This window comes from Allobosea robiniae (genome assembly GCF_900102525.1).
Classification (GTDB): Bacteria; Pseudomonadota; Alphaproteobacteria; order Rhizobiales; family Beijerinckiaceae; genus Allobosea; species Allobosea robiniae.
Genome location: NZ_FNBZ01000003.1, coordinates 1 through 112404 on the forward strand (window position 1 = coordinate 1; position 112404 = coordinate 112404).

Here is a 112404-nt window from a genome sequence, read left to right on the forward strand (position 1 = left end):
ATCCACAGGCCGAAGCCGTCGGCGCCGGCATTGTTCGAGATCACGGTGATGTTCTTCACGCCGGAATCACGGATCTGCGGGATCAGGCTCTCGGGATTGCCCGACAGGCCGAAGCCCCCGGACATGATCGTCATGCCATCGAAAAGCAGCCCTTCGAGCGCCGCGCCCGGGCCGTCATAGATCTTATGCGTCATTGTAGCGGAACCCAGGTCAGCTTCGGACTCGAAACGATTACTCAGGCGCGTTCCAGCGCGACGGCGATACCCTGGCCGACGCCGATGCACATGGTGGCGAGCGCGCGCTTCTTGGCCGTCAGCGACAGTTCGAGCGCGGCCGTGCCGGTGATGCGGGCACCGGACATGCCGAGCGGATGGCCGAGCGCGATCGCACCGCCATTCGGGTTCACATGCGCGCCGTCCTCGGCGATGCCGAGCTCGCGCAGCACCGCGATGCCCTGCGAGGCGAAGGCTTCGTTCAGCTCGACGATGTCGAAATCGGTGGGTTTGAGGCCAAGCCGCTCGCAAAGCTTGCCCGTGGCGGGGATCGGGCCGAGGCCCATGACGCGCGGCGCGATGCCGCCGGTTGCGCCACCCAGAACGCGCGCGATCGGCGTTAGCCCGTATTTCGCGGCGGCCTTCTCCGAGGCGATGATCAGCGCCGCGGCGCCGTCATTGACGCCCGACGCGTTGCCGGCTGTGACCGTGCCGCCTTCCTTGCGGAACGGCGTGCCGAGCTTGGCGAGCTTCTCCAGCGTGGTGTCGCCGCGCGGGTGTTCGTCGATCTCGACGCGGATCGGATCGCCCTTGCGCTGCGGGATGAGGACTGGAACGATTTCCTTGGCCAACCGGCCGTTCTGCTGGGCGGCGACGGCCTTCAGTTGCGAGCGCAGCGCGAAAGCGTCCTGGTCGGCCCGGCTGATCTTGCAGTCGGCGGCGACGTTCTCGCCGGTTTCCGGCATGGAATCGATGCCGTACTGGGCCTTCATCAACGGGTTGACGAAGCGCCAGCCGATGGTGGTGTCGTGGATCTCGGCATGGCGCGAGAAGGCGCTGTCGGCCTTGGGCATGACGAAGGGCGCGCGCGACATGCTCTCGACGCCGCCGGCGATCATCAGCTTGGCCTCGCCCGCCTTGATCGCGCGCGCGGCTGCGATGACGGCATCCATGCCGGAGCCGCAGAGCCGGTTGATCGTCGTGCCCGGCACTTCCTTGGGCAGACCGGCAAGCAGCAGCGACATGCGCGCGACATTGCGGTTGTCCTCGCCCGCCTGGTTGGCGCAGCCGAAGATCACATCGTCCACGGCGCCGAAATCGACTTGCGGATGACGCTCGACCAGGGCCTTCAGCGGCACCGCGCCGAGATCGTCCGCCCGCACGGCGGCAAGCGAGCCGCCGAACCGGCCGATCGGCGTGCGGACATAGGCGCAGATGAAGGCTTCGGTCATGTCGTCGTTGCTCTGCTTGCTGTCTGCTCGGGTCGGGAAGGCGGCCGAGGCCGCTCTCAGATGTCGAAGAAGACCGTCTCGTTCTCGCCCTGCAGACGGATGTCGAAGGTGTAGACCGGCATGCCGTCCTCGTCGCCGCGCGTTGCGATCAGTGTCTGCACGCGCACGCGATGCTCGATGCGGGCGAGAAGCGGATCAGCCGTGTTGGCCTTGTCCTCGTCGCCGAAATAGAGCCGCGTATGCAGGCCGAGATTGATGCCGCGCGCCACGATCCAGAAGGTGATGTGCGGTGCCATCGGCCGGCCGTCGAAATAGGGCACGATGCCGGGCTTGATCGTCTCAAAGCGGTAGACACCGGTCGTGCCGTCGACGGGCTGGCGGAACCAGCCGGGGAAGTGCGGATCGGCTTCGCCACGGTGCTCGCCCTGGCCGGGATAGAGCCCCTGCGCATCGGCCTGCCAGATCTCGATCAGCGCGTCCTTGATGGGCATGCCCGAGCCGTCGAAGATGCGGCCGGTGACGAGGACGCGCTCGCCCTTCACCTCCGGCGAGAGCGGCTGCGAGCCAAGATCGTGCGGATAGACGCCCTCGATGCCGGAGAAGTTCGGCGTGGCGCCGATATGGATGTAGGGGCCGGCCGTCTGCGACGGGCTTTCCCTGAGGCGGCGGAGCGATTGGACCATCAGTTGCCCTCCATCCGGTTCTCGAACAGGGTCGAGCGACGGCCGCGCAGGACGATGTCGAATTTGTAGGCCATCGTGTCCATCGGCAGTGTCGCCTCGCGGTCGAGCGCAGCGACCAGCTGCTCCACCGCCTCGCGGCTCGGGATGCCCAAGACGATCGGGCATTGCCAGATCATCGGGTCGCCCTCGAAATACATCTGGGTGATCAGGCGCTGCGCGAAGGCGTGGCCGAAGATCGAGAAATGGATATGCGCCGGGCGCCAGTCATTGACGCCGTTCGGCCAGGGATAGGGGCCGGGCTTGATTGTGCGGAACCAGTAGCGGCCCTCGTCATCGGTGATGGTGCGCCCGCAGCCGCCGAAATTCGGATCGATGGCGGCGAGGTAGCTTTCCTTCTTATGGCGATAACGGCCGCCGGCATTGGCCTGCCAGAACTCGACCAGCGCACCGCGTACGGGGCGCGCATCCTCGTCCAGCACCTGGCCGTGTACGATGATGCGCGGGCCGATCGGTTCGCCCGCCTTAGCATAGTTCAGGATCAGATCGTTATCGAGTTGCCCCAACATGTTGTGGCCGAAGACCGGGCCTGTCATTTCCGAGATCGTATTGCCGAGAGACAGCAAGGCCTTCTGCGGCGATCGCAGTACCGAGGTCTTATAGGTCGGCGTAAAGGCCGGCGGATGCCAGCTGCGGTCCCTCTGATAAAAGGAGCCGCCCTGATGTGTCGAATTCTCGTTGCGCATCTCGGCGCTTCCTCCCTCGAAGCTGCTGTTGCGGTATTCAATCTCTGGCGGCGAATTCGATCCGCTCTCCTTGATCCTGCTCAATTCGTGCCGCGATAGGGTTCAACGGCGGGCAAGGACACGACACATCGTCATGCAGATTCGTCATGGATTTCGGCGAGCGCCGCACGGGCGATTTTGAAGGCATGATTGGCTGCCGGCACGCCTGCATAAATGGCCACATGCAGTAGCGCCTCTTTGATATCTTCGGCGCTCGCGCCGGTATTGCGCGTAGCCCTCACGTGCATCGCGACCTCGTCGTGATGTCCAAGCGCGGCCAGGAGCGCGATGGTCAACATCGAGCGCTCGCGTTTGCTGATCGTCTCACGTGACCAAACGCTTCCCCAGGCGCTTTCGGTGATCAGTGTCTGAAAGTCCGCCGTGAACGCATCAGTGGCTGACACTGCAGCATCGACATACCCCTCACCCAGAACCGATCGCCGGGTCCTCATGCCTGCAGAGAATTTGGTTTGTGTATCAGCCATGGCCGTGTTCCCTGATGTGACCAGATACGAGCTTCGATAGCCGTTCCGGCTGCTCAATCGGCGGAATATGACCGCACTTCTCGATGAGTTCGAAGCGCGCTCGTGGAATTTTCAGTGCCATCGCCTCAACGAGTTTCGGTGGCGTGGCGAGGTCGCTGTCTCCAGCCACGACCAGCGTCGGGACGGATATTCCGGCAACGTGACTGCTCAGATCGGCAGTCCGCAGGGCGTTGCAAGTAGAGATATATCCGGCCGCCGATTGCAGGACGAAGGCGTTTCGCCACCCCGAAACCTGATCGGGCTGCGCGGCGCGAAAGCCTGGTGTGAACCACCTCTCCATGACGGGGTCGGCAATCGCCTCGAGGCCACCGCGCTCGATTGCGTGGATGCGCTCGCCCCAACTGTCGGGCGTTCCCACTTTTGGAGCGGTGTCCACCAAGACGAGCGCCGACAGGCGCTGCGGTGAGCGAGAGCCCAGGACCTGTCCGATCATACCGCCGATCGAAAGCCCGACCAGTGCGAACCGCTCGACATCAAGATGGTCGATCAGGGCAAGGAGATCGTCCGCCAAATCACTGATCGAATAGGAGCCGGCGTCAGTTTCCGAAAGCCCATGCCCACGCTTATCGTAGGCAATCACACGCCAGTGAGCTGAAAGCGCGGCGGAGACTTCATCCCAGATCCTCAGATCTGTCCCGAGCGAATTGACCATCACCACGCACGGCGCGCAGCGAGGACCATAATCGCGCCAGTGTACCAGCCGGCCCTTGATGCGTGCGAAAGCCATATCGGAACGCCCATGTCGACGATGACCTTATATGCTACGCTTTTTTTCTTATGTTAAATGGCTTTTTCTAGTTATTAAATAACCTAGAGGTTATCCTAATGAGCCTGAGCAGATCGCTTCAGCTCGACGGACGCATTAAGTTGCGGCACCTGTCCTGCTTCATCGAAGTTGCCCGGCAGAGAAGCGCCGTGAAGGCAGCGTCCGCGATCGGCTTGAGCCAGCCAGCCGTTTCGAAAACGATTCACGAGCTGGAGGATTTCCTGGGCACCGTCCTGTTCGAGCCGAAACGGCGGTCGATGGTGCTCACGCCGATCGGCGAGATGTTCTTGCGTTACGCGACGTCGAGCCTCGTCGCGCTGAAGCAGGGCATCAGAACCGTCGCTCAAGATGCCGGTGGCGAGCATGCCACCTTTACGGTCGGTGCACTGCCGACGGCATCAGCACGGATTTTGCCGGCGGCATTGGCGAATCTGTCGCGACATCTCCCGAATATCAGGCTTCGCGTCGTCACCGGGTCGAACGATGTTCTGCTCTCGCAACTGCGTCTCGGCGACATCGATCTCGTGGTCGGGCGAATGGCTTCGCCTGAGGCGATGCACGGACTCGCGTTCGAATACCTCTACTCGGAACGCATCGCGCTGGCAGTGCGACCTGCGCATCCCTTGCTGGCACATGGGCAGCAGGACATAGCGGATGTTGGGCGTTACCAGTTGCTCGTCCCCCCACCGGGCTCCGTCATACACCCGATCGTCGAGCGCTATTTCATCGCCCGTTCGATCCACCCTTCGCAGGGCGAGATCGAGACGGTCTCCGACGCATTTGCACGCAACTATCTGCTTAGAACGGATGCTATCTGGGTCATTTCCGAAGGCGTTGTGGCGGAGGATGTAGCGAGCGGTGCGCTGGCGCTACTGCCGGTCGACACCAATGACACGAACGGCCCGGTCGGCCTGACGACCCGCACCGATACAGACCTGTCCTTTCCGGCCCAGCCGGTCATGGCAGCGGTGCGGGACGTTGTTGCGGAGCGGGCCAGGGCCGCCTCTGCGCATTCCGTCGACGCCTCACGGGTCCGACAGAACAAGCGCGACAACTCTCCGAAGCCCGCCAGGAATCGGGGAGGGCCGTAAGGCTCGTTTACCAAGGCGATGCCCCCGGCCCGAACTTGAACGGCTGCTCGTCACACAGCTTCGTCAAACGCGGTCGGCTGTGGCGCCAACTGCGTCCCGCCACAGACATGGATGATGTCGCCCGTGACGAAGCTTGCCCGCGGCGACGCCAGGAAGGCGATCGCGCCGGCGACATCCTCCGCCGTACCGAGCCGGCCCAGCGGTGACATCTTGCGAAAGGATCTAGCGAGCCCCGCGTTTTCCGCGACGATCTTCTCGTTGAAGGGCGTATTGAGGAAGCTCGGGGCGACAGCGTTGACCCGGATGTTGTCCGGGCCGAGTTGCACGGCGAGCACGCGTGTCAGCCCGATTAGCCCGGATTTACTGGAGGTATACGCGACCCCCGTACCGGCGAGGTAAACGCGCGAAGCAACATTGACGATGCTTCCGCCGCCACTGCGCTTCATCAACGGATGAGCGGCCTGGGCGAGAAGCATCGGCACCGTCAGGTTGAGCGCGAGCACGGCATTCCACACTGAAAGGTCTACTTCGCCGATGCGTGGAGCTCCGGTCATGCCGGCGTTGTTGACGACGCAATCAAGCCGACCGAACCGTTCCGCCAAGCGGTCGATCAGGCGATTGACGGCGCCGTTCTCCAGCAGGTCGACCGGCTCAGCGGCAGCTTCGCCGCCCGCGTCGACGATCTCGCTGCAGATGCCCTGCACCCGATCGATGGCCCGATCGGCCAGAACGACGTGAAAACCATCGGCGGCCAGCATCCGCGCCGCCGCGGCCCCGACGGCGCCAGCGCCGCCGGTTACAAGCGCAACTTGCATCGCCTGATCCTTACTTTTGCCAGGGCATCAGCCGGCGCTGCAGCCATTGCAGCGCATAGGTCAGCAGCACCCCTAGAACCATGACGACAACGAGCCCGGCATACATTTTCTCGGGATTGAGCACCTCCCAGTAGTAGAAGGTCATGTATCCCACGCCCTGTTTGGCTCGCACGAACTCGACCGAGATGATCACAATCATCGCAGTGCCGAGCGCTATACGAAGTCCTGAAAAGATCACAGGCATTGCGCCGGGCAGAATGACGTGGCGCAGCATCGACCAGCCCTTGGCGCCGTAGTTCTTTCCGGCCATCAAATAGACGTTGTCTATGCCGCGCACCGCCGCCATCGTGTTGATCGCCATCAGGATGAAGACCGAAAGCCCGACTACAAGAATCTTCGGCGCCTCGCCGAAGGGGTCGGCGAACATCAGCATTACAATCGGAAAGATCGCGATCTTCGGCAGCACGTAGATGGCCGAAAGTGTCGTGTCGAGCATCAGGCGTACGGTCTGGTTCAGACCCATTACTACGCCGACCAGCACGCCCGGGATGGCTCCAAGCATGAAGCCGAACAGGACGCGCCCCACCGTCGCGAGGACGTGGCTTTCTGCGGCGAGCTTCCAAACGCCAGCCCAGCCGTCCTGACTAAAGGCCTCCGGCATCAGCCAGGGCCGTCCGAGAAGTGTCGTTCCCGAAAAGCGGTCGTAGCGAGTGCTGAGATCCCAAAGCGCGACGCCGATCTTGCTCGGCGGCGGAAACCAGTTCGGGTTTATGAAACCGCTATCGGCCGCAAGCTCCCAGAGCACGAGGACGACGAGCGGGAAACCCAACGCCAGAGTACGCTCGTAGGCGCCTTTGTGCTTGACCGGGACCAGCCGACCTATGCGCTCGCAAAGCAGGACGAGCAGGACAAAGCTTAACCCGATCGCAGGCCAGGCGAAGTCGCCCCAGAGCCCGGCGGCCGCCAGCGCCAGGTTCAATGCGACCATCGCTCCGGCAAGCAAGAGGATGGCGCGTCTTTCGCCGCGGGCTATCGGAGAACGTGGCATAGCTCCGGCACTGCCGGCCGCAGCCGCGTTGTCGGCGGATACGACTGTCATGGCCGCGCCTCCATGGCGCGCGTCACCTCGGCACTGAGCTTCTCCCAAATCTGCGCCCGGTATTCGGCAAAACGGGGTGAGTTGGTCATCGCGATCGTGCGCGGGCGCGGCAGCTCTATCCTGAAGGTGGCGAGATGCCGGCCCGGCTGGGCGCTCATCAGGATAACGCGGTCACCGAGCAGCACCGCCTCGTCGAGGCTGTGCGTGATGTAGAGCACGGTCTTGCGCGTCTCCTCCCAGATTCGCAGCAATTCCTCCTGGATAACGACGCGCGTCTGGGCGTCCAGCGCACCAAGCGGTTCGTCCATCAGCAGAACCTCCGGGTCGTTGGCGAGTGCCCGGATGATGCTGACGCGCTGCTTCATGCCGCCCGAGATCTGATGTGGGTAATAGTCGGCGAATTTGCCGAGGCCGACCCGGTCGAGCCAGTAGCGCGCCCGGTCGAGCCGTTCTTTGCGACCGACGCCGCGCATTTGCAGACCGAAGGCGACATTCTCGATCAGCGTCTTCCAGGGAAAGATCGCATATTCCTGGAAGACGACACTATTCAATGGCCGGCCCGGCTCGCGTCCGGGCTGGATGTCGATCGAACCCAGCGAGATCGATTCCAGTCCCGCAACCATACGCAGGAAGGTCGACTTGCCGCAGCCCGAAGGGCCGACGATGCAGACGAACTCGCCATCGGCCACTTCGAGGGAGAAATCCTCGAGCGCGACCATGGTGCCGTCCGCGGTCGGATAATGCTTGCTGACGTGGCGCGCTCCAATCTTCGGCGCAGTTGCAGCCTGCATGGAGACGCTCATCGGCCGACCTCCGGGCTCGTTGGTGTGTTGCATCGATCTGTCGAGGCCCGCGAAGGCATGACGGCCGCCATGCCTCTCACTTCGAGGCGGCCGCCTTGCCGAGGGTCTCGACGGCCTTCATGACGAAACGCCCGTCGACGACCTTCGCCATGTCGAGGGGCTTGTCGTATTCGGTGCGGCCGTTCTCGCGATGCACGCGCTCAATGTCGGCGAGGCCAGTGGTCGGGATCGCCATATTGGGATCGAAGATCACCGAGCCGCCGGTCTTGATCGCCTCGGGCGTGGAGGCTGTGTATTTCAGATAGCCGTCCATATTGGGCTGAGCGAGGAAGTCGGCGCCCTGCATGAGACGGGCTGCTTCCGTCATCGCCAGAACGAAGCGCTCCGCCGCTTCGGGACGCTCCTTGATGAACTTGCCCGAGGCGACGAAGGCGACCGTCATCAGGCCGGGCGTGATGTCCTGCATCAACAGTTTGCCGGTGCCGGCTTTCAGGATCTGGTCGGAGTAGGGCGAGGAGGTCAGCACGGCGTCGACCGATTTCGCCTCCATCGCCGCCGGCATGTCAGCATTGCCGACGTTCAGCAGTTGCGCATCGCGCAGGCTGAGCTTGGCGCTCTCAAGCGCCTTGCTGACGAAGTACTCGCCGCCGCTACCCGGCCCACCGGCCGCCGCGATCCGCTTGCCCTTGAGGTCGGCGACCGACTTCACCGCTCCCGAATCCAGCAGGTCCTTGCGGACGATCAGCTTGGTCGGGCCGTCCGTCATCGGGTCAAGCGCTCCTGGCGCGATCACCCGGATGTCGAGCCCGCGATTCCAGGCCGACCAGAGCGACGCCACGATCGAGATGCCGCCAACGTCGACCGATCCCTTGTCGAGGAAGGCGATCGCCTCAGTGCCGGACTTGACGCTATCCAGCTTGACGTCGAGCCCATATTTCTTGAAGAGCCCACGCGCCTCGGCGACATAGGCCGTAGCGAACTTCATGATCGGCACATAGGCGACACGCACGGCCTGGGGCGGATCGAGCGGCTTCGGCGCTGGCGCCTGTGCCAAAGCCGGAGCGCCGGCGAGACCAAAAATCATGGCAGCGCACATTCTGCGCCAGAGAGCTTCGAACATTCTATTCCTCCCTACGGAGCGGCCTGCTGCCGCCTTTCATGTTGCTTGGCAGGCTTCTTCGACCTGCTCGTTCTCGTCAACTTTGGCTAAGCCGTTTCCCGTGCGGGTCAGCCTTCGACCAACTCGGGAACCGTATTGAGATAGGCCCCTTGCGCCAATAAGCCTGCCCTTAGCTCCGCGATCGGCACCACGGCCGGCGCAACACCCTGGTCGGCGGCTATCGCTCCTGCAACACCTGCCGCATGGCCGGTCAACCAGCATTGCGGGATCTCGCGCATGAAGGAATGGCTCGTGGCGTCGCAGGACAGATGACGGCCAGGCGCCAACAGCCCGTCGATCTCGCGTGGCACGATCGAGCCATAAGGAACGGAGATATTCTCGAACTTCGGCGCGAGAGATGGCGAAACGCCGATCTCGTCGGGCGCCATGCTGCCGTCCCAATTCTCTCGGGTGAGTTTGCCAAGCCCCTTCAGGCGTCGGCCATGTCTGACGCCGAGCTGGGGCGCCGACAGCATGATGAAGGCGTTTGAAAAACCAGGAGCATGAGCGCGATAGAAGGCGAGATGCTCCAGCATGAGCTTGTGGCTCCTGATCTCGACCTCGGACAGATCCTCGACTTTCAGTGCGGAGTAACCTGCGAGTCGAGGCCCCATGAACACCGCGATGTCGTCCCGCCACGATACGGAAGGTTTGTCGAAGAAGCGCATCGTCTCGCGTCCGCGCGCCATGAACTGTGAATACTGCTCCGGCGTCTCAGCCCGGAAGCGCAAGAACGCCTTCATGTCGGCGCCGCCGAACAGCCAGGATGTGTTCATGCAGCCGTGGATGTCGCGGCTGTCGACCTCCGTGTCGAAATCAGAGCCGGCGCCCGCGTAAAGGTCGCCGTCGCCGGTCGCGTCGATCGTCACCCGGGCGAGAATGGCGCGCCGTCCCTCCTTGCTCTCGAAAGAGCAGCCCGCAACGCGGCGCCCTTCCATCAACGGACTGGCTCCCCAGGCGTGGAAGATCGGGTGAACGCCGGCCTCCAGAACCATTGCGAGCGATTCCGCCTTGAGCCACTCCGGATCGAGGGTGGGCGCATGGGTGACGGTATTGTTGAACGCGGCATTGCGAAGCCCCCAATAGGCAACGCGCTCGGGATCGTGTGATCCCCATTCAAGCGGCTCAGGACCGGCAATCTTGTCGCGGGCCAAGCGCGACAGGAGCTCTTCGGCGATGCCTCGGATGACATGGCGACCTTGCCAATCGCTCATGCGATCGATCCAGATAACCAATCCGCCTGTCGATAGCCCACCGAGATGGTTGTAGCGCTCTAGTAGCACGACATCGGCGCCGCGCCGGGCGGCGGCGATGGCGGCCGCCGTTCCGGCAGGGCCGCCGCCAACCACCAGAACGTCGCATTCGGTATGGACCGGAAGCTCCCGCGCTGGCTCGGTGATCGTCTTGCCCGACGACCTACGGCGCTCGAACTTTTCGGTCTCGAAGGTCTCGGAACGGAAGAACAGCCGCCCTCCCTCGCCGTCCATCGATCCCATGACGTGTTCCCCTGGAGTCGTGGCCAGTCGGCGCACCGCTTGGAATGCGACGAAGAGCCGGGAGCATCGATTTACGAGCAGATTGGCGCGCCGATCCTTGCTGTTCAAATGAATTTAAAAGCCCTATTCATGAACAGGATTGCTCAATCGAGGCTGATGCGATGGATGTTTCCGGGCTCGAAGCCTTCATCCAGATCGCCGAATTCGGAAGCTTTCGTCGTGCAGCCGAGGCAATGCGGCTGTCGCAAACCGCCTTGAGCCACCGCATTCGCAAGCTTGAGGAAGATGTCGGCGTCACGCTGTTTCAGCGCACTACACGCTCTCTCTCTCTGACGAGAGCGGGACAAGAGTTCTTCCCTGAGGCACGAGACACGCTGTTTCGACTGAGCACTCTATACGAGAACCTGAAACGCCAGGGCCGACAGGCGCAGCAAAAGGTTTCGGTTGGTTGTCTCGGTTCGCTCGGCGAGCATTTCCTGCCCGGGGTTCTGAGAGAATTCCGGCAGCGCTATCCGCAGGTCTCGATCACCGTTTTTGACGAGCCCGCGGCGGCTTTGCGCGAGCGTGTCTCCTCTGGCGAGGCACAGTTCGCCTTGACCATCCTAGGCGCGCAGCTCTGGACTCAGAAATCCCGCGCGCTGTTCGAGGAGGACTTCGTCGCCGCTGTGCCAATCGGGCACCCGCTCGCGGAGCGCGCGGAACTGAACTGGGCTGATCTCGTCGGCTATCCGCTGGCCCGCGTCGCCACAACGACAAGCCACGGGTTCATGCTTAGCGAAAGCCTCGGCACTTTCGGAGAGCGGTTGGATTGGGCCTATGAGGTGCAGCGCGTCAACATGGCGGTCTGTTTCGTTGCAAACGGCATCGCCGTCACGGTGCTGCCTCGCCTGGCGATCGCGTCAGCGCCCGGCATTCGTATTTTGCCGATCACGGCTCCGCAAATTCGACGCACTGTTGGCATTATCGCGCGCGACGGCGTTTCCCTCCCAAGACCAGCCCTGAATCTGCAGCGCATGCTGCTGCACGCGATCTCCCGACACTCCAAAGGAGCCAGCAACGATCTGCCCGCTCAGACCTCCGGCCGGGATGCGGGGACGACAACAGTCAATTCATCCCTGTCGAGCGAATAGGCGAGATCGTAACCTGTCCACGCCGCGCGAGCCGGGGCAAGGCCCTCCGCGTCGAGCGCAGGATCGATCATGCCGGCAATTTCATCGAGCCGGCTTCTATCATGGCATTCGATCATGATCGCGCCGCTGTCGGCATAGGACGCACCGCCTGCGGATGGCACCGTAAATGGCACCGGGGCGACCAACGGATCCTTCTTCAGGACATGGATCGCTGTCGCCGCAGTCTCACGAAGCGCGCGCCCGGCAAGCTCTTCCCAGGCACCTGCAGGGACCGAGGCCTCATCGAAGGTTGTTGCCATCAAGGCGCTTCCGATGCCTCCGCCCTGACTTGACACTGCAAGATGGCCGACGCGAAAGAAACCGCGAAAGGACGGCCGCATGCTTTGCGACCATGGCGTTGGGTTTTCCAGCAGCGCCCGATACGGCGCGCTGCTGAGCACCGCGTTGCTTTCCAGTTCGTAGAGCGTCAAGAATTCTGGAAGTGGCCCATTGCCGCGGTGATAGCGCCGTGCGCGCATCATGCCGGGCACGGCCAGCCGTTCTGGAACATGCTCGCGCGTGTGCCATAGGTTGTATTCGTCCCGCCGGCGTGGATCGACGCCGTTCCACAGCGAGAGCAGTCCTTGCCCCTTCAGCATTGCTACTCCGAGAGTTCTACCCACGCGCCGGTTTGCGCGCTCGCGCGAATGGCGTCGAGCGAGTCCAGGATGTCGAGTGATTCCGCCTCGCTTGCTCCCGTCCATTGCACTGGGCCATTGCTCAAGCTTGCGGCAAAGGACTCCGCCTCGCGCAAGAAGCCATTGCCGTCCGGCACATCCAGCGGTTCGAAGGCCGCACCGAAAGCGATGCCGCGCTTAACCTGCAGGATCGCCGGCCCGCTGGCTGGCGGATGGTTCAGGAAGTTTGTCTCGATTACGCCCCCGTCCCCGCCAATCAAGGCATGGCGGTGGTAGCCCGTCTCGAAGGAACAGGACAACTGGGCGAGCAATCCGCTCGGGAAGGCAATATTTGCGATTGTGGTGAGGTCGACACCATTTGCCGCAAAGCTTGCCGTCGCTTGAACCCGTGCTGGTCTCTCGCCGGCTACGATGCGTATCAGGCTCATGGCGTAACTGCCTGCATCGAGCAAGGCGCCGCCGCCCAGCGAAGGACTAAGCCGGATATTGGCGGGATCGACCGAGGTTATGCCGAAGGACGATCGGATCAATTTGACCTTGCCGATTGCACCGGTGGCGATCATCTTGCGCAACTTTGCCGTCTGGACCTGAGCGAGATAGGGATAAGCCTCGACGAGCGGAACGTTGTTGGCCCTGGCCGCGGCAAACATGCGGCGGCCTTCTTTGCCTGTGACCGCTAAAGGCTTCTCGCACAGTATCGGTTTTCCGCTTTCGGCCGCTCGAATGGCCCACTCGGCGTGCAGGCTGTTGGGAAGCGGGATATAGACCGCATCGATTTCTCGATCTGCGAGCAGGGCTTCGTAGGAGCCATGAAAGCGCGGGACGCCCGTCTCCCGGGCGAAAGCCTCCGCCTTTGCGGGATCACGGCTCGCGACCGCCGCAACGGTGAGCATTTTCGAAGGAGCCACCCCCGCGATGAAATTGCGCGCGATGTTGGCCGCGCCCAGTATTCCAATCTGAAGAGGCCGATTTCTCATGTTGAGCCTATCCATTCGAGAGCCTCTCACAGGGAGATGAGAGGCCCGGCCATCGCCGGTTTTAGCCCCGGTTCATGGAATCCAGAGCAAACGCGAGATCATAGACTGCGACATCGTCCGGTGCGGGCCGGAGCTGGTGTCTCGCCAAGGCGGCGGAGATTTGCGGCAGCGCGGCCTCCAGTTCCAAGCGGCCGATGCCGTCGACGAGTATCGCTGCGTCGAACAAACCGTCCTGCGTCGTCCCTCTCAGCGCTGTCTCCCTCGTTTTCGCGCCAGTGCTCTCCGGGCGCGCCAAGCCGATGTGAACGCTGCTGATCCCGTCGAGACCGAGGATCTGCTCGGCGACAGGGCGTGCCGCGCGGCGGAAGCCGTCCTCGCCGATCGAATCGAAGCTGATCCGGTAAGTCGCCATCGCGCCCCCAAGACCTTCTCCAAGAGAGACAAGCACCTCGCAACCACAGCGGATGAAATTATAAAAGGCCGGCTGGATTTGCTGCGACCACGGCGTCGGGTTGTTGAGCCGCTCAAGATAGGCAGGCGATCCGAAAACATCGAGATTCGGCCCCTCGTAAAGCGTCCAATAGCGATGCCTGTCCCGCTTCCAGTCCACCCCGCGCCGTCCACGCATGAAGCCCGGAATGCTAAGGCGCTCGGGCATGTGCTCGCGGGTATGCCAGCGATTGTACTCAACTTCGGACTCTGCACGGATATCGTGCCAGATGGCGACGAAGGCATTACCTTTGATGGGCATCGCGGACGGCCTCCCTGCCGCTTTCTTCAGGCCGCCGAAGCGGAGAGCCGCTTCAAACGAAAATCGTAGCGCAGGCTGTGAAATTCGCGGCCCATAATGCGCCCGTCTGGAGCCTCTCCCGGGAAATGCCGCACGAATTCCTGGATCAGTGAATCCTTGACGCCGAATACGACGTCAGAGTCGAGATACTCGTCTCCCGCCACGAAGACATGTGTCACAAGAGTGTCGTGGCCTTCCGCGTGAATCATGAAATGAACATGCGCCGGCCGATAGGGATGGCGGCCCTGCGCATCGAGCATCTGCCCGACTGGGCCATCATGCGGGATCGGATAGGCGGCTGGTTTGATGGTCCAGAAGTGAAACCTGCCTTGCTCATCGGTGAACAGGCGCGCGCGCATCGAAAGCCCGCCCAATTCCTCCATCTGCTGCACGTCGTAATAGCCATCCTCATCGGAGTGCCAGACATCGACTGCCGCGCCGGCTAGCGGTGCGCCGTCAGTAGACGAGACGGTTCCGGAAACGAACAGAGGCTGGCCCTTCATTCCGTCCGAAATGTCCGACCCCAGGGGAAACACCGCTGGATCTTGCACATAGAATGGCCCCAGCACTGTCGTATCGGTCGCACCAGCGGTGCCACGGTGATTAATGGCGTCCACCAGCATCGAAACGCCGAGCGTATCTGACAGCAGGATGAACTCCTGACGCTTGTCGTCGCACATGTGCCCGGTTCGGGTGAGAAAGCCGATTGCCGCCTCCCACTCACCCATGCTGGGCTCGACCTCCTTCACGAAGGCGTGGAGATGTCGTACCAGTGCCTGGCTGATCTGTTGCGTGCGGCCGTCCGAGGCGTTGGCCACACGATCGAGCACTGCCATTGTGATCGAATTCTCGTCGAAGTTTCGCACGATCTCCTCCCTTGCGATGCGGGCAGAGGCGGCCCATCCAATGCAACGGGACGACCTACCAAGCGGCGCGGATTAGTCTTCTCTAAAAATCAGCTCGAGGCGCTTCCCCAGCGTAGGCGCGGCGGATCAGCTCATAAACCGCATCGCGCTCTACGGGGCGCGGGTTCCAGTATGGATTGGCGGTAGCAAGATCCGCGGCGCGCGATATGCCGGTCTCCGGCATTCCAATCTCCGCTAAGGATCGCTTCAATTTCAAGCGCTCCAACAACGCGGACAGCCCCGACAGAGCATCCTTCGAACCGAGGGCGGAGGCGATGCACGCCATAGCACGCGGCGCTGCCTGCGCGTTGTAGGACAGTGCATGAGGTAGAACGATGGTATGGGTTTCGGCATGAGGCAGATCGAAACTGCCTCCTAGCGTGTGGCACAGCTTGTGGTGCAGCGCCATTCCCACGGCGCCCAGACATAGGCCGCAAAGCCAGGCGCCATAAAGTGCATCCGCCCGCGCCGGGCCGTTTCGCGGTTCATCGACAATACGGGGCAGTGCTGCGGCGAGGGCTCGAATTCCCTCCTGAGCGATCAGTTCGATGACGGGATTGCCGTCTCGCGCGTAAAGCGCCTCTGAGGCATGGGCGATAGCATTAATGCCGGAAACGGACGATATCGACGGTGGCAGGCTTAGCGTCAGATCAACATCGTAGATCACCGTTCCAGGCAGGACTTTCGCGGTGGTCTGTGTTCGCTTCAGGCCGCCCTCCGTCTCGCCGAGGATCGGCGTCATTTCCGATCCCGCATAGGTGGTCGGCAACACGATCTGGGGCAATCCCGTGCGCAGCGCGATCGCCTTCCCGAGTCCTGTGGTCGAGCCGCCGCCGACTGCGACAACGCCGTCAGCCTTCGAGGCGGCGATCACGGCGAGTGCTTCCTCGGTGACCGCGACAGGCGTGTGCATAACGGCACCCGAAAAGAGACCGGTGGCCCGGCTCCCGAGAATCTCCGCGATACTGCGCCCGACGGCCTCCTGATCGGGCGTTGACAGTACGAGCAGCCGCTCCAGACCTAGGCGTTCCGCCTCATCCGGCAAACGCTGTCTCGTGCCGCTCCCAAATAGGATCCTGGCCGGCGCCGCATTGTAGACGAACTCGCGCATTGGGCCTCCCGCATTCTCATTCAGGCGGGCGCAGAGCCATTTCGAGCGGCTTGCCTTCAAGCCAGGCCCGCCCACGCCGGTAGAGATCTTCGACGAGCGGCCCGGTCAGGCCGGGCATGTCCGGCTTGACCTTGAACCCCAGACCGGACTGCAGATAGGCGAGGTGGCGATAGCCGATTGGGAAACTTTCGAGCCGCTGCCTATCGAGCGCTGGAGCCTGAGAGGGATCCACGGGGTCGATCCGATCCTTCTCGTAGATCGGCTGCCGCAGCACCACGCCCCATCGCCCCTGGCGCTTCTCCAAAAAATCGTAGAATCGTCCGGTGCAAACGACATCGCAGATCACTCCATCCACGCTGGCGCGCTGGTTGATCGTCATTTTCGTCTGTGCAATCGCGCGGTTTTCCGCGATGTCGATTCCCATTCCGCCGAGGAAGTGAAGGATGCTCACACCCTTCTCGAAGCCCTCGCGGCTGACCTTTATGAACTCGTCAGCCGTTCCCTGAAACCAGGTTGCCATCATCCGTCCGTCGTCGTGCCAAACGGTGCGGAATCGCTCCCAATCCCCGGCGTCACGCCAAACAGCCCAGTTCTCCACCAACTCACGGATAAGCAGGCGTTCCTTCCAGTCGTCGCTCATTCTGAACTCCGTCGACGAGAAATTAGTTCTTATATGAGAACTTGTTCATGATGCTGTGTCAACCTAGCGCTTCTCGAATGCCGCGACACCGGGCATAGTGAAGATGGCGAAGAGCATGTCTAAGTTGTCGGCCAGAGAGACGGGTCGTCGCAGGCGACCGAAGAAACGGGATTAATTTATGCCACCTGCCGAGCTCGGCTCTGTAAAGTCCGCGATGCGGGTCCTCGACCTCTTCGAATATCTCCGCCGGTGGAATGCCGCGCAGACCCACACTCAAATTGCGGCTCAACTCGGGATCCCTAAAAGTAGCCTCACGCAGCTGCTCAAAACTTTGGTTAACCGCGGCTATCTCGAATATGACCCGATCGGAAAGGGGTATTTCCTCGGGCCGGCCGTGGTTGCCTTGGGCCAACGGAGTGCCGAGACACGCGACTTGGTCGAGGTCGCTGAAAACGTGCTCGCGGAAATCGCTAGAACGACGAGCGAGACTTGCGCCCTGAATGTTCTCAAAGGAGACCATTCCGAAGTCATGGCGACGGCGAACGGCACCCATCGGTTGCATTATTCAATGCGCGTAGGCGACATGGCGCCGCTCTATGCGACATCGGGAGGAAAGGCTCTGCTTGCCTACCTGCCCGACGAGATGCGCCAGGATTATCTCTCTCGGGTACATTTCGAGGCGATTACGCCTCGGACTATCGGAAGCGTGGCGGCGCTTGATAACGAGATTGCGGAGATCAGACGCGGCGGCGTCGCCTTCGTTACCGAAGAATTCACGCCGGGGATCGCGGGAATGGCCCTGCCGATCCTTAGCCGCTCAGGGTTTCCGCTTGCGGCCATCAACATCGCACTCCCGGTAGCGAGGTACGATGCGGAATTGAAGCAGCGCTGCCTCACAGCCTTGGAAATGGCCGTCAAGCTGATCAGACAACGTGCCGGAGTGGATTGAGCCTTACCCCTCCCGCAGTGAATTGTTCAGATCGCCTTGCCTTCGAGAAAGTCGAGCATCAATTCTCGCTGCGCCAGGAACATTCCGACGCCAGTCTGCGTGCGACAACCCATGCTTCGCGCGATTTCCAGCAAGGGAGATACCTCCGGCGCTGTGATCACGTCGCCGACGAAAATGCCGGATTTCAGCTTGTCGACCTCGACTGGCAGCGGATCGCCCGCCTTCATTCCCATCGGCGTCGCGTTGGCGACGATGTCGAACCCTGATGGATCCATCGAGCCCGCGCGAACCTTCCCGGGATGGACCTTGAGCAGCTTGGCGATCAGTCCATCGCGCCGAGCCGTGTCGCTATCGTGAATAGCCAGCTCAGCGACGCCTGAATCAAGCATTTGCAAGGCGATGGCGCTGCCTGCTCCGCCGGCGCCGATAAGCAGCGCGCGCTTCCCTTCCGGCTGGCAGCCCGTCTGCATCATGGCGCGGACAAAACCAAGCCCGTCGCTCATGTCTCCATACCAGCCTCCGTCTGGATGTCGTCTGACGATATTCGTCGATTCAAGGAAATCCGCGCGCTCTGAAACGACTCTGCAATGCCGCCGGGCAGCGAATTTATGCGGGACGGTTGCGATGATGCCATCGACGTTACGAATGGGCCCCAACGCATCGATGAAACGGTCGACGTCCTCCGGAAGAACGTGAATAGGGATTACGACGGCATTCCGGCCGCGTTCGGCGAAACCGCGCGTCATGCCGCCAGGTGCCTTCACCTGGGCGATAGGATGACCAATGATCACGAATACCCTTGTCTCGCCGCTGAGCATGTCCAGCATGACGATCTCCTGTTCCGGGTCACAGCAATTGATCGCATCTATGAACTGATTTATAGGTAAGAACAATAGAGGCGACGCGGTCAGGCGCCCTGATCGATTCTGGGAGCGCCACGATGCTGTCCCTTGCACATCTCACATTCATGCATGCAGGTCCGCTGGAGCTGATCTCGCTCGCCGAAGCAGGCGGTTTCGACGCCGTGGGGCTTCGTCTGATCGACCCCGCACCCGAGGGACGCTTCTTCCCGATCGTCACGGATGCCGACCTGCGCCGTGAGGTCAAAGCATCCTTGCAAACGAGCGGGCTCACGCTGCTGGATGTCGAGGCCGTCTGGCTATGGCCACAGACACAACCACAGCTCCTGCGGCCGGTGCTCGAAACCGGAGCGGAGTTAGGGGCTCGCAATCTGCTGGTCGCCGGCAATGATCCGGACAGGAACAGGATGACGGATCGGCTGGCTGAATGCTGCTCGATGGCGCGCGAGTACGGCATGGGCGTCGGGTTCGAGTTCATTCCTTATACGGCGCTGAATTCGCTGCTGTATGCGAGTTCGATCCTGAAGGATGCCGGGCAGGACAATGCTGGCCTTCTCGTCGACGCTCTGCATCTCAATCGCTCCGGAGGGGACGCTTCCGATCTTGCCGCTATAGACCCTGAGCTCGTTGCCTATGGTCATCTCTGTGATGCACCCGCTGCGTCTCCGGGCGAAGACGGCTTGCGCACCGAGGCGCGTGAAGCCAGGCTCTATCCCGGTGACGGTGGCCTTTCGCTTTCGGCCTTCCTGAGCGCTTTGCCCCCAGGAAGACCGGTCGCGCTGGAAGCTCCGAGTCGGGCCTATGGTGACAACGACCTTGAGAAGGCACGGCGCGCCGGTGCTGCGTGCAGGGCCTTGCTCGCAAGCGTCGGACGTTCCTGACCTCGAAAGATCGCAAGCGCGCTGAGTGACCAGCATCGTTATGGCATGGCGAGCGCTTGCATCAACCGGCTGCGGCATTGCCTGCTGCTCGCCGGGCGGCGAAGCGAACGATGTGTTCGGCGGCGCTGGCCACCTTTTCCTTCAAGGTCAGGGCCGCCTCGCTCGCCACCGGCGTTTCGATCGCCATCTGTGGCCCGTTCGGCAGGACATCCAGCAATGCGTTCAATGGGATGACGCCGTCACCCAGATGCAGGCGTCCTCCCCGCGCCTCGGTGGGAAGATCTTCAAGCCTTGGCACCTGCGGACCAGCGTCGCACAGCTGAATATAGGCGATGCGCGATGCCGGGACCGCGGCGATCTGCTCGGGAGTTCCTCCGGTGCGATGGAAATGCAGCACGTCGAAAATGATGCCGGCGTTGCCGACACCGGCCGCGTCGATCAGTGCTAGCGCAGCGCCGAGGTCGGGGATGTCACGATAGCGCATGAACTCGACCCCGACATGCAGCCCGAAGCGCTTGGCCTGTTCGCAAAGCTGCGAGAACAAGTCGATCCGCTCGGCCTCGGACAGAAAAGTGTCGTTGCCAACGACCTCCGTTCCGATCGACGAGATATGCGTGGCTCCGAGCTCGGCGCCTGTTTCGAGCGCCGGGATGAAGCTCGCCGCATTGACGCCGGGCCGTAACACGAAGGCCTCGACATCAAACACCTTGACGCCGGTCGCTTTCGAGGCGGCCTTGACGGCCCGGATCGTCTCGGGCCGCTGGATGATTTCATGGCTCAACGGCTTGTTCATCGCCGTGCGCAGCACCAGCCCGGCCGCGCCGAACCCGCTTTCGCCTGCTGCCTCAATGAGTGCGACGGGATCGCCACCTCCCACCGTGAGGTTGGCGATGGAGAAATCATGCAGGTTCAGTGCGTGAGCCATGGGTGTCGCCCGAGTTGAACAGAGAAGGCGATCCCCGCCACGTCGGCTGTCCAGCCGCGCGGCGGAGTCGATGCGTCAGCGAATGTTGAAGCCCGTGCTGGCGGACCACCATTTGAGGATCGCATCGCGGTCCTTGAGCGCCTGGACAAGGTCGAGCTTGAGCTGCTTTGCCTCCTCCAGCGACGGTAGCCCATCCGGTGATGCGAGATCCTTGCGAACCGAGTAGGCCTTCGCCTGGAGCAGGTCGGTCTGGGCCTGCTTGCCGAGCGCATGCTCGACGAACAACTTCGCCGCGTTGGGATGCGGAGCCATCTTGCTGACCGCGACCGCATTGAACTGCGCGACAGCACCAGATTCGGGAATCTTCACCGCGACCGGAACGCCCTGACCGAGCAATCCGGCAGTGGCGTTCGAATTTGTGAAAAAGTCGATCGGGCGCTCCCCGGTCTGCAGCTTCGTGGTCAGCACACCCATCGATGCGACGAGCTCAGTGTTGATCTTGCGCAGCCCCTTGAGGATAGCCCCGCCCTTGTCCTGGCCGTAGTGCTGGTAGAGCGCGGCGATGACAGCGAAGGTCGCCGAAGACGAGGCCGGGTTCGTGGTTGCAACGAGACCGTCCCATGCAGCGGGTGGCTCGATATAATCCGTCCAATCTCTGGGCGTCGGGTTCTTGCCGATCTGGTCTTTGTGCCAGGCGAAGAGGCAAAGCTGCCCGTTGCCGCGGAAATAATTGCCGGTGGCGGGGATCGCTGAGCTGAGCAGGCTGGCCTTCTCGCCGAAATTGATCGGGCCAAGCATGCCGGCGCCGTCCGCGGTGATGATCGTGTCTTCGGCCTGCCAGAACACATCCATGACCGGCCGCTCGGCCCGGTTTTCCGAGATAAAACGGTTGAGGATCTGCCAGGCGTCGCCCGTCGCCGTGGTGACCTTGATCTTCGGATATGCGGCGTTGAAGCTCTTCACCATGATCTGCACGGTGAAGAGATCGCCATAGATGACCAGCTGCCCTTCCTTTTCCGCGGCTTCGACGAGGGCAGCATCGGAGGTCTGCGCCACCGCCCCTCGGCCTGCGAGAGCCAACGCCGCAGATGACATCGCTGCCGTGCGAAGCAAGGTCCGGCGATCGATCTTGTAGCTCATCTCATTCCTCCCTTTGGTTTCTGACGGCCGATTGGTTCGTTGCCGTTGCGGCGTCAGGGTTGCTGCGGATCGACCTCATGGTCGCGGCGGTGATGACGCAAACCGGGCACCTCGGCGTAATCGAGTGCGTAGCTAAAGCCGTAGTGCCCCGCCGAGCGGATCGTCCCGGCTTGGCTGAGGATTTCGGTTATCGACGCGAATTCGCCCGCCATCCGCCAGCGCGAGAACCCTTCGACAACAGCAATGCCGAGCCGCTCGTCACCGGGCGGGCAGGGGGGTGGCACCCCGCCCGCGCGGATCGGCACCCCCCAATCGACCGCGCCGATATGGGCCGCCGTGACCGAAAGAAGGCATGTCAATCGATCGGCGATTTGTGCGGGCGCGCCGTCTTCGGCACGCAAATCGAGCAGGAAGGTCGCTACGGCACTGCCGGTTCCGGCCCCGGCGCTGCCAAGAACGCGGCAATGGTGGGCGATGCGGTCGCGATAATGCGGGCGGATGGCCTTGAAAAACTCTGTCTCGAAGACCTTGCGCTCGGCCGCACCCGGGCCGGTGAGGCGATCCAGATCCCTCATGCCGTAGAATGCGAAGTTCGGCGGCAGGATGCCTTGTCCCTCGCCATAGCGTCTCGCCCAGAGAATGCCGCCTTCACCGAGATAGGCGAGATGCTCCGCAAGGTGGTCACGCGCATGCATCAGCTCGAAAGCCGCGGCCACGTCGGGAGCGATGCCAGCCCACATGGCGAAGAAGCCGTTTCCCGCCTTCAGCATGGCCTCGTATCCTCGAGCGGAAGCACGGAGATCATGCAGCCTCCGCGATCAGGTGCAGGTATTCGGGCTCGACGGTGAGGCTCAACCCTTCGCCGGTGCAGAAGCTGCGCATGCCCAGGGTCATCACAGTGAGCCGGCCGATCGGTGTTTGGACGAGCAGTTCTCGCCGGTCGCCGATGAAGGTTGTTTCCTCCACACGCCCCGTTAGTCCTTCCGCATCAACCGGGCCGATGCGCCATGCCTCCGGCCGGACCATAGCCAGAGCGCGCCCTCCGCCATCCATTCCAGACACTTGGCCGCTCGCAAGGACGTGTCCGCCGTCGGCGACGACCTCGAGCCCGCCCGCGGTCGGGCGGGCGGTGACGGGAAACAGATTGGCCTTGCCCAGGAAGTCGGCGACGTATCGGACTTGTGGCCGGAAATAGAGTTCCTCCGGAGCGCCGCGCTGTACGATCTTGCCCTTGTCGAACAGAATGATCTCGTCGGCGAGCGACATGGCCTCTTCCTGATCGTGGGTCACAAAGAGGATCGTCGCGCCGAGCCTTCTTTGCAGTTGCCTGATCTCATGCCGCATCTCGATGCGCAGCTTGGCGTCGAGGTTCGAGAGCGGCTCATCCATCAGGATCAACCGCGGGTCGGCCACGAGGCAGCGCGCGATGGAAACGCGCTGCTGCTGTCCGCCGGAGAGCTGCGTCGCGCCGCGGTCGATCTGCTGACCCAGTCCGACCGAGGTCAATGTGGCGCGGGCTCGCTCCGCCACCTCGGCCGCCGGACGCTTCTTCGCCCGCAGCGGCAATGCGACGTTCTCCAGGACCGTCATATGCGGCCAGATCGCATAGGACTGAAAAACCATGCCCAGATCGCGCCGCGCCGGTGGCAGGTCGATACCGCGGGCGGAGGCGAAGACGGTCTGGCCGCCTATCGAGATCTGTCCCGAGGTCGGCTGCTCAAGTCCGGCGATACAGCGCAGGGTGGTCGTCTTGCCGCAGCCGCTGGCTCCGAGGAGCACCGAGATCGCGCCTTCGCGGAACTCGATAGACAGATCGTCGATCGCTCGCACGGAGCCGAAATGCTTTGACAGGCTTGAGACGACGACGCTCATCCGAATGGATCCGATCTCATGGCACCACCATGGCTTTGCGGCGGTTGATCAGGCCCACGGCCGCCATTACCCCCACCCCCATCACGAGCTGCAGCAGCGAAAGCGCCGCGACCTGCGAAAATTGCCCGATCGACCAGGTGTCGAAGGAGAGAATCGAGAGTGTGCGTGTTTCCGCCGTGTAGAGCGGCAGAACGATCGAAAGCTCGGAAACGAAGATGCTGTAGACCATCACCCAACTGGCCACGATGCTCGGCAGGACGAGCGGCAGCGTGATCCTGCGCAGCGTGCCCGCCCAGCTCAGGCCGCAGATGCGCGCGCTCTCCTCCAGTTCGGGGTGGACCTGGATCAGGCTGCTCGAAATCGAACGTACCGAGTAGCTGGCATAGCGCCCGATCAGCGCCACGATGATGATCCAGATCGTTCCGTAGAGTCCCCCCGGTACCCAGAGCCAGAAGAAGAAGACACCGAGCGCGAAAGCGAGACTGGGGACCGACATCGGCAGCAGGACCACGTCTTCGATCAGCTGCTTGCCCAGCATGCGTGAGCGGGTCGTCACCCACGCGATCAGGATTCCGAGGACCGTCGTTGCCGTCGCCGCGACCACGGTGATGATCAGCGAGTTGGCGAGAGTGGTGCGAACGTCGACGGTCTCGACCAGAAACTGCATATGCTTCCAGGTGAAGATCCCGGACCATGCGTAGGTCGAGAAGGCCGCGGCCGTGATCAGCGCCACAGGTGCCAGCACCGTCAGAACGAGATAGAGCCAGATCACCGCCGCGACCGCGATGCGCAAGCTGCCGAGCATCACGAGCCGGGACTTGAACCCCTTGCCGCTGAGCGTGACGTAGGACCGGCCGCGCAGCATGCGGCGCTGAATCGCGTTGGCACAGACGGAGAGCAGCATCAGGTAGATCGCCAGAACAGCAACGATGCCGGCGTCCGGCGGATATTGTTGCAGTTCGAGATAGATGCGCGAGGTGACGAGATAGATCTCGCGGGCCATGCCGAGCAGGACCGGCGTCCCGAAGAGTCCGATGCCCACGACGAAGGCGAGGACCGCGCCCGACAGGATCGCTGGCGCGACGACGGGCAAGGTTATCACCAGCATGGTGCGCAGGCGGCTCAAGCCGGCGACCTGGCCCGCCTCCTCAAGGGTCGGATCCATATTCCGGAGCGCGCCGGCGACGATCATCATCACGTAAGGGGCGATGTAGATGCCCATCACCCAGATGATTCCGAGATAGGAATAGACGTTGAAGGGCTGACCGAGGTCGAGCCAGCGGAAGGACAGATTCAGGAGACCGATGCGCGGTGCGCCGATGAGGATCCAGGCGAAAGCGCCGATGAAAGGCGGGATGAAAATCGGCATCGCCGCCGCCTTTTCGAGGAATTGACGGCCCGGCACATCCGTGCGCACCAGGCACCAGGCCAGCAGCGTGCCGATGACGGCCGCGAGCAGCATCGAACCGATCGAGACAACGAGCGTATTGCCCATCGCGACCCAATAGCTCGCATCGCCCAGCACCTTCTGAAAGGACCCCAGGCTGGCGGATGATCGTCCGCCCTCCACCGCGACGAAACCTCGCAAGATGAGCGCGAGCAAGGGCAGCACGACCAGGACGGCCAGCACCGCCAGTAGAAGCGCAAGCCAGCCAAGCCTCTGCGCCAGCCGAGGTGACCAGGAGCGATGAGGCGGCTCGGCCGCGACAGGGAGTGCGCTCTGAGAGATGGCTTCGTTTCCTGTACGGGGTTCAGTCAGGCCGAGCGCCTGAGTGCCGCGATTTCATCCTGGTAAGGCGATGCGCTGCCGTTCAAAATTTCGTCCATCGTCACGGCCCGGCCCAGCCTGCCGGACTCCACTGGCGCATAGGCCAAGGCGACATCCGCCATTGCTTCGGCACCCGTGACCTCGGGCGCCGTGCCCTGCCGGATGCAATCGGCGAGCTCGTGAAGTTGAAGTGCCAGCAGCTTTTGGTCGACGTCGTTGAATCCGAAGTCGTAGCGCCAGGGCCGCGCATCGCCGAACAGCGTCGCGGCAACGGGGTTCAATCGGTAGCTCGGAGCAAAATCGAGGATGCGCTCGTCCGTGATGGACAGGCCGCCGTCGAGGTGCAGCACTACCGGTCTGCCATTGCGGTCACCTGGGGCGGCAATCGAGCCTTTGGCTCCGTAGATCACGCGTTCGTCGCGCGGCAGACCATGGCCGGCGCGGTCCAGCACCCACTGGCAAATGGCGCCGGATGCGAAGCGGATCTGCGCATAGATGGCGTCCTCGCCGGTCGCCTTCGTAATGGCCGGAAGCTGTGAACGGGCGCCCCACCAGCTGTCCCGCTGGGCTGCTGCGGCATCCACCTGCGGCTGTGGCCGCCGCAGAGGCTCGTGCAGCCTGCTTTCGCCGTAAACGCTGACAATCTCGCCGAGGTAGAACCGAATGATGTCGGCGTTGTGCACGCCGGAATCGACGATGACCGTCCCGGTATGCTTGAAGTGGCGCCATGGCGCCGTCACGATGAGGTCGGTACCGCCGATCGACTCCTCTCGCATCAGGCGAGGGGCGCCGATTGCACCGTCATCGATCAGAGCTTTGACCAGCCGGTTCATCGGGTCCCGGCGAAAGTTTTCCGCGACCGACACAATCCGACCTGCCGTCCGGCCAGCCTCAATGATTTCGCGACACTCGGCGACGGTCAGGCCAAGTGGTTTCTCGCAGAGGACATGCAAGCCGGCTCCCAAGCAGGCACGTGAAACCGACAGATGAGAGCCCGCGTCGGTTGTAATGTCGGCTGCCTCCAGCCCGGGCACCGAGGCGACCATCTCCGCCACGCTGGTGAAGGCAGGCGGGCGAGAGCCCGTTAGCGAGCCGGCTTCGTCGGCCAGGGCATTTGCAAGGCTGGCGTCGAGATCGCAAACAGCAGCTAGCTCGATATTGCCGTGACCGCTGTCCCGGAGCTTTGCATAGCCGTGGAGATGGCGACGCCCCATCCCGCTGCAGCCCACCGCAGCATACTTCACTCGCTGCATCACGAACCTCCCGGGCGGCTCCTTGGCCGACGGGAGAAACGTGAACACATCCTTGAACCGATTTCAATATGAAAACTGGTATGGTATTCCGGTTTTGTGTTTTATCCTGACTTGGGTCGCACGAGACCGAGAAAGCGCTCCGCCATGCCTTCAGCTTCGGCGACCACGGCCCTGCTTGGCATCTGGCACGATGTCGAGGACAGCTATGTCGAGGAATATCTGCGTTGGCATAGCTTCGAGCATCTGCCGGAACGCCTCGCATTGCCGGGTTTCGTCTCGGCGGAGCGTCACGAACTGATCGAGGGACCGGGCCAACGCTTCTGTTGCTTCCTGGACGTCAGGGATCGCGAAGCTTTCCGGTCGCCGGACTACCAAGCCCGCCTCGACTCGCCAACCGAATGGACACGCCGCTTGATGCCGCGCTACTCGCGCATTCACCGTGCCCTGTGCGAGAAGCGATGGGAAATGGGAACTGGCCTGTCAGGCGTTAGTGCGTGCATCCGCATTGCAAGCAACGGCGACGAAACACTAAGGACCCAGCTCCATACAATCTGTTCTGGCTTACTGGAACAGCAGGCGATTGCGCGGGCGCGGCTTGGCGAGATTGATCAAGTACTGACGAATATCGAAAGCGAGGAAAAGCGTCTTCGCCGTAACGAGGACGCCGGCGGCTACGACCTTGTCCTGCTCGTGGAAGGGCTGTCAGTCCCAGCCATGCGCAGCACAGTGCATAGCCTTGCGGCAGTGCCGCTGGCACAAAAACTTCGCCATGAGGCGTCGATCTACAGCCTATCCTTTTCGCTACGCAGTGCTGGTCAATTTGCGCCATGGCCCGCATCCAATAGCAGGCCATTCGACAGCGAATGGTTTTGTCACCAAGGCCGGCTAACCTACTAACGTTCGTCGCCACCCGGCCTTCAGGCGCGGATCGGTTTCGCATTATCGTTTGCGGCGCCAGTCAATATGTAGCGCGGCCACCGGACACATCGAAAGTGAAGCCCGTCGTAAAGCTGCATTCGCGGCTGGCTGCGAATGCAGCTGTGGCAGCGATCTCCTCGACCGTGAGAAAGCGGTTCATCGGAATCTTCGCTCTGGCCGCCGCGGTGAACTCGGGAGTCTGCTGCTTCAGAAGGTCCGTCTCGGCGATGACCGGAGCGATGCAATTCGCAAGCACACCGCTTTCGACCAGTTCGCGGGCCAGCGATTTGGTGAAGCCGATGACCCCGGCCTTTGCCGCCGAGTAGGCGCTCAGCCCCGCTCCCCCTTCTTTGCCGGCGATCGAGGCGATGTTGACGATGCGGCCATAGCGTCGCTCGATCATATGCGGAACAGCTGCCCTGCAGCAGAAGAAGACCGAGTTCAGATCCACTGCCAGCACCTTGTGCCAGGCGTCGACGGGGTAGTTCCAACTCTTCTCGATCGGCCCATTGATGCCGGCGTTGTTGACGAGAATATCGACTTGGCCGAGTTTCTCCAACGACGCTGCGAACGCTGCCTCGATCGAGGAAAGATCCGAAACGTCGGCCTCCCGAAGATCGGCTGGCTCGAAGCCCGCCATATGTCGGTCGAAGCTACTCCAGTCCAGGTCCCAGAGTGCTACGCGCGCTCCCTCGGCTGCCAGCCGCTTGGCGATTCCGAGCCCGATTCCGCGCGCCGCACCGGTGACGATCGCCGTCTGCCCTTCGAACCTCACGATCGAGCCCTCGCTTTTTCGCTCTTGAATTTTTGCGCGGCATCGCGCCCGACGACATAACCGAACGTCATGGCTGGCCCAAGATTGATGCCGCCGGCGGGATAAGTACCCCCCATTATGCTCGCCATATCGGCACCGACGGCGAATAGCCCGGGAATCGTGCGGCCTTCTGCGTCGAGGACATTCGCTCGCGCGTCAGTCTTCAATCCGGCGAATGTCCCGAGACTGCCCGGCACGATCCTGACGGCGTAGAAAGGACCCCGCTCGATCGGCGCCACGGAAGGATTGGGTTTGACGGTCGCGTCGCCACCCATCCGATTATACGGAGTCTCACCGCGGTGAAACTGCGGATCGCGGCCGTGCGCGGCCGTCTTGTTGTAGCGCGCCACCGTTTCAGCCAGCCCGTCCCGGTCGATGCCGCAGTTATGTGCGAGTTCGGAAAGCGTCTTCCCGCGCTTGAGGTAGCCGCTGGCGATGTAGGGAGCGAGCGGCAGCGGCGCAGGCTTTGCGAAGCCAAGGCCGTAGCGGCGCTGAAAGCGGTGGTCGCAAATGAGCCAAGAGATCGGCTCCGCACCCGCCGGAATGGCCTTCAACAGCGCATCGACATAGTCGTAATAGCTGTCTGCCTCATTGACGAACCGACGGCCATCGGCCGTGACGGCGATCAGACCCGGCTTCGCCCGCTCCGCCAAGTGGGGAAAATGACCGAATGAACCGTCCTTACGCGGCACGAGCGAAACCGGTGCCCAGGCGCAAGGCGCGGCGAGCCGAGCATCAACCAGCGCGCCAACGCTTTCGCCGAGCCGTAAGCCGTCGCCCGTATTGGTGGACGGCGCTGCCGACCAATGTGCGCGACCTTCGGGATTGTGAGGCACGAGCTGTTTCAATCGCTCATAGTCATGCGGGAAGCCTCCACAGGCCAGAACAACCCCCGCCCGTGCCCTGATGCGGATTTCCTGGCCATCCTGTTCGACGGCAGCGCCTGTCACAACGCCGTCCCGGCTCAGCAAGCGACGGGCCGGCGCTTGCGTCCGCAAGTCCACGCCGAGATCATCGGCCGACTTGAGGAGCCGCGCCGCCAGCGCGTTGCCGTTGACGAGCTGTGCCCCCCGGCCCTGAAGCGCAAGATCCAGAGCATGCCGGCCGATGCGCCGAGCGACGTGAGCGAAAGACTTCCACGAGCGAGCTGCATTGAGGAAGTGCGCGAAATCGGCACCTGAGGCGATGCCCATGCCAAGCAGCGAGATCTCCGGCAGCGGTGGTCGCAATTTGCCGGCCAGCGGCCCGAGCTCCCGTCCATCGTAAGGAGCGGCGCAGACTGAGCGCCCGCCCTGTGCAGCACCCGGAGTGTTGCCGTGCATGTCCGGAATCTTGTTGCCATCGATGAACTGGACGACGGTGTGTTGGCGGAAAAAGGCGACCATCTCGGGCGCCGCAGCGAGGAAGGCGTCGATGCGGGCCTCCTCGTAGTGGTTGCCAAGCTCGTGGCGCAGATAGGTCCGAATGGTTTGCTGATCCTCCGCTATTCCGGCCTCTTGGGCGAGTGGGTTGCGCGGCACCCACATCCAGCCGCCGGACCAGGCGGTGGTGCCACCGAAGACCGGCTCTTTCTCGACCACGATAACCTCAAGCCCGTGCCAGGCTGCGGCGACGGCGGCCGAAAGGCCACCGGCCCCGGAGCCGATGACCAAAAGGTCGCAAGCCTCCTCGGAAAGAACGCTCATATCCATCTGATCTCGAACCTGATGATGGCGAACGATGCTTCAGGCGGGCGCGCTGACCGCGACTGCTTGAAGCATCGCCTCGGTCCTTTCCCGCAGCATCCGCGCGCGCGCCACGGCGGGCATCGTTTTCGCGAGCTCTGCCATGGGGATCTCAACGCTGATCGGCAGATCAGGGGGAATAGCCTTTAGCATCCCAGTCAGATCAAGACCGCCGTCGCCAGGGGGCAGCCGCGCCTGTCGCGCCTGGTAGATCATCGTTTCGGCGTCCTTCGGGCGCTCCGCCGGCAAGTCGCAGATCTGAAAATAGCAATGCAGATGCTTCGGCATCGCCGCCACATCCGCAGCCGTTTCACCGGCGCGGTCAACATGGATCGCATCGACGATGATGTAGCCGTTTGCCGGATTCGTCGCCTCGACGATGCGCCGAGCGGATGCCAGCGTTTTGACCCCGGTCCATGGCATGAACTCCAAACCCATGCCGATCCCGAAGGGGGCCCCGAGCTCACAGATCTCGGCGAAGCGGTCGGTCATGAACGGCTCGTCCTCGACATCGCCGGCGACCAGCACGAATTTGCCGCCCAGCTTCGCACCTGTCTCGATCACCGGCAGGAAATCGGTCAGGAGCGTGTCGCGGTTGATACGGAGGATCTCGAAATCGAACAGGCCGACGCCGGTCTCGGCGATCCGCCGCTGCGTCTCGCGAAACATCGTTGTGTCGCCAATCATCGGGAACTGCGCCTCCTTGCCCGGCGACGCAGGGGACAGGCGCAGGCTGGCATGGCTGTAACCAGCTTCGGCGGCGGCGCTGATCACGTCCGGTGGGTCGAGCTCGATGACGGTCAGGTGAGCAAGCGAAATCGGGCGATTCATGCCTTGATGTCCTGGTTGCGGTAATAGGCGAGGGTGGCGGCGATCCCCTCCGCGAGCCTGGTTTCGGGGAGGCCGGGCAGAAGCGAGGCAATGTCGTCTGGCGCAAGCTCGGGTGCGATAGGCATCGGCTGCCCTCGCGAACCGATCTTGGCTCCGGGTACCTGCCGCGTGATTTCGGCGATAACCTCGTCGATGGTCACGGTCCTGCCCGCAAGGGTGAAGACGTGGGCGCCCGACGAGGTGCTCATGAGCGCCGCCTCGAATGCCGCCGCCACATCGTCGACGTAGACGAGTCCGGACGGGCCGACATAGTCGATCTCGTAAGGCAGGCCTTGCACCGCTGCCCGACAGGCCAAGGTAGGCCCTGCACTCGCACCGGCCTCGCCGCGGCCCGGCCCATAGACGATGTAGGGCCGGAAGCCGACGCTCGGCATGCTGTGATCCGCCCAGTACGCCCTGGCGCTGCCCTCGCAGGCGAGCTTGAACGCACCGTAATGGGTTGTTGGAAAGGGAGTACTGCCGCTGTCAGGACCGAAGACGCCGGCCGAGCTCGCATAAACGACGCGTACCATGCGCTGGCGCAAGGCCGCCTCGAAGACGTTAAGCGTGCCGATCAGGTTGATCTCGGCACCTCGAACTGGATCGGCCCGGCAGGCCGGCGTCAGGATGCCGGCCATCGCAATCGCGCGGTCACATCCCTCGGCCGCGGAATGCACGAGAGTGCCATCGCGCACGTCGCCGACCCGCCATTCCACGCGGGCAGCGAGATCTCCCAGAATGTTCCGCACGGCGCCGCTGTCAGAGGCAATGTCGAGAACCCGTACCTCCGCGCCCCGCGCCAGAAGTCGACGGATCAGCCATGCGGCTATGAAGCCGGTGCCGCCGGTCATGAACACTCGCATGACGCCGCGCCCTCAGCTCAATGGGGAAAAGGCGGTCGGCAGATAGATGGCCGAGCTCAGGCTGGTCAGATGCGCCGGCCCGCCCTTCGGCGGCCAAATGCCTCGCTCGACGGATTCGGCCCGCTTGGCCATGCGCTCGTCGAGCGAAGCGAACGGCCAGATATGGAGGAAGCGCGGCAGTGAGCCATCGATGGCATACATGGCCCCAAGCAGAGGCGACACCTTTGCGCGCTCCGGTACCGCATCTCTCCAGAGATCCATCGTCGGCTTGAGGCCCGATGCCTTCACGCCGTATACGCGGATTTCATAGACGGGGCCGTGCTTGCCGGGCTCGATCGGCGGAACGAAGTCGAACGGCATATAGGTCGTTGTCTCGAATTCGCGAAAATGCTCGGCCGCCCCGAAGAGGCTGCCATCCACGAGAGCCCGCGAGCGGTCCTCCGCTAGCGCAGCGTCTTCGTCGTAAGACTGGAGGATCAAAATCTGATTCAGCACGCCGATCTCGGCGGTAAAGCAGCCTAGCAGCCTTCCCGAAAGACTCTTGCCGGTGAGCGACGCCTCGATTCCAGCGAGAACCTTCGGCAGGCCTCCAACTTCCGGCGTGATCCTGGTGACAGCGTAGCGCATCGGCTTCCTCCCAATCCATGGCGACAGGACATAGCCGGATCGCGCCAACAATGAAAGTTCATTCTGGAATTCTATTTCAGATTTGAATATACGACTGACAAGACCCTGGTTCGCAGGGCGAGAGTCGGCGGGCAGTTCCGGCCGCCTCGACGCAAATTTGCGCTTGGCCGAAAGGGACCAGGCGCCGCCAAGGAGAGGAAGTCAGTCGTGGCCAGATCATCTGGATCAATCGCGTTGGCGAAAGGGGAAACCGAAAAGCTCTACGACCTGATCGTGATTGGCGGCGGCGGAGCTGGGTTGTCAGCGGCGCTGTTCGGTGTCCTTCGCGGCGCACGCGTGCTGTTGCTCGAAAGCACCGAGTATGTCGGGGGGACCACGGCCTTTTCAGGCGGTACGATCTGGATCCCTAACACGCTCCACGCCGCTGCGGTCGGCGCCCAAGATAGTGTCGAACAGGCCGAAATCTTTCTCCATAATGCGCTCGGGAACTATGCGTCCGGCGATGCGATCCGCGCGTTCCTGACTGCCGGCCCCCGTGCTGTCGAAGTGCTCGACCGCGAGACGGACGTGAAGCTGCGGCCTCATCCCTTGCATCCGGATTACCTGTCCGAACTACCGGGCGCGACGATGAAAGGTCGGGCCCTGGAGCCAATCCCCTTTGACGGCCGGCTGCTCGGCGACAATCTTGATTTGGTTCGCCCGCCGATTCCGGAGTTCACCATCCTTGGTGGGCTGATGGTCGACCGCGTGGATATCGGCCATCTGCTCAGTATGAAGAAATCTTGGGCGTCGTTGCGGTATTCGGCCTCTCTGGTCGCCCGCTACGCTCGCGATAGGCTTGGCCACAAACGTGGCGTCAGGCTCACGATGGGCAACGCTTTGATCGGGCGGCTCCTGCACTCCTTCCTAAAGCGAGGCGGCACGGTCTGGACGCAAGCGCGCGTTGATCAGCTGATCGAAGAAAAGGGGAAGATTGCAGGCGTCAGCCTGACCCGAAACGGCAAGCGTGAGAACATTCGCGCTGCCCAAGGCGTCATCCTCGCCTCAGGCGGCTTCAACCGGAACCCGACGCTGCGCAAGGAGCTCGTGCCCGATGTCGAGATTCACACACCTGGCGCGCCCGGTCATAAGGGCGCGGCAATCGAGCTTGCACTGGGCGTAGGCGCTCGCATTGGCGATCGCAATATGGAGAACGTGTTTTGGGCGCCGGTATCGATCCGAAAGCGGTCCGACGGCAGCACCGCGGTATTCCCGCATTTCGTCTTCGACCGGGCCAAGCCTGGAACGCTGATCGTCAATAAGGCCGGCCGGCGCTTTTTCAACGAAAGCACCTCCTATCATCTCACCGGCAAGGCTATGATCGAGGCGAACCGCACCGACCCCTGCATTCCTGCCTACCTCATTGCGGATCATCAAGCGATCAAGACCTACGGCCTTGGGATGGTCCGCCCCGGCGGTAGCGGCATGTCCTTCCTTATAAAGGACGGATATCTGCTGAAGGGCGAAACGCTGGTCGAACTGGCACAGCGGCTCGGCATCGACGCGACCCAGTTGCAGAAGACGGTTGAGACCTTCAACGGCCATGCGGCCGCCGGTTTGGATCCGGATTTCGGCCGTGGCACGACCGCGTACGAGCGCAATCTGGGTGACCCGAAGAACGGCCCCAACCCGACCATGCGGCCACTGCAAAACGGACCGTTTTACGCCGTGAAGCTCTATCCCGGTGACATCGGAGCCAGCGCGGGGCTGGTTACGGATGCCCATGCCCGGGTGCTTGGCAAGAGTGGGCCGATCGGCGGCCTTTACGCCGTGGGCAACGACCAGAATTCGATCATGGCCGGCACCTATCCGGCGCCCGGGATCACGCTCGGCCCAGCGATCGCGTTTGCCTTCATCGCAGTCGAAGACGCGCTCGCTGCCTGATCGACTTGCGCGGCCTCGCGCTCCTTCTCGCTGCTTCGGAGTCATTATGTCAGAGCTGAAATTCACCAAGGTCTCGGCCGAAAACGGCATCCTGACCGTCACGATCAATCGCCCCCACGTGCTGAACGCGCTGAGCAACGACGCACACCATGAGCTGGCCGGCATCTTCGACCGCTTCGCCTCAGACCCCGTACTGCGGGTCGCGATCCTGACCGCCGCCGGCGAACGTGCCTTCTGCGTGGGGAGCGACCTCAAGGCCAAGGCGGAAGCTGGTACATCCGTCGAAGCCTCGCCGGCCACCGGTTTCGCCGGTCTCTGCATGCGCTTCGACCTCAACAAGCCTGTGATCGCTGCCGTCAACGGTCAAGCCTTCGGCGGCGGTGTCGAGATCGTGCTCGCATGCGATCTCGCGATAGCGGCTGAGCACGCAGTCTTCAGCCTGCCCGAGCCGCTAGTCGGTCTGGCTGCACTGGGCGGCGGCGGCCTGCAACGCCTTGCCCGGCAGGTGCCGCTGAAACAGGCTATGCGCCTCATCCTCACCGGGGAGCGCATTAGCGCTCAGCGTGCCGCAGAAATCGGCCTTATCAACGAGGTGGTGCCGGCGACCGAGCTGATGACGAAGGCCCAGGAGCTCGCGCGGCAGATCGTTCGCTGCGCGCCTCTTGCGATCGAAGCCTCCAAGGCCGTCGCGCTCTCGAGCCTCTCCTCCTCGCTGGAGCGCAGTATCCTCGACCAGCACCCGACCGCTGTCCGGCTGTGGGCTAGCCAGGATGCGATCGAGGGACCGAAGGCCTTCGCTGAAAAGCGACAGCCGGTCTGGCAGGGTCGCTGAAACGAGGATCGACCGATGCTCGAAAATTTCAGTGGCGCGACGCGCGTCTACTTCATTATCGGCCACCCCATCGCCCAGGTGAAATCTCCGTATGGCATGACCCGCCTGTTCGAGGAGAACGGCAAGGACGCTATTATGGTGCCGGTCGACATCCTGCCGGATGACGTGCCGGAATTTGTGACGCTGGCCAGCCGCCTCCTCAATTGCGACGGCATCTGCATCACCGTGCCGCACAAGTTTGCCGTGGTTCCGCATTGCCGCACGATGTCCAAGACCACCAAGGTGCTTGGCTCAGCGAATGTAATGCGGCGCAATGCAGATCATTCATGGCATGGCGACATGTTCGACGGGCCCGGCCATGTCGGGGCGATGCGGAAGAACGGGGCCAGGTTGGAGGGACAGCGTTCCTTGCTGATCGGAGCCGGTGGGGCCGGAAGCGCCATTGGCCTGGCGCTGCTTGACGCCGGGGTCCGCGAACTCGCTGTCCACGACACCGACGCGCGGCGACGGGATGCGCTGATTGCCAAGCTCGACGGCGCACACAGGGGCAAAGTGATAGCCGGTTCCTCCAACCCAGCCGGATTCGATACCGTCTCCAACGCATCGCCTGCCGGAATGAAGCCAGGCGACGGATCGCCGTTCGACATCGGCGGCCTGAAGTCCGCGACCTTCGTCAGCGATGTGGTGACCAAGCCGGCCCTAACGCCCTTGATAGAGGCGGCGCGCCGGATCGGCTGCCAGACCTCGACCGGCATCGAGATGTTCGAAGCCGAGACCTCGCTCATGCTCGACTTCTGGCTCGAAACCGCTGCCTGACGGCGCCATACAGGACACCGAGTATGACGACAAAATTGACGGGTGCCGGTCGTCTCGCCGGCGTGATCGGCTGGCCTGTCACACATTCGCGGTCGCCGCTTTTGCACGGTTACTGGCTCGAGCGCTACGGCATCGACGGAGCCTATGTCCCGCTCGCCGCCGAGCGGGATTTCGAGGGCGTGGTGCGCGGCTTGAGGGCAGCGGGATTTCGTGGCGCGAACGTCACAAAGCCCTGGAAGGAGGCGGCTTTCGCCCTCTGCGACGTTGTAGAAACCTCAGCGCGCCGGATCGGCGCCATCAACACCCTGGTCTTCGACGAGCGCGGCGTCGTCGGCAGCAATACGGACGGCTTCGGCTTCTTGGCAGGCCTCGGCGAAGCCGGCATCGCCGTGAGCGGCCAGCGCGCACTCGTTCTCGGGGCGGGCGGGGGCTCGCGTGCCGTGTGCCACGCCCTCGATGAGGCTGGTGCTCATGTAACCGTTACAAACAGGAGTCGCCGGCGCGCCGAGCAGGTCGCCGAGAATTTGCCGGGAATTGCTGTCATCGACTGGGAGCGGCGCAGCCAGGCTATTGGCAACTGCGATCTCCTTGTGAACACGACCTCGCTCGGCATGGCGGGCTCTGAGCCACTCGATATCGACCTGTCGAGGGGGAGGGCCACGCTATGCGTCTCCGACATCGTTTATGTGCCGCTAGAAACACCTCTGCTGCGCCAGGCCAGGCAAAGCGGCTACAAGACCGTCGACGGGGTCGCAATGCTCCTCCACCAGGCCCGCCCCGGTTTCAAGGCCTGGTTTGGGGTTGACCCCAGCGTCGACGACACTCTTCGTTCGCTCGTTCTCGCCACCCTCGGCCGCTGACGCGGCCCGGCTTCTCGCTCGCGGTGTTCCAAGAGCTGCAGGCTCAGGCGAAGATGTTAGGACGGGGCTCCCCCGGCTTATCAGCAGGCGGTCGAGGCGGCGGGCTGAGCTGACCCAATTCCTTCGTTGCTTCAAGCAACAACGGGCCGATCTGCTGCATGCGTTCTTCCGTCAAGCGAATGAACGGCCCTGCAACACTGATCGTCCCTGTGACTCGGGCATCCAAGGAGGATCGTATCGGAGCGGCTACCGCATTCATCCATTGCGAGAAGGTCTGCTGAGTCACGACGTAACCGAGCAACCGCGCTTCGCGAAGCCGCCTTCGGATGGCTTGGGCTGTTTGCGGAGCGTTGGGCCCGTACTCTTCCTTGGACCCATAGCCCTGCTTCTCGACCAAGGCGATCGCGTCCTCATCGGACATCGTTGAAAGCCAGGCCAATCCAGACGACGAGCATGAGAGCTTCGCCTCCTGTCCAGCCTCCGGATCGTAACGAAGACCGGCCGTGGCTCCTTGCGCCTTGGAGACGAAGATAAGCCGATCTTCATCAAGGATCGCGACACGAACCAGCTCGCCGCACTCCCGAGCGAGCCGGTCCAGCACAGGTTGCATCAGATCAGTGATGCCGTGAGCCTGGAGATAGCGCAGTCCCAGCGACGCAATCTTGGCCGTGAGTACATAGGAGCCGAACTCTCTGTCCTGCCGAACATAGCCTTCGTCAACCAGGCTCGCCAGAAGACGATGCGTTGCGCTGCGCGGGATTCTGATGGCGTCCGCCAGCTCATAAAACGGCATGCCACCAGGATGGCCAGCCAGAATCTCGATGATCCGCAAAGTGCGCTTCAGAATGCCATCCGGCCCGGCGTCCTTTTCCTTCGTCCTGGGCATCATTTTCTCCGAGGGGCCAAGAGGTCTCATCATAGCTTAGGCCCGGCCCAATTCACAGGCAGCTGGACCGTCATCCACCGCGATCGCATTCAACGGAGCATCCTAACGCCTTGTGAAGAAGCGAATTTGCTCCATAGAAAACGACAACATAAAATCGGTATCGTAAACTGGACTTTCGTTCCAGTTTACGATACCGCTTAACGCAAGCGCTGCACAAGACGGTGCCGAAAAAGGAATGCCAACAATCGGAGGAGACCGAATGACCCCAGAAAATCAAAAAGGCGGGAAGAAGAGCGGGACGTCGCGCCGATCGCTCCTGGCCGGAGCGGGCGGCCTTGCCGCGACGCAGTTTGCCGCGAGCAATTTCGGCATGCCCTATATCGGCAATGCGGCGGCGGCTGAGCCGATCAAAATCGGCATGCTTTGGGCCAAAACGGGCGCCATCGTCGACCAGGCGACCTATCTCGCCCAGGGCGGCTTCTTCGCCGCCGAACAGCGCAACAACCAGCTCCTCGGACGCCCCATCGAGATCGTCTGGCTGGACGAGCCCAACCCGCAGGGCGCGCAGCTCAATGCACAGCGCCTGATCGACGAGCACAAGGTCTGCGCCCTGATCGGTGGCGCCCAGAGCTCGCTCGCGCTGGCGATCTCGGCCGTCGCGAAGAAGTCCAAGATCCCTTATGTCGCAGCCAATGCCGCGGCCCTCGATCTCACCGGCAAGCTCTGCAACAAATATACCTTCCGCCTGCAGCCGCCCGTCGACGTCCACACGCGCGTCCTCGCTCCCTATTGCGAGAAGCTCGGCAAGAAGTGGTACACGATCACGGGCGCTTTCGCTTTCGGCCAGGACATCAAGGCGAGCTTCACCGACTACATCACCAAAGCCGGCGGCTCGGTCGTCGGCTCGGATGAGGTGCCCGTCAGCACCGCTGACTACAGCTCCTTCATTCTCAAGATCCGTGCGGCAAAGCCGGATGTCGTCATCGGCGGCCTCTCGGCGAGCGACCTGACGACCTTCCTGAAGCAGTGGAGCGAACTCGGCATGAAGGGCAAGATTCCCTTCGCCGAGATCTCGATCGGCAATACCGATATCTGGGGCGTCGGCCCGGAAGCCGCGACCGGCATCTACACCATGGTTTGGGTTTACAATAACCCGGGCAATACGGCCGAGGACAAGGCCTTCGTCGACGCCTACATGAAGAAGTTCAACGAACCTCCGGCTGACAAGGCCTGGATGGGATGGTTCGGCATGCGGTCGCTGCTGGAGTCGATCGAACTCGCGAAGTCGACGGAGCCAGCCGCTATCGTTAAGGCGCTTGAGACATGGCGCGTCAAGGAAGGCGACCTCGACGTCGGCTATCGTGACTTCGATCACCAGATGAAGCGCCGGACCGTGATCTGCAAGGTCAAGGACAAGATCCCGAACAAATGGGATTATGTCGACGTGCTGGAAAATGCGCCCAAAACCGCCGCCGAGATCGACGAGGCTTTCGGTTCAGCTGCAAGCAGCGCGTGCAAGATGGACAGCATCTAATACCTCGGGCCGAGCGCTGGGCCTGCTTCGAAGGTCCGGCTCCATCGAAGAACGCTGCGGCAGACCGAAGTCTCCGCAGCGCTCCCATCCGACACGTCAATTCCGCGCCGCATGAATGCGGCGCCTTCCCCGCGCGGCAGGCAACGTGTGCCGGCGCGGGAGGGACCATGCCATGCTCGACATGATCATCTCCCAGGCGGCGAACGGTCTCGTCCTGGGCTTTCTCTACGTTCTGATCGCGATCGGGCTGTCGATCATCTTCGGCATGCTCGGCATCGTGAATTTCGCCCATGGCTCGTTCTTCGCTATCGGCGCCTATCTGGCGCTGGTGCTGGCCCGGGACTTCGGCTGGCCGGCTGCGCTCCTGTCTCCGATCATCGTCGGAGCCATCGGCATGATCGTCGAGATGACGCTCATCCGACACCTCTACGGCAAGGAACCGCTGCTCGGCCTGATCCTGACCTTTGCCCTCGCGCTTCTGGCCGAGGCGATCCTCAGGCTCATATTTGGGGGAGCGCCGGTTCCATTCAATCCGCCGAGCATCTTCGCCGGCTTCATCGAATACGGCCCGATCCTGATCACGAAATACCGTATGACGGTCCTGTTGGTTACGGTCCTGGCTCTCGTCAGCTTCTGGGCGTTCCTGCGCTTCACGCCCTTCGGCCGTATCATCCGGGCGGGTTCGCGTGATGCCGAGATGGTCGGACTGCTCGGAATCAACCTGCCGATCCTGCTCTCCGGCGTCTTCGGCATCGGTTGCTTGCTGGCCGGGCTCGCCGGCATGCTTGCCGGCCCCCTTTGGACCGTCATTCCCAGCATGGCATCGGGCGCGATCATGCCCGCCTTCGTCATCGTTACGATCGGCGGCCTCGGATCGTACTCCGGAGCGATCATCGCCGGCCTCCTCGTCGGCATTACCACCGCCATGAGCATCCAGTTCGCCCCGGCCTGGTCCGGCGCCGCGATGTACGTGCTGATGGCTGCCATCCTGCTCATCCGTCCGCGCGGCCTGTTTGGCGAGCGCTGGGAGAGGTTCGAATGAGAAGCCGTTCCATCCTGACCAATCCGATCCTCTGGATCGCGGTCGTTTTCGCAGCGCTCACCTTGGCCTGGGTCGGCCAGGGCGCCCCGGTAAACTTGATCACTCAGATCGCGATCTACACGCTCTACGGAGCGGGCGTGAACCTCCTTGTCGGATACACAGGACTGGTTCCGTTCGGCGCTTCGGTCTTCTTCGGCTGCGCGAGCTACTTCGCAGCGCTGCTTCTGCTCGGCCCGGTCAAGCAAGACCTCCTCGCGCTCGTCCTGTCCGTGGTGATCTCGATGGCGATGGCCGTCGTGCTCGGAGCACTCATCCTGCGCCGACGCGGACTGTATTTCTCGCTGCTGACGCTCGCATGTTCCCAGATCGCGTTCGAAATCGCCTACAAGTGGACGGCCGTCACGGGAGGCGAGAACGGACTCCAGGGCGTGCCGCGCCCGAGCTTTCACACGGAAATGCAGTTCCACCTGTTCGCCCTGGCCTCGGTGCTGCTGTGCCTGTGGTTGCTGTGGCGGCTGGTCCATGCGCCATTCGGCAGAGCACTGCAGGCCATCCGCGACAACGAGCAACGGGCAAGCAGCCTGGGTTACAACACCTATCTGGTGAAGCTCGGCGGCTTCGTGCTCATGGCCGGCCTCGTCGCCTTTGCTGGCTCGCTGCTGACGCTGATGCTGCAGGGCGTCTACGCCAACAATCTCGGCTGGCAACGCGCCGGCGACTCGCTGCTGATGACCGTCCTCGGGGGCGTGCACCACTTCCTCGGACCGCTCTGGGGTGCAATCGCCTTCATCATCCTGGAGAACCGGCTTTCGGCGATTACTGAAAACTGGTGGCTGATCTTCGCGCCGATCATCATCGTCTTCGCGCTGTTCTCGCCCGAAGGGATGCAGGGGCTGGCGCAACGCCTGCTCCGGAACGAGCGCTGGACGCTCACACGCAACACCATCCCGCCGCGACCGCAGGTGATCAAGCCCTATGAAAGCGCGGGGCAGGCGATGGATCCGGACAAGCCGATCCTGGAGACCCGCAAACTCAGCAAGAGTTTCGGCAGCCTGGTGACCGCCAAGGAGATCGATCTCCAGGTACGGCCGTTCGTGCTGCATTCGATCATCGGCCCCAATGGCGCTGGCAAGACCACGTTCTACAACATGCTGACCGGCGTCCTGCCGCCGAGCGGGGGCACGATCCTGTTCGAAGGCAAGGAGATCACCAAGCTGCCAATGTATGCCCGTGCCCGGCTCGGCATAAGCCGCTCCTTCCAGATTCTCTCGATCTTTCCGAACCTTTCGGTCTTCGAGAACGTCCGCATCGCGGTGCAGGCGCAGAGGCACGGTGCTCTCGGCTTCTTCCGGGATGCCCATGACATCGAAGCACTGAATGAGCGCACTTGGTCGATCCTCGATGCGGTTGGACTCGCGGACCGGGCGGCCGACCCGTGTATGAATCTGCCGCACGGCGCCAAGCGGTTGCTCGAAATCGCAGTGACGCTCGCGATCGACTCCAAGCTGCTGCTTTTAGACGAGCCACTCGCCGGCTTGGCCGAGGCGGATCGGCAGATCGTCGCGGAGTTGATCCGCAGCCTGGCGAAGAAGCACGCAGTGCTGTTGATCGAGCACGACATTGATCGCGTCCTGGCGATATCGGACCGCATTTCCGTCCTTCATCAGGGCAGAATGATAGCGGACGGCAAGCCGGCCGACGTGGCTCACAACCCCGAGGTGATCGCCGCCTATCTCGGCGCCGCCAAAGGCGATTCCAAGGCGCCCCCGGCGGTCGAACGCATCGCACACGCTTCTGCCAAGCCGCTGCTGGAGGCGAAGGGGCTGGCCGTCGGCTATGGCGGCAGCACGGTTCTGAACGGCGTCGATGTCACCGTGCATGTCGGCGAGGCGGTCGCTCTGCTTGGCCGCAATGGCGTTGGAAAGACGACCTTGCTACGGGCCCTTACGGGCACGCTGCCGTTGAATGCCGGAACGGTCGACTTCGCGGACGCCGATATAGGTTCCCGCAAGCCTTATGAGATCAATCGGCTGGGCATTGCGCTGGTGCCCGAAGGCCGCCGCCTCTTTCCGAATTTGACGGTGGTCGAGAATCTTCAGATCGCCCAGCGCGCGGGAGGGCTCAGCATCGAGGAGTGCTTCGACCTCTTTCCGCGTCTGCGAGCCCGTCAGAAGGCAAAGGCCGAGAATCTATCGGGCGGTGAGCGCCAGATGGTCGCGATCGCCCGTGCCCTTGTCGTCCCCAGCAAGTTGATCCTGCTGGACGAACCCTTCGAAGGCCTCGCGCCGGCGGTGGTCGAGGAGGTGATGGCAGCGCTGGTCAAGCTGCGGGGCAAGGTCGCGATGATCATCGTCGAACACCATGCGGAGACCGTTCTGCCAATCGTCGACAGAGCCCTCGTGCTGGTCAATGGCCGCATCGCGTTTTCGGGCGACGCTGGCGACCTTGAGAAGGATCATGCCTTGCAAGCAAAGCTGCTGGGCGTGGTCCAGGCAGACGAAATCGCGGCGGCCTGAGCGAACGATGACCAGTCCTTCTTTAACAGCGAACCTCAACGGCGCAACGCGGCTCCACCTGATCATTGGCGACCCAATCGCTCAGGTGAAGTCGCCTTCGGGCATGACACCCAAATTCGTTGAGGCAGGCAGAAACGACATCGTCGTGCCGGTCCGCGTGACCAGCGCGGATCTGGCCGCGTTCCTGGCGGGCGTCAGCCTGGCCCAGAACGTCGACAGCATTATCATCACCGTGCCCCACAAGTTCGCTTGCTTCGACCACTGCGAAACTGTTTCGGATCGCGCCCGGCTACTGGGCGCGGTTCAGCACATGCGGCGGACCGCTTCCGGTCGTTGGCATGGGGAAAACTTCGACGGAATGAGCTTCGTCGCGGCGGCCAAGGTCCGGGGTGCGGCCTTCCAGGGTGCGCGAGCGCTGCTCGTTGGCGCCGGCGGCGCAGGCTCGGCCATCGCCCTCGCAATGGTGGAGGCCGGTGTCGCGGAGCTCGCCATCCACGATACCGACGAGCAACGCTTGGCCAAATTGCTCGACAAGATCGCAGGCGCAACGGCCACGCCTGTCCGGCGAGGTTCGCCGGATCCGTCCGGCTTCGATATCATCGTCAACGCCACGCCTTTGGGCATGCGAGCCGAGGATCCGTTGCCCGTTGATGTCGGACGCCTCAAGCCCGAGAGCTTTGTCGGATGTGTCGTCACAGCGCCTGCCATCTCACCCCTCATCGAGGCGGCGCGAAAAGCGGGCTGCCGCACCTCGACCGGCCTCGATATGACCGAAGCCGCCCAGAAGCTCGGGCTCAACTTCGTTCTTTCCAGCCCATCCTCACAAAATGACTGACGGACGCGCACCACCCGGTTCTGGGAATGCCGTGGAGCACGCCATGTTCAAACGCATGTCGATTCTGGAAAAGCGGCCGGGGGACGAGCAGGCCTTTTTCTCCCGGTATTGGGAGGAACGGCACGGGCCACTTGTAGCCCGCCTGCCTTTCATTCGCGCTTACGTCCAAAACCATGTGGAACAGCAGTACGAGCCTAGTTCATTTCGCGTGGGCGGCATTGTCGAACTCCAGTTCGATGACGCCAGCGCGATGGACGAAGCGTTTTCGGCCGAAGGATCGAAGGCCGTCATCGCGGATGAGGCGAATTTCCTCGGCAACGCGGCGGGCTACATCATTGGCGATTCAACTGTCCGCATGGCAGGCGAATTGGGTAAGCTCGTCGTTCTCTTAAGCCACGACGACCGTCGGGCCGGGACGAAAGAATTCGAGACGGCCGTCCGTCAACTGCCCGGTTTCGTGCAGTTCATTCGAGATGACGTCGCATCGACGATCACGCGGCCGGGCTCAGCACAGCCAGGCCAGCGGGTCGACAGCTTCTTCCATATTTACTTCGACGGCACCGCAGACGCTGACCGGGCCGGACCAAAGGTCGCCAGGATGGCCGACACATTCAAGCTCGGTGTCTTCCGAATGCGCACCACTCGTATCGTCTAGCGCCGTCGGATCAAGCTGGCAGCCCAGGCATGAGACAAGGAACCCTCCCATGAAAGCGCTTGTAGTCGGCGCGAGCCGCGGTATCGGCGCCGCCATAGCCTTGCGCCTCGCCAAGGACGGCATCGCCAGATCCGGCTTTGCTCAAATCGTGATCACGGCGCGCGCCCCGTCGCCGGCGCTAACGGAGGTGGCGTCTGGTATCACCAGACTTGGTGCCCAGCCGCATATCGTCACTGGCGATATCGGCGACGCGACCGTTCCCGCTCGCATCGGTGCCGAGGCAATCGAAGCCTGTGGCGGCCTCGACCTGGTCGTGGCCAATGCCGGCATCACATCACCTGGCCCGCTTGCGACCCTGTCGATCGAAAGCTGGGAGCGACTGTTCGCCGTCAACACCCGCGGCCCCTGGCTTCTCGCGCAATCGGTTTACGAGGCTTTGCGTGCCACGAAGGGTAGCTTCGTGGCCGTGGCGTCTATGTCGGGCATGTTTCCCCACCCGGGCTCGGGTTCCTACTCCTCGACCAAGGCGGCGCTGATCATGATGTGCCAGCAGCTCGCCCAGGAGTGGGGCCCGGACGGCGTCCGGGTCAACGCGGTCTGCCCTGGAATGATCCGAACTCCCATGACCGAGTCCATCTATGCCGACCCCGCCATTGCGGCACGGCGCGACGAGATCGTGCCGCTTAAGCGCGTGGGACAGCCCGATGACATCGCGCGGGTCGTCTCCTTCCTCGGCAGCGATGACGCACGCTACGTCACCGGTGAGGCGATCCGGGCCGATGGTGGTTTCTCCTCCTCTATCCTTTCCTACGTGCCGGGGCTTGCGAAGTCCCGCTAGCTACCATCGGTCAGCCTGAACGACCGACAGGAAGTGCCCCGCAGTTCACCAGGGGCAGGGCGGATATGCAGGATCGTTCTTAGACTGGAATATCATTCCAATATAATGTTCTACAAAATCTGGGAGGAACATCATGGCGCGCGCAAGGATTGGGATCATCGGGCTCGGGGTGATCGGCAAATCCCATCTTTCCGTGTTGCAGGAGACGGAAAACGCCGACGTCGCCGCTATCTCCGACCCTACGCAAGCAGCCCGCGACCACGCCGCCGGTCGCAACGTAAAGGCCTATGACGATTATCGCACGATGATCGAAACGGAGCGCCTCGATGGCGTCGTCGTCGCGACGCCGAACGACCAGCATGTACCTGTCGCGCTCGATTGCATCTCTCGCGACATCGCGGTCCTGGTCGAGAAGCCGATTGCGGAAAGCGTCGAGGCCGCGCGCCGGCTCTGCGAGGCGGCAGAGGCCAAGAACATCCCGATCCTCGTCGGCCACCATCGCCGACACAATCCCGCTGTCAGGGCAGTGCGCAAAGCCATTGCAGATGGAGTTATCGGCAAGCCCGCCATCGCGACCGTGATCTATACGCAGCTCAAGCCGGACAGCTACTTCAACCTTGGCTGGCGGCGCGACAAGGCCAGCGGCGGTCCGATCCTTATCAACCTTATTCACGAGATCGACCTGATCCGCTTTGTCTTCGGCGAAATCGAGAGCCTGCAGGCATCAACCTCCTCGGCGGTCCGTGGCTTCCCGGTAGAGGACACGGCTGGCGTCCTGCTGCGTTTCCGCAACGGCGCGCTCGGCACGATCAGCCTCTCCGACACGGCTGCCTCGCCCTTCAGCTGGGATCTGACTTCCGGCGAATTCGACCAGATGGCCGGCACCACCGACAAGCTGAAGCGTCAGCAAGTCTCCTCGCACATTTTTGCGGGCTCGGAAGGTTCGCTCACTTTGCCGGATGTCCGACACTTCAGCTATCGCGGCGATACCGAGCCGGGGTGGTTGAGCGAATTGAGTGAGGACAGGCTCGCCCTGACCCCCGAAAGCGCCTATCGCCGGCAGGCCCGACATTTCGCGGCCGTTTCCCTGAGGGAGGAAGAACCCGTTATCAACGGCCGCGATGGCCTGCGCACGCTGGAGGCCACGCTCGCGGTCAAGGCGGCCTCCGAAAGCGGCGGCACCGTCCGGCTTTCGGCCTGACGGTGGGACGGGCCATGCCTTTGAACAAATTCATGAGCGCGGATGATGCCGTCGCGCTTATCCGCGACGGCGACACCGTCGGCTTGGTGGGCGGCGGCGGCGGATTGATGGAGGCGTCTTGCCTGTTCTCCGCGGTCGAAAAGCGCTTTCTCGAAACCGGCCATCCGCGCAACCTGACTGCCGTGCACTCGCTCGGGATCGGCGACAAGAAGACGCGAGGCATGAATTGCTTCGCCCACCAGGGCATGGTCCGCAAGGTGATCGGCGGCCACTGGCCCTGGTCGCCGCGCATGCAGCAGATGGCACGCGACAACGAGATCGAAGCCTACGTTCTGCCCGGCGGCGTCGTCATGCAACTCTATCGCGAGATCGCAGCCAAGCGACCGGGCCTGCTGACGCATGTCGGACTCGGCACCTTCGTCGACCCGCGACGCGAGGGCGGCCGGATGAACGAAGCCGCACATGAGGAATTGGTCGAGCACATCACGATCGAAGGACGCGACTATCTTCGCTACAAACCCTTTCCGGTGAATGTGGCGATTATCCGCGGCTCCTATGCCGACGCCCACGGCAATGTCAGCCTCGATCAGGAGGCCGCCAATGTGGACATCTACGCCGTGGCGCTCGCAGCCCATAATTGTGGCGGCAAGGTCATCGTGCAGGTCCGTACCGCGGTCGATGTCGGCACTCTGCCCGCCCGCTCTGTACGCATCCCCGGGGCGATCGTCGATGCCGTCGTCGTCGATCCCGAGCAGCGCATGGGCTACGATACTGTCTACGATCCGCTGATGTCGGGGGAGCGCCGCGGTCCCGCCCTGGCACATCCCCCGCAGCCGATGACGGCCCGTCAAGTGATTGCCCGCCGCGCCGCGCAGGAGCTCACCGATGGCGCGGTGCTGAATTACGGATTTGGTATCCCGGACGCCGTGGCCCGGCTCGTCGAACTGCGTGGCGACGGCGAACGCTACTATCAGACAATCGAGCATGGCACCTATGGTGGCGAGCTTTTGGTCGGGACGCTCTTCGGCTTTGCCCGCAACGCCTCGGCGATGATCGACGGCCCCTCCCAGTTCGACTTCTATTCAGGCGGTGGCCTCGATCTCGCGTTCCTTGGCTTCGGCGAGCTCGACCGCGAGGGAAACGTCAACGTCTCCAAGCTGGGGGGCGTGCCAGTCGGTCCAGGCGGCTTCATCGACATCGCCCAGAACGCCCGAAAGGTCGTCTTCTGCGGAACCTTCGACACCAAAGGCACGGAGATCGAGATCGGTGCTGGCCGGCTCGCAATTCGGCGTCAAGGCGAGGTGCTGAAGCTGGTGCCATCCGTCGAGCAGATCACCTTCTCGGGCGAGCAGTCGCGTGCCTCGGGGCAGGAGGTGATCTACGTCACCGAGCGCGCCGTCTTCCGGCTTGGCGAGGCCGGGCTCGTCCTGACCGATATGGCGCCGGGCGTCGATATCCGCAGCGACATCCTCGAGCGCATCGCCTTCACGCCGGTGATTCCGAGCGATCCGAAGCCCTATTCGGCCGATTGCTTCGGTTAACGCCCGCTCGACGAAACTACGGAGAACAGCATGTCATCCGCAGCCCCTCTCGCTGGCATCAAGGTGGTCGACTACAGCCATTTCCTCGCCGGTCCGTATCTCTCGCGCTGCTTGGCGGGCATGGGTGCCGAGGTCGTCAAGGTCGAGCGTCCAACCGTCGGTGATGCTGGGCGACATCATCCTTATTTCGTCGGCGACGAGAGCGGCTTCTTCTTGCAGCAGAACATGGGCAAGCGCGGCATCTGCGTCGACGTCAAGAAGCCGGCGGGGATGGAGTTAGTCCGCCAGCTGGTCTCCACGGCTGATGTCTTCGTCGAAAACTATCGGCCCGGCGCACTAGTTCGGCTCGGCCTAGGATATGACGATCTTGCCCGTCTTAATCCCAGACTGGTTTACTGTTCGCTCTCTGCCTATGGCCATACCGGTCCGAAATCCGCCAAGGCTGGCTTTGGATTGATTGCCGAGGCGATGTCAGGTGCCATGGCGCAACTCGGCGTGCCGGGCGAACCTCCGCCATTGCTGCGGATCCCGATCGCCGACATGTATGCCGGCATCCATGGTGCGGCCGCGGTCTGTGCAGCTCTGCTCGGGCGCGCGACCTCTGGCAAGGGCCAGCATATCGATCTCGCACTCTACGACTGCATGGTCTCGATGCACGACTATGCGATCCAGTGCTTCACCTTGAGCAACGGCGCCATCCTCCCGCAGCAAGTCGGATATGACCTGCCGGATTCAACCGTCTACGGCGTCTTTCCCGCCCCGGACGGATATCTCGTCATCGCCGCGCAGGTTGACGATGCCTGGCGCCGCCTTGCCGGCCTGGTCGGCGGAAGTGAATTGGCGAGCGACATGCGTTTCCACACGGCAGCAGGCCGCAATGCCAATCGCGAGGAGGCTCTGCGTCGCGTGCGGGATTGGACCGCGACGCAATCCTCCGTCGCGGCCTGCATTGCCGCATTGGAAGCTGTCGACGTGCCCTGCGCGCCGGTCCAGCGCATCGACGAGGTGCTTGCCGATCCTCAGCTCGTCGCACGCGGCATGATGATCGAACAACAGCATCCTACCCTTGGCCCAATCAGATTGCCCAACTTGCCGTTCCATTTTTCGAACTACCAGCCCGAGCCCATGCGGATCGCGCCTGGCCTCGGCGAACACAACGCCGAGATCGCTGCCAGTCTCGGATATTCGCCGGAGGAGATCGCGAACCTGGCGCGCGATGGCGTGCTGTATCAGGCCCCCGTCCACTCGTCCGAACCCGCAAAAACTGCACAGGGAGCAGCAACATGAGTCAGTTTCACGTAAGCCTCGGCCAGAAGGCACAGTTTGCGAAGACGGTGTCGGAGAGCGATGTCTATCTGTTCGCCGGCATTACTGGGGACCTCGCACCCAATCACGTCAACAAGGCTTACATGGAAAAGTCGAGCTACGGCCGCCTACAGGCCCATGGCGCACTCATCATAGGCTACATGTCAGCAGCCTCGAGCATAGTGACTGCGACCGCGCGCGACGGTGACGAGACGCCAGTGTCGCTAGGCTACGACCGGATCAGGATCGTCGGCCCAGTCTTCTTCGGGGACACGGTTACCGTCGATTACGAGATCGATACGATCGACGCCGAGCGCAGGCGAGCGACCGGCGCGATCCGGGTCACGAACCAGGATGGCGAACTGGTCGCGGTCGCAACCCATATTCTGAAGTGGGTTCCCAATACGAAGCATTGACGAAAACGGGCGCGCGTCGGCGCGCCCTTCCCTGTCCGCCTTTAGAGGCCTGCCCCATCGAGGCGCCCCGGTTCGGCCAGCAGCCAGGTAGCGTAGGCCCCGATCCCCTGTTCCAGATCGAAGCGCGTGCGGAAGCCGGTGTCGGCGATGAAGTGCCGACCATCCATCGGCCCGCGAATAGGCGTGAACGTATTCCACGGCATCGCACCCGGGCCGATCGCGATCACCGCTTTGGGAACCGCGGTCCTGACCGCATCTGCTATCTCGAAAGTTGTGTAATTCCGGGGCGGGGCGAGGTGGTAGGTGGAGCGGTTGAGCTGCGGCGCATCGACTGCTGCGATCAGCCCCGCAACAACGTCATCGATGTAGGTGAAGCCTGCCGAGAAGTCCCCGCCGCTGGCGTCGTCGCGCGGGACGCCACGGATGGCATCTATCAATATCGGAGGGATCGGGCCGCGGGCGAAAGTGTAGTTCACGACCGGAGGCCCATAGATCCAGGAGATGCGGACTGTCGCCGCATCGACGCCGAATTGGGCTCGGAAAGCCCGGACCATCATCTCGCCGCAAGCCTTCGTCGTGCCGTAAAGACCGTCGGCATCCGGAGGTTGATCTTCGGTGATTGGCAGGCTGGGGTCGACATCCTTGAAGACGCTTCCGGTGCTGCCATAGATCATTCGGCGCCACTCTTGGCGTCGGGCAACGTCAAGAAGATTCACGACGGCGCCGACATTGGTTTGGAAGGCCGCCACAGGATCGGGCCGGCAATACATTTCGTTGGCCATGGCGGCGAGGTGGATGCAAGAATCCACGCCATTGTCTCGACAAAGGCGCTCGACTGAACCCAGATCCGTCAGGTCGCACGTGGCCCAAGTCACATGGGCGCCGAGCGCCTCCGCATCTGCAGCACGGAACGTCCGGTTATATTGCGCGATGATCGGCCGCTCGCGCGCCAGGCTGCGCACGATTTCGTAGCCGACATGCCCCATCGCACCCGTAACCAGCAATGTCATCGCCGCCTGCCTCCTCTTCTTGGTGAAACTGCTGCCGCCGGTCCGCGTCCGGCGAGCTTGAGGGAAACCAGCCCTCCAGCGACGATGAGCCCCGCTCCAAACACGCTGAACACATCCGGCACCTCGTCGAATACGGCGAAGCCGATCAGCGTGGCGGTCAAAAGTTGCGCGTAAGAATAGGGGGCGATACGCGAGGCACCCGCCCGAAGATAGGCGGCGATCATGCACGCCTGGCCGACGGCCTGGCACAGCCCGGACATGGCCAGGAACAACCATTGCCGCGAGGTCGGGGCCTGCCAGACAAAGGGGAGCGCCAGGGTCGACAGCAGCAACGCTACGAGCATGGTATAGACAACCAGCGAACGCGGCGGAGCCTGCTGCGCCACGACGCGCGTCAAAACCTGGGCGATGGCAGTGAAAATCCCGCCCAGAGCCGGGAGAAGCAGCACCCACGAAAAACGGCCGTCGAAGGGGCGCGTGATCGTCACCACCCCAAGCAAGCCAAGCGCGACGGCAAACCAGCCCCAACGATTGACCGTCTCTCCCAGCACCGTACGCCCGAGGGCCATGCTGATAAGCGGCGCCACGAACAAGACTGTCGTCAGCTGTGCCAAAGGCACATAGGCCATCGATATGATGATGCAGACGCCTCCCAGAAATGGAAAAAGCGAACGAAGCAGCACGAGGCGCACCGGCACATCCAGCAACAGCGACCGCCAATGCCGCGGGCGCACGAGAGTCAGCATCACGACCGCGAACGCCACGCTGCGTCCCCAGAGCGCCATACCCGCATTGCTTTCGGCGACGACCAGCTTCGAGGCAGCATCCCCGACGGCAAAGAGACTGAAGGCAGCAACAGCGAGACCGAGCGCGGCAACACCGGTTTCCGCCCGGAGAGGATGGCCCGGCGCTTGGTTCACCGGGTACGTTCCACCTCGACCCCTGCCGAGCGCTCCAGATCGCGAACCAACTCCGTCTGGTCAGCTTGGGCCGAAACGCCGTTCGCGATCGCGCGCTCGAACATTGCCGTCACCGCTCGAGTCATCGCTACGGGTACGCCAAGCCGATCGGCTTCGGCGATTGCCGCCCCCATATCTTTCAGAATGACCGCCATGGGCGAACCGAAATCAAAACGCCGCGTCAGAACGTTCTGTGGGATGACGGTGAGTGAAGCATCGTTCTTGCCGGTGCCGTTGTTGATCACGTCCAGCATCGCCTCCGGATCGAGCCCTGCCTTGGAACCGAAGACGAGCGCCTCGGCGGCGATCGCGAAGTTGACCGCCGACATGACGTTGTTGACGAGCTTCATCACCTGGGCACGCCCCGCCAATTCGCCAAAGTGCACGATCCGGCCGGCGTAGCAGCGCAACACCGGCTCGACCGCGGCGGTGGCATCCTCCGGCCCCGACAGCATCACCGTCAGCGTACCGGCAGCGGCGCGAACGCGCCCGCCCGTCATCGGAGCGTCCACGAGCGCAATCCCCCGTGCCGCGAGGCCGATTTGCATTCTTGCAACCAACTCCGGGCCTGTCGTGCTCGTGATGACGCAGATGCGTGCCGCGCCGCCGGCGACAATGCCGTCGGCCCCTAGGACTACCGTGTCATGAGCCGGCAGGCTGGCGAGACAAACGAAGACGATCTGTGCGCCGTCGGCGACCTCGCGGGCGGAGCGTGCCAGCCGAGCGCTGCCGGCGAAGACCCCCAGGGCGGGCTCGCTGATATCGTACACGACGAGCTCGTATCCGGCATCGATGAGGCGTCGCGCCATGGGCGACCCGATCGCCCCCAGGCCGATGAACCCGATTGTCGGTCGCGATCCGTCCATGGTCGGGGCGCGCTCAGTACAGGCCAGGCGTCGCGCCGCCATCGACGGCGATCGCCACGCCCTGAATGTGGCGCGCGTCCTCGCCGCAGAGGAACAGGGCCAGTGCGGCGATGTCCTCGGGGCGCCCCAGCCGCCGCAAGCCCTCCCGGGCGATCAATTCTTCGCGAATCTCCGCAGGACTTTTCCCTGCTACCCTGGCGCGCTGCTCAAAGAGCTGCTCGACCCTCTCCGTCTCGGTCATGCCCGGATAGATTGCGTTGACGTTTACGCCCGCGCGCTTGCCCAGCCCCGACAGCCCCTTGGTGAAGTTCGCCATCGCCGCGTTGACAGACCCGCCTATTAGGAAGCCGGGATCAGGGGTCCGCGCCGCGCCGCCGATAATGTTGAGGACATGCCCGTGCCGCTCGGAGAGGGATGGCCAGAACAACCGGCACAGCCTGACACAGGCGAAAAACTTGAGATCGAAACCATCCTGCCAGTCATTGTCGGGGAGAGTGAGGAAATCTCCCGCCTTCGTCGCACCCGCAGAGTTGACGAGAATGTCGCAGCCGCCAAAGCGCGACATCACGCCCTCGAACACGGCCTTGCACCCCGCTTCCGAGCGCAAATCCACCGCCACCGTCGCCGGCCGCCGGCCATGGCTGTCCGCGATGGCTGCCGCTGCCGTCGCGAGCGTCTTGTCGGAGGACGCGGCGAGGACCAGCTCGGCCCCGGCAGCGGCAAAAGCCTGCCCGATTCCGAAGCCGATGCCCCGGCTTCCGCCAGATATGACGACCACCTTTCCGCTGAGAGGCGACATCATGCTACTCTCCTTAGACAAGCGTCACACGAAGCTGACAAATGCCCCCGAAGCGCGCGTCAAAAGGCTGCCCGCGTCGGAGCTGAAGTGGCACGCAGAGCGAACCGGTTGATAGATAATCGCCCGCCGAGAGCGCGACCCCGCGCCGCAAAAGGCCGTCGATCATCTCGGCCAGCACCGTCACGACATCCCCGCGCTGGGAACCGCGATAAAGATCGACAGGCGCCCCCGGCATACCGGCCTCAATCGATAGGCCGTTGAGATCCAGTGTCTGCCAATCGGCGACATCTTCCCCGAATATGAAAGCGCCTCCGCTGCCGTTGTCGGCTATCGCCAGTAAGGTCTTGGCATCGGTGCTTCGGATGTCGATCCGGCTACCGGCGACTTCAATCCCTGGGGCGAGATTGACCGCAGAGGCGACCTCATCCCGCGAATAAGGCGTGCCGCGCGCAGGCAGGGCGTGTTTAAGGCGGAAGGCATATTCTAGCTCGGCGTTGTATCCGGCATAGAGCGCATGGGGCAGTTCAGCCGCACCGACGAAAATGCGATCCCGCATGATCCGGCCCGGGATCGGCCCATCGTGACCCTCGGCTATCTGAACCGCGCGCAGGGCCGCGCCGATCTTCCAGCCGCCGACACCCGTGCCTAGGAGCTCAGCCATCCTGTCTTGGACCCAATAGGCCTCATTGCGGCTTTGCGGACGATTGAGGCCCGTCGGCTCGTCAATTCGGGTTCCAGCCTCCCAAGCCAGCGCCAACGAACTGGCCAGGCGCTCAAGTTCAGCCCGCATCGTGCCTGCTCCAACACAAGAACCAACCCAGTTTTCTGAATTGGATCTCACAACCGGAACATTATTCCAACATTTCTGGTGATCGTAAGGGCGGTGATGGGCAGCGGGGGTTGCGCTCAGCGCTTGTCTCAAGACCGATGTGGCGGATCGTGCGAAGTAGCCCTGGGCTCGCACGAATGGAGGTCGGTACTGCAAATGAGCCGGCCGCTCGCGCCCCCTAGCCTCAATGGGTGATCGAGGCGCCGAACTTCTCATGCAAAATTTGCATATAGTTCTTTCCTGATCCCTGCCTTTGCATTGGACGGCCGAACTCTGCTGGCGCTAGAAATACCCGAGAACAACAAGGTGGTCCTCTCGATGAATCTTGCCCGCTTTCCCCGCGTCTCGCTCGCCCATTTGCCTACTCCCCTGGAGCGTCTCGACAACCTGACGCGGGTGCTCAACGGCCCGGAGATCTGGATCAAACGCGACGATTGCACGGGCCTTTCGACCGGCGGCAACAAAACCCGCAAGCTCGAATACCTGATGGCCGCGGCGCAGGCTGAGGGGGCCGATACGGTCATCACGCAGGGGGCGACCCAGTCCAACCATGCGCGCCAGACGGCGGCTGCGGCGGCCAGACTCGGCATGGCCTGTCATGTGTTGCTGGAGGACCGTACCGGCAAGACGGATTTCGATTACACGCAGAACGCCAACGTGCTGCTCGACGTTCTCCACGGTGCCGTCATCGAGCGCTGCGGGCCGAATCCGGACATGAACGGCGAGCTGGCGAAGCTTGGCGAAAAGCTCACCGCCTCCGGCCGCAAGGTCTATGCCATCCCCGGCGGAGGCTCCAATCCGACCGGTGCGCTCGGTTACGTCAACGCGGCGCTGGAACTGGTGATGCAAGCCAACACGGCCAGCCTCAAGATCGATCACCTCGTCCATGCGACGGGGAGCGCCGGCACGCAGGCCGGCCTGGTCACCGGGCTCGTCGGCGTCCACAGCGACATCAAGCTGCTCGGCATCGGCGTGCGGGCGCCGAAGGACAAGCAGGAGGACAACGTCTTCAAGCTGGCCAGCGCCACGGCGCAGCTTCTCGGCATGCCCGATGCCGTCAAGCGCGAGCATGTCGTGGCGAATTGCGACTATGTCGGCGAAGGATACGGCCTCCCGGCGCCGAGCACGATCGAGGCGATCCGTATGCTGGCCGAGCTCGAAGGCATCCTGCTCGACCCGGTCTATTCCGGAAAGGGCATGGCCGGATTGATCGACCTTGTCCGGAACGGGCGGTTCCGCAAGGGCGAGACGATCGTCTTCCTTCATACCGGCGGCCAGATCGGACTCACGGCCTATCCACGGGAATTCCTGACCAATGGCTGAGCCGCTCGGGCCGGAGTCACGGCCCGTCGTGGGCATTCTCGGCGGGATGGGACCCGAAGCGACGGTGGACCTGATGCGCCGCGTGATCGCGGCGACACCCGCCCAGGACGACGCCGACCATATCCGCATGCTCGTCGACAACAATCCGGCGGTGCCCTCGCGCATCGCCGCGCTGATCGAGGGAACGGGGCCGAGCCCGCTTCCGGAGCTGGTTCGCATGGCCAGGGGCCTTGCCGCCGGCGGCGCGACGATGCTCGCGATGCCGTGCAACACCGCGCATTACTATGCTGGCGGCATTGTCGAAGCCGTGCCGCTGCCGTTCCTCAACATGATCGCACTGACGGTGGAGCGTGTCGCTGCGATGGTCCCGGCTGGCACGCAGGTGGGTCTGCTTGCCTCGACCGCCGTCTTCAAGATCGGCCTCTACGAGCAGGCCTTCGCCGATCACGGTCTGCCGATCCTCGCGCCCGAGCGTCAGGACGAGGTCATGGCGTTGATACGCGCCGTCAAGACCGGCGACACCGGGGCTGCCCGGCGCGGCGCGCTCGCGGCCATCGCGGAGCGGCTCGTGCAAGGCGGTGCGGGGATCATCCTCGTCGCCTGTACGGAGCTGTCGATCATGGCGGACGCCATCGCCGGAACGGTGCCCGTGCTCGATGCGATGGACGTGCTTGCCGAGGAAATCGTCGTCCAGGCGAAGGGGCGATAGCCGCGACGTCCGTCTATCGCTCCGCACCTCGCCGGTCGATCAGCGCCTGCAGGTCGACGGAGCGCAAGTGGTCCAGCACGCTCGGCGTCAGCGCGTGCGAATCCTGAGGACAGGCATAGATCGCCACGCCCATCGGGTGAATCAGCGTCGTTTCGTCGATCTGGACGATCCGTCGCCTTTCCAGGTCGTCGAGCACGAGGCTGCGCGGCAGCCAGGCGAAGCCCAGCCCTGCCAGCAGCATCTCGCGCAGCGCGCTGCTGAGCGAATTCACGCAGATCGTTTCGCAGCGGTAGCGCTGGATCAGCCGCGGCATGACCTCCTGCCAAATGACCTCGCCGAAGAAGCTGCGCTGGGGATAGGTCAGGAGCGGCATGGCCTGCCCTTCGTCCGGTGCGAGGGCGGCCGGGCCGACCAGAATCATGTCGTCCTGTGCGCTCGCGACGCGCATGGCGGTCGTCGAGCCGATCGGCTCGATCGACGGGCTGAGCTCGTAGCAGATCATCAGGTCGACCTCGCCGCGGATCGCCATTTCAACGCATTCGGCCCGGTTGGCGCAATTCAGGTGATAGGCCGGCTGATAGCCCTGCTGCCGCAGGATCTCGACGAAACGCGGAAAGATCGAGAATGCCAGCGAATGCTGGATGGCGACCGTCAGGCGTGAACTCCGCGTCTGCTCGCCGCGCAACTGGCTGCGCAGCTCATAGAGCTGGTTGAGGGTGCGCTGGAAATCGCCGTAGTTTTCCGTTGCGACGGGGGTGAAGCGGTGTGGCCTCACGCTTCTGTCGATCAGGGTGACGCCAAGCCAATCCTCGAGCGACTGGATGCGTCGCGAGAATGCCGACTGGCTGATGTTGCGGCGCTCGGCGGCGGCGGTGAAGCTGCCGAGCTCGCGCAGCGCCAGGAAATCCTCCAACCATCCCAGCTCCATCGCCAAGCTCCTGCATGCGTTTTGCGCATTGTATACGCCGTTCTTCGAATTTGGTCCGGCGCTGTTTTTCCCGCCGGTATCTGCGCGATGAAGACGCGAATTCAACGCGCATGCCTCGGCCCGTCCGGGTTGCTCGTGGTCGGCGCCGCAATGCCGATGACGCCCGGTCTTGCTCAGGCACCCTTGCCTGCCGCCAGCGGTAGCCGGCAATCTCCGCCACGCCGACCGGGTGGGTCGCATTTGCACTTGTGCTGCCCGGACATCCTATGCCCTCTTCATGCACACGCCCGATCGTATCGTGAGCCCGGGATCAATCGCGCGGAGTCCGATCTCCCACCGCTCCGCGACCCGTATCGACCACGCCAGCCTGGCAAGGAGAGACGATGACACCGAGAGCCGGCACCCCTCGCAACATGAAGCGCTTTCCCCTCGCCGCATTGGCTTGCGGTCTCCTGCCTCTGGTCCTCGCGGGTTGTGGCGGTGGCGCGAGCATGTCGTCGTCAGACGCGCCAGCGGCGCGGGCGCCTGCCCCGGCCGGGGTCTCGCGCGACGCCTTGGTCGGGCGCTGGGGCATCGCGTCCTTCCACACGGAGAAGGACCGCAAGCGGACCGAGGCGGAGGCGCGGGCGCAATGCAAGCAGCCCTACACGATCACGAAAGGCCCCGGCGACGGCGTGATGATGCATGTCGCCGACGATCCGAAACCCTATGAGCTTCGCTTGAAGGCCGGCTCCGGCGGCAGGACCTATCTCGGCTTCGAGGCCCCGGCCGGCGACCCGCAGGATCGCGAATTGCTCTCGGTGAAGCCTAAGGAACTGGTGATGCGCTTCGTCGATCCCGATGCGCATGCGCGCTACGGCACCTTCATCTACAGCCGGTGCGGCTGAGCGGAGGCGATGAGATGAGCATCACCATCCACACCACCCTGCGCGGCCTGTTCGTGTCCGGCTTCGGACTGGCCTCGCTTCTCGCCCTGTCGGGCGCCACGTCGGCGCAGCCGCGTCCGCCGGCGGCGATCCAGGAGACGATGGATATCGGCGACGAACCGGGCCGTGTCTCGACCGAGGAAGCCACCATCACCGACGGGCCCTATGCCCGCCAGATGGTGCTGTTCCGCTCGAGCGAGGCGCCGGGCACTGTCGTGATCCATTCGGCGGAGCGCTTCCTCTATGTGGTGCAGGGCAACGGCCGCGCCCTGCGCTATGGCATCGGGGTCGGGCGCGAGGGCTTCACCTGGTCCGGCCAGGTCAAGGTCAGCCGCAAGGCCGAGTGGCCGGACTGGCGCCCACCGCCGGAAATGCTGCAGCGCCAGCCCTATCTGCCGCGTTTCATGGCCGGCGGACCTGGCAATCCTATGGGCGCGCGCGCGCTCTATCTCGGCTCGACGGTCTTCCGCATCCACGGCACCAACCAGCCGGAGACGATCGGCCAGGCGATCTCGTCCGGCTGTTTCCGCCTGGCCAACGGCGACATCGCCGATCTCTACGACCGCGTCCCGGTCGGGACCAAGGTCGTCATCCGCCACAAGGCGACGCTGTGACCGACACCGCATCCTCCGAATTGCAGAAGGAACGGACAGACATGTCTAAGACGTCCTGGATTCGCCGCAGCGGTCTCAGCCTCGCTGCCCTCGCAGGCTTCGTCCTGCCAGCCGCAGCCGGTACGCTCGACACGGTGAAGCAGCGCGGTGCGCTGCAATGCGGCGTCAGCGAGGGGGTGGCCGGCTTCTCGGAGAAGGATGCCCAAGGCAACTGGCGCGGCTTCGATGTCGACTTTTGCCGTGCCGTTGCGGCCGTCGTGCTTGGCGACGCGGACAAGGTCGCCTTCACGCCGCTGTCGGCGAGCCAGCGTTTCGAGGCGCTGAAGGGCGGCAAGGTCGATCTGCTGGCGCGCAACTCGAGCTGGACGCTCGGTCGCGAGGCCGAACTGGGCCTGGCCTTCGCCGGCATCACCTATCACGACGGCCAGGGCTTCCTGGCGAAGCGCGCGCTCAAGGTCGATACGGCGCTGTCGCTCGACAAGGCGAAGATCTGCGTCGAGGCGGGCACCACGACGCAGCTCAACCTCGCCGATTTCTTCAAGGCCAATTCCATGACCTATGAGGAGAAGGTCTATCCGAGCGGCGCGGAGGCCTTCGCCGCCTTCGAGGGCGGACAGTGCGACGTGCTGACCCGCGACCAGTCGGCCCTGCATGGCGAGCGGCTCAGGCTCGCCAAACCGGCCGAGGCGATCGTGCTGCCGGACGTGATCTCGAAAGAGCCGCTCGGGCCGGTCGTGCGCAGCGACGACTTCCCCTGGTTCACGCTGGTGAAATGGGTGAACTTCGCGCTGGTCAATGCCGAGGAACTCGGGATTTCCAGTGCAAATCTCGACGAGGCCCTGAAATCCACGAAGCCGGATGTGCGGCGCTTCACCGGAGCGGAGGGCGGCTTCGGCAAGGCGCTTGGCCTCGATGCGGACTGGGCGATCCGCGCCGTCAAGGCGGGCGGAAACTATGCCGAGATCTACGAACGCAACCTCGGCACCGGCTCGAAGCTCGGCATCCCGCGCGGCCTCAACCAACTCTGGAGCATGGGCGGCGTCCTCTACGCACCGCCGTTGCGATAGAACGCAGGCGCCGCGGCCATCGGGAAACCTTCCTGTCTCGCAGGCTGCGGCGCTATGCGCACGCAGGCTGCGGGCGAGCCGCCGTTGTTCCTGCGAAGTTTTCCGATCGCCTCTCCGGGCCCGGTGCCGCTCTTCTCCATCCCCACATCCTCGACGCAGGCCCGTGCCTGCACAGCCGATGGGATGACGATGACGATGACGACAGCCCGCGCGGCTTCGTCTCGCCGAGGCTTCTGCTCAAATTGACATCAATGCAATTCAATCAACCGAGTTTGCTCAAGAAATAAGCAGATCTCGGCCATTCAGTGCGGCTTGCGCAGCGCCTCAGGCTCTCGACGGTCCACCGCTCTGGCAAAAGGGCTGCCGTACCGGCACGAACCGGCTTCGCAGCAGGTTGGCACATCACTTGCGAGGCTTCGGTTCACGGGCCGTGCGGCCCGTCGGCGTCGAGGGGGCGCCGCCAGCAATCCTTCGGGGAGATGGCCGTGAACAGCAACCGTCGCGAATTCCTCGGCACCGCTCTGGCCGGTGCCGCTTTCCTCGGATCGTCCTACCTGCCGGCGGCGGCGCAGCAGGACACCATCAAAGTCGGCATCCTTCATTCGCTCTCGGGCACGATGGCGATCTCCGAGACGACGCTGAAGGACGTCATGCTCATGCTCATCGAGGAGCAGAACAAGAAGGGCGGCCTGCTCGGCAAGAAGCTCGAGGCCGTCGTCGTCGATCCCGCCTCGAACTGGCCGCTCTTCGCCGAGAAGGCGCGCGAACTCATCACCAAGGACAAGGTCGCGGCCACCTTCGGCTGCTGGACCTCGGTCTCGCGCAAGTCGGTGCTGCCGGTCTTCAAGGAGCTCAACAACATCCTGTTCTATCCCGTCCAGTACGAGGGCGAGGAGAGCGAGCGCAACGTGTTCTACACCGGCGCCGCGCCGAACCAGCAGGCGATCCCGGCCGTCGACTATCTCGCCAAGGAGGAGAAGGTCGAGCGCTGGGTGCTGGCCGGCACCGACTATGTCTACCCGCGCACGACCAACAAGATCCTCGAGGCGTATCTGAAGTCCAAGGGCGTGAAGCCCGAGGACATCATGATCAACTACACGCCCTTCGGTCACTCTGATTGGCAGACCATCGTTTCCGACATCAAGAAGTTCGGCTCCGCCGGCAAGAAGACCGCCGTGGTCTCGACCATCAACGGCGATGCCAACGTGCCGTTCTACAAGGAGCTCGGCAACCAGGGCATCAAGGCGACCGACATTCCGGTCGTGGCCTTCTCGGTCGGCGAGGAGGAGCTGGCCGGCATCGACACCAAGCCGCTCGTCGGCCATCTCGCCGCCTGGAACTACTTCCAGTCGATCAAGACGCCGGAGAACGAGGCCTTCATCAAGCAGTGGCAGACCTTCACCAAGAACCCGAAGCGCGTCACCAACGACCCGATGGAAGCCCATGTCGTCGGCTTCGCCATGTGGGTGAAGGCGGTCGAGAAGGCCGGGACCACCGATCCGGACAAGGTTATCGACGCGCTGCCCGGCATCGAGGCGCCGAACCTGACCGGCGGCATCTCGAAGATGCTCCCGAACCACCACATCACCAAGCCGGTCTTCATCGGCGAGATCAAGGATGACGGCCAGTTCGACGTGGTCTGGAAGACCGCGGGTCTCGTCCCCGGCGACGCCTGGTCGAAGGAGCTCGACGGTTCCAAGGACCTGATCGGCGACTGGGTCGAGAAGAAGTGCGGCAACTTCAACGTCAAGACCGGCAAATGCGGCGGTGGCGGCGCGTGAGGTCATGAGGGGGAAGGGCGGCACGGGAAAGATCCCGGCCGCCCTCCATTCGCCGCGCTGCGGCATGGCTTTTCCAGGCAATCATCAGCCGCAATGCGAACCGGATCGATGCCGATCTTGCACCGCCTGAAGCATGGGCTCGTCATCCTGGTCGCGCTGGTCGCGGCCTCGGTCGCGTCCTTCGCGCAGACCGCTGATGAAGCCTTCACACGGTTGGCGGCCGACAGCTATTCGGATACCTCCCGCGCCATCGAGCTTCTCGTTTCGACGGCCCATCCGAATGCGGCGCTGATCGTCGAGGCGCTCAGTGATGGACGGTTGCTCTCTGGGCCCGGCGGCGTGGCGGTGAAGACCTCTTCCGGCGCTTTCGTCGACGCCCGCACGGGCCAGCCGCTGGCCGTCGCACCCGAGGGCCTGAAGGCGGTGCGCCTCAACAATGCTGTGCGCCGCGCGGTGCAGGCCGCGCTCGGTGGCCTCGGCCTGCTCAATCCCGATCCGGCGAAGCGTACGGCCGCGGCCGAGGCCGTGTTCAAGTCGCGCGACGCCGGCCTGCTGCCGATCGTCGAAACCGCGATCGGCAAGGAAGCCGATCCGCGTGCGCTCGCCGCCTTGCGGCAGGCCCAGGCCGCGATCCTGATCGCCAAGCCGGATGCCCAACCGCTCGATCGGCTTGCCGCCATCGAGGTATTGCATGAGCGCGGGGATCAGGACGCTCTGGCGACGCTGCGCGCCTTGCCGGGTGACGCGACGCCGGCCCTCAAGGAAGCGCAGGCCAAGGCGATCACCGCGATCGAAGGCCGATTGAAGCTTTGGGCCGTTGCGCAGAACCTCTGGTACGGGCTCTCGCTCGGTTCGGTGCTGCTGCTCGCCGCCATCGGCCTCGCCATCACCTTCGGCGTGATGGGCGTGATCAACATGGCTCATGGCGAAATGGTCATGCTCGGCGCTTACACCACCTTCGTGGTGCAGGAGCTGATCCGCACCAATGCACCCTGGCTGTTCGACTGGTCGCTGGCCATCGCGCTGCCGGCTGCTTTCATCGTCGCTGGCGCGATCGGCATCGCGATCGAGCGCGGCGTCATCCGCTTCCTCTACGGGCGCCCGCTGGAGACGCTGCTCGCCACCTGGGGCATCAGCCTGATCCTGCAGCAGGCGGTGCGCACCGCCTTCGGTCCGACCAATCGCGAGGTCGGCGCACCGTCCTTCATGTCGGGCGCCTTCGAGCTCGGCGGTCTGGCGATCACCTATAACCGGCTCTGGATCATCGTCTTCGCGGCGCTGGTCTTCGCGGCGCTGCTCGCCATCCTCAAACTCACTCCCATGGGCCTGCAGATGCGCGCGGTCACCCAGAACCGGCGCATGGCCTCGGCCATGGGCATCCGTACCGGGCGCATCGACGCGCTGACCTTCGGGCTCGGCTCGGGCGTGGCGGGATTGGCCGGCGTCGCTCTCTCGCAGATCGACAATGTCAGCCCCAATCTTGGCCAGAGCTACATCATCGACTCGTTCATGGTTGTGGTCTTCGGCGGCGTCGGCAATTTGTGGGGCACGCTGGTCGGCGCGATGACGCTCGGCGTCGCGAACAAGCTGCTCGAGCCCTATGCCGGCGCCGTGCTCGGCAAGATCGCGCTGCTTGTCTGTATCATCCTCTTCATCCAGAAGCGCCCGCGCGGCCTGTTCGCGCTCAAGGGCCGGGCGGTGGAAGCATGATCACCCGCTTCCTCCTCCAGAACATGGACAAGCGCGGCGGCATCTTCCTCGCGATCCTGCTGGGGCTCGCCGTGCTGGTTCCGCTCTCGAACCTGTTCCTGCCGGCATCCTCGCCCTTCCATGTCCCGACCTCGACCATGTCGCTCTGGGGCAAATATCTCTGCTACGCGCTGCTGGCGGTCTCGCTCGATCTGGTCTGGGGCTATTGCGGGATCCTGAGCCTCGGCCATGGCGCCTTTTTCGCGCTCGGCGGCTACGCCATGGGCCTCTACCTGATGCGCCAGATCGGCTCGCGCGGCGTCTATGGCAACCCGATCCTCCCGGATTTCATGGTGTTCCTGAACTGGCAGGAGCTGCCCTGGTACTGGTGGGGCTTCTCCTCCTTCCCCTTCGCCATGCTGATGGTGCTGGCGGTGCCGGGGCTGCTCGCCTTCGTCTTCGGCTGGTTCGCCTTCCGCTCGCGCGTCACCGGCGTCTATCTCTCGATCATCACGCAGGCCCTGACCTATGCGCTGCTGCTCGCCTTCTTCCGCAACGACATGGGCTTCGGCGGCAATAACGGCCTGACCGATTTCAAGGACATTCTCGGCTTCAACATCCAGGCGCAGACGACGCGCGCCGCTCTGTTTTCCATGACCTGCGTCATGCTGGCGGCCGGCTTCCTGATCGCGCGCGGCATCGTCGTCTCGAAGCTCGGCAAGGTCGTGATCGCGATCCGCGACGCCGAGTCCCGTACGCGCTTCCTGGGCTACCGGGTCGATCGCTTCAAGCTCTTCGTCTTCACCGTCTCGGCCTGCATGGCGGGCGTGGCCGGCGCGCTCTACGTCCCGCAGGTCGGCATCATTAATCCCAGCGAGTTCGCTCCGGCCAACTCGATCGAGACCGTGATCTGGGTCGCGGTCGGCGGGCGCGGCTCGCTGGTCGGCGCGGCACTCGGCGCTGTCGTGGTCAACTGGGCGAAGACCGTGTTCACCTCCGGCTTCATGGCACCGTACTGGCTCTTCGCGCTCGGCGGCCTCTTCGTCGTCGTCACGCTGTTCCTGCCCAAGGGCATTCTGGGCACGGCCGAAGCCCTGTGGGCGCGCCGCCGCAAGTCCGCCCCGACCCCGGCCGCCGAGCCGGCCCCGGCGGAGTAGCAGCGATGAACGCTCCCGTGCCCGGCGCTCTCACCTCCTCGCTGCTCTATCTCGACGGCGTCAGCGTCTCCTTCGACGGCTTCAAGGCCATCCGCGGCCTCTCACTGACCATCGAGCCCGGCGAGATGCGCGCCATCATCGGCCCTAACGGCGCCGGCAAGACCACGATGATGGACATCATCACCGGCAAGACGAAACCGGATGTCGGCACGGTCATGTTCGGCGGCTCGGTCGACCTGACCAAGCTCGACGAAGCCGCCATCGCCAATCTCGGCATCGGCCGTAAGTTCCAGAAGCCGACCGTCTTCGACAGCCACACGATCGAGGACAACATCCTGCTGGCGCTCAAATCGAAGCGCACGGTCGGCAAGACGTTGTTCTGGAAGACGGAAAGCCCGCAGCAGAAGCGCATCGACGACATCCTCGGCATCATCCGCCTCGCCGACAGGCGGGACCGGTTCGCAGGCTCGCTTTCACATGGCCAGAAGCAGTGGCTGGAGATCGGCATGCTGCTGGCGCAGGACCCGAAGCTCCTGCTCGTCGACGAGCCCGCCGCCGGCATGACCGATGGCGAGACCGCGCAGACGGCGGTGCTGCTCAAGGAGATCGCGCGGGATCATTCGGTGATCGTGGTCGAGCACGACATGGGCTTCATCCGCGAGCTCGGCGTGAAGGTCACGGTGCTGCACGAGGGCTCGGTGCTGGCCGAGGGCCCGCTTGACCATGTCAGCGCCAATGAGCGCGTCGTCGAAGTCTATCTGGGGCGGTGAGCATGATCAGGAAAAGTGGGAACCGGTTTTCCGATCAGATCATGCGGCGGAAATGAACCACATGCTCGATGTCGCCGCCATCAACCTCCACTACGGCGCGGCCCAGGCGCTCCGCCGCGTCTCCGTCACCGCCGAGACCGGCAAGGTCACCTGCGTGATGGGCCGCAACGGCGTCGGCAAGACCTCGCTGATGCGCGCCATCGTCGGCCACCAGCCGATTTCCGGCGGCCATATCAGCCTCGACGGAGAAGACATCTCGGCCCTGCGCAGCGAGGAACGCGCGCGGGTCGGCATCGCCTATGTGCCGCAGGGGCGGGAGATTTTTCCGCTGCTGACGGTGAAGGAGAATCTGGAGACCGGTTTCGCGCCGCTGAAGCGCCGCGAGCGCTACGTCCCGGATGAACTCTTCGACCTGTTCCCCGTGCTGAAGACCATGCTGGGCCGGCGCGGCGGAGACCTCTCGGGTGGCCAGCAGCAACAGCTCGCGATCGCGCGGGCGCTGGTCACCCGGCCCAGGCTCTTGGTGCTGGACGAGCCGACCGAGGGCATCCAGCCCTCGATCATCAAGGATATCGGCCGCGCCATCGACTATCTCCGCCAGAAAGGCGGCATGGCGATCGTGCTGGTCGAGCAGTATTTCGACTTCGCCCGCGATCTCGCCGACACGATGTTCGTGATGGATCGCGGCGAGGTCGTGCTGTCCGGCCCGATGAGCGAGCTTGACGGCGCGCAGGTTCAGAGACTGATTCAGGTCTAGATGGAGCATGTCCCGCATGCCGTGCTCCATGGGAAACGGGCCTGAAGATGCTGGCGGTTGAGGATCTCCAGAGCGCCGCACCGATGCGGATGCAGCGCGCGCAAGGGCAGGCTAGCGTCAGCTTCCGGTCGCGCGATGGCCAGACCTGCCTCGATCGACTCTTTCAGGAGGGCTGCGCCAAGCTGCGCTTCCCGCGCCCGCTCGGCAGCGACGATCCGCAGGCCATCCTCATCAACACGGCTGGCGGTTTGACCGGCGGCGACAGTTTCGCCATCGACGCGAATCTGGCTCCGCACACCAATGCCTGTGTCACCACCCAGGCCTGCGAGCGCATTTATCGCTCGACCGGCGCCGATGCCGTTGTGACCAACCGCCTGCGCCTCGCGGCTGGGGCGCGGCTTGCCTGGCTACCACAGGAGACGATCCTGTTCGACGGCGGTCGCCTGTCCCGCTCCCTCGACGTCGATCTCGCTGGTGATGCCGAGCTGGTCGCCGTCGAGGCTGTGCTGTTCGGCCGGCAGGCGATGGGCGAGACCCTGCATAGCGGCCACCTGCACGACCGCTGGCGCATCAGGCGCGACGGCCGGCTCATCTTCGCCGATGACCTGTGCGTCGAAGGCGATATCGCGGCCCGGCTCGCGCCGCAGCCCGCCATGGCCGGCTGTCGCGCCATGGCGACAGTGCTGTTCGCGGGCATCGTACCCGAGCGCTTCCTGGATCAGGCCCGGGCGATTATCGGGGAGGGCGGCGGCGCCAGCGCCTGGCACGGAAAGTTTCTGGCGCGGCTCGTCGAGGAGACCGGGCTCGCACTCCGGCGGCGGCTGGAGCCGCTGCTCACGCTTCTCATGGGTGGCCGGCCGCTGCCCAAGGTCTGGCAACTCTAGGATCACGGCATGAACCTGACACCGCGCGAGAAGGACAAGCTCCTGATCTCCATGGCGGCCATAGTCGCCCGGCGCCGGCTCGAGCGCGGGGTGAAGCTCAACCATCCCGAGGCCATCGCCCTGATCAGCGATTTCGTCGTCGAGGGCGCACGCGATGGCCGCAGCGTCGCCGATCTGATGGAGGCCGGCGCCCATGTCGTTAGCCGTGCGCAGGTGATGGAAGGCGTCGCCGAGATGATCCACGATGTGCAAGTCGAAGCCACCTTCCCGGACGGCACCAAGCTCGTCACCGTCCACGAACCGATCCGCTGAGCGCACAAGCCGGAGGCTGCCATGAAGAGATTGTCGATCGCCCTGATCCTGAGCGTCGGTGCCGCGAGCCCGGCCTTTGCCCATCTCAACCCTGCCGAGCACGGCTCCTTCGCCGCCGGCTTTTCGCATCCGCTCTTCGGCGCGGACCATATCCTGGCGATGGTCGGCGTCGGCCTCTGGGCCTTCCTCGTCGGCGCGCGCGCGATCTGGGCGATTCCCGTTGCCTTCGTCGTCACGATGATGCTCGGCTTCGCCGCGGCGCTCGCCGGCATCGGCCTGCCTTTCGTCGAGCCGACCATCGCGGCCTCCGTCGTGGTGCTCGGCCTGCTCGCGCTGGTCGCCTTGCAGGTCCCGGTCGCTGTCGGCATGGCCGTGGTCGGCTTCTTCGCGCTGTTCCACGGCTATGCCCATGGCGGCGAACTCGGCGAGGCGACGAGCCTGTCCTTCATGATCGGCTTCGCGCTCTCGACCGCCCTGCTGCACGCGGTCGGCATCGGCATTGGCCTCGCCGGCAACGCGCTCTCGCATCGCGGCCGGATCGCAGCGCGTATTGCCGGTGGTTTGACGGCGCTCGGTGGACTCTGGTTGGTCGCGGGAGCCTGACCCCATGATCCCCGGAGAGGTCTTTCCCGCCGCGGGCGACATCGTCCTCAATGAGGGCGCCGAGCAAATCACGCTCCTCGTCGCCAATACCGGGGACCGGCCGATCCAGGTCGGCTCGCACTACCACTTCTTCGAGACCAACGAGGCGCTGGATTTCGATCGCGCGCTCGCCCGCGGCATGCGGCTCGATATCGCTGCTGGCACGGCAGTGCGCTTCGAGCCCGGCCAGCAGCGCGAGGTTCGCCTCGTGCCGCTGGGCGGCGCGCGTGCCGTCTACGGCTTCCAGCAGAAGGTGATGGGGATACTCTGATGCCGGCCAAGCTCTCCCACGCGGCTTACGCGCAGATGTACGGACCCACGGTCGGAGATCGGGTCCGGCTCGCGGATACCGAGCTCATCATCGAGGTCGAGAAGGACTTCACCGTCTATGGCGAAGAGGTGAAATTCGGCGGCGGCAAGGTCATCCGCGACGGCATGGGCCAGAGCCAGGCGAGCCGCGCCGAGGGCGCGGTCGATACCGTCATCACCAATGCCCTGATCGTCGATCACTGGGGGATCGTGAAGGCCGATGTCGGCCTGAGGGACGGGCTGATCGTCGCCATAGGCAAGGCCGGCAACCCGGATACGCAAGCCGGCGTCACCATTGTCATCGGCCCCGGCACCGAGGCGATTGCGGGCGAGGGCAAGATCCTCACCGCCGGCGGCGTCGACGCCCATATCCATTTCATCTGCCCGCAGCAGATCGACGAGGCGCTGATGGCCGGCGTCACCACCATGCTCGGCGGCGGCACCGGCCCGGCGCATGGCACGCTGGCGACGACCTGCACGCCCGGCCCCTGGCATCTCGGCCGGATGATCCAGTCCTTCGACGCCGTGCCGATCAATCTCGGGCTTTCCGGCAAGGGCAATGCCTCGAAGCCCGCCGCGCTGATCGAGATGATCGAGGGCGGCGCCTGCGCGCTCAAGCTCCACGAGGACTGGGGTACGACGCCGGCCGCGATCGACAACTGCCTCAGCGTCGCCGACGATTACGACGTCCAGGTCATGATCCATACGGACACGCTGAACGAGAGCGGCTTCGTCGAGGATACGGTCGCCGCCTTCAAGGGCCGCACCATCCACGCCTTTCACACGGAAGGCGCCGGCGGCGGCCATGCGCCCGATATCATCAAGGTCTGTGGCCTCGCGAACGTCATCCCGTCCTCGACCAACCCGACGCGGCCCTACACGCAAAACACCATCGCCGAACACCTGGACATGCTGATGGTCTGCCATCACCTCTCGCCCGCGATCCCGGAGGATATCGCCTTCGCCGAGAGCCGCATCCGCAAGGAGACGATCGCGGCCGAGGACATCCTGCACGATATCGGCGCCTTCTCGATCATCTCCTCCGACAGCCAGGCCATGGGCCGTGTCGGCGAAGTGCTGATCCGGACCTGGCAGACCGCGCACAAGATGAAGGTCCAGCGCGGGCGCCTGCCCGGAGAGACCGGCGACAACGACAATCTGCGGGTCCGCCGCTACATCGCGAAATACACGATCAACCCCGCCATCGCGCAGGGCCTGTCGAAGCATGTCGGCTCGGTCGAGGTGGGAAAACGCGCCGATCTCGTGCTCTGGAACCCAGCCTTCTTCGGGGTGAAGCCGGAGATGGTGCTGGTCGGCGGCATGATCGCGGCCGCACCGATGGGCGATCCCAACGCCTCGATCCCGACCCCGCAGCCGATGCATTACCGCCCGATGTTCGGGGCGATGGGGAGGGCGCCCGCGATGTCCTCGGTGACCTTCGTCAGCCAGGCGGCGATCGCATGCGGGCTGAAGGAGAAGCTCGGCGTCGCCAAAGGCATGGTCGCGGCCGAAAATACGCGCGGCGGCATCTCCAAGGCTTCGATGATCCTGAACGATGCCACGCCGCATATGGAGGTCGACCCCGAGACCTACGAGGTCCGCGCCGATGGCGAGCTCCTGACCTGCGAACCCGCGACCGTGCTGCCGATGGCGCAGCGCTATTTCCTGTTCTGATCCGAGGCTTGAGCATGCTCCGCGCCATTTCCCATAGCCACGGCGGTGGCGGCGAGCCCGCCGGTACGCTCCGGCTCGACCATGCCGCGCGCCACCTCCGCCGCAAGCTCGTCACCACGGATCAGGGCGACGAGGTCATGGTCGACCTGCCCGAGCCGATGCTCTTCGCCGATGGCGATCGGCTGGTGCTGGAGGACGGCCGCAAGATCGCAATCGTCGCGGCAGAGGAGGAACTCTACGAGGTGCTTCCCGGCTCCGCTTGCCCCTTACGGCATCTCGCCTGGCATCTCGGCAACCGCCACCTGCCGGCGCAGATCGACGAAGATCGTATCCTGATCCAGCGGGATCATGTCATCCGCGCCATGCTGGAAGGGCTCGGTGCCTCCGTCCGCGCGGTCGTCGCGCGCTTCCAGCCGGTGCACGGCGCGTATCATGCCCAGGGGTATGATCACGGGCACAGCCATCACCATCACCATGGCTGAGGCTGCCTCGCTCGCCCGCCTGATGACATGGCTATCCCCGGCCTTTCCGGTTGGGTCTTTCGCTTATAGCCACGGGCTGGAGCGAGCGATCCACGACGGATTGATCCGAGATCGGCAAAGCCTGCGTGAATGGCTGGAGGCGCTGCTGGGGCAGGGCTCCGCCTGGAATGACGCCGTTCTGCTGGCCGAAACCTGGCGCCAGACCAGGGCCGGTGAAGATATCGCCGAGGTCGCAGAACTGGCCGAAGCGATGTCCGGTTCGCGCGAGCGCCACATGGAAACCATGCTGCAAGGCGGCGCCTTCGTCGATGCGATGGCGGCCTGGAGCGGCGAGCCGCCGGCAGGCGGGGAGGGGCCGATCGCCTATCCGGTGGCCGTCGGCTCAGCCGCAGCGCGCCACGGCATCGCGCTTGCCGATGCGTTGACTGCTTATCTCCACGCCTTCGCCTCGAACCTCGTCCAGGCCTGCGTCCGGTTGATCCCGCTCGGCCAGCGTGACGGCGTCGCGACGCTTGCCGCGCTGGAGCCTGTTATCCTCCGGACGGCACAGCGCGCTGCCGGCTCCACGCTCAACGATCTCGGCGCCTGCACCATCCGCGCCGATATCCTCTCGATGAACCATGAAACGCAGTATTCGAGGGTCTTTCGCTCGTGAACTCCCCCAATGGCCCGCTCCGTGTCGGCATCGGCGGCCCGGTCGGCGTCGGCAAGACCACGCTCACCGAAAAACTCTGCAAGGCGATGCGGGGCCGCTATTCGGTTGCCGTCGTCACCAACGACATCTTCACCAAGGAGGATGAGCTGATCCTCAACCGGCTGCAGGCCCTGCCGGAAGAGCGCATCATCGGCGTCGAGACCGGCGGCTGTCCGCACACCGCGATCCGCGAGGATGCCTCGATCAACCTCGCAGCCATCGCCGAGATGCGCCGGCGCTTCCCCGATCTCGACATCGTCTTCATCGAATCCGGTGGCGACAATCTCGCAGCGACATTCTCGCCCGATCTCGCCGACATCACGCTCTATGTCATCGATGTCGCCGGCGGCGAGAAGATCCCGCGCAAGGGCGGGCCGGGCATCACCCGCTCGGATCTGTTGATCATCAACAAGATCGATCTCGCGCCCTATGTCGGTGCGAATCTCGACGTGATGCGCTCCGACACCGAAAAGCAGCGGGCCGGCCGGCCCTTCGTCTTCAGCGACCTGAACCGCCTCACGGGGGTGGACGAGATCGTTGCCTTCATCGAGAGGAATGGCGGCCTTGTCGCTGAACGAGGGGGCATTTGAGCGCGGGGCGGCTGCAGCTCATGCCGTTGGTGCGATCGCATAGGCCCGAAACACGGCCCCATAGAAACAGCCGGACGCAACGAGAACGAAGCCGTGCCAGATCGCATTCTGGAACGGCAGGCTTTCCCAGACGTGGAAAATGACACCGATCGAGTAGAGCAGGCCGCCTGCGACGATCAACCATAAGGTGGTCGCGGGCAGGAGGCTGACGCTCTCCCAGATCAGGAGACCGCTCCACCCGATCAGGAGATAAAGCGCGATCGACAGGCGGTCGAACCGACCCGGCAGAGCCACCTTGATGACGACGCCGGCCGCCGCCGCGAGCCACACGACGACGAGGAGGGTCTGGGCGAAAATGCTCCCGCTCAGCTTCATCAGGAACGGGGTGTAGGTGCCGGCGATGAGAACGTAGATCGCCGAATGGTCGAAGCGCCTGATGAACCACTTGCGGGGCGAGATCGGCCACATGTTGTAGGTCGCCGAGACGATCAGGACCGCGAGGAGGGCCGCGCCATAGATCGAAACGGGAATCAGATCGAACAGCGGAGCGCGGTTGGCGACCTGAACGATCAAGGCTGCGACGGCTCCCAGCCCGAGGGCAACGCCGAGGACATGGATCACACCGTCCGCCCAAAGCTCGGCGCGCCTGAAGACGAAGCGTCCTACGACGGGAACGTTCACGGCAATTCCTCACGCGCTGGCAGCTCAAGTTGGTTTGGCACGTAGCGGGAACCTGTGTCATCTCAATGTCGCCGCCTGTGCTGCATCGTCACAGGCCTGCCGGCTCATCGGATGTGTCTTTGCGGTTCCCGGAAGCGCGGGTGATGCATTGCGGCCCCTGTTGCGCGTGCCTTGCGATGCTCGGAAGGTCTCCCGGGCACCGACCGGCATGATCCAGCCCCGCCATTTCGCCATGGCCGGGCCGGCGCTTTTGCGCCTTGGAGAGCGCAGCTGCCTGTGATTACCTCGGCTGCAGCCAAGGGGGAACGGATGCCGCGCCGCATTGCATTTGGTGGATTTCTTCACGAAACCAACACCTTCGCACCCAGCATGGCCGGGATGGAGGCATTCCAGCAAGGCGGTGGCTGGCCGCCGCTGGCGCGCGGCGAAGCGATCTTCGCAGCCGTGAAGGACGTCAATGTCAGCGCCGCCGGTTTCGTCGACAGCGCCCGTGGGCGGGATTGGGAGCTCGTGCCGACGCTCTGGTGTGCAGCCAGCCCCTCCGCCCATGTCACGACCGAGGCCTTCGAGACGCTCGCCGGCGAGCTGGTCGAGTGCATTGCCGCAGCGCTGCCGCTGGACGGGGTCTATCTCGACCTCCACGGCGCCATGGTCGCGCAGAATCACGATGACGGTGAGGGCGAATTGCTGCGGCGGGTGCGCGCTGCGATCGGGCCCCAGGTTCCGCTTGTCGTCAGCCTCGACCTGCACGGCAATGTCACGCCGCTGATGATGGCGATGGCCGATGCGCTCGTCGCCTTTCGCACCTACCCGCATGTCGACATGGCGCTGACCGGCAGCCGCTCGGCCGAGGTGCTGGCGCAATTGATCGACACAGGGGCCCGCCCGGCCAAGGCCTTCCGCCAGGTGCCCTATCTCATCCCCATCGCCTGGCAGGCGACGGCGATGGAGCCCTGCCGCACCATCTATGCCGAGCTCGTCGCGCTCGAAGGCCCGGCCGTGCCCACGCTCTCCTTCCTGCCCGGCTTCCCGGCAGCCGATTTCCCGGATTGCGGCGCGACCGTCCTCGCCTATGGCGCGACGCAGGCCGATGCCGACCGGGCGGCCGATGCGGTCCTTGCCCGCGTGATGGCCAGTGAAGCCGCGTTCAAGGGCCGGGTCTTCTCGCCGGAGGACGGCGTGGCGGAGGCGATGCGTCTGGCCGAGACCGCGACGAAGCCCGTCGTCATCTCCGACACGCAGGACAATCCCGGCGCCGGCGGCGATTCCGACACGATGGGTATGGCCCATGCCCTGGTGCGGGGCGGCGCGACACGCGCCGCGATCGGCGTCATCGTCGATCCCGCTGCGGCTGCGGCCGCTCATGCCGCCGGCGAAGGCGTGACGATCTCGCTTTCACTCGGAGCAAAGTCGGGTATCCCGGGCGACCGCCCGCTCGCGGGGGACTTTCTGGTCGAGACGCTGTCGGACGGCCGTTTCGTCGCGCCCGGCCCGTTCTACGGGGGATCGCGGATGAATCTCGGGCCGAGCGCCTGCCTGCGCGTCGGTGACGTCCGGATCGTCGTCGGCTCGCGAAAGGCGCAGATGGCGGATCAGGCGATGTACCGTCAGGTTGGCATCGAGCCGACCGAGCAGGCGATCCTGGTCAACAAGAGCTCGGTGCATTTCCGCGCCGATTTCGAGCCGATCGCCGCCACGATCCTCGTCTGCGCCGCGCCGGGGCCGATGCCCGTCGATCCCGCCGCCTTGCCATGGCGCAGGCTGCGGCCCGGCCTGCGGACCTCGCCCCTCGGCCAGCCCTTCGCCTGAACAATCCGATATCTGGAGCCGTCATGCCCGCCCTGCCTGAGATACTGTCCTTCACGGACGAACTCGTCGCCATCCGCCGCGACCTCCATGCCCATCCCGAGATCGGCTTCGAGGAGGTCCGGACCTCCGACATCGTGGCGGAAAAGCTCACGAGCTGGGGCATCGAGGTCCATCGTGGCATCGGCAAGACCGGGCTGGTCGGCATCCTCAACGGTACCGGCGGACCGGGGCGGCGCATCGGCCTGCGCGCGGACATGGACGCGCTGCCGATCCAGGAGATCACCAATCTGCCGTGGCGCTCCACCGTCGCCGGCAAGATGCATGCCTGCGGCCATGACGGGCACACCACCATGCTGCTCGGCGCCGCGCGTTATCTCTCCGAGAATCGCGGCTTCAAGGGTACGGCTGTGTTCGTCTTCCAGCCGGCCGAGGAAGGGCTCGGCGGGGCGCGCAGCATGATCGCCGAGAAGCTGTTCGAGCGCTTCCCCTGCGACGAGATCTATGGGTTGCACAATTCGCCCGATCTCGAGCCCGGCCAGATCTCGATCTTCCCCGGCCCGGCCATGGCCGGTGCCGATTTCTTCGACATCAGGATCACTGGCCGGGGCAGCCATGGCGCCATGCCGCATATGGGGCGCGACCCGATCGTCGTGGCGATGAGCCTCGCCAACGCGCTGCAGACCATCGTCAGCCGCAACGCCGATCCGCGCGAGGCCGCCGTGCTCTCGATCACGCAGATCCATGCCGGCTCGGCCTATAACGTCATCCCCGAGGAGGCCGTGCTCGCCGGTACGATCCGCACCTTCTCGCCGGAGATCGGCGCGCTCGTGCGCGACCGCATGCGCGAGATCGCAGCCGGCACGGCGGCGAGCTTCGGCGTCACCATCGATGTCGACATCCGCAACATCTTCAACGTGCTGGTCAATCACGAGGCCCAGACCGACGCCGTTGTCGCTGTCGCCGCCGAGATCGTCGGCACCGAGGGCGTGCTCACCGATGGCAAGCCATTGATGGGCAGCGAGGATTTCGCCGACATGCTGCGCGTCGTGCCTGGCGCCTATGCCTGGGTCGGCCATGCCGGCACCGTGCCGGTGCACAATCCGTCCTACGTTCTCGACGACGGCATTCTGCCGGTCGGCGCCAGCCTGCTGGCCCGGCTCGTCGAAACGCGCGCAGCCGCCTGAGGATCGACCCGATGGATCTCGCCGCGCTGCCGCTCGATACCGAGGCCTTGCTCGCGGGCCTGCGCCCGTGGATCGAGTGCGAGAGCCCGACCTTCGACGCCGCCGCCGTCAACCGGATGATGGACCTCGCCGCCGCCGACACCGCGGCGGCTGGCGCTAGCATCACCCGCATCCCCGGTCCAAAGGGGCTGGGTGACTGCGTGCGCGCCACCTTCCCGCATCCGCGCCAGGGCGAGTCCGGCATTCTGGTGATGTCGCATCTCGACACGGTGCACCCGGTCGGCACGCTGGCGAAGCTGCCCTTCCGCCGCGAGGGCTCGCGCTGCTACGGGCCGGGCATTCTCGACATGAAGGGCGGCGCCTATGCCGGCCTGCAGGCGATTGTTGCCTTGGCCAGGGCCGGCGTCGCGACGCCGCTGCCGATCACGGTGCTCTATACCTCGGACGAGGAGATCGGCAGCCCCGGCACGCGCGAACTGATTATGGAGGAGGCACGCCGCCACCGCTACGTGCTGGTGCCGGAGCCCGGCCAGCCGGGCGACGGCGTCGTCACCGGGCGCTATGCCATCGCCCGTTTCAATCTCGCGGCCGAGGGCCGGCCGAGTCATGCGGGTTCGCGGCTGAAGGACGGGCGTTCCGCCATCAGCCTGATGGCGCGGCAACTGCTCGCCATCGAAGAGATGACCGGCGAGGACTGCACCTTCTCGGTCGGCGTGATCCAGGGCGGCCAGTGGGTCAACTGCGTCCCGACATCGTGTCGGGCCGAGGCGCTCAGCATGGCGAAGCGCCAGCAGGATCTCGACCGCGGCGTCGAGCGCATGCTCGCCTTGTCGCAGCGCGAGGCCGACGGCACCGGCTTCACGGTCGAGCGCGGCGTCACCCGTCCGGTCTGGGAGCCCGACGAGGGCACGATGGCGCTCTACCGGCAGGCGCGCGACATTGCCGCGGAACTGGGCTGGGATCTCGGCCATGCCTCGGCCGGCGGCGGCTCCGACGCCAATTTCACCGGCGCGGCCGGAATTCCTTCGCTCGATGGGCTTGGTCTGCTCGGTGCCGGCTATCACACGCTGGAAGAGCATATCGAGGTGGGCAGCCTGGCGCGGCGCACCCGCCTGATCGCGGGGCTGCTCGCGCGCCTGTCGGATTGAGGCGCGGGGCCGCAGCTGCGGCCACGGCCGGACACAGCATCACGATGAGCGCAGCTTGAAGGGGAACGATGCAAGCCGACCGCGTCATCCAGACCATCGAAACCCATACCGGCGGCGAGCCGTTCCGGATCGTGACGAGCGGGCTGCCGCGGCTGCCCGGCAAGACGATCGTGCAGCGGCGCGACTGGGTGAAGAACAACATCGACGATGTCAGGCAGGCGCTGATCTTCGAGCCGCGCGGCCATGCCGACATGTATGCCGGCTACCTGACCGAGCCGGTTTCGCCCGAAGCCGATTTCGGCGTCATCTTCGTGCATAACGAAGGCTACAGCGACCATTGCGGCCATGGAGTCATCGCGCTCGCGACCGCGGCCGTCGAACTCGGCTGGGTCCAGCGCACCGAGCCGGAAACGCGGGTGGGGATCGACGCGCCCTGCGGCTTCATCGAGGCCTTCGTCGCCTGGGATGGCAGCCGCGCCGCCAGCGTGCGCTTCGTGAACGTGCCGTCCTATCTGGTCCATCGCGATGTCAGCGTGGAGACGCCGACCTACGGCCGGGTCACCGGCGATATCGCCTTCGGAGGAGCCTTCTATTTCTACACCGATGGTCGCCCCTTCGGCCTGACGATCCGTCGGGAGAAGGCCGAGGCCCTGATCCGCTTCGGCGCCGAGGTGAAGGCAGCCGCCAACGCCGCCTTTCCGGTCGTGCACCCGGAAATTCCCGAGCTGAACCATATCTACGGCACGATCATCGATGGCGATCCGCTCGACCCCGGTGCGACGCAGGCGAATTGCTGCATCTTCGCGGACCGGCAGCTGGACCGCTCGCCGACCGGTTCCGGCACGGCCGGGCGGGCCGCGCTGCTCCATGCCAAGGGGTTGCTCAAGCCCGGCCACCTTCTGGTCAACGAATCCATCGTCGGCTCGATCATGACGGCGCGGGTCCTGAAGGAGACCAGGCTGGGAGAGATCGACGCCGTCATCCCGGAAGTCTCCGGCAGTGCGCATCTCTGCGGCCAGGCGAGCTGGATCATCGATCGCGACGATCCGCTGCGGCACGGCTTCCTGCTGCGATAGCGGGCCCGCTAGAGCATTTTCGAGCGAAGTGGGGGCCGGTTCGCGTGAAGAAAATGTGATAAAATAAAAAGCTAGAGCGGCCCGAGATCGCGGACGATCAGGTTGTAGAGCGCCTGGGCGGCGGGAGTCAGCGTCTCGCCGCGCCGGCGGATCAGCGAAACCGGCCGGTCGACGATCGGATCGACCAGCGGAATCTGGGCGAGGTCGGCACGCAGGTTCTCGACGAGGGAAGCGACCAGAATGGCGATCCCCAGCCCTTCCGAGGCCAGCCCGATCGCGCTGGAGAAATACTCGACCACGAACTTGGTTTTCACCTCGATGCCGGAGCGCGACAATTGCGCTTCCATCAGCAGCCGGTTGCCGCTGCTGCCGCCCAGCGTGATCAGGTCGTAGCCAGCGAGGTCGGCCCAGGCGATGGTCTCGCGCCCCGCCAGCGGATGGTCGGTGCGGCAGTAGACGACGAAGGGGTCGCGGACCAGGATCTCGTTATGCAGGTCCTGCTGGTTCGGCGGCTGGACATGCAGGCCGAACTCGGCCTGGCGCCGACGCACCGCCTCGATGACCAGCGTGCTGGTCCGGTCGAGGATCTCGACGCGGTTGTTCGGATGGCGCGTGGCATAGCTGCGCAGGATGCGTGGCAGGCGGCCATACATCAGCGACGGCACCGAGGCGATCGTGATGTCGCCGGTCGAGAAGCGCGACATCGTCTTCAGCCGCTCGAACGAGCGGTCGACGGCGTCGAGCATACGCTGGGCTTCCGGCAGGAATTCGCGGCCGATGCTGGTCAGCGCGACGGTCCGTGTCGTGCGGTCGATCAGTTTGAGCCCGACATGGGCCTCGAGCCGCTGGATGCGCCGCGTCAGTCCGGTCTGCGTGACGTGCAGCTTCTCGGCCGCCTTGTTGAAGCTGCCGAGCTCGGCGATCTGGATGAAGGCCTCGATGCCGTCGATCGGATGTTTCATGACAAAAGATCATTGATATATGTCATTATTTCAGCATACGAGCATAGCCACCTTGGTCAATAGTGTTCCCGAAAGGCGCCCAACCGCTGCGAAGCGGGATGCGAGGCAGCCGTGAGGAAACGCAGAGATGACCGATACCAGTGCCCGCACCCGCGGCAGGCGCGTGCTCGTCACGCATGACCGTTTGGCCGAGAACGCCATCCAGCTTCTCAACGCGCATGACGTCGACGTCTTCTTCTCGCCGGCCTATGCGCCGAGCGAGCAGGTGGCCCAGCGTGCAGCCGAATTGCAGGTCGATGCGCTGATCGTCCGCCAGGGCCGTGTCGACGAGGCGATCATTGCAGCCTCGCCGCGCTTGCGCGTCATCGCCAAGCACGGCGTCGGCGTCGACAATATCGACCTGCAGGCGGCCGCTTCGCGCGATATCCCGGTCATCCGCGCTATGGGCTCGAACTCGCGCGCCGTCGCCGAACACACCATCGCGCTGGCCCTGACCCTGCTGAAGGACATCCCGCGTCTCGACACGGCCGTGAAGGCCGGAACCTGGCCGAAGCCGAGCTTCATCGGGCGCGATATCATCGGCACCGTGATCGGGCTCGTCGGCTTCGGCTCGATCGGCCAGCATGTCGCCCGGATGGCGCAGGGCCTCGGCATGACCGTCCTGCTGCACGACCCCCATGCCCGCGCGGCGATCGCGCAGTTCGGGGCGGATTGCGAACGCGATCTCGACAGCCTCATTGCGGAAGCCGACATCGTCAGCCTGCATTGCCCGCTGACCAACGCCACGCGCGATCTGCTGGACGCGCGCCGCTTCGGCCTGATGAAGCCGACCTCGCTGGTGGTCAACACGGCCCGCGGCGCCCTCATCAACGAGGCGGCGCTTGTCGCCGCGCTGCTGGAAGGCCGGATCGCCGGGGCGGGTCTCGACAGTTTCGCGGTCGAGCCGCCGGCCGCGGACAGCCCGCTCTGGGCGCTGCCCAACCTGATCGCAACCCCGCATATCGCCGGCGTGACCGCGGGATCGGCCAAGACGATGGCCGAGATCGCCGCCCGGCACGTCATCGCCGTGCTCGATGGAGAAGAGCCGGATGCGGCCAGCCTCGCGAGGTTGACCGAACTCGCTGCCTGAAGATCCGGACCAGATACCGGACGACCATAACAAACGGGAGGAAGACCATGAAGATTGTCTACAAGGCGCTCGCCGCACTGGCCCTGTCGGCGCTGGCGACGACAGCATCGGCACAGCAATATCCAGAAAAGCCGATCCGCCTCGTCATTCCGTTTCCGCCGGGCGGCGGCACCGACGTCGTCGCGCGCGTCATTGCCCAGAAGCTCGGCGAAAGCACGGGCTGGACTATGGTGGCCGAGAATAAGCCGGGCAGCGGTGGCAGCGTCGGCCTGAGCCTCGCCGGCAAGGCTGCGCCGGACGGCTACACCATCGTCCTCGCACAGAACGCCAATCTCGTGATCAACCCGATCCTCGGCAAGGCCAATTACGACCCGATCAAGGATTTCGCGCCGATCGGCCTCGTCGCCTCGGCGCCGCAGGTGCTGGTCGTCGCCAAGGATTCGCCCTTGAAGACGGTCGAGGATCTCATTGCCGCGGCGAAGGCCAAGGACGGCAAGCTGACCTTCGCTTCGCCCGGCGTCGGGACAAGCTCGCATCTGGCCGGCGAACTCCTGCAGCAGCTTGCCGGCGTCAAGTTCCGCCACGTTCCCTACAAGGGCGCGGCCCAGGCGCTGCCGGACCTGCTCGGCGGGCGCGTCGAGATCTACATCTCGTCGGTCCCCTCGGCGATGGTGCAGATCAAGGAAGGCGTGCTGCGCCCGATCGCGGTCTTCGCGACCAAGCGCGATGCCGACCTGCCGGATGTCCCGACCTTCGAGGAGAAGGGCCTGAAGAATTCCGAGGCCGTGACCTGGTGGGGCCTTGCGGCGCCGACGGGCGTCCCTGCGCCGATCGTCGCGCGCATCAATACCGAGCTCAACAAGGTGCTGCAGCAGCCCGATACCAAGGCCAAGCTGCGCTCGGCCGGCGCCGAGGCGCTCGGCGGCAGCAGCGAGGAGTTCGGCGCGCTGATCAAGTCCGATGTGCCGAAATGGACCGAGGTCATCAAGGCGGCCGGCGTGAAGGTCGCCGACTGAGCCGATACGCAGGCCGGGGCCGCCACTGCAAGGCGGCGGTTTCCCGGCACGTCGTACCATCCATCCCAGAAAGTCTGTGTCCCGGCGGCGCCAAGCCGTGCCGCCCGGCATCCTGCGGATATCGGCCATGAGAACCAGCATCTTCAAGAACCAGGACGCCCTCGCCGGCCTGCTGTTCATGGGACTAGGCGCGCTCGGCTTTGCGATTGCGCTCGGCTACACGTTCGGGACCACGATCGACATGGGGCCGGGCTATTTCCCGCGCGTCCTCAGCCTCGTCCTGATCGGCTTCGGCATCGTCATCTTCCTCAAGGGACTGCGCAGCTGCATGCCCGTCGAGGGCGGATGGGGCTGGCTGCCGCTTGCCCTGTTGAGCGCCTCGCTCCTGCTCTTCGGTTTCCTGCTCGAGCGGGCCGGTCTGGTGCCGGCGCTTGCTGCGCTGTTCTTCGTCTCGGCCCGTGCCGGCCATGAATTCAAGACGCGGGAGGTGCTCGTCCTGACGGCGGTGATGTCGGTCTTCGCCGCCGTCGTCTTCGTCTGGGGGCTGAAGCTGCCCTACGCCCTCTTCGCGTGGAATTTCTGATCATGGAGATCATCGATCACTTCGTGCTCGGCTTCGGCGTCGCCCTGTCGCTGCAGAACCTGGCTTATTGCTTCCTCGGCGTGCTGCTGGGCACCCTGATCGGCGTGCTGCCGGGCGTGGGCCCGCTGGTGACGATCTCGATGCTGCTGCCGATCACCTTCGGCCTGCCGCCGGTCTCGGCCGTCATCATGCTCTCGGGCATCTATTACGGCGCGCAATATGGCGGCTCGACCACGGCGATCCTGGTCAACCTGCCCGGCGAGACCTCGTCCGCCGTGACCTGCCTCGACGGCTACCAGATGGCGCGCCGCGGCCGGGCCGGCGCGGCGCTTGCGATCGCCGCGCTCTCCTCCTTCGTCGCCGGCTGCATCGGGACCTTGCTGATCGTCGCGCTCGGCGTGCCGCTCGCCTCCTGGGCGCTGCGCTTTGGCGCCGAAGACTACTTCGCCCTGATGGTGCTCGGCCTCGTCGCGGCTTCCGTGCTCAGCCATGGCGACATGGTCAAGGCGCTCGCCATGGTCGTGGTCGGGCTGCTGATCGGCCTCGTCGGCACCGACGTGAATTCCGGCGTCGAGCGCTACACCTTCGGCCTGCCCGAGCTCGCCGACGGCATCGGCTTCACCGTGCTCGCCGTCGGCATCTTCGCGATCTCCGAGGTCGTCATCAACCTGGAGCAGAAGGAGGCCCGCGAGGTCTTCACCAGGAATGTCGGCGGCCTGATGCCGCGCTGGGAGGACCTGAAGGCTTCGTTCCTGCCGACCTTGCGCGGCACTGCGATCGGCTCCTTCTTCGGCATCCTGCCCGGCACCGGCCCGTCGATCTCGTCCTTCTCCGCCTACATGCTCGAGAAGAAGCTGGCGAAGGACCCGTCCCGCTTCGGCCAGGGCGCGATCGAGGGCGTCGCCGCGCCGGAAGCCGCCAACAATGCGGCCGCGCAGACCGCCTTCATCCCGACGCTGACCCTCGGCATCCCCGGCAGCGCGACCATGGCGCTGATCCTCGGCGCGTTGATCATGAACGGCGTCCAGCCCGGTCCCACGGTGATGGCGCGCAATCCCGAGCTGTTCTGGGGCGTCATCGCCAGCATGTTCATCGGCAACGCCCTCCTCGTCGCGCTGAACCTGCCCTTGGTCGGCCTCTGGGTCCGCCTGCTCAGCATTCCCTATCGCTGGCTGTTCCCGGCGATCGTGATGTTCTGCGCGCTCGGCAACTACAGCCTCAACAACAGCGCGATCGACGTCTATCTCTGCGCGGCGATCGGCGTGCTCGGCTATGTGTTGGCGAAGCTGAAATGCCCTCCCGCGCCGCTGGTGCTGGGCTATGTGCTCGGCCCGATGATGGAAGAGAACATCCGCCGGGCGCTGCTGCTCTCGGAAGGTGATCTCTCGGTCTTCGTGAAGAGCCCGATCAGCCTGACCTTCCTTTCGCTCTCGCTGCTGCTGCTCGTCAGCATGGCCCTGCCCGCCATCCGCCGCGGCAAGGCGCGCGTCGATCAGGAAGAGGAAGCCAGCGCGACCTGAGCGCGCCGGCGCAACCGCCCGTTTCGCAGCACCTCATTCTCCCAGCCGCTGCGCTGCCCAGTTCGGCGCGACAATCAAGGACGTCCCATGATCGGATTTCGCATCCTCAAGCGCCGCCGCCAGGTCGAGGCCGAACTCGTCGCGCGCTTCCGTACGGTCCCGGTCGCCAATGTCAGCGATTCGATGTCGCGGATGACGGCCGGCGGCGCCTCGCTGCGCCCGCTCCATCGCGGCGGCGTGATGGCCGGACCGGCGCTTACCGTGAAGACGCGGCCGGGCGACAACCTGATGATCCACAAGGCGCTCGACCTCGCCACTCCCGGAGACGTCGTCGTGGTCGATGGCGGCGGGGACCTCACCAATGCGCTGATCGGCGAATTGATGATCGCCCATGCCCGCAAGCGCGGCATCGCCGGGATCGTGCTTCACGGCGCCGTGCGCGACTCCGCCTGGATCCGCGAGAACGATCTGCCGATCTATGCCGCCGGCATCAGCCATCGCGGCCCCTACAAGGACGGCCCCGGTGAGATCAACGTGCCGATCGCGATCGAGGGCATGGTGATCGAGCCCGGCGACCTCGTCATCGGCGACGATGACGGCATCCTCTGCGTGCCCTTCGACCAGGCGGAGACGATCTATGCCGCCGCCCACAAGAAGCACGCGACGGAAGAAAAGAAGATGCAGGCGATCGAGCAGGGCAAGGACGATCGCAGCTGGATCGACGCCACGCTCGCGCGGCTGGGCTGCGCGATCGAGGCCTGATCGTTGCGGAGGTCGGCGAACCCTATCGCTTCAGCGCCGCTCGCAGATCCTTGACCTGTCCCGGTGTCACCGGCGGCGCGGCGTTGCCCCAGCTGTTGCGGACATAGGTCAGCACGTTCGCGACATCGGCATCGCCGAGATTCCAGCCGAAGGACGGCATGGCAGGCGTCGTCGGCCGGGCCGTGGTGGCGACGGCCTGGCTGCCCTGCAGCACGACGCGGATGAGCGAGGTCGGGTCGGTGCTGTTGATCACCGGGGCCTTGGCGAGGGTCGCGAAGAGCGAGGCCTGACCCGCGCCGGTCGAGTTGTGGCAGGCCGAGCAGCGGTCGAGATAGATCGCCTTGCCGGCGGCCATTGCCGGATCGGTTGCCGCAAGCGGTTGCGGGGCGGGCGTGCCGTCGCTCTTGATGTCCTTGAGATAGGCCGCGACCGCCTGGAGATCGGCATCGTCCCATTTGCTGGTCGACTGGGTGATTGCTTCCGCCATCGGCCCCGAGGCGATGTCGAAGCGGTTCGCGCCGGTCTTCAGATAGGAGACGATGTCGTCAGTCGACCAGCTGCCGAGCCCCTTGTGCGGATCGCCGGTCAGGTTGGGGGCGTACCAACTCTGGAGACTGCCGCCCCGCAGGAATTCACCTGATTTGTCGGCGCCTGTCAGGCTCTTCGGCGTATGGCAGGTGCCGCAATGGCCGGCGCCGTTGACGAGATAGGCGCCGCGGTTCCAGGCTGCCGACTTCGCGGGATCAGGCTGGAACTCCTTTGGCGAGAAGTTGAGCCAGTTCCAGCCGATCATCGAAGCGCGGATGCTGAACGGGAAGGGGAGCTGGTTCGATACGACGTGGTTCGTCACCGGCTCGACCTTCTGGAAATAGGCCCAGAGATCGGCGATGTCAGTGTCCTTCATCGTCGCATAGGCGGGATAGGGCATCGCCGGATAAAGCCGCTTGCCGCCCTTGCCGATGCCCGTCTTCAGCGCATTGCGGAAATCGGCATAGCTCCAGCTGCCGATACCGGTCTCGGGATCGGGCGTGATGTTCGGAGGTACCAGTGCGCCGAAGGGGGTTTGCAGCGGCAGGCCGCCGGCGAAGGGCTTGCCGCCCGGTCTGGTGTGGCAGGCGGAGCAATCGGCCAGGACAGCCTGATAGCGGCCGGCCTCGATGCGGTCGAACAGGTCGGAGGCGAAGCCCTTCGCCCCGAAGACGGTGGCGGCCGCGAGGCCGGCGATGAGCGCTGCCTTCTTCATGCTTCCACCAGCTTGCCGGGGTTCTTCAGATAATGATTGCGGATGGCATCCGCGGCCCAGTAGGCGAGTGCGCCGACCGGGCCTGTCGGGTTCTTGCCGGCATTCTGCGGGAAGGCGGAGGCGCCGATAACGAAGACGTTCGGCACGTCCCAGGCCTGCAGGTGGCGGTTGACGGCGCTGGTCTTCGGGTCCGTGCCCATGATCGCGCCGCCGGTGTTGTGGGTGCTCTGGTAGGGGACGGAGTTCCAGCCCTTGCGCTGCTTGCCGACCACCGCCTGCTTGCCGCCGAGCGCGTCGGCGATCTCCTTCATGCGGTCGCTGACCCAGTTCGACATGCGGATGTCGTTGTCCGGGAAATCGAAGGTCACACGCAGCAGCGGCCGGCCGAAGCGGTCCTTATAGGTCGGGTCGAGGTCGAGATAGTTGCCGCGTGTCGCGTAGGAGGAGCCCTGCGACGAGAAGATCAGCGTGTTGTTGTAGTACTGCTTCGTCGCCTTCTTCCAGGCGGAGCCCCAGCGCGGCGTGCCGGGCGGCACCGGCCGGTACTGGATCGGACGGCCATTGGTCGGGATGCAGTTGATGCCGGCGCCGCCGACGAAGTCCAGCGGGCCATGGTCGAAGGCATCGCCATTATAATCGTCCAGCGACTGGCCAAGCGCACCGGCCGCGATGAACGGGTTCATGTGCTTGCCTTCGAAGAAGACCTGTGTGCTGGCATTGGTCTGGTAGCAGTAGTTGCGCCCGACCACGCCTTCGCCGCTCGCCGGGTCATAAGGCTTGCCGATGCCGGAGAGCAGCATCAGCCGGACATTGAACAGGCCGTAGGCGTTGAGCAGGACGAGATCGGCCGGCTGCTCGAAGGTTTCGCCGTTGACGTCGATATAGGTGACGCCGGTCGCGGTCTTGCCATCGGCCGCGAGGTTGATCTTCAGCACCTCGCATTCGGTGCGCGCCTCGAAATTCGATTTGCGCATCAGCACCGGCAGCACGGTCGTATGGGCGCTCGACTTCGAATAATTGGCGCAGCCGAAGCGCTCGCAGAAGCCGCAAGCCGTGCACTGGCCCATCGCGATCCCCAGCGGGTTGACATAGGCGCCGGAGAGATTGGCCGAGGGCGTCGGGAAGGGATGCAGTCCCTTGGAGCGCGCTGCTTCCGCGAAGAGGGTCGGCGCATAGGTCATCTGCATCGGTGGCAGCGGATAGTCGCGCTTGCGCGGTCCCTCGAACGGGTTGCCGCCCTGCTGGATCGCGCCGTTGAGGTTCCCGGCCTTGCCGGAGATGCCGCAGAGATATTCGAAACGGTCGAAGGCGCTCTCCATCTCGTCATAGGAGACGCCCCAGTCCTGAAGCTGGAGATCGGCGATCCGCTGGGCGCCGTAGCGTTCGGTCAGATGGGTCTTCAGCGCGAAATCGCTCGGGAAGAAGCGCCAGGTATGGCCGTTCCAGTGCGTTCCCGCGCCGCCGACGCCGGTTCCGGGCAGGAAGGAGCCGTAGTCGCGCATCGGCAGCGCCGTCTGCGAGACGTCATTGCGCATCGTCATGGCTTCCTGCGCCGGCTGCAGGAACAGGTCCTTGCGCACGGCGTAGCGCAGTTCGTCGGGGGCATAGGCGACGTTGAAATCGGTCGCCGTGTCGCGCCAGGGGCCGCGCTCGATCGCGACGACGTCGAGGCCGGCATCGGTCAGTTCATGGGCCAGGATCGAGCCGGTCCAGCCGAGCCCGACGATGACGACATCCTTGCGGGGGAGTTTCCGGGCCATGTCTCAGTTCCCGCCTGCCTTGTCGCCGGTCTTCCATTCCGGCCGTCCCGCGATCGACAGGGGCGGCAGGGGGAAGGGCTTGTTATGGGCCGTGATGTAGTCGCGGTAATCGTAGCGGGCGCCCGGAAAGCCGATGAATTTCCAGCCGGCCATGTCCTTGTTGCCGCCATAGATCGGGTCGGCAAAGAAGCCTTCCATCGTGTTCTGCAGCACGAGGTTGAAGAAGCCGGCGGCCGGCTTGTAGTCGACCTTGCCGGCTTCGAAGTCCTTCAGGGCCTGATCCTGCTCGGCGGCGGCGAGGTCGAAGAAGTTCTTGCCGGAGAACTGCGCCTGCGCGTGCTTGTTCAGCGCCGCGAGGCCGTCCCGGTAGCGCGCGACCGGCGTCTCGGCGCCCTGATAGCCTTGCGTCGGCAAACCGGCGACGAAGGGGCCTTGCATATAGAGCCGATCCGATGAGCCGTAGCTGCCGGCGAGCTGGCGGTCGATGAAGCTGGCGCAGCCGGCATCCTTGCCGCCGATGCTGAGTTCGTCGGCCGGGATCAGGCGGTCGACGATCGCCTCGACGGTGCGGGCTTCATCCGGCGTCAGCACATACCAGCGCCCGCCGGGCAAGGGCTCGGGTGGCAGGGCTGCAAAGGGCTTCCAGGGGAGGGTGCCGGAATGCTCGGCGGCGCGGGCGCCGGGAACCGATGCGATCAGGAAGAGCAGGCCGGTGGAGGAGAGGAAGCGGCGGCGACTGAAAGACGAGGTGGGCGGCATCGGGCAGCCTTTTCGATCGGCGTGAGCCAGGAGGTGCCGGCTCCGCTATCGGCAAGCTCTGCCTCGGATCGGGCGGGATCAATCGGAAACCCCGCGCAGCCGCCATGCTCTACGAACATGGAACAATTCCAATGTGGTTCTCCGCAGTGGACGAGGAACCGGCAAAACTTGAAGGGATGCGAGTGCTTGCCCCCTCAGCCGAGAGACGTTCTGCATTGACTTCCGGGCGCTGTTCGCGCCTAATTTCCGAGAGCCGACTACCCCCGATTGGGCGGTTAGCACTCTCAGTTTCCGCGCCGCGCGCGGACGATCGGCTTCAACGTGAAACCGACAGTCGAGGCGTACACGGTTGCGATGCCGTGGTACGAGCGGGAGGATTTCTCCCGGCTCTGGGAACTCGCTCACGACCGCGATCAGATGCCCTCGGATTATGAGACCTGGCATCAAAATGCGGTGGCGGTGATGAATGCCTGGCTCGCACGAGGGCGAGCGCTGGAAATCGTCACGATCAAGCCGGCTGAATTTCTTGCCTGGCTCCAGGAAAGCGGCCTACCGAACACTGCCGAAACGCGCCGGAAGTATGTGGAGCTTCGCGCGGGCACTCACTGCCACGACGTCGCGTAGGACAGGCGAGCCGTTCGCCCCCCGGCCCGGCCCGTGCGGCCGCTCTCTCAGGAGCCGCGCGCAGCAAGGTAATGGTCGAGGCTCGCGCGGGTTCCTGACCGCCAGAGACGCTGCAGCGCCATTGTGAAGCTATCGCGGAAGCGCTGGTTCGTCCCGAGGTCGCCGTAGACATCCTGCATCGCAAGCCAGGCTTCGGGCATTTGCCGGGCCTGCCGCGCCTGCGTCGTCAGCCGCGACCAGTTCGGGTCATTCGGCGCGATCGCCTGCCCGCTTTCGGTTTCGCCATGGCAGTAGCGGCACCATAGCGCGCTGACGAGGGCCAAGCCGTCGATGGAGCGACCGCTCTGCAAGGCGTCGCGCAATGTCGGCAGGATGAATTTCGGCTGGCGGTTCGAGCCATCGAGGCAAAGCCGGCGGATGGTATCGCCGATCTTCGGATTAGCGAAGCGTCGCTCGATCGTGCGCTTGTAGTCGGCGAGATCGGTGTCCGGCACCGGCGGAACGACGGGGATGATTTCGTCGTCGAGAAGCGCCGAGAGGAAGCGGGCGATCTGCGTGTCCTGCATCGCCTCATGGACGAAATGGATGTCGAGCAGGCCGGCAGGATAGGCGATCGCCGCATGGCCGCCATTGAGGATGCGGATCTTCATCAGTTCGAACGGCGCGACATCGGCGACGAACTGGACGCCGACCTCTTCGAGGCGCGGGCGGCCGGCCGGGAAATGATCCTCCAGTACCCATTGCCGGAAGTCCTCGCAGAAGACCGGGCGGCTGTCCTCGATGCCGAAATCGTCGCGCAGCGTCCGGCGTTCGCGTTCCGAGGTCGCGGGCGTGATGCGGTCGACCATGCCGTTGGGAAAGGCCACGCTCTCGCGGATCCAGCGCGCCTCAGTGGGATCGATGAGATCGACGAGCCCGGCGACGGCATCCGCCGTGACATGGCCATTACCCGGCAGGTTGTCGCAGGACATCACGGTGAAGGGCGGCAGGCCGGCGGCGCGCCGCCTCAGCAACCCGGCGGCGATCAGACCGAAAGCGGTCTTCGGGTGTGCGAGGCGATCTGCGGCATCGGCGAGGATATCGGGATGGCCGGGATCGAAGGCCTGCGTCGCCGGATCAATGTAATAGCCGCCTTCGGTGACGGTCAGCGAGACGATCCGCGTGCGGGGATCGACAAGTTTTCCGAGAACCGCCGCGCTGTCGCCCGGCGCGACGAAATCGATCATCGCGCCCGTGACGCGCGCCTGCGAACGTTCCGCCTCCTGCGTCACCACCGTGGTCAGGAAATCCTGCGCGGCGAGATCGCGTCCCATTTCGGCGTCGCTCTCACGCACGCCGGTGCCGACGATGGCCCAGTCGCGATCCAGCCCGCGCTCGAACATTTCGTCGAGATAGGCGGCCTGATGGGCGCGATGGAAGTTGCCGACGCCGATATGGACGATGCCGGGGCTCAGCTCGTCCCGCCGGTAGCCGGGGATGCCGACCGACGGCCCGAGCTGTCCAAGCGTGGCGCGGGACAGGCGCACTGCCATGGCTCAGGCCTGCCTTGTCTTGCGCAGCATCAAGGCGAGGTCCGGCCGGTCGCTGGTGATCTGCGAGATCGGCTGGCCCAGCCAGAAATCGAGCTCGCGCACGGTATTGGGCACCCAGGCGCCGAGCTTGTCGCGCCCGACGATGCCGACGGCGCGGTCGACGGTGAGCCGCAGCAGCGACTGCTCGACCGCGATGATGCAGCCGAGATCGACGAAGCGCTGCAGGGTTCGGTCGACGCCGCCGAAGGCCTCGCAGGAGCGGCGGTCGACCGAGGCGAGCCGGCGCATATGCGGGGCCCTGGCCCGGATCTCCTCGATCACCTCCGGCACAAAGCAGGTCAGCACGACGCGGGAGGTCATGTTGCGGGCCTCGACCAGGGCGATGACCTTGTCGAGCAGGCCGGGATAGGGATTGCCGAAGGCATCCATCTTCATCTCGATCTCGAGCTCGATCCCGGTCGGGCCGAAGACATCGAGCACTTCCGGCAGGGTCGGGATCGTCTCGCCCAGCGTATCGTCGAGCGTCACCTTGGCGAGCGCCGCGCGCGAGAGATGCGCGACCGGGCCCTTGTGGTCGGTGGTGCGCTCGAGCAGCGGATCGTGGATCACCATGATCTCGCCGTCGCTGGAGAGATGCACGTCGAGCTCGACGGCGTCGACGCCGAGGCCGCAGACGTTGCGGAAGCCGCTCAGGCTGTTCTCCGCCCAGATATTGCGCGCGCCGCGATGACCGATGATCCGCATGTCGAAAAGCCTTGCTTGCCCGTGGGCGGGTTATTTGCCGCTGTCCACCAGCCCCTTCACGAACCAGCGCTGGAGGACGAGGATGACGAGGGTCGGCGGCAGCATCGTCAGGAAGGCCGCGTTCATCAGGAGATGCCAGGTCGGCAGCGAGTCGCTCTGCGGCATCAGTTTCTTCAGGCCGATCACGGCATTGGCCATGGCGGGCTCGGTGGTCAGCAGGAGCGGCCAGAGATACTGGTTCCAGCCCATCAGGAAGAGGATGATCGCCAGCGCCACGATGTTGGAGCGCGAGAGCGGCAGCAGGATCAGCCGGAAGAACTGCCAGGGCGTGGCGCCGTCGATGCGGGCGGCCTCGCAGAGCTCGTCGGGGATGGTGAGGAAGAACTGGCGGAACAGGAAGGTCGCGGTCGCCGAGGCGATCAGCGGCAGGATCAGGCCTGAATAGGTGTTGACCAGGTTCCAGTCGAGACCGACCAGCGCCTGGATGCCGAGCCAGGAGCCGAGGATGTTGAGCGGCAGCGCGACATTCGCCGCCGACTCGTAGGTCGGCACGATGCGCACCTCGATCGGCAGCATCAGCGACATGAAGATCAGCCAGAAGGCCGTCATCCGGAAGGGGAAGCGGAAATAGGTGACGGCGAAGGCCGCGATCACCGAGACTGCCAGCTTCCCGATGGTGATGCCCGAGGCGATGATGAAGGAGTTGAGCAGGAGCCTGCCGAAATTGGCGCTGCTGAGAACGGTCTGCATATTCGCCAGGAACTGGTCGCCGGGCAGCCAGGACATCGGCACCTGCATGATCTCGGCCTGTGAGAGCGAGCCGGTGACGAAGACGAAATAGATCGGCAGGCAGACGAGCGCCGCGCCCACCAGCAGGATGAGGTGACAGACGGCGTCGATGACAGGGGTGCGTTCGTTCATCGCTCTAGACGCTGTAGTTCACGCGGCGCTCCACGAAGCGGAACTGCGCGAAGGTCAGGAACAGTGCGAGCGCCATCAGCACCACGGATTGCGCGGCTGATGAGCCGAGGTCGAGCGTGACGAAGCCATCCTGATAGACCTTGTAGACGAGGATCGAAGTGGCGCCGGCGGGGCCGCCCCGCGTGGTCGCATCGATGATGGCGAAGGTCTCGAACAGCCCGTAGACGAAGTTGATCACGATCAGGAAGAACAGCGTCGGCGTGATCATCGGCAGCGAGATGCGCAGGAAGCGCTGGACCGGCCCGGCGCCGTCGAGATAGGCGGATTCGAGGATCGACTGCGGCACCGACATCAGCGCGGCGACGAGGAAGATGTAGTTGTAGCAGATGTGCTTCCACGAGGCCGCCATCACGACCAGCGCGAGCGCGTGCCAGGAATTGCGGTTCGGGTCCCAGTCCAGCCCCAGCCCCTGCAGCATCTGCGCGACAGGGCCGACGCGGGGATTGAACAGGAAGGCGAGCATGATGCCGGCGATCGCGGGCGCGATGGCATAGGGCAGCAGCAGCACGGTGCGATAGGCGCCGCGCCCGCGCAGGATGTGGTTCGAGGCGAAGGCGAGCAGCAGCGCGACGGACAGCGTCAGCACGTTCTGCGCGAGCGTGAAGATCAGCGTCACCTGCGCCGAGGACCAGTAGACGCCGCTGCGAAACAGCCGTTCGAAATTCTGGAAGCCGACCCATTGCGTGGTGGCACCGAACGGGTCCGTGAGCTGGAAAGCCTGGATCAGCGCCCTGATCGAGGGGATGAAGAAGAACAGCAGCAGGATGAAGAGCTGCGGCGCGAGCAGCCAGAAGGGCAGGCGCCATTCCTTGAAATGGGCGCGCTTCAGCCCGCTTTCGGCCTGACCATCGCCGGCCCCCTTCAGGAGCAGGCGCCGGAACGGCCAGCGGAGACGAGAGCCTCCGCCAGCCGTTCCGGGAAGGGTAGCCGTATTATTTCTTGCCGGCATTGAGCTGCTCGTAGCGGCGCAGCACCTCGTTGCCGCGCGAGACCGCATCGTCGAGCGCCTGCTGCACCGGCTTCTTGCCGAGGAAGGCGGCCGAGACCTCCTCCATGATCCCGACATTGATCTGGTTGCTGTTGCCGATGCGGAAGCCGAGCGAATTGTCGCTGGGCGTGCCGCGCATCAACTGCACCACGGCGATCTCGCGGGTCGGGTTCTTCTGGTAGTAGCCCTGCGCCTTGGCCGCTTCATAGGCGGCGGTCGTGACCGGGACATAGCCCGTCGCCTGATGCCACCAGACCTGCGTGTCGGTCTTGGCGAGGAAGTCGTAGAAGGCGGCGACCGCCTTGTACTTCTCCGGCGTATGGCCCTTCAGGGTCCAGAGCGCGGCGCCGCCGATGACGCTGTTCCGGGGGGTGACGCCCTGCTCATAGGGCAATTCGGCGGCGCTCCAGTCGAATTTCGCGGCGGCGACGACGGCGGCATGCGAGGCGGTCGAGGCGATGATCGTCGAGCATTCGCCGGAGGTGAAGAGCTGGATCGGGATGATGCCCTGGCCGGCGAGCTGCATCACGTTGGACGAGACCAGCCGCTTCATGCGCTCGACCTGGCCGACGAGCTTGCCCTTGTTGAAGACGAAGCTGGTGTCGAGACCGTCCATGCCGTTGCGCTTGGTCGCGTACGGGATGTCATTCACCGCGCTGTAGTTCTCGAGGAAGCTCCACTCGTAGTCGCCCGGCAGCACCATCGCGCATTTAGAGACGCCCTTGGCCTTGATCGCGTCGAGCTGCGGCTCGAGCTCCTGCCAGGTCGCGCCGGGCTTGTCGAAGCCGGCGGCTTTGAAGTGGTCGCGGTTGTAGAACAGGATCGGCGTCGAGGAGTTGAACGGCATCGCCTGCAGCTTGCCGCCGATCGTGTAGTAGCTGACCACCGGAGCGATGAATTTGGAGGCGTCGACCGGGCGTCCCTGCTGTTCCATCAGCTCGGCGGTCGGGACGATGGCGCCGGAATTGACCATCGTCAGGAAGGAACGCTCGTTCGACTGCACGATCTCGGGCTGGCGCTTGGCGCGATAGGCCGCGATCGTGCCGTTCAGGACCTCGTCGTAATTGCCCTTGGCAATCGCCTTGACGACGTAATCCTTCTGCGAGTCGTTGAACTTCTTGACGAGATCGTCGACGCGCTCGCCGAGCGCGCCGCTCATCGCATGCCAGAACTCGATTTCCGTCGCCGCCTGCGCGGAGTTGAGCCCCGCCAGCAGCAGAGCGCCCGCGCCCGCCAAGGCACCATAGAAAGGTCGCATGTCAAAGCCTCCCTCATCCGTTTTTTGCGAGCATATGCTCTTTGTTGAAGCATATGCTCGCACACTGGCTTGTTATGTCAACCGTTGGTGACGGGCGGATGACAGCCGTGCGCGATCGCTCGCGGGCGAGCGGGTGGAGGTGCAGGTTGATGGGTGGAGTCAGTCCGCGAGAAGAGCGCGGGCGGTGTCCTCGTCCGTGACGAGGCCGTTGACGATCTTGCCGGCCAGTGCGGCGCGCAATGGCGCGACCTTGGCGGCGCCCTGGCCGATGCAGATGCGCAGGCGGGCGCTGCCGGGCTCCGGCGGCACGCTGGTGACGCGCAGATTGGTGCCGCGCTCGAGGAAGCGGCCTTCGGCGTCGAAGACCCAGCCGGTGACCTCGCCGACCGCGCCGTGGCGGACCATGTCGAGCAATTCGCTGCGTGTCATGAAGCCATCCCGGTACAGGACGGCGTCCTCGCCGATCTGGCTGATGCCCATCATCCAGAGATCGGCCTCGCCGGCGATGGCGCGGATGCGCCGGATCGACTCGATCTCGATCAGCTGGGCGCGTTCCTCGGGGCTCGAGACGTAGAGCGGCAGCGGCATCGGGAAATGCTGTGCCTTGGTGATCTCGGCGAGCTTGACCAGCGTGTCGAAAGGGCTGGCCGAGCCGTCCGGCGAGATGGTGCCGACCAGCGAGACCAGCCGGTGCAACGGGCAGGACATCGGCGGCACGCGCTCGATGCTGGCGCGCATCGAGCGGCCGGTGCCGAGCGCCATGACCAGCGATTTGCGCGAGCGCAGCCAGCGCTCGATCAGCACGCCGCCGAGCGCGGCGATGCCGGCTGCGCCGGTTTCCGCCGAGCCGTCCGACGGGGCGACATCGCAATGCAGCAGCTCGAAACGGTCGCGCAGCCGGGCGGCGAGATCCATGCAGGTGCTGATCGGGTGGTTCATCCGGAAACTGATCAGCCCCTCGCTGCGACAGAGCGAGACGAGGCGCTGCGCCGCCGGGCGCGAGATGTTCAGGATCTGCGCGATATCGTCCTGGGTGCGGCCGGCGATATAATAGAGCCAGCCGGCGCGGGCGGCGTCTTCGAGGCGGGTGCTGTCGTTGTCGGCCATCGGACCCGTCAGGTGGCGGCCGGCGCGAGCGCGAGCTCCCGCCAGGATTCGAAGAGGCGGTCGGCCCCGGCGGCGAGAAGCGCCTGTCGCTGGTCCAGTACGGCAAAATGGCTGCCGGCAGCGAGGCCATAGGCCGTCATGCCCGCGGCCTTCGCGGCCATGACGCCGCTGACGCTGTCCTCGACCACCAGGCAGCGTTCGGGTGCGACGCCGCGCTCGCCCGCCGCCAGCAGGAAGAGGTCGGGCGCCGGCTTGCCGCGCTTGACGCGCGTCGTGCTGAAGATCCGGCCTTCGAAGAGGTCCCAGAGACCGGTCTGGCGCAGGCAGATCTCGATGCGCTCCTCATCGCTCGACGAGGCGACGCAATAGTCGCTTCCGAACGTCTTGACGGCCTCGCGAACGCCCTCGACCGGCTGGAGGTCGTTCCTGAAGGCGGTGAAGAGCTGTGCCCGCCAATCCCGCGTGAAATCAGCCGAGGCCGGGCGGCCGGTCATTCTCTCGTAATCCTCGACGACTGCGCTGGCCGGCCGCCCGAGATAGCGGCGCATGACCATCTCCAGATCATAGCCGGGATCGAAAGGCGAGAGAATATCGACCAGCGTCCGGCAGCTGATGGTTTCGCTGTCGACGAGCACGCCGTCGCAATCGAGGATGACGAGGTCGAAAGGGGAGAGCGGCTGAGGCATCGGGCAACAATCGATTTGAACGGATGCCCACATGAAGAGCATTCGCCCGATTGTCTGTCAAACCCGTTTCCGATCAGCGCAACGTGCGACTGACCTCCGCAGCACGACGCCAGGCCGCGTAGCGCTCCGCATAGGCCGCTGCCCTGGCTGGGTGCGGCATGAAGGTATCGGCTTCGCCTGATGGCGGCGTGCAGACTGTCTCGGGCTGCTCGCCGGTGCAGGCCAGACGGGCGAGGCGCGCGGCCCCGAAGGCGGCGCCGGCCTCGGCCTGGCGATAGCGCTTGAGTGGCAGGTTCAGCGTGTCGGCGAGGATCGACAGCCACAGATCCGAGCGCGCGCCGCCGCCGATCGCCAGGGCCTCCTCGATCGGCGAGGTCCCGGCCTCCAAGGCCTCCTTACCATCCCTGAAGGCGAAGGCGACGCCTTCCAGCACCGCCTGGGTCATGGTCCGCCGATCGGCCTCGTGGCCAAGGCCGGCGAAGATGCCTCGCATCTGTGGATCGTTATGAGGCGTGCGCTCGCCCGAGAGATAGGGCGTGAAGAGCACCGGCGAGGGCTGCTCCGCCTGCGGGCCGAGCTCGCTCAGCAATGCAGCCTCCGATTGTCCGGAGATCGAAGCCCACCAGCTCAGGCTGGCGGCGGCCGAGAGATGGACCGACATCTGATGCCAGCGCTTGGGCAAGGCGTGGCAGAAGGCATGGACGGCGCTGCCGGCGCGCGGTTCGAAGCCCGCGGTCGTACGCCACAAGACGCCGGAGGTGCCCAGGGAGAGGAAGCTTGATCCCGTTGCCACGGCGCCCAGCCCGATCGCGCCGGCGGCATTGTCGCCAGCGCCGCCAGCGAAGAGGGGCGGAGCGTCGAAGCCGAGCTCGCGGCTGAGGTCGGGGCGCATGCGGCCGGCCGGTTGCGAGCCCTCGACGAGCGCAGGCATGTGGCTGCGGTCGAGCCCGGTCGCGGCCAGCATCCGGTCGGACCAGTCGCGGCGGCCGGTGTCGAGCCAGAGCGTGCCGGAGGCGTCGGACATCTCCTCGATCGCCTCGCCGGTCAGCACGAGCCGCAGATAGGCCTTCGGCAGCAGGATCTTGCGGGTGCGCCGGAAGATGTCGGGCTCATGCCGGCGCACCCAGAGCAGTTTTGGCGCGGTGAAGCCGGGCATGGCGATATTGCCGGTGATCGCCCGGGACTCGGGCTCGATCGCCTCGATCTCCGTGCACTCGGCTTCGGCACGGCCGTCATTCCAGAGGATGCAGGGGCGCAGCGGTTCATCGCGCTCATTCAGCAGCACCGCGCCATGCATCTGCCCGGAGAGGCCGATGCCGGCGCAGCGACGGAAGGCATCGGGCGTGGCATCCCTCAGGCTGCGCAGGACGTCCAGCGTGGCGGCGACCCAATCGGCGGGCTCCTGCTCCGACCAGAGCGGCGCGGGGCGGCTGACGACAAGCTCCCGCGCAGCCGTGGCGAGCAGGCGCTGCCGATCATCGACCAGAACGGCCTTGACCGAGGATGTCCCGAGATCGATGCCGATGAAGCTCACATCGGGGCCTTGTAGTGAGGGTTCAGCGACGATCTTCGGGCAAGCCGCCCGGATAGATCATGCTCTTGACCATACCAGCTTCATTGGCGGCGTGGCGCTGGAAGGCGGCCGGCCCCTCGGCAAGCGGGAAGCGGTGGCTGACCACGGCCTCGACATCGACCTTGCCCAGCGCCACCAACTCGATCGCGCGCGGATAGACATGGCCCATCCGGCGCGAGAACTTGATGTTCAGCCCGCGCCTGCGCGCTTCGGCTGCCGGGATCACGTAGCTGTCGCCATCGGGAATGCCGACCAGCACGACGCGGCCGCCGATGCGGGCGGCGCGGATCGCGTCGCGGAAGCCTTCCGGGGCGTTGGTCGCCTCGATCACCAGCGGCAGGCCCTCGCCCTTCGTCCATTCGGCGATGTCGGCAACGCTGGCGCCGGCCTTGCTCGCGCCAAGCTTGAGCGCCAGCTCGCGGCGATGCGGCTGCGGATCGCAGGCGAGGATTTCGCCGACGCCGGCAGTCCGCAGCACCTGCAGGATCAGCAGCCCGATCGGGCCGCAGCCGATCAGCGCCACGCGTTCGAGCAGGCGCGGCCTGGCGAGGTCCACCGCATGGATCGCGACGCCGAGCGGCTCGAGCATGACGGCATCGCTCGGCGAGAAAGTCTCGGGCACCGCGACGATCTGCGATGTCGGCACCCAGATCCGCTCGGTCATCGCCCCGTCATGCGGGGGAGCGCCGATGAAGACGACGTCGGGACAGAGGTTAGGATGGCCATTTCGGCAATGCTCGCACTGCCCGCAGGCCTGGTTGGGATCGACGGCGACGAGGGCACCGCGCGTCAGGCCGAGCTCCGGCAGATCCTCGGTCAGCCAGCCGCTGAACTCATGGCCGGGGACGAAGGGCGTGGCGATCACGGCCGAGCCGATGCCGCCATCCTTGTAGTAATGCAGGTCGCTGCCGCACAGGCCGACCGCGGCGACATCGAGCAGGGTCTCGCCCGGAACCCCCTCGCGGAGATTGAACGGGGCGACGCGCGCATCGCCAGCGGCATGGAGGAAGACGGCATGGGACATGGAGGTCGGCGCTCGTTTCGCTGAAGGCCTTCGACAAATGTATTTTGTGATTTACATTGGTTTGCGTCAAGCGCGAAACCGCATGGGCTCTGCGCGTTGTGGGAGAGCCCGAAAGCGATGTAAGCCAGCTTGAGCCCTCGCCGAATGCCGCCGCGCCTGCCGCAGGCGCAAGCCCACCGCATCAGGATACCGCCCATGCCGGAGGAACCGCAGACGCAAGTTCGAGCCGCCTGGCTCTATTACATGGAAGGTTTGACCCAGGCGGAGATCGCGGAACGGCTGAAGATGACGCGCCTGCGCGTCAACCGGCTCCTGGTCGAGGCGCGCAGCAGCGGGCTGGTCAACATCACCATCAATTCGCGGCTGGAAAGCTGCATCCGGCTCGAGCGCGCTCTGATGGCGGAATTCGGCCTGAAGGACGCGATCGTGGTGCCGAGCCCCGCCGATCCCGGCCAGATCGCGGCCCAGATCGGCAAGGCGGCCGGCGAGTTCGTCTCGCGGGTCATCGAGGAGAAGCCCACCGGCGTTTTCGGCGTCGGTTGGGGCGGCACGCTGAGAGAGACCATCCGCCATATCCGCGCGGGGCAGTACCGCGATCTCGCGGTGACCTCGATGATGGGCGGGCTGACCTATGGCATCGAGATCAACACCTTCGAGATCGCGAGCCGTTTCGCCCGGCTCTGGCAGGCCGAGTGCCATTATCTGGCGGCGCCGATCTATGCCGGCACGCCGCAGTCGCGCGACACGATCCTGGCGCAGGACGTGTTCGAGGCGGCCTTCGCCCGGATCAGGGCGACCGATGTCGCGATCCTCAGCGCGGGCGATCTGAGCGAGCGTTCGCTACTGGTGCGCTATGGGCTGCCGGGCGATGTCGGCGCCGCGGAACTCGCGGAGGCTGGCGCTGTCGGCGACATGCTCGGCCAGTTCATCGATCGCAGCGGTCAGGCGATCGACCATCCGCTCAATCGCCGCGCCATCGCCTTGCCTCTCGACGCCCTGCGCCGGATACCGACCGTGATCCTTGCCTCCGGCGGGACCAACAAAGCGGAGGTCATCGCGGCGACGCTGCGGGGCAAGCTCGCCTCGGTGCTGATCACGGACGAAGACGCGGCGGCGGCCGTGCTGGAGCACGCGGCGGCCGCCTGAGGCGCGCGCCTCAGGCGCTGCGGATCGCCTGCAGCAGCTCCTCGTGGATCAGGCCGTTGGTGACGACCTTCTCCAGGTCCTCGTCAAGCGAATCCCGGCCGTCGACCGTCGTCACCTTGCCGCCGGCCGCCCGCACCAATGGCATCGCCGCGGCATGCGAGACGATGTCGGCCTTGAGCCCGATGAAGGCGTCGAGCCGCCCGGCTGCCACCAGCGACATCTCCAGCCCGCCGGAGACGATGACGCGCACGCCCCGGCACAGGCCGGCAAGGCGGCGGATGACATCGCTCGTCCGGTTCGCGTCCTCGGTGCTGTAATGCGAGGTCAGGCAGATGGAGACGACGGCGTCGCTCAGGCGCTTCGTGGCGGAGACGCGGGCCGGCTGGCCATCGACCTCGGCGATGCCGCCCTCGACGAAGCGTGCGGAAAGCCCGGCGAGCGGCGCATGGGTCAGGCCGAGCACGGTGCGGCCCTGCTCCTGATAGGCCATGGTGACGGAGAACCAGGGCAGGCCGGACGCATAGTTCACCGTGCCGTCGAGCGGATCGATGATCCAGCGTGGCGCCTGTTCCGAGCCGGAAAAGCCGGCCTCCTCCGAGAGGATCGCGGCCTCCGGCGTCAGGACGCGCAGGCCGTCGATGACGAGGCGCTCGGAGGCGAGATCGGCCGCCGTGACGACGTCGTTCAGTTCCTTGCGGGTGACGCCGAGCTCGGCGCCCTGCATCTGTACGAGGACCTCGCCGGCCCGACGGGCAAGGGCGTCGGCCTGGTCGAGCAGGGCAAGAAGGCGTGGTTCGGTCATCGGGCAGGCACCGTTTGCGGCTTTCCGGGATAGGCGGGATCGAGCACGAAATCCCGGCGCGGTCCATAGTCGCCGATCGGCTGGAGATGGCTGACCAGACCGAGGCCGGGCTTCCAGACATGGAGCGCCAGCGCTGGGGGTTCCATCACGAATTTGTTCTCGGTGCCGGGCCTCAGATCGAGCGCGACCTGATGCGCGGTGCCCGGCACGACATAGCCGATCGTGCCGGCGAAGCGGAGCTGGATCGGCCGGTGGTAATGGCCGCAGAGCACGCGCTCGATCTCGGGATGATCAGCAATCAGGCCGGCGAAGCCCGGCGAGACCTTGCAGGGCATGATGTCCATGCCGTCGACGCCGACCGGGAAGGGCGGATGGTGCATGAAGATCACCGTCGGCTTGCCCTGCCCCTCAGCGAGCCGCTCGGTCAGCCACGCCTCGCGAGCGGCGCAGATCTCGCCGCCATCTTCGCCCGCGACGACGGTGTCGAGCCCGATCAGCCGGACGGGGAAATCGTCGATCACATAATGCAGGAAGCCGGTTTGCGGCAGGTAAGGGTGATCGGAGCGCAGCTCACTCGCAAAGGCCTCGCGGCGGTCGTGATTGCCGGGAATGACATAGACCGGCATCGGCAGGCGCCGCAGCGCCCTGCGGACGATGCCGTATTCCTCCGGCAGGCCGCAATCGGAGAGGTCTCCGGTGACCAGCACGCAATCGGGCTGCGGCTCCAGCTTCAGGATCTCGTCGACGGCCCGTTCGATCGCCGGGTTGGTCTCGACGATGCCATAGGCCGGGTTGCCATGGGGGTGAGCATGGAAGTCGCTGAGCTGGGCGATGATCATGGGGAACGTCCGGCGGTCTGGAAAGGGGAACCGCCCGGTCTGATGAGGACCGGGCGGCATTGAGCGGGTGCCGAAGCGCCGCCGCTTACTTCATCAGGGCTTCGGTCTCGGAGACGATGCGCTCGATGCCGGCCTTGGGCTGGATCTCGCCGCGCATCACGCCGGCGACGACCTCGCGCTGCTGGCGCCAGATGCGCACCGAATTGCCGCCCGGATAGCCTTCCCACGGCGCGGCGCGGGAAACCTGGCCGTTGATGGTCCGGAAGTTGGCATTCGCCTTGTAGAACGGGCCGAGGAAGGCGTCCTCGCCGGCGCGCAGATTGGTCGGCATGTAGCCGGCGGTTTCGACGACAATCTTCTGGGCTTCGGGGCCCGTGACGAACTTGATGAACTCCCAAGCCGCCTTCTGCTTGGCCGGGTCCTTGGCCGTGATCAACGCCGCGTTGCCGCCGGTCGGCAGCTTGCCCTTGGCCTTGTCGTCGACCGGGAAGAGCGCCGTCTTCAGCGTGAAGCGGTCGCCGATCAGGTCGGTGACCTGGCGCAGCCGGGCGGGCGTGTCGAAGAAGATGCCGATCTTGCCGGCGATAAACTGCTGGCGAGACTGGTCCCAGTCGATCAGCGGCATGCCGCCATCGGTGACGAAGCTGCGCAGCAGCGACAGCGTTTTCTCGCCGACCGCGCCGCCGAAGGCGACCTTCTTGCCGTCGGCCGACAGCATGGAATGGCCGGCTTGCAGGATCACGCCGCGCCAGAGCCAGTCATCCGGCCAGTCATGGATATTGTAGGCCATGCCGGCGGTGTCGCCGCTGTGGATCTTCTTGGCGAGCGCGACGGTGTCGGCCCAGTTGTCCGGCATCTTGTCGGGATCGCCGCCGGCCTTCTTCACCAGCTCGGCATTGAAATACATCAGCGGCGTCGAGGCGTTGAAGGCGAGGCCGACCTGCTTGCCGCCGACCTGGGCGAGCGAGAGCAGCGCATCGGAGTAATTGGCCTTGCGCCAGGCTTCCGGCTCCGCCTTGAGCAGGGGGCCGAGATCGACGACCTGCTTGCGCTTGTCGAGGCTCTCGACCAGCTCGGTCAGCAGGTGGAAGCCGGAATAGTAGACATCCGGGAGCTGGTTGGTCACCGACGAACGGAGCATCGCCTGGTGGCCTTCGTCATAGCTCGCGGCCGGCGCCCGGAAATTGATCTTGATGTCCGGGTGCTTCTTCATGAATTCCGCGGCAATCGGCTCGTGGAACTTGGCGAAGGCCGGGAAGGCGTAGAGCACGTCGAGCGTGACCTGTGCCTTCGCGGCCGTCGAGGCAATGAGGGTCAATGCCGCCGCGGCAAGGGCTTTGCCGAGAGGTTTCATGCGTGATCTCCTTGGCATGGACAGCGGGGCTGTCGGGTTGCAGTTGCTTCAGGCCTGAACTCTTGGCGGGGTGGGCGGCGCTGTGGCCGGCTACTTCACCCCGGTCATGGTGATGCCGTCGATGAACCGGCGACGGGCTACGAGGAAGGCGATGACGAGCGGCGCGGTCAGGATCGTCGCGGCGGCCGTCAGCGCGCCGTAATTCGATCCGGTCTCGGCATCGGCGAAGAACATCATCCCGAGCGGCGGCGGCGCGAGCTTGGCGTCGGAGATCACGATCAGCGGCCAGTAGAGGTCGTTCCAGTGCGCCACGGCCGAGAAGACCGAGAAGGCGGCGATGGCCGGCCAGGCGCTCGGCGTGACGATGCGCCAGACGATCTCGAACTCGCTCATGCCGTCGAGCCGGGCGGCGTTGATGATATCGTCGGGAAAGCTGCGGAAGAACTGGCGGAACAGGAAGATGGCGAAGACCGAGAGGAAGAACGGCACCATCATCGAGAAATAGGTGTTGAGCAGCCCGAGCTGGGCGAGCGCGATATAGAGCGGCATCGCCGGCACCTGCACGGGGATACACAGGCCGAGCAGGACCAGCACGAAGAGCGCGTTGCGGCCTGGGAAGTCGAGCTTCGCCAGCGCATAGGCGCAAGGGATGGCGACGAGGAGCTGCACGATCAGGATGCCGCCGCAGAGGATGACGCCGTTCAGCGCGAAGCGCAGCAGCGGCGCCTTCTCCATGGCGAAGCCGTAATTCTGCAGGCCGTAGAACTGCTTTGGCCAGAGCGAGATCTCGGCGCTGAAGATTTCGGCCGGCGGCTTGATCGAGGTCACCAGCATCCAGACGAAGGGTGCCAGCATGAAGATCGCGCCGGCGATCAGCACGCCATGGATCAGCACCAGCGAGAGGAAGCGGCGTAGCACCGAATGGGCGGGCGTGACCGAAGCAGTGGGGAGCGCGAGATCGGTCATCAGTAGTGCACCTTCTTGTCGAGGGCGAAGGTCTGCACGGCCGAGAAGACGAGGATGAAGGCAAGGAAGATGAAGGTCAGCGCCGCGGCATAGCCGGTGTGGAAATACTGAAAGCCCTCGAGGTAGATGTTGTAGAGCAGCACCTCGGTGGAGCCGACCGGCCCGCCGCGCGTCATCACCGCCACCGTGTCGAAGATCTTGAAGGCGGTGATCATCGTGGTGACCAGGACAAACATCGTCGTCGGCCCGAGCAGCGGCCAGGTGATGGTCAGAAAGCGGTCGATCCCGCTGGCGCAGCCGTCGATATCGGCGGCTTCGTAAAGATCGCGCGGGATCGCGGTCAGCCCGGCGAGGAACAGGATCATGTTGAAGCCGATGAGCTGCCAGATGCCGATCACCGCGAGCGTCGCCAGAGCGGTCGAGGGCTCGCTGAGGAAGGCGACCGGTGCGAATCCCAGCCATTTCAGCAGGCCGTTGACCGGGCCGAGCGAGGGATGGAGCAGGAATTGCCAGACCGTCGCCATGGCGATCAGCGTCGAGGTCACCGGCAGGAAATAGACCACCTCGTAGAAGGAGCGCGTGCGCTTGCGCCGATGCACCAGCACGGCGATCAGGAGCGCGCCGAAGACGCCGCCGGGCACGACGATCGCGACATAGAGCAGCGTGTTGACGAGGGAGCGCCGGATGATCGGATCGGCCAGCGCCTTCTGGAAATTCATCAGCCCGACCCAGTCCATGTCGACGCCGCCGAACTCGTAATTGGTCAGGCTGAGCCAGAGCAACACGGCGAGCGGGATCAGGATCGTCAGTAGCAACAGGATGAAAGCCGGCAGGGCGAAGCCGAGCCCGGTGACGCGCTCGATCCAGAGCCTGCGGCGCGCGGCGGGGGCAAAATCGGCTTGGGATGCGAGGGCGAGGGTCATGCGCCCGCCCTCAATGGCACGACGGAGCCGGTCGCGGCGCCCGGGCCGCGCGGTTCGAGACGCTCGCCATCGGCGGCGAAGATATGGGCGGCGACTTCGTCGAAGCCGAGTGTGACCTCGGCGGCCTCGTTCACGCCGGCGGCTGCGGCCGGCGTCGCGCGCATGGTCACGCCGGTGGCATCGCGCCCGGCGAGGTCGAAATGCAGGATATATTCGGAGCCGAGATTCTCCTTGCGTCGCAGGCGGGCGGAGAACCAGGCGCGCCCGCTGCCGCCGGGCTCGCCCTGGACCAGCGAGAGGGCCTCGGAGCGGATGCCGAGCGTAACGGCCTGTCCCGACGCGAGCGGAACGGCGAGCGCCAGCGGCCGGCCGAAGAGTTCGAGGCGCCCGCCATTCGCGACCGTCGCGGGCAGCAGGTTGATCGCCGGGCTGCCGATGAACTGCGCGACCTTGAGCGAGGCCGGCTTCTCGTAGAGCTGGGAGGGCGTGCCGAGCTGCAGCACGGAGCCGGAATCCATCATCGCGACGCGGTCCGACATCGTCATCGCCTCGACCTGGTCGTGCGTGACATAGATGAAGGTCGCGCCGAGGCGCTTGTGCAGCTCGGCCAGTTCCGTACGCATATGGACGCGCAATTTGGCGTCGAGATTGGAGAGCGGCTCGTCCATCAGGAAGACGTCGGGATTGCGCACCATGGCGCGCCCGAGCGCGACGCGCTGGCGCTGGCCGCCCGAGAGCTGGGCCGGCTTGCGCTGAAGCAGATGATCGAGCTGGAGCTGCGCCGCGACCGCCGCGACATCGGCCTCGATGCCGCGCATCACCGTCCGGCGCTGGGCGGAGAGTTGCCGCAGCAGCGGCAGGCGCTGCCAGAGCTTGAGCCGCGACATCGTCAGCGGCAGGGCGATGTTCGCGCCGACGCTCATATGCGGATAGAGCGCATAGGACTGGAACACCATGGCGACGCGCCGCTCATGCGGGCGCAGATGGTCGACGCGATTGCCGCCGATCGCGACGCTGCCGGCATCGTGATGTTCGAGCCCGGCGATGATCCGGATCAGCGTCGATTTCCCGCAGCCGGACGGGCCGACCAGCGTCAGGAACTCGCCATCGGCGATGTCGAGATCGATGCCGCCGAGAACCTTCGTCGGTCCGAAGGACTTGGCGATCGAGGAGAGTGCGACCTTGGCCATGGCGTTCGCCTTTCTTTCGGCCCTCCGGGCTCGTCGTTGGGCGTGTCTTGGTTGGGCGTATCTTGCCCGGCGCCCGCAGGCGACCGGGAGAGGTCTCAGGCAGCGTGCGGCGGGTAGACCTCGTGGATCACGTCGTCGATCCAGAGCGTCTTCAGCGCGGATATCTCGTGGATTTTGGCCGTGAAATCCCGTCCGTCGAAGGTGTAGGAGACGGCGCCGAGCGTGGTCGTGCCGGCCATGCCGGGCTGCAATTCGGGGCCCACGACGAAGCCGGAAGAGGGGCCCCAGATGTAGCGCGTGCCGGCGAGCGTGAAGTCATGCGCACGGTGCAGGTGGCCGCTGGCGACGAAGGCGACCTCGTGACGGCTGATGAGATCGAGCAGATGCGCGCGGGGCCGCGGCGGGACGCTCCAATAGCCCATGTCGCCCTCGTTGGGCGCCTCGACGAAGAGCGGGCGGTGCAGGAACCAGCCGAGGCGACGGCCCTGCGCTTCGGCGATCTGCCGGTCGAGCCAGGCGAGCTGGCGGGCCTCCTCGGCTTCGTCGCTGCCGAAGAGCATCGAATTGAGGCCGATCAATCGCCAGTCTTCGAGATCGCGGACCCAGAAATCCGCGCCGATATGCTCCCGCCAGCGGGCAAGGCGGGCGTCGTTCACCGGCTGGTGCGGGTGATAGGCCTCGCCGACATCGTGATTGCCGGGGATGCTGAGCACCGGCACGCCAAGGGCATCGAGCAGGGCGCGGCAGTGGCGCATGTCCTCGTCGAGATCCGCACCATCGACGGTGACGTCGCCGGTATGGATGACGAGGTCCGGGGCGGTGGCAGCAAGCCACGCCGTCAGCGGAGCCCAGTTATCGGCGAAATGCCGCTTGTTCGGGCTCAGATGGGTGTCGGAAATCTGCACGATACGCTGCATGTCCCCTCCGGAATTCGCCACTTCATCGGGCGACCGTCTGTCCCCTGCGTCAGCGGGGGGCAGCGGCTTTGCCTTGGATCATACAAATGAATGTTTGATGACACAATTGTATTTTTAGTGCTCGCCGCCTCCGTGGCGATGAAAAGCATTGCCGGCTAGAGATCCGTGCTTTGCGGCAGGATCACGAGGTCGCGGATCGTGACGTTGCGCGGCCGGGTCAGCATGAAATGCACGGCCTCCGCCACCTCCTCCGCTTCGATCAGGCCGCCGCGAGCCCGTTCGGCATCCAGCTTTTCCTGGGGCCAGTCGGCGATCAGGGCGGTCACCACCGGCCCGGGTAGGACGGCGCCGACGCGCAACCCATGTGGGATGACCTGACGGCGCAACGTATGGACAAAGGCCTGCACGGCGTGTTTCGAGGCGGTGTAGATGGGCTCCCAGACCACGGGAACGACACCGGCCACGGAACTGGTGACGAGGATGTCGCCGGTCTTGCGCGCGATCATGTGCGGCAGCACGGCGTGAATGCTGCGGAAGACCGCGTTGACGTTGAGGTTCAGCATGCGATCCCAGGCATCGGGATCACCCTCGCTGACCGGGCCGCCGACATAGGAGCCGGCATTGGCATGGAAGATGTCGAGCGGGCCCGCCTTGTCGAGAATTCCAGGCAGCATGCCGGCAACGGAAGCAGGATCGGTCAGGTCGATGACGAGCGGGATGGCATTGGAGCCGAGAGGCTTGCAGGCCTGCGCGAGCGCTTCGCCATCGCGGTCGACCAGCGCGACGCGGGCGCCGGCGGCGAGCAGGCGCTTCGCGCAGGCGAGGCCGATCCCCGAGGCGGCTCCAGTGATCGCAGCGGTCTTTCCGGTCAGGTCCTGGGTCACGTCGGGTTCTCCGATAGAGCTTGATTCTGCGCCGGCCGCATGATTTCGCGCGCCGTGCGGGCCGCCGCCTGGAGCGTTTCGAAAGCAGCGAGGCGGTGCGCATGCAGGTTGGCGATTTCGCCGTGGGCTGGTGTGAAGATCGCGGCGCTGGGCGCCATGCCGGTCATGGCTTCGCCAAGGTCCGGGAAGGCTTTCGCGGCTGTCGCCGCTAGCATGGCGGAGCCGAGCAGGACGGGGTCGACCTCATCGGGGGCCAGCAGCGGCAGCCCGGAACAATCCGCCAGCAATTGCCGGATCAGAGGATGGCGCCCGGCACCACCGCTGAGCACGATCGCTTCGATGATTGCCCCCTTGGTGCGGCTGGCCTCGATGATCTGGCGCAGTCCGTAACCGATGCCGGTGAGGCCGGCGACGTACAGCGTGACGAGATTGTCGAGGTCGCGTTCCATGCCGAGTCCAGCAATCACGGCACGCGCCTGCGGATCGGCATGGGGCGAGCGATTGCCGAGAAAGTCGGGCACGACGATGAGATTGCCTGCGAGGAGGGCCACTTCCGATGGTGTGGTGGCATGGCCGGCGGCGCGTGCGGCGAGCCAGTCAGGCAGGGAGAGCCCCTCCGCTTCGGCAAGGCGCTGCGCCTCGGGCGTCGCCGGATGGAAGCCGATGAGTTGCTCGATGGCGGCGCCAGCACCGGATTGTCCGCCCTCGCTCAACCAGAGACCGGGCGCCATGGCGGAGAAGTAGGGCCCCCAGATGCCGGGGATGAAGATCGGCTCGCGGCTGCTCGCCATGGTGCAGGCCGAGGTGCCGAAGACATAGGCCATGCGGGTGAGGGCGCCGCCATGCGGCGAGCGGACGCCGACCGAGCCGACACCGCCGGCATGGGCGTCGATCAGCCCGGCCGCAACAGCGGTGCCGGGCTTCAGACCGAGTTCGATGGCGGCCTGCTCGGCGAGACCGTTGCCGAGTGGAGTACCGCCCGGAACGATCTCGGTGCCGATGCGGGCGAAACCGTCATCGGCGAGGTCGTCGAGCCCGATCTGCCGGAAGTAGCTCGCATCCCAGCGCCCTTCATGGGCGAGATAGGTCCATTTGCAGGTGACCGTGCAGGTCGAGCGCGCCAGCGAGCCGGTTGCACGCCAGGTCAGGAAATCCGGCAGGTCGAAGAACTGCCAGGCTGCGTCATAGCTCGTCGGAAGGTTCTCCCGAAGCCAGAGCAGCTTCGGCGTCTCCATCTCCGGCGAGATCGTGCCGCCGACATAGGCGAGCACGGGATGCCCGGTCGCGTTGATGCGCTCCGCCTGGTCGAGCGCGCGGTGGTCCATCCACACGATGATGTCGCGTGTGGCATCGCCATGGGGGCCGACGGGGAGGGGCTTACCACCCGGCCCGAGGACAACCAGCGAACAGGTTGCGTCGAAGCCGATGCCAGCGATGTCGTCCGGCCCGAGCCCGGCCTGAGCCATCGCCTCACGGACGCTGGCGCAGACCGCTTGCCAGATATTCGCGCTCGACTGCTCGGCGATATCCGGCCCGTCGCGATAGAGCGCGATGTCGCGCTTCGCCGTCGCGAGCATCCGCCCGGTACCGTCGAAGATGCCGGCCCGGGCGCTGCCGGTGCCGACATCGATGCCGATGAAATGCCGGGGCATCTCAGGCGGCGGCGCGGTTCGGCGGCCCGGCGCGGGTGCCGTCGGGGTTGCGCAGATAGACGCCGCGCTCGAGCTGCTGGCGGCGCAGTTCCCCGACATCGATATCGGCCGGCGGCCGGTTGCCGCGCACCGAGATCTTGGCGGCGCGGCCGGCGGCCTCGCCCATCGCCATGCAGGTCGCCATGACGCGGATCGCGCCCATCGCCTCATGCGTCGCGGAGATGCTGCGGCCGGCCACCAGCAGGTTGCCGATCTTCTGCGGCACCAGCGAGCGATAGGGGATGTCGTAGCAGTCGCCGCACCAGATCAGCGTGCAGCCATCATCGGCCGGGCGGTGGATGTCGATCGGATAGCTCGCCACTGCGATGGCGTCGTCGAAATGCGTGCAGGCGAGCACGTCCTCCTGCGTCATCACGTATTGGCCGCGGATGCGGCGCGTCTCGCGGATGCCGAGGAAGGGCGCGGTCTTGGTGAAATAGGCCTTCTCGAAGCCCGGCACATAGCCGATGAGATAGGCGACGATGTCGTCGATCTGGGCGCGGCCCTCGATCTCGCCCTTGGTCAGGCTGCGGGCGTCGGTGCCGTCCGTGCCTTTGACGCGGGTCATGTTGATCCAGACCTCGCCCTTCTTCAGGCCGGTGATGATGATGGTGCGCTCGTTCGGGATCTGCAGGCCGCGCTCGGCCTTGGCCTTGGCCATCAATTCGCGCATGCCGACGACGATGAACTGGTGGTTCTGGCCGAAATACTCGGCTGGGATGAAGTCGGTGAGATAGGTGCGCGCTGCCGGCGGGGCGTTGGCGATCGAGAGCCGGAGCGCATCGGTATCGACGCCGGCAAGGCAGAACATCAGCGTCGGCGGCTGCATGCCGCCATGTTCGTTGCCCTTCTCGGTCGGCACGCCCGCGCTGTAGGCGACGTCGGCATCGCCACTGCAATCGATAACGACCTTGGCGAGGATGGCGGTGCGGCCACTCTTGCTCTCGGTGATGACGCCGCGGATCGTGTCGTTCTCGACCAGCGCGCCGGCGAAGAAGGTGTAGAACAGCACGTCGACGCCGGCTTCCGTCAGCATCTCCAGCGCGACCGTCTTCACCGCCTCGGGCTCGACCAGCGTGATGCCCATGTGGAGGGGGCAGGGCCGGTGCTCGCTCGCGCCCTGGCGTTCCCGGCGCAGCCGCTCGATGAATTTCTGCGGCAGGCCGTCGATGATCTGGTTGCCCTTCTGGCCGAGGAAGCCGAGCACCGGCAGGCCGATCGTCATGTTGCCGCCGACGAAGCTGCGGCTCTCGATCAGCCCGACGCGCAGGCCGTCCTCGGCGGCGGCGAGAGCGGCTGTGAGGCCCGAGGGGCCGCCGCCGACGACAAGCACGTCATATTCAGCGGAGACGGGGATGGAGCGGGCCGGCTCCTCGATGAAGCGGGTCGCGGCGGTCGACATGATGAAGATCCTTCAGGGTGTCACGAATGGGACGAGCGCCTGCGGAGCGGAGCGCCCCGCAGGCGGAAAGGGCGATCAGGCCGGCATCATCGGCTTGACGCGCTCGATGATGGCGGAGACGGCGTCCTTGACCGGCTTGCGGCCGAGCACGGCGAGCTGGACCTCCTCCAGGAAGGTCGCCTGCGCGCGGGCGGCCTCGGGGAAGGGCGGGAAGGCGCCGCGCGCGGTGGCCAGCACCTTGGCCTCGACGGCAGCCAGCGCATTGCCGGCCTTCAGCTTTTCGTCGGCATAGGTCGAGACCCGCACAGGGCCGTTGCCGTTGAGCGCCATGCCGAGCGTCACGCGCTTGCTGGAAACCTCCTTGATGAAGCTCCAGGCCAGCGCCTTGTCCTTGGCGTTCTTGGGGATCGACATCGCCCAGGCCTCGACGACGGAAGCCATCGGCATCTTGCCCTGAATCGCCTTGGAGCCGGGGAAGGGGACGGCCTTGATCTTGCCGGGGAACTTGCTCTGCTCGGCATTGTTGAGCTGCGCGCCGCGCGCGAAGGGCAGCACGGTGAAAGCGGCGCGGCCCTGCTGCAGCCAGGTCACCTGGTCGTCATTCTTGGTCGTGGCATAGCTGCGCGGCAGGCTGCCGGCCTCGAACATGCCACGCAGCGCGCCAAGTCCTTGCTCCAGCGCCTCGCGGTTCGGCACCAGCTTGAGGTCGGGGCTGATGAAGTCGCCGCCATAGGCGCGGGCGAACATCACCGGGAAGACCGCGAGATCGCTCGCCAGCACCATGCCGGTGACCGGCGTGCCGGCCTTGGAGGTGAAGGTGGTCTTCTTCGCCTGCTCGATCAATTCCTCCAGTGTCGTCGGCGGAGCGGAGATGCCGGCCTCCTCCAGCAGCGCCTCATTGTAGAACAGGCCTTGGGTCGCATGTCGGACGGGGATGCCGATCAGCTTGCCGTCGACCGTCATGCCCTGGACGAGGCCGGGCGCGATATCGCCGAAATCCTCGATCGCGTCCTTGTCCTGATAGGGGCCGAGCGGCTCGAAGAGGGCGGCGATCTGCGAGGTCGGCCGATTGTCGATGAGATAGCCGACGCCGTATTCGGTCTCCTTCAGGCTGGCCTCGCGGAAGAGCCTATCCTGCAAAGGATTGGAGTCGAAGGTGGTGAAGGCGACCTCGGCGTCGTTGGCCTTGCGCCAGCTGGCCATCAGGTCGCCGTCACCGCTGCCGAGCACGGTCTGGTGGACCTTGTGGCTGAGCACGTTCAGCGTCTTGCCGGCGGCGAAGGCCGGGGCGACTGCGAGCGTGGCGGCGACACCGGCGGAACCAGCAACAAAGGCGCGGCGGGTGAGCTTGGCTTCAGTGTTCGACATGTTCTTCCTCCCTCTTTTTGTGTGGTTGGCTACCCCTTCGTCGAACCGGCGGTGAGGCCGGCCACGAGGTAGCGGTTCATGAAGACGACGAAGAGCAGGACGGGCACGAGCTGCACCGTCGCGGCGGCGAACAGGATTCCCCAGTCGACCCCATCGATGGAGCCGATCATCTCGGAGATGACGAGCGGGGCGGTCTTCGCCTTGGTCGCGGTGAAGATGAAGGCGAAGAGGAACTCGTTCCACGAGAAGACGATGACGAAGACCGCGACCGCGAGCACGCCGGGCATCGCCAGCGGCGCGATGACCTTGCGCAGGATGGTCATGCGGCTCGCACCATCCATCGCGGCGGCCTCGTCGAGCTCGCGCGGAATCTGGTCCATGAAGGTGCGCATCAGCACTGTGCCGAGCGAGACGAAAAAGGTCGCGTAGAGCAGGATCAGGACGAGATGCGTGTCGCTGAGTCCGAGCCAGTTCACGATCGGGAAGAGCGGCAGCGTCACCACGATCGGCGGGATCAGGCGCACGATGATCAGCCCGAGCAGGCTCGCACCGAGCCAGCGTCCGGAATTGCGCGAATAGACGTAGCCGGCGCAGGCGCTGGCGACGATCGCGAGCAGCGTCGCGCCGACGGTGATCAGCAGGCTGTTGAGCAGCCCCTCGAAGAACACGCCCCAGGAGCGCCAGAGCTCGGCGTAATGCTTGAAGGTCGGGGTGAACAGCCATTTCGGCGGCACGGCGAAGATGTCCTGGCCGGGCTTCAGCGAGGACATCGCGATGAACAGGATCGGGAACAGCGACCAGAACAGGATCGCCGCGACGGCGATCGCCTTGCCCAGTCCGATCAGGAGCCGCTCAGTGCGCATGGGCGACGCCTCCGCGCTTGAGCAGGACAACATAGGCGCCGGCGAGCAGCAGCGAGGCCAGCACCATGATCCAGGCGGTCGCCGCGGCCGGGCCGAAGGCGTTGAAGCTGAAGGCCTCCTGATAGAGGTAGATCGCCACCACTTCGGTCGAGCGGGCCGGCCCGCCCTTGGTCAGGAGCCAGGCCTCCGAGAACAGGCGGAAGGCGAAGATGTAGCGGAAGAGCAGCGCGATCAGCATCGCCGGGGCGAGCAGCGGCAGCGTCACCTGCCGGAAGGCCTGCCAGCGTGTCGCGCCGTCGATCCGGGAGGCTTCGTAGAGCTCGGCGGGAATGGCGAGGCGGGCGGCATAGACGATGACGAAGGTGAAGGGCAGGTGCAACCAGATCGTCAAAAGGCCGATCAGGGTCATCGCGTGCGAGGGCTCGAAGGACCAATCGAGCGTCGGCAGGTGGAGCGCCCGCAAAGCCAGCGTGATCGGCCCGGCATCGGGATCGAACAGGAAACGCCACATCACCACCGCCGTGACCTCGCTGACCGCATAGGGCGCGAGCACGGCGACGAG

Annotated in this window: 111 protein-coding genes (1 of these 111 only partly in view); 48 read left to right on the forward strand and 63 right to left on the reverse strand. The window is 64.8% G+C overall.

Annotation, left to right across the window (positions count from 1 at the left end; all coding sequences use genetic code 11):
- The 6 genes from BLQ70_RS08905 to pcaD form a co-directional block, all read right to left on the reverse strand.
- The coding region (locus BLQ70_RS08905) for a CoA-transferase (RefSeq protein ID WP_280140797.1) at positions 1-194 on the reverse strand (194 nt) is incomplete at its 3' end.
- A 41-nt stretch (positions 195-235) separates the two neighbouring features.
- Positions 236-1444 carry a 3-oxoadipyl-CoA thiolase gene (gene pcaF, locus BLQ70_RS08910; RefSeq protein WP_091856690.1) on the reverse strand — a complete coding sequence of 403 codons (1209 nt, stop codon included), beginning with the start codon at positions 1442-1444 and terminating at the stop codon, positions 236-238.
- 56 nt (positions 1445-1500) lie between these two features.
- Positions 1501-2127, reverse strand: coding sequence for a protocatechuate 3,4-dioxygenase subunit alpha (pcaG, locus tag BLQ70_RS08915; RefSeq protein WP_091856691.1), 627 nt, complete (start codon positions 2125-2127; stop codon positions 1501-1503).
- The gene (pcaH, locus tag BLQ70_RS08920) at positions 2127-2870 is read right to left on the reverse strand and encodes a protocatechuate 3,4-dioxygenase subunit beta (protein WP_091857104.1); all 744 of its coding nucleotides are present in this window, start codon (positions 2868-2870) and stop codon (positions 2127-2129) included. The genes pcaG and pcaH overlap by 1 nt, the downstream gene beginning before the upstream one ends.
- A gap of 131 nt (positions 2871-3001) precedes the next feature.
- On the reverse strand, positions 3002-3394 hold the full coding sequence (gene pcaC / locus BLQ70_RS08925; RefSeq protein WP_091856692.1) for a 4-carboxymuconolactone decarboxylase: 393 nt from the start codon (positions 3392-3394) through the stop codon (positions 3002-3004).
- Positions 3387-4181 carry a 3-oxoadipate enol-lactonase gene (gene pcaD / locus BLQ70_RS08930; protein ID WP_091856693.1) on the reverse strand — a complete coding sequence of 265 codons (795 nt, stop codon included), beginning with the start codon at positions 4179-4181 and terminating at the stop codon, positions 3387-3389. The genes pcaC and pcaD overlap by 8 nt, the downstream gene beginning before the upstream one ends.
- A gap of 98 nt (positions 4182-4279) precedes the next feature.
- Here pcaD and pcaQ point away from each other — a divergent pair, with 98 nt between their 5' ends.
- The gene (gene pcaQ, locus BLQ70_RS08935) at positions 4280-5311 is read left to right on the forward strand and encodes a pca operon transcription factor PcaQ (protein WP_091856694.1); all 1032 of its coding nucleotides are present in this window, start codon (positions 4280-4282) and stop codon (positions 5309-5311) included.
- A gap of 50 nt (positions 5312-5361) precedes the next feature.
- On the opposite strand, the gene BLQ70_RS08940 is transcribed toward pcaQ, so the two are convergent.
- The 5 genes from BLQ70_RS08940 to BLQ70_RS08960 all read right to left on the reverse strand — a co-directional run bounded on the left by BLQ70_RS08940 (position 5362) and on the right by BLQ70_RS08960 (position 10683).
- Positions 5362-6126 carry an SDR family NAD(P)-dependent oxidoreductase gene (locus tag BLQ70_RS08940; RefSeq protein WP_061970340.1) on the reverse strand — a complete coding sequence of 255 codons (765 nt, stop codon included), beginning with the start codon at positions 6124-6126 and terminating at the stop codon, positions 5362-5364.
- A gap of 10 nt (positions 6127-6136) precedes the next feature.
- Entirely contained in the window at positions 6137-7225 is a 1089-nt protein-coding gene (locus BLQ70_RS08945) for an ABC transporter permease (RefSeq protein ID WP_091856695.1), read from the reverse strand.
- On the reverse strand, positions 7222-8028 hold the full coding sequence (locus tag BLQ70_RS08950; RefSeq protein WP_091856696.1) for an ABC transporter ATP-binding protein: 807 nt from the start codon (positions 8026-8028) through the stop codon (positions 7222-7224). Before BLQ70_RS08950 ends, BLQ70_RS08945 begins: the two co-directional genes overlap by 4 nt.
- Before the next feature lie 76 nt (positions 8029-8104).
- Entirely contained in the window at positions 8105-9112 is a 1008-nt protein-coding gene (locus BLQ70_RS08955) for an ABC transporter substrate-binding protein (RefSeq protein WP_170843358.1), read from the reverse strand.
- 143 nt (positions 9113-9255) lie between these two features.
- The gene (locus BLQ70_RS08960; protein WP_091856698.1) at positions 9256-10683 is read right to left on the reverse strand and encodes an FAD-dependent oxidoreductase; all 1428 of its coding nucleotides are present in this window, start codon (positions 10681-10683) and stop codon (positions 9256-9258) included.
- Positions 10684-10844: 161 nt separating this feature from the next.
- Here BLQ70_RS08960 and BLQ70_RS08965 point away from each other — a divergent pair, with 161 nt between their 5' ends.
- Positions 10845-11813 (forward strand): LysR family transcriptional regulator, encoded by a 969-nt coding sequence (locus BLQ70_RS08965; RefSeq protein ID WP_162766358.1) that lies wholly within the window; start codon positions 10845-10847, stop codon positions 11811-11813.
- On the opposite strand, the gene BLQ70_RS25280 is transcribed toward BLQ70_RS08965, so the two are convergent.
- The 6 genes from BLQ70_RS25280 to BLQ70_RS08990 form a co-directional block, all read right to left on the reverse strand.
- On the reverse strand, positions 11753-12451 hold the full coding sequence (locus tag BLQ70_RS25280) for a hypothetical protein (protein WP_139163506.1): 699 nt from the start codon (positions 12449-12451) through the stop codon (positions 11753-11755). The genes BLQ70_RS08965 and BLQ70_RS25280 overlap by 61 nt on opposite strands.
- Before the next feature lie 2 nt (positions 12452-12453).
- Positions 12454-13482: a Gfo/Idh/MocA family protein gene (locus BLQ70_RS08970; protein WP_210184267.1), complete on the reverse strand. Its 1029-nt coding sequence runs from the start codon at positions 13480-13482 to the stop codon at positions 12454-12456.
- A 46-nt stretch (positions 13483-13528) separates the two neighbouring features.
- Positions 13529-14218, reverse strand: coding sequence for a hypothetical protein (locus BLQ70_RS08975; protein ID WP_091856700.1), 690 nt, complete (start codon positions 14216-14218; stop codon positions 13529-13531).
- A gap of 26 nt (positions 14219-14244) precedes the next feature.
- The gene (locus BLQ70_RS08980; RefSeq protein WP_061970353.1) at positions 14245-15123 is read right to left on the reverse strand and encodes an intradiol ring-cleavage dioxygenase; all 879 of its coding nucleotides are present in this window, start codon (positions 15121-15123) and stop codon (positions 14245-14247) included.
- 82 nt (positions 15124-15205) lie between these two features.
- Positions 15206-16273, reverse strand: coding sequence for a maleylacetate reductase (locus tag BLQ70_RS08985; RefSeq protein ID WP_061970355.1), 1068 nt, complete (start codon positions 16271-16273; stop codon positions 15206-15208).
- Positions 16274-16289: 16 nt separating this feature from the next.
- Positions 16290-16913, reverse strand: coding sequence for a nuclear transport factor 2 family protein (locus tag BLQ70_RS08990; RefSeq protein ID WP_091856701.1), 624 nt, complete (start codon positions 16911-16913; stop codon positions 16290-16292).
- Positions 16914-17091: 178 nt separating this feature from the next.
- On the opposite strand from BLQ70_RS08990, the gene BLQ70_RS08995 reads away from it, so the two are divergent.
- Entirely contained in the window at positions 17092-17862 is a 771-nt protein-coding gene (locus tag BLQ70_RS08995; protein WP_091856702.1) for an IclR family transcriptional regulator, read from the forward strand.
- 26 nt (positions 17863-17888) lie between these two features.
- Here the strand turns inward: BLQ70_RS08995 and BLQ70_RS09000 are convergent, their stop codons facing one another.
- Complete coding sequence (locus BLQ70_RS09000; protein ID WP_061970361.1) at positions 17889-18689, reverse strand: shikimate dehydrogenase family protein; 801 nt, start codon at positions 18687-18689, stop codon at positions 17889-17891.
- A gap of 113 nt (positions 18690-18802) precedes the next feature.
- Between BLQ70_RS09000 and BLQ70_RS09005 the strand changes: the two genes are divergently transcribed.
- The gene (locus BLQ70_RS09005) at positions 18803-19603 is read left to right on the forward strand and encodes a sugar phosphate isomerase/epimerase family protein (RefSeq protein WP_091856703.1); all 801 of its coding nucleotides are present in this window, start codon (positions 18803-18805) and stop codon (positions 19601-19603) included.
- A gap of 61 nt (positions 19604-19664) precedes the next feature.
- Here BLQ70_RS09005 and BLQ70_RS09010 read toward each other — a convergent pair whose 3' ends face one another.
- The 6 genes from BLQ70_RS09010 to BLQ70_RS09035 all read right to left on the reverse strand — a co-directional run bounded on the left by BLQ70_RS09010 (position 19665) and on the right by BLQ70_RS09035 (position 26561).
- Positions 19665-20528 carry a sugar phosphate isomerase/epimerase family protein gene (locus BLQ70_RS09010; RefSeq protein WP_091856704.1) on the reverse strand — a complete coding sequence of 288 codons (864 nt, stop codon included), beginning with the start codon at positions 20526-20528 and terminating at the stop codon, positions 19665-19667.
- 75 nt (positions 20529-20603) lie between these two features.
- Positions 20604-21668: an ABC transporter substrate-binding protein gene (locus BLQ70_RS09015; RefSeq protein WP_091856705.1), complete on the reverse strand. Its 1065-nt coding sequence runs from the start codon at positions 21666-21668 to the stop codon at positions 20604-20606.
- 53 nt (positions 21669-21721) lie between these two features.
- Positions 21722-22438 carry a hypothetical protein gene (locus BLQ70_RS09020; RefSeq protein WP_091856706.1) on the reverse strand — a complete coding sequence of 239 codons (717 nt, stop codon included), beginning with the start codon at positions 22436-22438 and terminating at the stop codon, positions 21722-21724.
- Positions 22439-22469: 31 nt separating this feature from the next.
- Positions 22470-23540, reverse strand: coding sequence for an ABC transporter ATP-binding protein (locus BLQ70_RS09025; protein WP_091856707.1), 1071 nt, complete (start codon positions 23538-23540; stop codon positions 22470-22472).
- 16 nt (positions 23541-23556) lie between these two features.
- Complete coding sequence (locus BLQ70_RS09030; protein WP_244492961.1) at positions 23557-25170, reverse strand: ABC transporter permease; 1614 nt, start codon at positions 25168-25170, stop codon at positions 23557-23559.
- A gap of 125 nt (positions 25171-25295) precedes the next feature.
- A complete protein-coding gene (locus BLQ70_RS09035) occupies positions 25296-26561 on the reverse strand; it encodes a Gfo/Idh/MocA family protein (RefSeq protein ID WP_139163507.1) in 1266 nt (421 codons plus the stop codon).
- Between the two features lie 144 nt (positions 26562-26705).
- On the opposite strand from BLQ70_RS09035, the gene BLQ70_RS09040 reads away from it, so the two are divergent.
- Positions 26706-27458 carry a DUF4286 family protein gene (locus BLQ70_RS09040; protein WP_091856710.1) on the forward strand — a complete coding sequence of 251 codons (753 nt, stop codon included), beginning with the start codon at positions 26706-26708 and terminating at the stop codon, positions 27456-27458.
- Positions 27459-27519: 61 nt separating this feature from the next.
- Here BLQ70_RS09040 and BLQ70_RS09045 read toward each other — a convergent pair whose 3' ends face one another.
- Genes BLQ70_RS09045 through BLQ70_RS09065 form a run of 5 tightly spaced genes read right to left on the reverse strand, consistent with a single transcriptional unit; the run spans position 27520 to position 32377 of the window.
- Positions 27520-28254 carry an SDR family NAD(P)-dependent oxidoreductase gene (locus tag BLQ70_RS09045; protein WP_244492963.1) on the reverse strand — a complete coding sequence of 245 codons (735 nt, stop codon included), beginning with the start codon at positions 28252-28254 and terminating at the stop codon, positions 27520-27522.
- Entirely contained in the window at positions 28251-29984 is a 1734-nt protein-coding gene (locus tag BLQ70_RS09050; protein ID WP_210184268.1) for an FAD-dependent oxidoreductase, read from the reverse strand. The genes BLQ70_RS09045 and BLQ70_RS09050 overlap by 4 nt, the downstream gene beginning before the upstream one ends.
- A 33-nt stretch (positions 29985-30017) precedes the next feature.
- Positions 30018-30848, reverse strand: a complete 831-nt coding sequence (locus BLQ70_RS09055; protein WP_091856711.1) for a sugar phosphate isomerase/epimerase family protein — start codon at positions 30846-30848, stop codon at positions 30018-30020.
- The gene (locus BLQ70_RS09060) at positions 30845-31738 is read right to left on the reverse strand and encodes an NAD-dependent epimerase/dehydratase family protein (RefSeq protein WP_244511962.1); all 894 of its coding nucleotides are present in this window, start codon (positions 31736-31738) and stop codon (positions 30845-30847) included. The genes BLQ70_RS09055 and BLQ70_RS09060 overlap by 4 nt, the downstream gene beginning before the upstream one ends.
- Positions 31739-31762: 24 nt before the next feature.
- Positions 31763-32377: an NIPSNAP family protein gene (locus tag BLQ70_RS09065; protein WP_091856713.1), complete on the reverse strand. Its 615-nt coding sequence runs from the start codon at positions 32375-32377 to the stop codon at positions 31763-31765.
- A gap of 234 nt (positions 32378-32611) precedes the next feature.
- Here BLQ70_RS09065 and BLQ70_RS09070 point away from each other — a divergent pair, with 234 nt between their 5' ends.
- From BLQ70_RS09070 to BLQ70_RS09085, 4 genes are read left to right on the forward strand one after another with little or no spacing between them, the layout of a single operon-like run.
- Positions 32612-34300, forward strand: a complete 1689-nt coding sequence (locus BLQ70_RS09070; protein ID WP_244511963.1) for an FAD-dependent oxidoreductase — start codon at positions 32612-32614, stop codon at positions 34298-34300.
- Positions 34301-34346: 46 nt separating this feature from the next.
- Positions 34347-35132, forward strand: a complete 786-nt coding sequence (locus BLQ70_RS09075; protein ID WP_091856714.1) for an enoyl-CoA hydratase-related protein — start codon at positions 34347-34349, stop codon at positions 35130-35132.
- A gap of 15 nt (positions 35133-35147) precedes the next feature.
- Positions 35148-35948, forward strand: coding sequence for a shikimate dehydrogenase family protein (locus BLQ70_RS09080; RefSeq protein WP_091856715.1), 801 nt, complete (start codon positions 35148-35150; stop codon positions 35946-35948).
- A 23-nt stretch (positions 35949-35971) separates the two neighbouring features.
- Positions 35972-36808: a shikimate dehydrogenase gene (locus BLQ70_RS09085; RefSeq protein WP_091856716.1), complete on the forward strand. Its 837-nt coding sequence runs from the start codon at positions 35972-35974 to the stop codon at positions 36806-36808.
- A gap of 43 nt (positions 36809-36851) precedes the next feature.
- Here BLQ70_RS09085 and BLQ70_RS09090 read toward each other — a convergent pair whose 3' ends face one another.
- Positions 36852-37694, reverse strand: a complete 843-nt coding sequence (locus tag BLQ70_RS09090; protein ID WP_091857108.1) for an IclR family transcriptional regulator — start codon at positions 37692-37694, stop codon at positions 36852-36854.
- A 259-nt stretch (positions 37695-37953) separates the two neighbouring features.
- Here BLQ70_RS09090 and BLQ70_RS09095 point away from each other — a divergent pair, with 259 nt between their 5' ends.
- From BLQ70_RS09095 to BLQ70_RS09140, 10 genes are all read left to right on the forward strand, one after another.
- Positions 37954-39228 carry an ABC transporter substrate-binding protein gene (locus BLQ70_RS09095; RefSeq protein ID WP_091856717.1) on the forward strand — a complete coding sequence of 425 codons (1275 nt, stop codon included), beginning with the start codon at positions 37954-37956 and terminating at the stop codon, positions 39226-39228.
- A gap of 172 nt (positions 39229-39400) precedes the next feature.
- A complete protein-coding gene (locus BLQ70_RS09100) occupies positions 39401-40270 on the forward strand; it encodes a branched-chain amino acid ABC transporter permease (protein WP_170843359.1) in 870 nt (289 codons plus the stop codon).
- Positions 40271-40365: 95 nt separating this feature from the next.
- The gene (locus BLQ70_RS09105; RefSeq protein WP_342028481.1) at positions 40366-42786 is read left to right on the forward strand and encodes a branched-chain amino acid ABC transporter ATP-binding protein/permease; all 2421 of its coding nucleotides are present in this window, start codon (positions 40366-40368) and stop codon (positions 42784-42786) included.
- A gap of 7 nt (positions 42787-42793) precedes the next feature.
- Complete coding sequence (locus BLQ70_RS09110) at positions 42794-43621, forward strand: shikimate dehydrogenase family protein (RefSeq protein ID WP_091856720.1); 828 nt, start codon at positions 42794-42796, stop codon at positions 43619-43621.
- Positions 43622-43664: 43 nt separating this feature from the next.
- On the forward strand, positions 43665-44276 hold the full coding sequence (locus BLQ70_RS09115; RefSeq protein ID WP_061970393.1) for an EthD family reductase: 612 nt from the start codon (positions 43665-43667) through the stop codon (positions 44274-44276).
- Between the two features lie 49 nt (positions 44277-44325).
- Positions 44326-45114: an SDR family NAD(P)-dependent oxidoreductase gene (locus BLQ70_RS09120; RefSeq protein WP_061970394.1), complete on the forward strand. Its 789-nt coding sequence runs from the start codon at positions 44326-44328 to the stop codon at positions 45112-45114.
- Between the two features lie 133 nt (positions 45115-45247).
- The gene (locus BLQ70_RS09125) at positions 45248-46315 is read left to right on the forward strand and encodes a Gfo/Idh/MocA family protein (protein WP_091856721.1); all 1068 of its coding nucleotides are present in this window, start codon (positions 45248-45250) and stop codon (positions 46313-46315) included.
- A gap of 32 nt (positions 46316-46347) precedes the next feature.
- Positions 46348-47856, forward strand: coding sequence for an acyl CoA:acetate/3-ketoacid CoA transferase (locus BLQ70_RS09130; protein ID WP_244511964.1), 1509 nt, complete (start codon positions 46348-46350; stop codon positions 47854-47856).
- Positions 47857-47886: 30 nt separating this feature from the next.
- Positions 47887-49143, forward strand: a complete 1257-nt coding sequence (locus tag BLQ70_RS09135) for a CaiB/BaiF CoA transferase family protein (protein ID WP_091856722.1) — start codon at positions 47887-47889, stop codon at positions 49141-49143.
- Positions 49140-49577: a MaoC family dehydratase gene (locus BLQ70_RS09140; RefSeq protein WP_061970399.1), complete on the forward strand. Its 438-nt coding sequence runs from the start codon at positions 49140-49142 to the stop codon at positions 49575-49577. The genes BLQ70_RS09135 and BLQ70_RS09140 overlap by 4 nt, the downstream gene beginning before the upstream one ends.
- A gap of 41 nt (positions 49578-49618) precedes the next feature.
- Here the strand turns inward: BLQ70_RS09140 and BLQ70_RS09145 are convergent, their stop codons facing one another.
- The 5 genes from BLQ70_RS09145 to BLQ70_RS09165 are packed head-to-tail and all read right to left on the reverse strand — an operon-like array spanning position 49619 to position 54001.
- Entirely contained in the window at positions 49619-50587 is a 969-nt protein-coding gene (locus BLQ70_RS09145) for an NAD-dependent epimerase/dehydratase family protein (protein WP_091856723.1), read from the reverse strand.
- Positions 50584-51507, reverse strand: coding sequence for a DMT family transporter (locus tag BLQ70_RS09150; protein ID WP_091856724.1), 924 nt, complete (start codon positions 51505-51507; stop codon positions 50584-50586). Before BLQ70_RS09150 ends, BLQ70_RS09145 begins: the two co-directional genes overlap by 4 nt.
- Complete coding sequence (locus BLQ70_RS09155) at positions 51504-52454, reverse strand: NAD-binding protein (protein WP_091856725.1); 951 nt, start codon at positions 52452-52454, stop codon at positions 51504-51506. The genes BLQ70_RS09150 and BLQ70_RS09155 overlap by 4 nt, the downstream gene beginning before the upstream one ends.
- A complete protein-coding gene (locus tag BLQ70_RS09160; RefSeq protein WP_210184269.1) occupies positions 52426-53214 on the reverse strand; it encodes an SDR family oxidoreductase in 789 nt (262 codons plus the stop codon). Before BLQ70_RS09160 ends, BLQ70_RS09155 begins: the two co-directional genes overlap by 29 nt.
- Before the next feature lie 10 nt (positions 53215-53224).
- Positions 53225-54001: a 2-keto-4-pentenoate hydratase gene (locus tag BLQ70_RS09165; protein WP_091856726.1), complete on the reverse strand. Its 777-nt coding sequence runs from the start codon at positions 53999-54001 to the stop codon at positions 53225-53227.
- A 357-nt stretch (positions 54002-54358) separates the two neighbouring features.
- Here BLQ70_RS09165 and cuyA point away from each other — a divergent pair, with 357 nt between their 5' ends.
- Complete coding sequence (gene cuyA / locus BLQ70_RS09170) at positions 54359-55363, forward strand: D-cysteate sulfo-lyase (RefSeq protein WP_091857111.1); 1005 nt, start codon at positions 54359-54361, stop codon at positions 55361-55363.
- Positions 55356-56072: a cysteate racemase gene (gene cuyB, locus BLQ70_RS09175; RefSeq protein ID WP_091856727.1), complete on the forward strand. Its 717-nt coding sequence runs from the start codon at positions 55356-55358 to the stop codon at positions 56070-56072. The genes cuyA and cuyB overlap by 8 nt, the downstream gene beginning before the upstream one ends.
- Positions 56073-56085: 13 nt before the next feature.
- On the opposite strand, the gene BLQ70_RS09180 is transcribed toward cuyB, so the two are convergent.
- On the reverse strand, positions 56086-57210 hold the full coding sequence (locus BLQ70_RS09180) for a LysR family transcriptional regulator (protein WP_170843361.1): 1125 nt from the start codon (positions 57208-57210) through the stop codon (positions 56086-56088).
- A gap of 173 nt (positions 57211-57383) precedes the next feature.
- Between BLQ70_RS09180 and BLQ70_RS09185 the strand changes: the two genes are divergently transcribed.
- From BLQ70_RS09185 to ureG, 16 genes are all read left to right on the forward strand, one after another.
- On the forward strand, positions 57384-57887 hold the full coding sequence (locus BLQ70_RS09185; RefSeq protein ID WP_244492971.1) for a hypothetical protein: 504 nt from the start codon (positions 57384-57386) through the stop codon (positions 57885-57887).
- A gap of 14 nt (positions 57888-57901) precedes the next feature.
- Entirely contained in the window at positions 57902-58540 is a 639-nt protein-coding gene (locus BLQ70_RS09190) for a L,D-transpeptidase (RefSeq protein WP_091856729.1), read from the forward strand.
- Between the two features lie 41 nt (positions 58541-58581).
- The gene (locus BLQ70_RS09195; RefSeq protein ID WP_091856730.1) at positions 58582-59607 is read left to right on the forward strand and encodes an amino acid ABC transporter substrate-binding protein; all 1026 of its coding nucleotides are present in this window, start codon (positions 58582-58584) and stop codon (positions 59605-59607) included.
- Positions 59608-60086: 479 nt separating this feature from the next.
- Entirely contained in the window at positions 60087-61388 is a 1302-nt protein-coding gene (gene urtA / locus BLQ70_RS09200; protein WP_091856731.1) for an urea ABC transporter substrate-binding protein, read from the forward strand.
- A gap of 108 nt (positions 61389-61496) precedes the next feature.
- Entirely contained in the window at positions 61497-63098 is a 1602-nt protein-coding gene (urtB, locus tag BLQ70_RS09205) for an urea ABC transporter permease subunit UrtB (protein ID WP_091856732.1), read from the forward strand.
- 23 nt (positions 63099-63121) lie between these two features.
- Entirely contained in the window at positions 63122-64234 is a 1113-nt protein-coding gene (gene urtC / locus BLQ70_RS09210; RefSeq protein ID WP_425284572.1) for an urea ABC transporter permease subunit UrtC, read from the forward strand.
- A gap of 5 nt (positions 64235-64239) precedes the next feature.
- A complete protein-coding gene (gene urtD, locus BLQ70_RS09215) occupies positions 64240-65004 on the forward strand; it encodes an urea ABC transporter ATP-binding protein UrtD (RefSeq protein ID WP_091856734.1) in 765 nt (254 codons plus the stop codon).
- 61 nt (positions 65005-65065) lie between these two features.
- Complete coding sequence (urtE, locus tag BLQ70_RS09220) at positions 65066-65761, forward strand: urea ABC transporter ATP-binding subunit UrtE (RefSeq protein ID WP_091857112.1); 696 nt, start codon at positions 65066-65068, stop codon at positions 65759-65761.
- A gap of 47 nt (positions 65762-65808) precedes the next feature.
- Entirely contained in the window at positions 65809-66645 is an 837-nt protein-coding gene (locus BLQ70_RS09225; protein WP_210184270.1) for an urease accessory protein UreD, read from the forward strand.
- Between the two features lie 9 nt (positions 66646-66654).
- On the forward strand, positions 66655-66957 hold the full coding sequence (locus BLQ70_RS09230) for an urease subunit gamma (protein WP_091856735.1): 303 nt from the start codon (positions 66655-66657) through the stop codon (positions 66955-66957).
- 21 nt (positions 66958-66978) lie between these two features.
- Positions 66979-67560, forward strand: a complete 582-nt coding sequence (locus BLQ70_RS09235) for a HupE/UreJ family protein (RefSeq protein WP_091856736.1) — start codon at positions 66979-66981, stop codon at positions 67558-67560.
- Positions 67561-67564: 4 nt separating this feature from the next.
- A complete protein-coding gene (locus tag BLQ70_RS09240; RefSeq protein ID WP_091856737.1) occupies positions 67565-67870 on the forward strand; it encodes an urease subunit beta in 306 nt (101 codons plus the stop codon).
- Positions 67870-69582, forward strand: a complete 1713-nt coding sequence (gene ureC / locus BLQ70_RS09245; protein ID WP_091856738.1) for an urease subunit alpha — start codon at positions 67870-67872, stop codon at positions 69580-69582. The genes BLQ70_RS09240 and ureC overlap by 1 nt, the downstream gene beginning before the upstream one ends.
- Before the next feature lie 14 nt (positions 69583-69596).
- A complete protein-coding gene (locus BLQ70_RS09250; RefSeq protein WP_091856739.1) occupies positions 69597-70064 on the forward strand; it encodes an urease accessory protein UreE in 468 nt (155 codons plus the stop codon).
- Positions 70027-70719: an urease accessory protein UreF gene (locus BLQ70_RS09255; RefSeq protein ID WP_091856740.1), complete on the forward strand. Its 693-nt coding sequence runs from the start codon at positions 70027-70029 to the stop codon at positions 70717-70719. Before BLQ70_RS09250 ends, BLQ70_RS09255 begins: the two co-directional genes overlap by 38 nt.
- A complete protein-coding gene (gene ureG / locus BLQ70_RS09260) occupies positions 70716-71348 on the forward strand; it encodes an urease accessory protein UreG (protein WP_061970432.1) in 633 nt (210 codons plus the stop codon). Before BLQ70_RS09255 ends, ureG begins: the two co-directional genes overlap by 4 nt.
- Positions 71349-71366: 18 nt before the next feature.
- Here the strand turns inward: ureG and trhA are convergent, their stop codons facing one another.
- A complete protein-coding gene (trhA, locus tag BLQ70_RS09265; protein WP_091856741.1) occupies positions 71367-72035 on the reverse strand; it encodes a PAQR family membrane homeostasis protein TrhA in 669 nt (222 codons plus the stop codon).
- A 303-nt stretch (positions 72036-72338) separates the two neighbouring features.
- On the opposite strand from trhA, the gene BLQ70_RS09270 reads away from it, so the two are divergent.
- The 4 genes from BLQ70_RS09270 (at position 72339) to lhpH (ending at position 77246) form a co-directional block, all read left to right on the forward strand.
- Positions 72339-73838, forward strand: coding sequence for a M81 family metallopeptidase (locus BLQ70_RS09270; RefSeq protein WP_091856742.1), 1500 nt, complete (start codon positions 72339-72341; stop codon positions 73836-73838).
- Between the two features lie 23 nt (positions 73839-73861).
- Positions 73862-75022 (forward strand): M20 aminoacylase family protein, encoded by a 1161-nt coding sequence (locus tag BLQ70_RS09275; protein ID WP_091856743.1) that lies wholly within the window; start codon positions 73862-73864, stop codon positions 75020-75022.
- Positions 75023-75033: 11 nt separating this feature from the next.
- Positions 75034-76170, forward strand: coding sequence for a M20/M25/M40 family metallo-hydrolase (locus tag BLQ70_RS09280; RefSeq protein WP_091856744.1), 1137 nt, complete (start codon positions 75034-75036; stop codon positions 76168-76170).
- A 68-nt stretch (positions 76171-76238) separates the two neighbouring features.
- Entirely contained in the window at positions 76239-77246 is a 1008-nt protein-coding gene (gene lhpH / locus BLQ70_RS09285) for a trans-3-hydroxy-L-proline dehydratase (protein WP_091856745.1), read from the forward strand.
- A gap of 71 nt (positions 77247-77317) precedes the next feature.
- On the opposite strand, the gene BLQ70_RS09290 is transcribed toward lhpH, so the two are convergent.
- A complete protein-coding gene (locus BLQ70_RS09290; RefSeq protein WP_091856746.1) occupies positions 77318-78208 on the reverse strand; it encodes a LysR family transcriptional regulator in 891 nt (296 codons plus the stop codon).
- 127 nt (positions 78209-78335) lie between these two features.
- Here BLQ70_RS09290 and BLQ70_RS09295 point away from each other — a divergent pair, with 127 nt between their 5' ends.
- The 5 genes from BLQ70_RS09295 (at position 78336) to BLQ70_RS09315 (ending at position 83218) form a co-directional block, all read left to right on the forward strand.
- The gene (locus tag BLQ70_RS09295) at positions 78336-79337 is read left to right on the forward strand and encodes a hydroxyacid dehydrogenase (RefSeq protein ID WP_091856747.1); all 1002 of its coding nucleotides are present in this window, start codon (positions 78336-78338) and stop codon (positions 79335-79337) included.
- A 47-nt stretch (positions 79338-79384) separates the two neighbouring features.
- Entirely contained in the window at positions 79385-80353 is a 969-nt protein-coding gene (locus tag BLQ70_RS09300; protein ID WP_091856748.1) for a Bug family tripartite tricarboxylate transporter substrate binding protein, read from the forward strand.
- Between the two features lie 127 nt (positions 80354-80480).
- Positions 80481-80936, forward strand: a complete 456-nt coding sequence (locus BLQ70_RS09305) for a tripartite tricarboxylate transporter TctB family protein (protein ID WP_091856749.1) — start codon at positions 80481-80483, stop codon at positions 80934-80936.
- A 2-nt stretch (positions 80937-80938) separates the two neighbouring features.
- Positions 80939-82456, forward strand: coding sequence for a tripartite tricarboxylate transporter permease (locus BLQ70_RS09310; RefSeq protein ID WP_061970447.1), 1518 nt, complete (start codon positions 80939-80941; stop codon positions 82454-82456).
- A gap of 87 nt (positions 82457-82543) precedes the next feature.
- Positions 82544-83218 carry an RraA family protein gene (locus BLQ70_RS09315; protein ID WP_091856750.1) on the forward strand — a complete coding sequence of 225 codons (675 nt, stop codon included), beginning with the start codon at positions 82544-82546 and terminating at the stop codon, positions 83216-83218.
- Positions 83219-83240: 22 nt separating this feature from the next.
- Here BLQ70_RS09315 and BLQ70_RS09320 read toward each other — a convergent pair whose 3' ends face one another.
- From BLQ70_RS09320 to BLQ70_RS09330, 3 genes are read right to left on the reverse strand one after another with little or no spacing between them, the layout of a single operon-like run.
- Positions 83241-84461: a c-type cytochrome gene (locus BLQ70_RS09320; protein WP_091856751.1), complete on the reverse strand. Its 1221-nt coding sequence runs from the start codon at positions 84459-84461 to the stop codon at positions 83241-83243.
- Positions 84458-86221: a GMC family oxidoreductase gene (locus BLQ70_RS09325; RefSeq protein ID WP_091856752.1), complete on the reverse strand. Its 1764-nt coding sequence runs from the start codon at positions 86219-86221 to the stop codon at positions 84458-84460. Before BLQ70_RS09325 ends, BLQ70_RS09320 begins: the two co-directional genes overlap by 4 nt.
- Before the next feature lie 3 nt (positions 86222-86224).
- Complete coding sequence (locus BLQ70_RS09330) at positions 86225-86980, reverse strand: gluconate 2-dehydrogenase subunit 3 family protein (RefSeq protein WP_091856753.1); 756 nt, start codon at positions 86978-86980, stop codon at positions 86225-86227.
- Positions 86981-87301: 321 nt separating this feature from the next.
- Here BLQ70_RS09330 and BLQ70_RS09335 point away from each other — a divergent pair, with 321 nt between their 5' ends.
- Positions 87302-87604 carry a hypothetical protein gene (locus tag BLQ70_RS09335; RefSeq protein ID WP_139163508.1) on the forward strand — a complete coding sequence of 101 codons (303 nt, stop codon included), beginning with the start codon at positions 87302-87304 and terminating at the stop codon, positions 87602-87604.
- A gap of 47 nt (positions 87605-87651) precedes the next feature.
- On the opposite strand, the gene BLQ70_RS09340 is transcribed toward BLQ70_RS09335, so the two are convergent.
- From BLQ70_RS09340 to BLQ70_RS09380, 9 genes are all read right to left on the reverse strand, one after another.
- Positions 87652-89136, reverse strand: a complete 1485-nt coding sequence (locus BLQ70_RS09340) for a mannitol dehydrogenase family protein (protein ID WP_091856754.1) — start codon at positions 89134-89136, stop codon at positions 87652-87654.
- 3 nt (positions 89137-89139) lie between these two features.
- Positions 89140-89880, reverse strand: coding sequence for a glycerophosphodiester phosphodiesterase family protein (locus tag BLQ70_RS09345; RefSeq protein ID WP_091856755.1), 741 nt, complete (start codon positions 89878-89880; stop codon positions 89140-89142).
- 30 nt (positions 89881-89910) lie between these two features.
- Positions 89911-90801, reverse strand: coding sequence for an ABC transporter permease subunit (locus tag BLQ70_RS09350; protein WP_091856756.1), 891 nt, complete (start codon positions 90799-90801; stop codon positions 89911-89913).
- 4 nt (positions 90802-90805) lie between these two features.
- The gene (locus BLQ70_RS09355; protein WP_061970461.1) at positions 90806-91810 is read right to left on the reverse strand and encodes an ABC transporter permease subunit; all 1005 of its coding nucleotides are present in this window, start codon (positions 91808-91810) and stop codon (positions 90806-90808) included.
- A complete protein-coding gene (locus BLQ70_RS09360; protein WP_091856757.1) occupies positions 91794-93107 on the reverse strand; it encodes an extracellular solute-binding protein in 1314 nt (437 codons plus the stop codon). The genes BLQ70_RS09355 and BLQ70_RS09360 overlap by 17 nt, the downstream gene beginning before the upstream one ends.
- Before the next feature lie 159 nt (positions 93108-93266).
- The gene (locus BLQ70_RS09365; protein ID WP_061970464.1) at positions 93267-94214 is read right to left on the reverse strand and encodes a sugar-binding transcriptional regulator; all 948 of its coding nucleotides are present in this window, start codon (positions 94212-94214) and stop codon (positions 93267-93269) included.
- An 8-nt stretch (positions 94215-94222) separates the two neighbouring features.
- A complete protein-coding gene (locus tag BLQ70_RS09370; protein WP_091856758.1) occupies positions 94223-94900 on the reverse strand; it encodes an HAD family hydrolase in 678 nt (225 codons plus the stop codon).
- A 73-nt stretch (positions 94901-94973) separates the two neighbouring features.
- Positions 94974-96434: a xylulokinase gene (xylB, locus tag BLQ70_RS09375; RefSeq protein ID WP_091856759.1), complete on the reverse strand. Its 1461-nt coding sequence runs from the start codon at positions 96432-96434 to the stop codon at positions 94974-94976.
- 22 nt (positions 96435-96456) lie between these two features.
- Positions 96457-97497, reverse strand: a complete 1041-nt coding sequence (locus tag BLQ70_RS09380) for a zinc-dependent alcohol dehydrogenase (protein WP_091856760.1) — start codon at positions 97495-97497, stop codon at positions 96457-96459.
- Between the two features lie 195 nt (positions 97498-97692).
- Between BLQ70_RS09380 and BLQ70_RS09385 the strand changes: the two genes are divergently transcribed.
- Entirely contained in the window at positions 97693-98643 is a 951-nt protein-coding gene (locus tag BLQ70_RS09385; protein ID WP_091856761.1) for a sugar-binding transcriptional regulator, read from the forward strand.
- Between the two features lie 10 nt (positions 98644-98653).
- Here BLQ70_RS09385 and BLQ70_RS09390 read toward each other — a convergent pair whose 3' ends face one another.
- The 13 genes from BLQ70_RS09390 to BLQ70_RS09450 form a co-directional block, all read right to left on the reverse strand.
- A complete protein-coding gene (locus tag BLQ70_RS09390) occupies positions 98654-99445 on the reverse strand; it encodes an inositol monophosphatase family protein (RefSeq protein ID WP_091856762.1) in 792 nt (263 codons plus the stop codon).
- The gene (locus BLQ70_RS09395) at positions 99442-100284 is read right to left on the reverse strand and encodes a phosphodiesterase (RefSeq protein WP_091856763.1); all 843 of its coding nucleotides are present in this window, start codon (positions 100282-100284) and stop codon (positions 99442-99444) included. Before BLQ70_RS09395 ends, BLQ70_RS09390 begins: the two co-directional genes overlap by 4 nt.
- An 85-nt stretch (positions 100285-100369) precedes the next feature.
- On the reverse strand, positions 100370-101638 hold the full coding sequence (locus BLQ70_RS09400; RefSeq protein ID WP_091856764.1) for an ABC transporter substrate-binding protein: 1269 nt from the start codon (positions 101636-101638) through the stop codon (positions 100370-100372).
- Positions 101639-101728: 90 nt separating this feature from the next.
- A complete protein-coding gene (locus BLQ70_RS09405; RefSeq protein WP_091856765.1) occupies positions 101729-102604 on the reverse strand; it encodes a carbohydrate ABC transporter permease in 876 nt (291 codons plus the stop codon).
- Complete coding sequence (locus BLQ70_RS09410) at positions 102604-103527, reverse strand: carbohydrate ABC transporter permease (protein ID WP_091856766.1); 924 nt, start codon at positions 103525-103527, stop codon at positions 102604-102606. The genes BLQ70_RS09405 and BLQ70_RS09410 overlap by 1 nt, the downstream gene beginning before the upstream one ends.
- A complete protein-coding gene (locus tag BLQ70_RS09415; RefSeq protein ID WP_091856767.1) occupies positions 103524-104717 on the reverse strand; it encodes an ABC transporter ATP-binding protein in 1194 nt (397 codons plus the stop codon). The genes BLQ70_RS09410 and BLQ70_RS09415 overlap by 4 nt, the downstream gene beginning before the upstream one ends.
- Positions 104718-104812: 95 nt before the next feature.
- Positions 104813-105634: a metallophosphoesterase family protein gene (locus BLQ70_RS09420; RefSeq protein ID WP_091856768.1), complete on the reverse strand. Its 822-nt coding sequence runs from the start codon at positions 105632-105634 to the stop codon at positions 104813-104815.
- A 155-nt stretch (positions 105635-105789) separates the two neighbouring features.
- The gene (locus tag BLQ70_RS09425) at positions 105790-106518 is read right to left on the reverse strand and encodes an SDR family oxidoreductase (RefSeq protein WP_091856769.1); all 729 of its coding nucleotides are present in this window, start codon (positions 106516-106518) and stop codon (positions 105790-105792) included.
- Positions 106515-108170 carry an FGGY-family carbohydrate kinase gene (locus BLQ70_RS09430; RefSeq protein ID WP_091856770.1) on the reverse strand — a complete coding sequence of 552 codons (1656 nt, stop codon included), beginning with the start codon at positions 108168-108170 and terminating at the stop codon, positions 106515-106517. The genes BLQ70_RS09425 and BLQ70_RS09430 overlap by 4 nt, the downstream gene beginning before the upstream one ends.
- Before the next feature lies 1 nt (position 108171).
- Positions 108172-109611: an FAD-dependent oxidoreductase gene (locus tag BLQ70_RS09435; RefSeq protein WP_061970485.1), complete on the reverse strand. Its 1440-nt coding sequence runs from the start codon at positions 109609-109611 to the stop codon at positions 108172-108174.
- Between the two features lie 75 nt (positions 109612-109686).
- The gene (locus tag BLQ70_RS09440) at positions 109687-110979 is read right to left on the reverse strand and encodes an ABC transporter substrate-binding protein (RefSeq protein ID WP_091856771.1); all 1293 of its coding nucleotides are present in this window, start codon (positions 110977-110979) and stop codon (positions 109687-109689) included.
- A gap of 29 nt (positions 110980-111008) precedes the next feature.
- Positions 111009-111842, reverse strand: a complete 834-nt coding sequence (locus tag BLQ70_RS09445) for a carbohydrate ABC transporter permease (RefSeq protein WP_061970489.1) — start codon at positions 111840-111842, stop codon at positions 111009-111011.
- Positions 111832-112404: the 3' portion of a carbohydrate ABC transporter permease gene (locus BLQ70_RS09450; RefSeq protein ID WP_091856772.1), read on the reverse strand. The gene runs 303 nt beyond the window's last position; the window shows 573 of its 876 coding nt (coding positions 304-876); its start codon lies off the right edge, out of view — the gene reads right to left on this strand; it ends in the stop codon at positions 111832-111834. The genes BLQ70_RS09445 and BLQ70_RS09450 overlap by 11 nt, the downstream gene beginning before the upstream one ends.

Bases quoted from the DNA above. Each gene is read 5' to 3' on its own strand.
- pcaF (WP_091856690.1), bottom strand. From the start codon at position 1,444: ATGACCGAAGCCTTCATCTGCGCCTATGTCCGCACGCCGATCGGCCGG.
- BLQ70_RS09225 (WP_210184270.1), top strand. From the start codon at position 65,809: ATGCTGGCGGTTGAGGATCTCCAGAGCGCCGCACCGATGCGGATGCAG.
- BLQ70_RS09355 (WP_061970461.1), bottom strand. From the start codon at position 91,810: ATGCCGGCAAGAAATAATACGGCTACCCTTCCCGGAACGGCTGGCGGA.
- BLQ70_RS08960 (WP_091856698.1), bottom strand. From the start codon at position 10,683: ATGGGATCGATGGACGGCGAGGGAGGGCGGCTGTTCTTCCGTTCCGAG.
- pcaH (WP_091857104.1), bottom strand. From the start codon at position 2,870: ATGCGCAACGAGAATTCGACACATCAGGGCGGCTCCTTTTATCAGAGG.
- BLQ70_RS09235 (WP_091856736.1), top strand. From the start codon at position 66,979: ATGAAGAGATTGTCGATCGCCCTGATCCTGAGCGTCGGTGCCGCGAGC.
- BLQ70_RS09080 (WP_091856715.1), top strand. From the start codon at position 35,148: ATGCTCGAAAATTTCAGTGGCGCGACGCGCGTCTACTTCATTATCGGC.
- BLQ70_RS08940 (WP_061970340.1), bottom strand. From the start codon at position 6,126: ATGCAAGTTGCGCTTGTAACCGGCGGCGCTGGCGCCGTCGGGGCCGCG.
- BLQ70_RS09005 (WP_091856703.1), top strand. From the start codon at position 18,803: ATGCTGTCCCTTGCACATCTCACATTCATGCATGCAGGTCCGCTGGAG.
- BLQ70_RS09310 (WP_061970447.1), top strand. From the start codon at position 80,939: ATGGAGATCATCGATCACTTCGTGCTCGGCTTCGGCGTCGCCCTGTCG.
- BLQ70_RS09270 (WP_091856742.1), top strand. From the start codon at position 72,339: ATGCCGCGCCGCATTGCATTTGGTGGATTTCTTCACGAAACCAACACC.
- BLQ70_RS09090 (WP_091857108.1), bottom strand. From the start codon at position 37,694: ATGCCCAGGACGAAGGAAAAGGACGCCGGGCCGGATGGCATTCTGAAG.
- BLQ70_RS08995 (WP_091856702.1), top strand. From the start codon at position 17,092: ATGCCACCTGCCGAGCTCGGCTCTGTAAAGTCCGCGATGCGGGTCCTC.
- BLQ70_RS09015 (WP_091856705.1), bottom strand. From the start codon at position 21,668: ATGAGCTACAAGATCGATCGCCGGACCTTGCTTCGCACGGCAGCGATG.
- BLQ70_RS09060 (WP_244511962.1), bottom strand. From the start codon at position 31,738: ATGACCGGCGGCACCGGCTTCATAGCCGCATGGCTGATCCGTCGACTT.
- BLQ70_RS09110 (WP_091856720.1), top strand. From the start codon at position 42,794: ATGACCAGTCCTTCTTTAACAGCGAACCTCAACGGCGCAACGCGGCTC.
- BLQ70_RS09430 (WP_091856770.1), bottom strand. From the start codon at position 108,170: ATGCCCCGGCATTTCATCGGCATCGATGTCGGCACCGGCAGCGCCCGG.
- BLQ70_RS08965 (WP_162766358.1), top strand. From the start codon at position 10,845: ATGGATGTTTCCGGGCTCGAAGCCTTCATCCAGATCGCCGAATTCGGA.
- BLQ70_RS09290 (WP_091856746.1), bottom strand. From the start codon at position 78,208: ATGAAACATCCGATCGACGGCATCGAGGCCTTCATCCAGATCGCCGAG.
- cuyA (WP_091857111.1), top strand. From the start codon at position 54,359: ATGAATCTTGCCCGCTTTCCCCGCGTCTCGCTCGCCCATTTGCCTACT.
- BLQ70_RS09115 (WP_061970393.1), top strand. From the start codon at position 43,665: ATGTTCAAACGCATGTCGATTCTGGAAAAGCGGCCGGGGGACGAGCAG.
- BLQ70_RS09185 (WP_244492971.1), top strand. From the start codon at position 57,384: ATGACACCGAGAGCCGGCACCCCTCGCAACATGAAGCGCTTTCCCCTC.
- BLQ70_RS09360 (WP_091856757.1), bottom strand. From the start codon at position 93,107: ATGCGACCTTTCTATGGTGCCTTGGCGGGCGCGGGCGCTCTGCTGCTG.
- BLQ70_RS09140 (WP_061970399.1), top strand. From the start codon at position 49,140: ATGAGTCAGTTTCACGTAAGCCTCGGCCAGAAGGCACAGTTTGCGAAG.
- BLQ70_RS09390 (WP_091856762.1), bottom strand. From the start codon at position 99,445: ATGACCGAACCACGCCTTCTTGCCCTGCTCGACCAGGCCGACGCCCTT.
- BLQ70_RS09040 (WP_091856710.1), top strand. From the start codon at position 26,706: ATGCCTTCAGCTTCGGCGACCACGGCCCTGCTTGGCATCTGGCACGAT.
- BLQ70_RS25280 (WP_139163506.1), bottom strand. From the start codon at position 12,451: ATGCTGAAGGGGCAAGGACTGCTCTCGCTGTGGAACGGCGTCGATCCA.
- BLQ70_RS09370 (WP_091856758.1), bottom strand. From the start codon at position 94,900: ATGCCTCAGCCGCTCTCCCCTTTCGACCTCGTCATCCTCGATTGCGAC.
- BLQ70_RS09435 (WP_061970485.1), bottom strand. From the start codon at position 109,611: ATGTCGACCGCCGCGACCCGCTTCATCGAGGAGCCGGCCCGCTCCATC.
- pcaQ (WP_091856694.1), top strand. From the start codon at position 4,280: ATGAGCCTGAGCAGATCGCTTCAGCTCGACGGACGCATTAAGTTGCGG.
- BLQ70_RS09330 (WP_091856753.1), bottom strand. From the start codon at position 86,980: ATGCCGCCCACCTCGTCTTTCAGTCGCCGCCGCTTCCTCTCCTCCACC.
- BLQ70_RS09130 (WP_244511964.1), top strand. From the start codon at position 46,348: ATGAGCGCGGATGATGCCGTCGCGCTTATCCGCGACGGCGACACCGTC.
- BLQ70_RS09320 (WP_091856751.1), bottom strand. From the start codon at position 84,461: ATGAAGAAGGCAGCGCTCATCGCCGGCCTCGCGGCCGCCACCGTCTTC.
- lhpH (WP_091856745.1), top strand. From the start codon at position 76,239: ATGCAAGCCGACCGCGTCATCCAGACCATCGAAACCCATACCGGCGGC.
- pcaG (WP_091856691.1), bottom strand. From the start codon at position 2,127: ATGGTCCAATCGCTCCGCCGCCTCAGGGAAAGCCCGTCGCAGACGGCC.
- BLQ70_RS09385 (WP_091856761.1), top strand. From the start codon at position 97,693: ATGCCGGAGGAACCGCAGACGCAAGTTCGAGCCGCCTGGCTCTATTAC.
- BLQ70_RS09195 (WP_091856730.1), top strand. From the start codon at position 58,582: ATGTCTAAGACGTCCTGGATTCGCCGCAGCGGTCTCAGCCTCGCTGCC.
- BLQ70_RS09100 (WP_170843359.1), top strand. From the start codon at position 39,401: ATGCTCGACATGATCATCTCCCAGGCGGCGAACGGTCTCGTCCTGGGC.
- BLQ70_RS09055 (WP_091856711.1), bottom strand. From the start codon at position 30,848: ATGAATCGCCCGATTTCGCTTGCTCACCTGACCGTCATCGAGCTCGAC.
- cuyB (WP_091856727.1), top strand. From the start codon at position 55,356: ATGGCTGAGCCGCTCGGGCCGGAGTCACGGCCCGTCGTGGGCATTCTC.
- urtA (WP_091856731.1), top strand. From the start codon at position 60,087: ATGGCCGTGAACAGCAACCGTCGCGAATTCCTCGGCACCGCTCTGGCC.
- BLQ70_RS09230 (WP_091856735.1), top strand. From the start codon at position 66,655: ATGAACCTGACACCGCGCGAGAAGGACAAGCTCCTGATCTCCATGGCG.
- BLQ70_RS09190 (WP_091856729.1), top strand. From the start codon at position 57,902: ATGAGCATCACCATCCACACCACCCTGCGCGGCCTGTTCGTGTCCGGC.
- BLQ70_RS08975 (WP_091856700.1), bottom strand. From the start codon at position 14,218: ATGCCCATCAAAGGTAATGCCTTCGTCGCCATCTGGCACGATATCCGT.
- BLQ70_RS09025 (WP_091856707.1), bottom strand. From the start codon at position 23,540: ATGAGCGTCGTCGTCTCAAGCCTGTCAAAGCATTTCGGCTCCGTGCGA.
- BLQ70_RS08970 (WP_210184267.1), bottom strand. From the start codon at position 13,482: ATGGATAGGCTCAACATGAGAAATCGGCCTCTTCAGATTGGAATACTG.
- ureC (WP_091856738.1), top strand. From the start codon at position 67,870: ATGCCGGCCAAGCTCTCCCACGCGGCTTACGCGCAGATGTACGGACCC.
- BLQ70_RS09420 (WP_091856768.1), bottom strand. From the start codon at position 105,634: ATGCAGCGTATCGTGCAGATTTCCGACACCCATCTGAGCCCGAACAAG.
- BLQ70_RS09250 (WP_091856739.1), top strand. From the start codon at position 69,597: ATGCTCCGCGCCATTTCCCATAGCCACGGCGGTGGCGGCGAGCCCGCC.
- BLQ70_RS09145 (WP_091856723.1), bottom strand. From the start codon at position 50,587: ATGACATTGCTGGTTACGGGTGCGATGGGGCATGTCGGCTACGAAATC.
- pcaD (WP_091856693.1), bottom strand. From the start codon at position 4,181: ATGGCTTTCGCACGCATCAAGGGCCGGCTGGTACACTGGCGCGATTAT.
- BLQ70_RS09350 (WP_091856756.1), bottom strand. From the start codon at position 90,801: ATGAACGAACGCACCCCTGTCATCGACGCCGTCTGTCACCTCATCCTG.
- BLQ70_RS09075 (WP_091856714.1), top strand. From the start codon at position 34,347: ATGTCAGAGCTGAAATTCACCAAGGTCTCGGCCGAAAACGGCATCCTG.
- BLQ70_RS09255 (WP_091856740.1), top strand. From the start codon at position 70,027: ATGATCACGGGCACAGCCATCACCATCACCATGGCTGAGGCTGCCTCG.
- BLQ70_RS09000 (WP_061970361.1), bottom strand. From the start codon at position 18,689: ATGCTGGACATGCTCAGCGGCGAGACAAGGGTATTCGTGATCATTGGT.
- BLQ70_RS08990 (WP_091856701.1), bottom strand. From the start codon at position 16,913: ATGAGCGACGACTGGAAGGAACGCCTGCTTATCCGTGAGTTGGTGGAG.
- BLQ70_RS09365 (WP_061970464.1), bottom strand. From the start codon at position 94,214: ATGGCCGACAACGACAGCACCCGCCTCGAAGACGCCGCCCGCGCCGGC.
- BLQ70_RS09010 (WP_091856704.1), bottom strand. From the start codon at position 20,528: ATGGCTCACGCACTGAACCTGCATGATTTCTCCATCGCCAACCTCACG.
- BLQ70_RS09240 (WP_091856737.1), top strand. From the start codon at position 67,565: ATGATCCCCGGAGAGGTCTTTCCCGCCGCGGGCGACATCGTCCTCAAT.
- BLQ70_RS08950 (WP_091856696.1), bottom strand. From the start codon at position 8,028: ATGAGCGTCTCCATGCAGGCTGCAACTGCGCCGAAGATTGGAGCGCGC.
- BLQ70_RS09315 (WP_091856750.1), top strand. From the start codon at position 82,544: ATGATCGGATTTCGCATCCTCAAGCGCCGCCGCCAGGTCGAGGCCGAA.
- BLQ70_RS09415 (WP_091856767.1), bottom strand. From the start codon at position 104,717: ATGGCCAAGGTCGCACTCTCCTCGATCGCCAAGTCCTTCGGACCGACG.
- BLQ70_RS09395 (WP_091856763.1), bottom strand. From the start codon at position 100,284: ATGATCATCGCCCAGCTCAGCGACTTCCATGCTCACCCCCATGGCAAC.
- BLQ70_RS09095 (WP_091856717.1), top strand. From the start codon at position 37,954: ATGACCCCAGAAAATCAAAAAGGCGGGAAGAAGAGCGGGACGTCGCGC.
- BLQ70_RS09135 (WP_091856722.1), top strand. From the start codon at position 47,887: ATGTCATCCGCAGCCCCTCTCGCTGGCATCAAGGTGGTCGACTACAGC.
- BLQ70_RS08945 (WP_091856695.1), bottom strand. From the start codon at position 7,225: ATGACAGTCGTATCCGCCGACAACGCGGCTGCGGCCGGCAGTGCCGGA.
- BLQ70_RS09440 (WP_091856771.1), bottom strand. From the start codon at position 110,979: ATGTCGAACACTGAAGCCAAGCTCACCCGCCGCGCCTTTGTTGCTGGT.
- BLQ70_RS09280 (WP_091856744.1), top strand. From the start codon at position 75,034: ATGGATCTCGCCGCGCTGCCGCTCGATACCGAGGCCTTGCTCGCGGGC.
- urtB (WP_091856732.1), top strand. From the start codon at position 61,497: ATGCCGATCTTGCACCGCCTGAAGCATGGGCTCGTCATCCTGGTCGCG.
- BLQ70_RS09125 (WP_091856721.1), top strand. From the start codon at position 45,248: ATGGCGCGCGCAAGGATTGGGATCATCGGGCTCGGGGTGATCGGCAAA.
- pcaC (WP_091856692.1), bottom strand. From the start codon at position 3,394: ATGGCTGATACACAAACCAAATTCTCTGCAGGCATGAGGACCCGGCGA.
- BLQ70_RS09035 (WP_139163507.1), bottom strand. From the start codon at position 26,561: ATGCAGCGAGTGAAGTATGCTGCGGTGGGCTGCAGCGGGATGGGGCGT.
- BLQ70_RS08985 (WP_061970355.1), bottom strand. From the start codon at position 16,273: ATGCGCGAGTTCGTCTACAATGCGGCGCCGGCCAGGATCCTATTTGGG.
- BLQ70_RS09340 (WP_091856754.1), bottom strand. From the start codon at position 89,136: ATGGCAGTGCGCCTGTCCCGCGCCACGCTTGGACAGCTCGGGCCGTCG.
- BLQ70_RS09065 (WP_091856713.1), bottom strand. From the start codon at position 32,377: ATGCGCTACGCTGTCACCAGGATCACGCCGGAAGTTGGAGGCCTGCCG.
- BLQ70_RS09400 (WP_091856764.1), bottom strand. From the start codon at position 101,638: ATGAAACCTCTCGGCAAAGCCCTTGCCGCGGCGGCATTGACCCTCATT.
- BLQ70_RS09410 (WP_091856766.1), bottom strand. From the start codon at position 103,527: ATGACCCTCGCCCTCGCATCCCAAGCCGATTTTGCCCCCGCCGCGCGC.
- BLQ70_RS09160 (WP_210184269.1), bottom strand. From the start codon at position 53,214: ATGATGTCGCCTCTCAGCGGAAAGGTGGTCGTCATATCTGGCGGAAGC.
- BLQ70_RS09275 (WP_091856743.1), top strand. From the start codon at position 73,862: ATGCCCGCCCTGCCTGAGATACTGTCCTTCACGGACGAACTCGTCGCC.
- BLQ70_RS09305 (WP_091856749.1), top strand. From the start codon at position 80,481: ATGAGAACCAGCATCTTCAAGAACCAGGACGCCCTCGCCGGCCTGCTG.
- BLQ70_RS09085 (WP_091856716.1), top strand. From the start codon at position 35,972: ATGACGACAAAATTGACGGGTGCCGGTCGTCTCGCCGGCGTGATCGGC.
- BLQ70_RS09325 (WP_091856752.1), bottom strand. From the start codon at position 86,221: ATGGCCCGGAAACTCCCCCGCAAGGATGTCGTCATCGTCGGGCTCGGC.
- BLQ70_RS09155 (WP_091856725.1), bottom strand. From the start codon at position 52,454: ATGGCGGCGCGACGCCTGGCCTGTACTGAGCGCGCCCCGACCATGGAC.
- BLQ70_RS09300 (WP_091856748.1), top strand. From the start codon at position 79,385: ATGAAGATTGTCTACAAGGCGCTCGCCGCACTGGCCCTGTCGGCGCTG.
- urtC (WP_425284572.1), top strand. From the start codon at position 63,122: ATGGACAAGCGCGGCGGCATCTTCCTCGCGATCCTGCTGGGGCTCGCC.
- urtD (WP_091856734.1), top strand. From the start codon at position 64,240: ATGAACGCTCCCGTGCCCGGCGCTCTCACCTCCTCGCTGCTCTATCTC.
- BLQ70_RS09380 (WP_091856760.1), bottom strand. From the start codon at position 97,497: ATGTCCCATGCCGTCTTCCTCCATGCCGCTGGCGATGCGCGCGTCGCC.
- BLQ70_RS09020 (WP_091856706.1), bottom strand. From the start codon at position 22,438: ATGCTGAAGGCGGGAAACGGCTTCTTCGCCATGTGGGCTGGCATCGCT.
- BLQ70_RS09445 (WP_061970489.1), bottom strand. From the start codon at position 111,842: ATGCGCACTGAGCGGCTCCTGATCGGACTGGGCAAGGCGATCGCCGTC.
- BLQ70_RS09345 (WP_091856755.1), bottom strand. From the start codon at position 89,880: ATGCGGATCATCGGTCATCGCGGCGCGCGCAATATCTGGGCGGAGAAC.
- BLQ70_RS09165 (WP_091856726.1), bottom strand. From the start codon at position 54,001: ATGCGGGCTGAACTTGAGCGCCTGGCCAGTTCGTTGGCGCTGGCTTGG.
- BLQ70_RS09120 (WP_061970394.1), top strand. From the start codon at position 44,326: ATGAAAGCGCTTGTAGTCGGCGCGAGCCGCGGTATCGGCGCCGCCATA.
- BLQ70_RS09295 (WP_091856747.1), top strand. From the start codon at position 78,336: ATGACCGATACCAGTGCCCGCACCCGCGGCAGGCGCGTGCTCGTCACG.
- urtE (WP_091857112.1), top strand. From the start codon at position 65,066: ATGCTCGATGTCGCCGCCATCAACCTCCACTACGGCGCGGCCCAGGCG.
- BLQ70_RS09050 (WP_210184268.1), bottom strand. From the start codon at position 29,984: ATGGATATGAGCGTTCTTTCCGAGGAGGCTTGCGACCTTTTGGTCATC.
- BLQ70_RS09405 (WP_091856765.1), bottom strand. From the start codon at position 102,604: ATGACCGATCTCGCGCTCCCCACTGCTTCGGTCACGCCCGCCCATTCG.
- BLQ70_RS08955 (WP_170843358.1), bottom strand. From the start codon at position 9,112: ATGATTTTTGGTCTCGCCGGCGCTCCGGCTTTGGCACAGGCGCCAGCG.